This is a genomic window from Radiobacillus sp. PE A8.2, from assembly GCF_045635475.1.
GTDB lineage: Bacteria > Bacillota > Bacilli > Bacillales > Amphibacillaceae > JBJGXI01.
The window spans coordinates 1-115,343 of the sequence record NZ_JBJGXI010000005.1; the positions used below are offsets into that span (position 1 = coordinate 1).

The 115,343-nt window shown below is 37.8% G+C and carries 129 protein-coding genes, 1 other RNA gene and 1 riboswitch (1 of these 131 running past the window's edge); of the genes, 16 read left to right on the forward strand and 114 right to left on the reverse strand.

Going from position 1 to position 115,343, the window contains the following annotated elements:
- The first annotated feature begins 168 nt into the window (after positions 1 to 168).
- The 3 genes from ACI6MV_RS03950 to ACI6MV_RS03960 all read left to right on the forward strand — a co-directional run bounded on the left by ACI6MV_RS03950 (position 169) and on the right by ACI6MV_RS03960 (position 2,275).
- Positions 169 to 369, forward strand: coding sequence for a cold-shock protein (locus ACI6MV_RS03950; RefSeq protein ID WP_407268644.1), 201 nt, complete (start codon positions 169 to 171; stop codon positions 367 to 369).
- A gap of 232 nt (positions 370 to 601) precedes the next feature.
- Entirely contained in the window at positions 602 to 1,300 is a 699-nt protein-coding gene (locus tag ACI6MV_RS03955; protein ID WP_407268645.1) for a queuosine precursor transporter, read from the forward strand.
- A 585-nt stretch (positions 1,301 to 1,885) separates the two neighbouring features.
- Complete coding sequence (locus ACI6MV_RS03960) at positions 1,886 to 2,275, forward strand: ribonuclease HI family protein (RefSeq protein ID WP_407268646.1); 390 nt, start codon at positions 1,886 to 1,888, stop codon at positions 2,273 to 2,275.
- Here ACI6MV_RS03960 and ACI6MV_RS03965 read toward each other — a convergent pair whose 3' ends face one another.
- From ACI6MV_RS03965 to ACI6MV_RS03975, 3 genes are all read right to left on the reverse strand, one after another.
- Positions 2,276 to 2,548, reverse strand: a complete 273-nt coding sequence (locus ACI6MV_RS03965) for a DUF6123 family protein (protein WP_407268647.1) — start codon at positions 2,546 to 2,548, stop codon at positions 2,276 to 2,278.
- Positions 2,549 to 2,671: 123 nt separating this feature from the next.
- Positions 2,672 to 3,190, reverse strand: coding sequence for an isoprenylcysteine carboxyl methyltransferase family protein (locus ACI6MV_RS03970; RefSeq protein WP_407268648.1), 519 nt, complete (start codon positions 3,188 to 3,190; stop codon positions 2,672 to 2,674).
- Positions 3,191 to 4,276, reverse strand: coding sequence for a type III polyketide synthase (locus ACI6MV_RS03975; protein ID WP_407268649.1), 1,086 nt, complete (start codon positions 4,274 to 4,276; stop codon positions 3,191 to 3,193).
- Between the two features lie 158 nt (positions 4,277 to 4,434).
- On the opposite strand from ACI6MV_RS03975, the gene ACI6MV_RS03980 reads away from it, so the two are divergent.
- A complete protein-coding gene (locus ACI6MV_RS03980) occupies positions 4,435 to 4,578 on the forward strand; it encodes a hypothetical protein (RefSeq protein ID WP_407268650.1) in 144 nt (47 codons plus the stop codon).
- Positions 4,579 to 4,644: 66 nt separating this feature from the next.
- Here ACI6MV_RS03980 and ACI6MV_RS03985 read toward each other — a convergent pair whose 3' ends face one another.
- Both ACI6MV_RS03985 and ACI6MV_RS03990 read right to left on the reverse strand, forming a co-directional pair.
- Positions 4,645 to 5,502 (reverse strand): CvfB family protein, encoded by an 858-nt coding sequence (locus ACI6MV_RS03985; protein ID WP_407268651.1) that lies wholly within the window; start codon positions 5,500 to 5,502, stop codon positions 4,645 to 4,647.
- Positions 5,503 to 5,538: 36 nt separating this feature from the next.
- Positions 5,539 to 6,318, reverse strand: coding sequence for an SDR family NAD(P)-dependent oxidoreductase (locus tag ACI6MV_RS03990; RefSeq protein WP_407268854.1), 780 nt, complete (start codon positions 6,316 to 6,318; stop codon positions 5,539 to 5,541).
- Positions 6,319 to 6,461: 143 nt separating this feature from the next.
- Here ACI6MV_RS03990 and ACI6MV_RS03995 point away from each other — a divergent pair, with 143 nt between their 5' ends.
- Positions 6,462 to 7,046 (forward strand): hypothetical protein, encoded by a 585-nt coding sequence (locus tag ACI6MV_RS03995; RefSeq protein WP_407268652.1) that lies wholly within the window; start codon positions 6,462 to 6,464, stop codon positions 7,044 to 7,046.
- Positions 7,047 to 7,196: 150 nt separating this feature from the next.
- On the opposite strand, the gene ACI6MV_RS04000 is transcribed toward ACI6MV_RS03995, so the two are convergent.
- The 10 genes from ACI6MV_RS04000 to ACI6MV_RS04045 form a co-directional block, all read right to left on the reverse strand.
- On the reverse strand, positions 7,197 to 8,693 hold the full coding sequence (locus tag ACI6MV_RS04000; protein WP_407268653.1) for a carboxypeptidase M32: 1,497 nt from the start codon (positions 8,691 to 8,693) through the stop codon (positions 7,197 to 7,199).
- A 12-nt stretch (positions 8,694 to 8,705) separates the two neighbouring features.
- Positions 8,706 to 9,839 (reverse strand): THUMP domain-containing class I SAM-dependent RNA methyltransferase, encoded by a 1,134-nt coding sequence (locus ACI6MV_RS04005; RefSeq protein WP_407268654.1) that lies wholly within the window; start codon positions 9,837 to 9,839, stop codon positions 8,706 to 8,708.
- A 112-nt stretch (positions 9,840 to 9,951) separates the two neighbouring features.
- Positions 9,952 to 10,334, reverse strand: an RNA gene (gene rnpB, locus ACI6MV_RS04010) — RNase P RNA component class B.
- Between the two features lie 94 nt (positions 10,335 to 10,428).
- A complete protein-coding gene (gene gpsB / locus ACI6MV_RS04015; protein ID WP_407268655.1) occupies positions 10,429 to 10,728 on the reverse strand; it encodes a cell division regulator GpsB in 300 nt (99 codons plus the stop codon).
- A 61-nt stretch (positions 10,729 to 10,789) separates the two neighbouring features.
- Positions 10,790 to 11,356: an SLOG family protein gene (locus tag ACI6MV_RS04020; protein WP_407268656.1), complete on the reverse strand. Its 567-nt coding sequence runs from the start codon at positions 11,354 to 11,356 to the stop codon at positions 10,790 to 10,792.
- A gap of 167 nt (positions 11,357 to 11,523) precedes the next feature.
- Entirely contained in the window at positions 11,524 to 11,895 is a 372-nt protein-coding gene (locus tag ACI6MV_RS04025; RefSeq protein ID WP_407268657.1) for a CotD family spore coat protein, read from the reverse strand.
- 102 nt (positions 11,896 to 11,997) lie between these two features.
- Positions 11,998 to 12,396 (reverse strand): cytidine deaminase, encoded by a 399-nt coding sequence (locus ACI6MV_RS04030; RefSeq protein ID WP_407268658.1) that lies wholly within the window; start codon positions 12,394 to 12,396, stop codon positions 11,998 to 12,000.
- Between the two features lie 165 nt (positions 12,397 to 12,561).
- Positions 12,562 to 12,918: a DUF1798 family protein gene (locus ACI6MV_RS04035; RefSeq protein ID WP_407268659.1), complete on the reverse strand. Its 357-nt coding sequence runs from the start codon at positions 12,916 to 12,918 to the stop codon at positions 12,562 to 12,564.
- A 115-nt stretch (positions 12,919 to 13,033) separates the two neighbouring features.
- Positions 13,034 to 13,255, reverse strand: a complete 222-nt coding sequence (locus ACI6MV_RS04040) for a hypothetical protein (RefSeq protein WP_407268660.1) — start codon at positions 13,253 to 13,255, stop codon at positions 13,034 to 13,036.
- Positions 13,256 to 13,588: 333 nt separating this feature from the next.
- Complete coding sequence (locus ACI6MV_RS04045; RefSeq protein WP_407268661.1) at positions 13,589 to 14,551, reverse strand: DUF2515 family protein; 963 nt, start codon at positions 14,549 to 14,551, stop codon at positions 13,589 to 13,591.
- A gap of 267 nt (positions 14,552 to 14,818) precedes the next feature.
- Here ACI6MV_RS04045 and recU point away from each other — a divergent pair, with 267 nt between their 5' ends.
- From recU to ACI6MV_RS04065, 4 genes are all read left to right on the forward strand, one after another.
- Positions 14,819 to 15,412 carry a Holliday junction resolvase RecU gene (gene recU, locus ACI6MV_RS04050; RefSeq protein ID WP_407268662.1) on the forward strand — a complete coding sequence of 198 codons (594 nt, stop codon included), beginning with the start codon at positions 14,819 to 14,821 and terminating at the stop codon, positions 15,410 to 15,412.
- Between the two features lie 18 nt (positions 15,413 to 15,430).
- Positions 15,431 to 18,010 (forward strand): transglycosylase domain-containing protein, encoded by a 2,580-nt coding sequence (locus tag ACI6MV_RS04055; protein WP_407268663.1) that lies wholly within the window; start codon positions 15,431 to 15,433, stop codon positions 18,008 to 18,010.
- A gap of 510 nt (positions 18,011 to 18,520) precedes the next feature.
- Positions 18,521 to 18,703 (forward strand): hypothetical protein, encoded by a 183-nt coding sequence (locus ACI6MV_RS04060; protein WP_407268664.1) that lies wholly within the window; start codon positions 18,521 to 18,523, stop codon positions 18,701 to 18,703.
- Between the two features lie 69 nt (positions 18,704 to 18,772).
- Complete coding sequence (locus tag ACI6MV_RS04065; RefSeq protein WP_407268665.1) at positions 18,773 to 18,934, forward strand: hypothetical protein; 162 nt, start codon at positions 18,773 to 18,775, stop codon at positions 18,932 to 18,934.
- A 111-nt stretch (positions 18,935 to 19,045) separates the two neighbouring features.
- On the opposite strand, the gene ACI6MV_RS04070 is transcribed toward ACI6MV_RS04065, so the two are convergent.
- The 17 genes from ACI6MV_RS04070 to ACI6MV_RS04150 all read right to left on the reverse strand — a co-directional run bounded on the left by ACI6MV_RS04070 (position 19,046) and on the right by ACI6MV_RS04150 (position 34,313).
- Entirely contained in the window at positions 19,046 to 19,390 is a 345-nt protein-coding gene (locus ACI6MV_RS04070) for a YpoC family protein (protein WP_407268666.1), read from the reverse strand.
- Entirely contained in the window at positions 19,383 to 20,048 is a 666-nt protein-coding gene (nth, locus tag ACI6MV_RS04075) for an endonuclease III (RefSeq protein ID WP_407268667.1), read from the reverse strand. The genes ACI6MV_RS04070 and nth overlap by 8 nt, the downstream gene beginning before the upstream one ends.
- A 12-nt stretch (positions 20,049 to 20,060) precedes the next feature.
- Positions 20,061 to 20,756 carry a DnaD domain-containing protein gene (locus ACI6MV_RS04080; protein ID WP_407268668.1) on the reverse strand — a complete coding sequence of 232 codons (696 nt, stop codon included), beginning with the start codon at positions 20,754 to 20,756 and terminating at the stop codon, positions 20,061 to 20,063.
- 114 nt (positions 20,757 to 20,870) lie between these two features.
- Positions 20,871 to 22,163 carry an asparagine--tRNA ligase gene (gene asnS / locus ACI6MV_RS04085; protein ID WP_407268669.1) on the reverse strand — a complete coding sequence of 431 codons (1,293 nt, stop codon included), beginning with the start codon at positions 22,161 to 22,163 and terminating at the stop codon, positions 20,871 to 20,873.
- A gap of 51 nt (positions 22,164 to 22,214) precedes the next feature.
- Positions 22,215 to 22,742, reverse strand: a complete 528-nt coding sequence (locus ACI6MV_RS04090; RefSeq protein WP_407268670.1) for a cell wall elongation regulator TseB-like domain-containing protein — start codon at positions 22,740 to 22,742, stop codon at positions 22,215 to 22,217.
- Positions 22,708 to 22,878 (reverse strand): YpmA family protein, encoded by a 171-nt coding sequence (locus ACI6MV_RS04095; RefSeq protein ID WP_407268671.1) that lies wholly within the window; start codon positions 22,876 to 22,878, stop codon positions 22,708 to 22,710. The genes ACI6MV_RS04090 and ACI6MV_RS04095 overlap by 35 nt, the downstream gene beginning before the upstream one ends.
- A gap of 328 nt (positions 22,879 to 23,206) precedes the next feature.
- Positions 23,207 to 24,016 carry a ComEC/Rec2 family competence protein gene (locus tag ACI6MV_RS04100; protein WP_407268672.1) on the reverse strand — a complete coding sequence of 270 codons (810 nt, stop codon included), beginning with the start codon at positions 24,014 to 24,016 and terminating at the stop codon, positions 23,207 to 23,209.
- A gap of 52 nt (positions 24,017 to 24,068) precedes the next feature.
- Positions 24,069 to 26,867, reverse strand: a complete 2,799-nt coding sequence (dinG, locus tag ACI6MV_RS04105; protein WP_407268673.1) for an ATP-dependent DNA helicase DinG — start codon at positions 26,865 to 26,867, stop codon at positions 24,069 to 24,071.
- Between the two features lie 347 nt (positions 26,868 to 27,214).
- Complete coding sequence (gene panD / locus ACI6MV_RS04110) at positions 27,215 to 27,601, reverse strand: aspartate 1-decarboxylase (RefSeq protein WP_407268674.1); 387 nt, start codon at positions 27,599 to 27,601, stop codon at positions 27,215 to 27,217.
- Positions 27,602 to 27,619: 18 nt separating this feature from the next.
- A complete protein-coding gene (gene panC / locus ACI6MV_RS04115; RefSeq protein ID WP_407268675.1) occupies positions 27,620 to 28,489 on the reverse strand; it encodes a pantoate--beta-alanine ligase in 870 nt (289 codons plus the stop codon).
- A gap of 18 nt (positions 28,490 to 28,507) precedes the next feature.
- A complete protein-coding gene (gene panB, locus ACI6MV_RS04120) occupies positions 28,508 to 29,314 on the reverse strand; it encodes a 3-methyl-2-oxobutanoate hydroxymethyltransferase (protein ID WP_407268856.1) in 807 nt (268 codons plus the stop codon).
- 133 nt (positions 29,315 to 29,447) lie between these two features.
- Positions 29,448 to 30,416, reverse strand: coding sequence for a biotin--[acetyl-CoA-carboxylase] ligase (locus ACI6MV_RS04125; RefSeq protein WP_407268676.1), 969 nt, complete (start codon positions 30,414 to 30,416; stop codon positions 29,448 to 29,450).
- Complete coding sequence (locus ACI6MV_RS04130; protein ID WP_407268677.1) at positions 30,388 to 31,608, reverse strand: CCA tRNA nucleotidyltransferase; 1,221 nt, start codon at positions 31,606 to 31,608, stop codon at positions 30,388 to 30,390. Before ACI6MV_RS04130 ends, ACI6MV_RS04125 begins: the two co-directional genes overlap by 29 nt.
- Positions 31,598 to 32,725: an N-acetyl-alpha-D-glucosaminyl L-malate synthase BshA gene (bshA, locus tag ACI6MV_RS04135; protein ID WP_407268678.1), complete on the reverse strand. Its 1,128-nt coding sequence runs from the start codon at positions 32,723 to 32,725 to the stop codon at positions 31,598 to 31,600. The genes ACI6MV_RS04130 and bshA overlap by 11 nt, the downstream gene beginning before the upstream one ends.
- A gap of 5 nt (positions 32,726 to 32,730) precedes the next feature.
- Entirely contained in the window at positions 32,731 to 33,153 is a 423-nt protein-coding gene (gene mgsA, locus ACI6MV_RS04140) for a methylglyoxal synthase (RefSeq protein ID WP_407268679.1), read from the reverse strand.
- 10 nt (positions 33,154 to 33,163) lie between these two features.
- A complete protein-coding gene (dapB, locus tag ACI6MV_RS04145) occupies positions 33,164 to 33,964 on the reverse strand; it encodes a 4-hydroxy-tetrahydrodipicolinate reductase (protein ID WP_407268680.1) in 801 nt (266 codons plus the stop codon).
- Complete coding sequence (locus tag ACI6MV_RS04150) at positions 33,957 to 34,313, reverse strand: nucleotide pyrophosphohydrolase (protein WP_407268681.1); 357 nt, start codon at positions 34,311 to 34,313, stop codon at positions 33,957 to 33,959. Before ACI6MV_RS04150 ends, dapB begins: the two co-directional genes overlap by 8 nt.
- Positions 34,314 to 34,713: 400 nt before the next feature.
- On the opposite strand from ACI6MV_RS04150, the gene ACI6MV_RS04155 reads away from it, so the two are divergent.
- Positions 34,714 to 35,592, forward strand: coding sequence for a YitT family protein (locus ACI6MV_RS04155; protein WP_407268682.1), 879 nt, complete (start codon positions 34,714 to 34,716; stop codon positions 35,590 to 35,592).
- A 321-nt stretch (positions 35,593 to 35,913) separates the two neighbouring features.
- On the opposite strand, the gene ACI6MV_RS04160 is transcribed toward ACI6MV_RS04155, so the two are convergent.
- The 37 genes from ACI6MV_RS04160 to prsW form a co-directional block, all read right to left on the reverse strand.
- Entirely contained in the window at positions 35,914 to 36,603 is a 690-nt protein-coding gene (locus ACI6MV_RS04160; protein WP_407268683.1) for a zinc metallopeptidase, read from the reverse strand.
- Positions 36,604 to 36,677: 74 nt separating this feature from the next.
- Positions 36,678 to 37,448, reverse strand: coding sequence for a sporulation protein YpjB (locus ACI6MV_RS04165; protein ID WP_407268684.1), 771 nt, complete (start codon positions 37,446 to 37,448; stop codon positions 36,678 to 36,680).
- Positions 37,449 to 37,512: 64 nt separating this feature from the next.
- On the reverse strand, positions 37,513 to 38,106 hold the full coding sequence (gene lhaT / locus ACI6MV_RS04170) for a lipoprotein heptaprenylglyceryl N-acetyltransferase LhaT (protein WP_407268685.1): 594 nt from the start codon (positions 38,104 to 38,106) through the stop codon (positions 37,513 to 37,515).
- 74 nt (positions 38,107 to 38,180) lie between these two features.
- On the reverse strand, positions 38,181 to 38,966 hold the full coding sequence (locus ACI6MV_RS04175; protein WP_407268686.1) for a menaquinol-cytochrome c reductase cytochrome b/c subunit: 786 nt from the start codon (positions 38,964 to 38,966) through the stop codon (positions 38,181 to 38,183).
- 31 nt (positions 38,967 to 38,997) lie between these two features.
- Positions 38,998 to 39,672, reverse strand: a complete 675-nt coding sequence (gene qcrB, locus ACI6MV_RS04180; protein ID WP_407268687.1) for a menaquinol-cytochrome c reductase cytochrome b subunit — start codon at positions 39,670 to 39,672, stop codon at positions 38,998 to 39,000.
- A gap of 3 nt (positions 39,673 to 39,675) precedes the next feature.
- Positions 39,676 to 40,185, reverse strand: coding sequence for a QcrA and Rieske domain-containing protein (locus ACI6MV_RS04185; RefSeq protein ID WP_407268688.1), 510 nt, complete (start codon positions 40,183 to 40,185; stop codon positions 39,676 to 39,678).
- A 133-nt stretch (positions 40,186 to 40,318) separates the two neighbouring features.
- Complete coding sequence (locus ACI6MV_RS04190; RefSeq protein ID WP_407268689.1) at positions 40,319 to 40,771, reverse strand: DUF2487 family protein; 453 nt, start codon at positions 40,769 to 40,771, stop codon at positions 40,319 to 40,321.
- Between the two features lie 1,080 nt (positions 40,772 to 41,851).
- Positions 41,852 to 42,436, reverse strand: coding sequence for a ReoY family proteolytic degradation factor (locus tag ACI6MV_RS04195; RefSeq protein WP_407268690.1), 585 nt, complete (start codon positions 42,434 to 42,436; stop codon positions 41,852 to 41,854).
- Between the two features lie 34 nt (positions 42,437 to 42,470).
- On the reverse strand, positions 42,471 to 43,736 hold the full coding sequence (locus ACI6MV_RS04200) for a tetratricopeptide repeat protein (RefSeq protein WP_407268691.1): 1,266 nt from the start codon (positions 43,734 to 43,736) through the stop codon (positions 42,471 to 42,473).
- A 45-nt stretch (positions 43,737 to 43,781) separates the two neighbouring features.
- Positions 43,782 to 44,669 carry a hypothetical protein gene (locus tag ACI6MV_RS04205; RefSeq protein ID WP_407268692.1) on the reverse strand — a complete coding sequence of 296 codons (888 nt, stop codon included), beginning with the start codon at positions 44,667 to 44,669 and terminating at the stop codon, positions 43,782 to 43,784.
- A gap of 59 nt (positions 44,670 to 44,728) precedes the next feature.
- On the reverse strand, positions 44,729 to 46,018 hold the full coding sequence (gene aroA, locus ACI6MV_RS04210) for a 3-phosphoshikimate 1-carboxyvinyltransferase (protein WP_407268693.1): 1,290 nt from the start codon (positions 46,016 to 46,018) through the stop codon (positions 44,729 to 44,731).
- Positions 46,019 to 46,028: 10 nt separating this feature from the next.
- Positions 46,029 to 47,129 (reverse strand): prephenate dehydrogenase, encoded by a 1,101-nt coding sequence (locus tag ACI6MV_RS04215; RefSeq protein WP_407268694.1) that lies wholly within the window; start codon positions 47,127 to 47,129, stop codon positions 46,029 to 46,031.
- Positions 47,126 to 48,232: a histidinol-phosphate transaminase gene (gene hisC / locus ACI6MV_RS04220; protein WP_407268695.1), complete on the reverse strand. Its 1,107-nt coding sequence runs from the start codon at positions 48,230 to 48,232 to the stop codon at positions 47,126 to 47,128. The genes ACI6MV_RS04215 and hisC overlap by 4 nt, the downstream gene beginning before the upstream one ends.
- 16 nt (positions 48,233 to 48,248) lie before the next feature.
- Positions 48,249 to 48,611, reverse strand: a complete 363-nt coding sequence (gene aroH / locus ACI6MV_RS04225; RefSeq protein ID WP_407268696.1) for a chorismate mutase — start codon at positions 48,609 to 48,611, stop codon at positions 48,249 to 48,251.
- On the reverse strand, positions 48,611 to 49,687 hold the full coding sequence (aroB, locus tag ACI6MV_RS04230) for a 3-dehydroquinate synthase (protein WP_407268859.1): 1,077 nt from the start codon (positions 49,685 to 49,687) through the stop codon (positions 48,611 to 48,613). Before aroB ends, aroH begins: the two co-directional genes overlap by 1 nt.
- Entirely contained in the window at positions 49,687 to 50,853 is a 1,167-nt protein-coding gene (aroC, locus tag ACI6MV_RS04235) for a chorismate synthase (RefSeq protein ID WP_407268697.1), read from the reverse strand. The genes aroB and aroC overlap by 1 nt, the downstream gene beginning before the upstream one ends.
- A gap of 261 nt (positions 50,854 to 51,114) precedes the next feature.
- Positions 51,115 to 51,558, reverse strand: coding sequence for a nucleoside-diphosphate kinase (gene ndk / locus ACI6MV_RS04240; protein WP_407268698.1), 444 nt, complete (start codon positions 51,556 to 51,558; stop codon positions 51,115 to 51,117).
- Positions 51,559 to 51,646: 88 nt separating this feature from the next.
- Positions 51,647 to 52,618 (reverse strand): heptaprenyl diphosphate synthase component II, encoded by a 972-nt coding sequence (gene hepT, locus ACI6MV_RS04245; protein ID WP_407268699.1) that lies wholly within the window; start codon positions 52,616 to 52,618, stop codon positions 51,647 to 51,649.
- A 19-nt stretch (positions 52,619 to 52,637) separates the two neighbouring features.
- Positions 52,638 to 53,348: a demethylmenaquinone methyltransferase gene (menG, locus tag ACI6MV_RS04250; protein ID WP_407268700.1), complete on the reverse strand. Its 711-nt coding sequence runs from the start codon at positions 53,346 to 53,348 to the stop codon at positions 52,638 to 52,640.
- A gap of 4 nt (positions 53,349 to 53,352) precedes the next feature.
- Complete coding sequence (locus ACI6MV_RS04255; RefSeq protein ID WP_407268701.1) at positions 53,353 to 54,159, reverse strand: heptaprenyl diphosphate synthase component 1; 807 nt, start codon at positions 54,157 to 54,159, stop codon at positions 53,353 to 53,355.
- A gap of 232 nt (positions 54,160 to 54,391) precedes the next feature.
- The gene (locus tag ACI6MV_RS04260) at positions 54,392 to 54,664 is read right to left on the reverse strand and encodes an HU family DNA-binding protein (RefSeq protein ID WP_407268702.1); all 273 of its coding nucleotides are present in this window, start codon (positions 54,662 to 54,664) and stop codon (positions 54,392 to 54,394) included.
- Between the two features lie 946 nt (positions 54,665 to 55,610).
- Positions 55,611 to 57,089: a stage IV sporulation protein A gene (gene spoIVA, locus ACI6MV_RS04265; protein ID WP_407268703.1), complete on the reverse strand. Its 1,479-nt coding sequence runs from the start codon at positions 57,087 to 57,089 to the stop codon at positions 55,611 to 55,613.
- 266 nt (positions 57,090 to 57,355) lie between these two features.
- Positions 57,356 to 58,087 (reverse strand): hypothetical protein, encoded by a 732-nt coding sequence (locus ACI6MV_RS04270; RefSeq protein WP_407268704.1) that lies wholly within the window; start codon positions 58,085 to 58,087, stop codon positions 57,356 to 57,358.
- A gap of 9 nt (positions 58,088 to 58,096) precedes the next feature.
- Positions 58,097 to 58,291 carry a DUF2768 family protein gene (locus ACI6MV_RS04275; RefSeq protein ID WP_407268705.1) on the reverse strand — a complete coding sequence of 65 codons (195 nt, stop codon included), beginning with the start codon at positions 58,289 to 58,291 and terminating at the stop codon, positions 58,097 to 58,099.
- A 370-nt stretch (positions 58,292 to 58,661) separates the two neighbouring features.
- The gene (locus ACI6MV_RS04280) at positions 58,662 to 58,922 is read right to left on the reverse strand and encodes a stage VI sporulation protein F (RefSeq protein ID WP_407268706.1); all 261 of its coding nucleotides are present in this window, start codon (positions 58,920 to 58,922) and stop codon (positions 58,662 to 58,664) included.
- A gap of 58 nt (positions 58,923 to 58,980) precedes the next feature.
- Complete coding sequence (locus ACI6MV_RS04285) at positions 58,981 to 60,021, reverse strand: NAD(P)H-dependent glycerol-3-phosphate dehydrogenase (protein WP_407268707.1); 1,041 nt, start codon at positions 60,019 to 60,021, stop codon at positions 58,981 to 58,983.
- Between the two features lie 12 nt (positions 60,022 to 60,033).
- A complete protein-coding gene (der, locus tag ACI6MV_RS04290) occupies positions 60,034 to 61,344 on the reverse strand; it encodes a ribosome biogenesis GTPase Der (protein ID WP_407268708.1) in 1,311 nt (436 codons plus the stop codon).
- 119 nt (positions 61,345 to 61,463) lie between these two features.
- On the reverse strand, positions 61,464 to 61,649 hold the full coding sequence (locus ACI6MV_RS04295; protein ID WP_407268709.1) for a capping complex subunit for YIEGIA: 186 nt from the start codon (positions 61,647 to 61,649) through the stop codon (positions 61,464 to 61,466).
- Between the two features lie 2 nt (positions 61,650 to 61,651).
- Entirely contained in the window at positions 61,652 to 62,542 is an 891-nt protein-coding gene (locus ACI6MV_RS04300; RefSeq protein WP_407268710.1) for a YIEGIA family protein, read from the reverse strand.
- A complete protein-coding gene (locus ACI6MV_RS04305; RefSeq protein ID WP_407268711.1) occupies positions 62,539 to 63,141 on the reverse strand; it encodes a YphA family membrane protein in 603 nt (200 codons plus the stop codon). Before ACI6MV_RS04305 ends, ACI6MV_RS04300 begins: the two co-directional genes overlap by 4 nt.
- Before the next feature lie 576 nt (positions 63,142 to 63,717).
- Positions 63,718 to 64,857 carry a 30S ribosomal protein S1 gene (gene rpsA / locus ACI6MV_RS04310; protein ID WP_407268712.1) on the reverse strand — a complete coding sequence of 380 codons (1,140 nt, stop codon included), beginning with the start codon at positions 64,855 to 64,857 and terminating at the stop codon, positions 63,718 to 63,720.
- A gap of 92 nt (positions 64,858 to 64,949) precedes the next feature.
- A complete protein-coding gene (locus ACI6MV_RS04315) occupies positions 64,950 to 65,531 on the reverse strand; it encodes a lysophospholipid acyltransferase family protein (protein ID WP_407268713.1) in 582 nt (193 codons plus the stop codon).
- Complete coding sequence (gene cmk / locus ACI6MV_RS04320) at positions 65,528 to 66,217, reverse strand: (d)CMP kinase (RefSeq protein WP_407268714.1); 690 nt, start codon at positions 66,215 to 66,217, stop codon at positions 65,528 to 65,530. The genes ACI6MV_RS04315 and cmk overlap by 4 nt, the downstream gene beginning before the upstream one ends.
- A 75-nt stretch (positions 66,218 to 66,292) precedes the next feature.
- On the reverse strand, positions 66,293 to 66,493 hold the full coding sequence (locus ACI6MV_RS04325) for a DUF5359 family protein (protein ID WP_407268715.1): 201 nt from the start codon (positions 66,491 to 66,493) through the stop codon (positions 66,293 to 66,295).
- Positions 66,494 to 67,059: 566 nt separating this feature from the next.
- Positions 67,060 to 68,403: a germination protein YpeB gene (gene ypeB / locus ACI6MV_RS04330; RefSeq protein WP_407268716.1), complete on the reverse strand. Its 1,344-nt coding sequence runs from the start codon at positions 68,401 to 68,403 to the stop codon at positions 67,060 to 67,062.
- Positions 68,404 to 68,418: 15 nt separating this feature from the next.
- Positions 68,419 to 69,291, reverse strand: coding sequence for a spore cortex-lytic enzyme (gene sleB, locus ACI6MV_RS04335; protein WP_407268717.1), 873 nt, complete (start codon positions 69,289 to 69,291; stop codon positions 68,419 to 68,421).
- 225 nt (positions 69,292 to 69,516) lie between these two features.
- Positions 69,517 to 70,206: a glutamic-type intramembrane protease PrsW gene (gene prsW / locus ACI6MV_RS04340; protein ID WP_407268718.1), complete on the reverse strand. Its 690-nt coding sequence runs from the start codon at positions 70,204 to 70,206 to the stop codon at positions 69,517 to 69,519.
- An 88-nt stretch (positions 70,207 to 70,294) separates the two neighbouring features.
- Between prsW and ACI6MV_RS04345 the strand changes: the two genes are divergently transcribed.
- Complete coding sequence (locus tag ACI6MV_RS04345) at positions 70,295 to 71,266, forward strand: asparaginase (RefSeq protein WP_407268719.1); 972 nt, start codon at positions 70,295 to 70,297, stop codon at positions 71,264 to 71,266.
- Between the two features lie 611 nt (positions 71,267 to 71,877).
- Here ACI6MV_RS04345 and ACI6MV_RS04350 read toward each other — a convergent pair.
- The 5 genes from ACI6MV_RS04350 to ACI6MV_RS04370 all read right to left on the reverse strand — a co-directional run bounded on the left by ACI6MV_RS04350 (position 71,878) and on the right by ACI6MV_RS04370 (position 76,994).
- Positions 71,878 to 72,858: a YpdA family putative bacillithiol disulfide reductase gene (locus tag ACI6MV_RS04350; protein WP_407268720.1), complete on the reverse strand. Its 981-nt coding sequence runs from the start codon at positions 72,856 to 72,858 to the stop codon at positions 71,878 to 71,880.
- 120 nt (positions 72,859 to 72,978) lie between these two features.
- A complete protein-coding gene (locus ACI6MV_RS04355; RefSeq protein ID WP_407268721.1) occupies positions 72,979 to 74,250 on the reverse strand; it encodes a Glu/Leu/Phe/Val family dehydrogenase in 1,272 nt (423 codons plus the stop codon).
- A 358-nt stretch (positions 74,251 to 74,608) separates the two neighbouring features.
- Positions 74,609 to 75,196 carry a genetic competence negative regulator gene (locus ACI6MV_RS04360; protein WP_407268722.1) on the reverse strand — a complete coding sequence of 196 codons (588 nt, stop codon included), beginning with the start codon at positions 75,194 to 75,196 and terminating at the stop codon, positions 74,609 to 74,611.
- A gap of 83 nt (positions 75,197 to 75,279) precedes the next feature.
- Positions 75,280 to 76,017 (reverse strand): metallophosphoesterase, encoded by a 738-nt coding sequence (locus tag ACI6MV_RS04365; RefSeq protein ID WP_407268723.1) that lies wholly within the window; start codon positions 76,015 to 76,017, stop codon positions 75,280 to 75,282.
- A gap of 344 nt (positions 76,018 to 76,361) precedes the next feature.
- Positions 76,362 to 76,994, reverse strand: a complete 633-nt coding sequence (locus tag ACI6MV_RS04370; protein ID WP_407268724.1) for a CBS domain-containing protein — start codon at positions 76,992 to 76,994, stop codon at positions 76,362 to 76,364.
- A gap of 149 nt (positions 76,995 to 77,143) precedes the next feature.
- Between ACI6MV_RS04370 and ACI6MV_RS04375 the strand changes: the two genes are divergently transcribed.
- The 3 genes from ACI6MV_RS04375 to ACI6MV_RS04385 are packed head-to-tail and all read left to right on the forward strand — an operon-like array spanning position 77,144 to position 78,227.
- Positions 77,144 to 77,377, forward strand: a complete 234-nt coding sequence (locus ACI6MV_RS04375) for a spore coat associated protein CotJA (protein ID WP_407268725.1) — start codon at positions 77,144 to 77,146, stop codon at positions 77,375 to 77,377.
- 10 nt (positions 77,378 to 77,387) lie between these two features.
- Positions 77,388 to 77,639: a spore coat protein CotJB gene (locus tag ACI6MV_RS04380; RefSeq protein ID WP_407268861.1), complete on the forward strand. Its 252-nt coding sequence runs from the start codon at positions 77,388 to 77,390 to the stop codon at positions 77,637 to 77,639.
- A gap of 18 nt (positions 77,640 to 77,657) precedes the next feature.
- The gene (locus ACI6MV_RS04385) at positions 77,658 to 78,227 is read left to right on the forward strand and encodes a manganese catalase family protein (RefSeq protein WP_407268726.1); all 570 of its coding nucleotides are present in this window, start codon (positions 77,658 to 77,660) and stop codon (positions 78,225 to 78,227) included.
- A 101-nt stretch (positions 78,228 to 78,328) separates the two neighbouring features.
- Here the strand turns inward: ACI6MV_RS04385 and ACI6MV_RS04390 are convergent, their stop codons facing one another.
- From ACI6MV_RS04390 to ACI6MV_RS04405, 4 genes are read right to left on the reverse strand one after another with little or no spacing between them, the layout of a single operon-like run.
- A complete protein-coding gene (locus ACI6MV_RS04390; protein ID WP_407268727.1) occupies positions 78,329 to 79,129 on the reverse strand; it encodes a LysM peptidoglycan-binding domain-containing protein in 801 nt (266 codons plus the stop codon).
- A 16-nt stretch (positions 79,130 to 79,145) separates the two neighbouring features.
- On the reverse strand, positions 79,146 to 79,718 hold the full coding sequence (locus ACI6MV_RS04395; RefSeq protein ID WP_407268728.1) for a CPBP family intramembrane glutamic endopeptidase: 573 nt from the start codon (positions 79,716 to 79,718) through the stop codon (positions 79,146 to 79,148).
- Entirely contained in the window at positions 79,708 to 81,237 is a 1,530-nt protein-coding gene (locus ACI6MV_RS04400; protein WP_407268729.1) for a RecQ family ATP-dependent DNA helicase, read from the reverse strand. Before ACI6MV_RS04400 ends, ACI6MV_RS04395 begins: the two co-directional genes overlap by 11 nt.
- Positions 81,234 to 82,259, reverse strand: coding sequence for a YpbB family protein (locus ACI6MV_RS04405; protein ID WP_407268730.1), 1,026 nt, complete (start codon positions 82,257 to 82,259; stop codon positions 81,234 to 81,236). The genes ACI6MV_RS04400 and ACI6MV_RS04405 overlap by 4 nt, the downstream gene beginning before the upstream one ends.
- A gap of 137 nt (positions 82,260 to 82,396) precedes the next feature.
- Between ACI6MV_RS04405 and ACI6MV_RS04410 the strand changes: the two genes are divergently transcribed.
- Positions 82,397 to 82,642, forward strand: coding sequence for a ferredoxin (locus tag ACI6MV_RS04410; protein ID WP_407268731.1), 246 nt, complete (start codon positions 82,397 to 82,399; stop codon positions 82,640 to 82,642).
- A 13-nt stretch (positions 82,643 to 82,655) separates the two neighbouring features.
- Here ACI6MV_RS04410 and ACI6MV_RS04415 read toward each other — a convergent pair whose 3' ends face one another.
- From ACI6MV_RS04415 to ACI6MV_RS04495, 17 genes are all read right to left on the reverse strand, one after another.
- Positions 82,656 to 83,111, reverse strand: coding sequence for a helix-turn-helix transcriptional regulator (locus ACI6MV_RS04415; protein WP_407268863.1), 456 nt, complete (start codon positions 83,109 to 83,111; stop codon positions 82,656 to 82,658).
- Between the two features lie 241 nt (positions 83,112 to 83,352).
- Positions 83,353 to 84,546 carry a hypothetical protein gene (locus tag ACI6MV_RS04420; protein WP_407268732.1) on the reverse strand — a complete coding sequence of 398 codons (1,194 nt, stop codon included), beginning with the start codon at positions 84,544 to 84,546 and terminating at the stop codon, positions 83,353 to 83,355.
- Positions 84,539 to 85,078: an RNA polymerase sigma factor SigX gene (gene sigX / locus ACI6MV_RS04425; protein ID WP_407268733.1), complete on the reverse strand. Its 540-nt coding sequence runs from the start codon at positions 85,076 to 85,078 to the stop codon at positions 84,539 to 84,541. The genes ACI6MV_RS04420 and sigX overlap by 8 nt, the downstream gene beginning before the upstream one ends.
- A 189-nt stretch (positions 85,079 to 85,267) precedes the next feature.
- Positions 85,268 to 85,783, reverse strand: coding sequence for an ECF transporter S component (locus tag ACI6MV_RS04430; protein WP_407268734.1), 516 nt, complete (start codon positions 85,781 to 85,783; stop codon positions 85,268 to 85,270).
- Between the two features lie 9 nt (positions 85,784 to 85,792).
- Positions 85,793 to 86,233: a DUF4430 domain-containing protein gene (locus ACI6MV_RS04435; RefSeq protein WP_407268735.1), complete on the reverse strand. Its 441-nt coding sequence runs from the start codon at positions 86,231 to 86,233 to the stop codon at positions 85,793 to 85,795.
- Between the two features lie 293 nt (positions 86,234 to 86,526).
- Positions 86,527 to 86,712, reverse strand: a riboswitch (cobalamin riboswitch).
- A 138-nt stretch (positions 86,713 to 86,850) separates the two neighbouring features.
- A complete protein-coding gene (locus ACI6MV_RS04440; protein WP_407268736.1) occupies positions 86,851 to 88,590 on the reverse strand; it encodes an ATP-binding protein in 1,740 nt (579 codons plus the stop codon).
- Complete coding sequence (locus ACI6MV_RS04445; RefSeq protein WP_407268737.1) at positions 88,587 to 89,309, reverse strand: response regulator transcription factor; 723 nt, start codon at positions 89,307 to 89,309, stop codon at positions 88,587 to 88,589. Before ACI6MV_RS04445 ends, ACI6MV_RS04440 begins: the two co-directional genes overlap by 4 nt.
- A gap of 26 nt (positions 89,310 to 89,335) precedes the next feature.
- Positions 89,336 to 90,529, reverse strand: a complete 1,194-nt coding sequence (gene ccsB / locus ACI6MV_RS04450; protein ID WP_407268738.1) for a c-type cytochrome biogenesis protein CcsB — start codon at positions 90,527 to 90,529, stop codon at positions 89,336 to 89,338.
- A 43-nt stretch (positions 90,530 to 90,572) separates the two neighbouring features.
- Positions 90,573 to 92,201: a cytochrome c biogenesis ResB family protein gene (locus tag ACI6MV_RS04455; RefSeq protein WP_407268739.1), complete on the reverse strand. Its 1,629-nt coding sequence runs from the start codon at positions 92,199 to 92,201 to the stop codon at positions 90,573 to 90,575.
- Between the two features lie 27 nt (positions 92,202 to 92,228).
- Complete coding sequence (gene resA, locus ACI6MV_RS04460; RefSeq protein WP_407268865.1) at positions 92,229 to 92,795, reverse strand: thiol-disulfide oxidoreductase ResA; 567 nt, start codon at positions 92,793 to 92,795, stop codon at positions 92,229 to 92,231.
- 74 nt (positions 92,796 to 92,869) lie between these two features.
- Complete coding sequence (locus ACI6MV_RS04465) at positions 92,870 to 93,610, reverse strand: pseudouridine synthase (RefSeq protein ID WP_407268740.1); 741 nt, start codon at positions 93,608 to 93,610, stop codon at positions 92,870 to 92,872.
- 541 nt (positions 93,611 to 94,151) lie between these two features.
- Entirely contained in the window at positions 94,152 to 94,682 is a 531-nt protein-coding gene (locus ACI6MV_RS04470) for a spore maturation protein (protein ID WP_407268741.1), read from the reverse strand.
- A complete protein-coding gene (locus ACI6MV_RS04475) occupies positions 94,679 to 95,269 on the reverse strand; it encodes a nucleoside recognition domain-containing protein (protein ID WP_407268742.1) in 591 nt (196 codons plus the stop codon). The genes ACI6MV_RS04470 and ACI6MV_RS04475 overlap by 4 nt, the downstream gene beginning before the upstream one ends.
- Before the next feature lies 1 nt (position 95,270).
- On the reverse strand, positions 95,271 to 96,371 hold the full coding sequence (locus ACI6MV_RS04480; RefSeq protein ID WP_407268743.1) for a D-alanyl-D-alanine carboxypeptidase family protein: 1,101 nt from the start codon (positions 96,369 to 96,371) through the stop codon (positions 95,271 to 95,273).
- A 656-nt stretch (positions 96,372 to 97,027) separates the two neighbouring features.
- Positions 97,028 to 97,903, reverse strand: a complete 876-nt coding sequence (locus tag ACI6MV_RS04485) for a superoxide dismutase (protein WP_407268744.1) — start codon at positions 97,901 to 97,903, stop codon at positions 97,028 to 97,030.
- Positions 97,904 to 97,977: 74 nt separating this feature from the next.
- Positions 97,978 to 98,571, reverse strand: a complete 594-nt coding sequence (scpB, locus tag ACI6MV_RS04490; RefSeq protein ID WP_407268745.1) for an SMC-Scp complex subunit ScpB — start codon at positions 98,569 to 98,571, stop codon at positions 97,978 to 97,980.
- Complete coding sequence (locus tag ACI6MV_RS04495; protein WP_407268746.1) at positions 98,562 to 99,308, reverse strand: segregation/condensation protein A; 747 nt, start codon at positions 99,306 to 99,308, stop codon at positions 98,562 to 98,564. Before ACI6MV_RS04495 ends, scpB begins: the two co-directional genes overlap by 10 nt.
- A 128-nt stretch (positions 99,309 to 99,436) precedes the next feature.
- Here ACI6MV_RS04495 and ACI6MV_RS04500 point away from each other — a divergent pair, with 128 nt between their 5' ends.
- Positions 99,437 to 99,520: a YjcZ family sporulation protein gene (locus tag ACI6MV_RS04500; protein WP_077621677.1), complete on the forward strand. Its 84-nt coding sequence runs from the start codon at positions 99,437 to 99,439 to the stop codon at positions 99,518 to 99,520.
- Positions 99,521 to 99,764: 244 nt separating this feature from the next.
- On the opposite strand, the gene ACI6MV_RS04505 is transcribed toward ACI6MV_RS04500, so the two are convergent.
- The 19 genes from ACI6MV_RS04505 to spoIIM all read right to left on the reverse strand — a co-directional run.
- The gene (locus ACI6MV_RS04505; RefSeq protein ID WP_407268747.1) at positions 99,765 to 100,109 is read right to left on the reverse strand and encodes a GNAT family N-acetyltransferase; all 345 of its coding nucleotides are present in this window, start codon (positions 100,107 to 100,109) and stop codon (positions 99,765 to 99,767) included.
- 199 nt (positions 100,110 to 100,308) lie between these two features.
- Positions 100,309 to 100,731 carry a zinc metalloprotease gene (locus ACI6MV_RS04510; RefSeq protein ID WP_407268748.1) on the reverse strand — a complete coding sequence of 141 codons (423 nt, stop codon included), beginning with the start codon at positions 100,729 to 100,731 and terminating at the stop codon, positions 100,309 to 100,311.
- 105 nt (positions 100,732 to 100,836) lie between these two features.
- Complete coding sequence (locus ACI6MV_RS04515) at positions 100,837 to 101,271, reverse strand: peptidylprolyl isomerase (RefSeq protein WP_407268749.1); 435 nt, start codon at positions 101,269 to 101,271, stop codon at positions 100,837 to 100,839.
- Between the two features lie 17 nt (positions 101,272 to 101,288).
- The gene (gene lysA / locus ACI6MV_RS04520) at positions 101,289 to 102,587 is read right to left on the reverse strand and encodes a diaminopimelate decarboxylase (RefSeq protein ID WP_407268750.1); all 1,299 of its coding nucleotides are present in this window, start codon (positions 102,585 to 102,587) and stop codon (positions 101,289 to 101,291) included.
- A gap of 194 nt (positions 102,588 to 102,781) precedes the next feature.
- Complete coding sequence (locus tag ACI6MV_RS04525; RefSeq protein WP_407268751.1) at positions 102,782 to 104,245, reverse strand: spore germination protein; 1,464 nt, start codon at positions 104,243 to 104,245, stop codon at positions 102,782 to 102,784.
- Positions 104,214 to 104,804: a stage V sporulation protein SpoVABEA gene (gene spoVAEA / locus ACI6MV_RS04530; protein WP_407268752.1), complete on the reverse strand. Its 591-nt coding sequence runs from the start codon at positions 104,802 to 104,804 to the stop codon at positions 104,214 to 104,216. Before spoVAEA ends, ACI6MV_RS04525 begins: the two co-directional genes overlap by 32 nt.
- 29 nt (positions 104,805 to 104,833) lie before the next feature.
- Positions 104,834 to 105,250, reverse strand: a complete 417-nt coding sequence (locus ACI6MV_RS04535; RefSeq protein WP_407268755.1) for a stage V sporulation protein AB — start codon at positions 105,248 to 105,250, stop codon at positions 104,834 to 104,836.
- Complete coding sequence (locus tag ACI6MV_RS04540) at positions 105,231 to 105,857, reverse strand: stage V sporulation protein AA (RefSeq protein ID WP_407268757.1); 627 nt, start codon at positions 105,855 to 105,857, stop codon at positions 105,231 to 105,233. Before ACI6MV_RS04540 ends, ACI6MV_RS04535 begins: the two co-directional genes overlap by 20 nt.
- A 388-nt stretch (positions 105,858 to 106,245) precedes the next feature.
- Positions 106,246 to 107,001, reverse strand: coding sequence for an RNA polymerase sporulation sigma factor SigF (sigF, locus tag ACI6MV_RS04545; RefSeq protein ID WP_407268759.1), 756 nt, complete (start codon positions 106,999 to 107,001; stop codon positions 106,246 to 106,248).
- Between the two features lie 10 nt (positions 107,002 to 107,011).
- A complete protein-coding gene (spoIIAB, locus tag ACI6MV_RS04550) occupies positions 107,012 to 107,452 on the reverse strand; it encodes an anti-sigma F factor (RefSeq protein WP_407268761.1) in 441 nt (146 codons plus the stop codon).
- On the reverse strand, positions 107,449 to 107,802 hold the full coding sequence (spoIIAA, locus tag ACI6MV_RS04555) for an anti-sigma F factor antagonist (protein ID WP_407268763.1): 354 nt from the start codon (positions 107,800 to 107,802) through the stop codon (positions 107,449 to 107,451). Before spoIIAA ends, spoIIAB begins: the two co-directional genes overlap by 4 nt.
- 106 nt (positions 107,803 to 107,908) lie before the next feature.
- Positions 107,909 to 109,108, reverse strand: coding sequence for a D-alanyl-D-alanine carboxypeptidase family protein (locus ACI6MV_RS04560; RefSeq protein ID WP_407268765.1), 1,200 nt, complete (start codon positions 109,106 to 109,108; stop codon positions 107,909 to 107,911).
- Between the two features lie 291 nt (positions 109,109 to 109,399).
- The gene (locus ACI6MV_RS04565; RefSeq protein WP_407268768.1) at positions 109,400 to 110,704 is read right to left on the reverse strand and encodes a pyrimidine-nucleoside phosphorylase; all 1,305 of its coding nucleotides are present in this window, start codon (positions 110,702 to 110,704) and stop codon (positions 109,400 to 109,402) included.
- 9 nt (positions 110,705 to 110,713) lie between these two features.
- Positions 110,714 to 111,547: a purine-nucleoside phosphorylase gene (locus ACI6MV_RS04570; protein WP_407268770.1), complete on the reverse strand. Its 834-nt coding sequence runs from the start codon at positions 111,545 to 111,547 to the stop codon at positions 110,714 to 110,716.
- A gap of 366 nt (positions 111,548 to 111,913) precedes the next feature.
- Complete coding sequence (deoB, locus tag ACI6MV_RS04575; protein WP_407268772.1) at positions 111,914 to 113,089, reverse strand: phosphopentomutase; 1,176 nt, start codon at positions 113,087 to 113,089, stop codon at positions 111,914 to 111,916.
- A gap of 326 nt (positions 113,090 to 113,415) precedes the next feature.
- Positions 113,416 to 114,303, reverse strand: coding sequence for a site-specific tyrosine recombinase XerD (xerD, locus tag ACI6MV_RS04580; protein WP_407268774.1), 888 nt, complete (start codon positions 114,301 to 114,303; stop codon positions 113,416 to 113,418).
- A 7-nt stretch (positions 114,304 to 114,310) separates the two neighbouring features.
- Complete coding sequence (locus ACI6MV_RS04585) at positions 114,311 to 114,532, reverse strand: YqzK family protein (RefSeq protein WP_407268776.1); 222 nt, start codon at positions 114,530 to 114,532, stop codon at positions 114,311 to 114,313.
- Positions 114,533 to 114,779: 247 nt separating this feature from the next.
- Positions 114,780 to 115,238 (reverse strand): ferric iron uptake transcriptional regulator, encoded by a 459-nt coding sequence (gene fur / locus ACI6MV_RS04590; RefSeq protein ID WP_407268778.1) that lies wholly within the window; start codon positions 115,236 to 115,238, stop codon positions 114,780 to 114,782.
- An 89-nt stretch (positions 115,239 to 115,327) separates the two neighbouring features.
- Positions 115,328 to 115,343, reverse strand: partial view of a stage II sporulation protein M gene (gene spoIIM / locus ACI6MV_RS04595; RefSeq protein ID WP_407268780.1) — the 3' end only. Its footprint extends 647 nt past the window's final position; 16 of the gene's 663 nt are visible here — the last part of the coding sequence; its start codon lies beyond the right edge, outside the window; the stop codon is at positions 115,328 to 115,330.

Sequence of the window (115,343 nt, forward strand, 5' to 3'; positions counted from 1 at the left end):
ATATAATATTTTATATTTAATTCTAGCAAAAAGATGTGTGGAATCATCAGAGACAGGTAGCTTCTACAGTGGTGGATTATCATTATGATCCCATACTTCTAGAGGATATCTGTCTCTTTGTTGTCATCATCTTAATTGTATTACTACGTTTTAGGAGGCTCATGTCATATGCAAAACGGTGTAGTAAAATGGTTTAACGCAGAAAAAGGGTATGGATTCATCCAAATGGAAGACGGTAAAGACGTATTTGTCCATTACTCTGCTATTAATGAAGAAGGCTTCAAAAATTTAGAAGAAGGTCAACAAGTGTCTTTTGAAGTCATTGACGGCGATCGTGGTCCCCAAGCAGCTAATGTTACAAAACTATAAACAACACGTATAATGTTGCGGTGGTCAAATTAGATCACCGCTTTTTTTGTTTCATGAAAAATCTTACTTTTACGTAACGGTTGAACACGCTATCTCAGGAGTCTTGCTTTTATTTATAAGTTATTTTCAGGATATACTATCATAAATCGACGAGATTATGTATAATATCGAATGTTATGTTTTATTCGCGGTTCGCAAACTCCCGCGTCACCAAAACTAAGGAGGAAGTAAAATGGTAAATGAAGTTTTATGGTTTGGTTTTGCAATTGTTAATTTTGTTCTCATGTTAATCGTCTATCGTATCTTCGGTAAGTCTGGTTTGTTTGTATGGATTGGTATGTCGACCGTTGTAGCGAATATTCAAGTAGTTAAAACAGTTGAACTATTCGGGTTAACAGCTACATTGGGAAATATTATTTACGGGACAGCTTTCCTGGCAACAGATATTTTAAACGAAAAATACGGTAAAAAGGATGCCAAAAGAGCCGTATGGATGGGATTTGCTTCCCTTATTGTGATGACAATTGTCATGCAAATGGCGCTGCAATTCCAACCAGGTGAAGACGACATCGCTCAAGGAGCATTGGCAACATTATTTGGACTTGTCCCACGGATTGCGCTAGGTAGTTTAATTGCATATATTATTAGTCAATACTTTGATGTGTGGATATATGCAAAGATCAAGAAATTATTTCCAAAACAGCTTTGGTTAAGAAATAATGTTAGTACAATGATCAGTCAGCTCTTAGACACTGCAATCTTTTGTTCTATTGCTTTTTTGGGAGAATATCCAATGGATGTTTGGTTGGAAATTTTCATAACGACTTATGTAATTAAGTTTGTTGTTGCAGCAATTGACACACCATTTTTATATATTGCTAAAAGATTCCCTACGAATGACAACATATCACAACATGAAGTTGCAAAATAATATTAAAATGGAGAGACAGAAGGTTCTACACTTTCGTCTCTTCTTTTTAAACTTCAAAGTTGAAGTAAAATCCGTCGTAAACTGTTGGATGGTGCCTTCACCCGCTTCAGAAATACACTTTGCTTTCCGCGGGGGGCTAGTGAGCCTCCTCGCGCATTCGCGCTGCGGGGTCTCACTTACGCCACTAGTCCCGCAGGACAAGGAAAGCTACGACAGCGATACATCGCACGAAGAAAATTGGGTTTTATTTTCGAGGAGTCAAAGTGTATTTCTTTCGCTAATATAGGTTTTAAACAACTGACAAGCAATTTCATGTTGGGTGATTGGAGCTCCAGGCAGTCGACTCCAGCGGGAAAAGCGCGAGCAGAAGATCCACTAAAGAAGCGCTCTTTGCTTCTGAGTTAGCTGAAGCCGTGCCTGTTTAAAGAAAAACGCTTTAAACTAGCGGAAAGCGATTGCCTGGAGCGGAAATCACGAGCACTACGTTACGCCGGATATTAGTTATTTTACGCAATGACAACAATCTTTTAGAAAACAGTCTTAAAAAAATACATGTGGAATATCTTTATCAAAAGGAGGATTAACATGTTAGAGATTTATACAGATGGTGCAGCAAGCGGAGATCCAGGTCCAAGCGGAGCCGGTATATATATCAAAAAAGGAAACCAACAATATGAGTACATGTTTCCCCTTGGCAACCTCTCTAATCATGAGGCGGAGTTTTGGGCAGTTATAAAAGCTTTAGAAATATGTAAAAGTGAATTTCCTGGTGAAATACTGTCTTTACGCTCGGATTCAAAACTTGTCGTTGACACGATTGAAAAAGCACATACAAAAAACAACAAATTTGCTCCTTTACTAGAGCAAATAAAAACGCTCAGTGAGCAATTCCCCTATTTTTTTGTGAAATGGATCCCTGAGAAACAAAATAAACAGGCGGACAAATTATCGCGAAGCGCAATACAAAAAACGTAATTACGCAAACCCTTTTCGTTTAAGGACAGAATCAGCTTGTCTTCTGTTTTTAACGAAATCTTTTTCCAATAATTCAAGTACACTTAAAAAGAAGCTGCCATCAAACGCACGCTGATACCGAAGTGTCACTTGTAAGGAAAGGATAATTTTCCATTCAGGCGCTCGAGTTGAATTTTTACCAAAGTAAATAAAATGGACATCTTCATCCGATAATTTAAAACCCCTTGACCACAAATCTTCAATATAATAAGCTAATTGATTCGAATTATCCATAGTTGGCCACCTCTATACATTGGCTTCATAAACTAGAAATTTCAAACGGAATGTCTGATTTAGCACACATATAAATTAGTATAATAATCAGCACAGCTATTGTCTATACATATACAGGAAAAGTTACTTTTCCGTTAATAGAGTAACCAGTCCATTCTCTTCCGCTGGGATCCTTATTTTTAGCAACACAATGTGAATCAAGGGAAAGATTATGGCAGTTACATAGGAATGGAATAGTAACGGAATAAAAAATAGTTCTAGTCCGACAATAACATAATTGGGGTGCTTTATCCATCGGTATGGCCCTCTATTCCTTAACGTTGCACCAGGTAAGATTAGTATTTTGGTGTTCCAAAACCTTCCTAATGAACCTATACACCATACTCTCATCACTTGTAGAAAAACGAAAACTAAAAACAATATTGGCTGAAACACAAGCGCTGCTTCGTGCTTGAATATAATTTCTAACCACAATGAAACAAAAAACAAGCTATGCGCTAAAATAAACCATTTATAATGATCTTTTCCTAGCTCTACAGCTCCTCTATCTCTCATCCATTGCTCGTTTTTTCTTGCAATTACTAATTCAATAATCCGCTGAAAAATTAAGAAACTGAAGAGTATTTGTATCCAAATGGGCATTTATATCCACTCCAAGCTAACTAATTCTGAACTAAACCCTGGACCAAGGGAAGCAAGCATACTCTTATCTCCCTGTTTTCTTTGTTCTGACATCCACGCTTTTAATACGTAAAGTACTGTAGGGGAAGACATATTGCCATGATTTTTTAATGTTTCATATGAATGGTAAAATACATTGCTAGTCACATTAAGTACGCGTTCAAATGCTTCAAGTACCTTTTTTCCTCCCGGATGTGCCACAATAAAAGGCAAATCATCTACAGTAAGCTGTTGCTCTTTCAGGAAATCAAATACATGTTGCTTCCAAAATGTTTCGACTAGATGAGGAATGCTCTTCGCAAATACAACTTCAAAACCATCATTCGTAATGTCCCATCCCATTACATCTAAGGTTTGTTTTTTAATACGTGAGCTCGTTCGCTGGACCATAGGTGACATATGATTACAAAGTTTCAAAAGACTCGACTCATTTCCAACCATTAAAGCTGCTGCAATACCGTCTCCAAACAAAGCTGTACCAATAAAATTACTTTTTTTATGATCATCCTTTTGAAACGTTAAACTACACAATTCAACACAGACAACTAACGCAGTTTTATCTGGGTTACTCGTTAACCAGTCATGTGCTCTAGCTATGCCACTAGCACCACCCGCGCATCCAAGTCCCCATAAAGGAATACGAACAACGTCCTCACGAAAATTAAGCATATTAATGATATGTGCATCGATTGAAGGTGTTGAGATCCCTGTACTTGAAACGAAAATAATGCAATCAATCTTATTATAATCGATTGGTTCAGATAAAAACGATTTATCTGTTAAACAAGCATCGATCGCTTGGATACTATGTTCGATTGCTTCTTGTTGATAAAATGCATTTCGCTTTTGAAAGCTATGATTTACTGTGAACCAATCCTTAGGAACAACAAACTGCCGATTTTCTATTGCAGCATTTTCAAATACTGGTAACAGGCGTGATATCTCTCGTTCAGACCGTGGAAAGATATTTCTAACAAACTCTTTTATTTCAGACTGAGCTAACTCAAATTGTGGGATACTAGTCGCCACCGAACAAATATAGGACATATGCAATACACCTTTTTTAAGCTAGTATGTGCCAAACACTCATATTTATTACGTTCTTCGGTAACTTACGGGATATGAATCATCCAAAACTGGATTATTTTTTATAGAAATATATCGCTATTTTAGTGAATAATACAGTGTACGAGGAGGGGTTTCCAATGAATACCCAGTGCTTTTATTGTGACGACGCAATTACCGGCAAAGCTATTCGCCACATTAGTTTTTTTCATAACGAAAATGATCGCGAAGAAACCTTATGCCCTGACTGTTATAAGGAATGGCTAGAAGGAAATAAAGACTGATTGAAAAGAACAAAAAAGATACCACAATGAACTATTACGTGTATTGTGGTATCGCTTATAAAAGTGTTAATGTTTCAAATATGTCTTCCCATCTTTTTGTTCAATCTTGCCTTCTTTCATTAATTTTCCTAGCGCCCGTTTAAATGCCGCTTTGCTAATCTTAAACGTAGCATCAATATCTGCTGGAGAGCTTTTATCGGTAAATGGAATAACACCATCATGATCTTCTAAGTACGTAAGGATTTCATCTGCATCCTCCACCATACCAACTTGCTTCAATGGTCTTAATGATACATTAATCGTACCATCTTCTTTGATATCAATTACTCTACCTTTGACCCATTCACCAAGTCTAGGTTCCTCTTTGCGTTCTGAGTTGTGAATAAAACCACGATACCCCTCTTCTGTTAATATAACAGAGCCTTCTCTGTCTGTTCGATAAATACGTCCGCTAATTGGCTTATGATTAATATCCTGTGGAGCCGTTTCCCACTCTCCTTCAAAAACACCTTCCGTAATCGGTTTTGCAATCATTTTATCTTGCTTGTCTTTGTCCAACGTAACGTATAGCATGTCTCCTACTTGGGGCCAAACACGTTCAATTTTGGGTAAATCGTCAATTGAAACAAGAAAATCTCTGGCCAAACCAATTTTTACAAATACACCTAAATCTTTAACAACCTCAACGACCTCTGCCCAATCATACGTGTCAGCACGCACAGTTGGAATCGTCATTGATGCAACAACCTGCCCCTTTTTGTCTTGATAAAGAAACACTTTAACTTGTTGTCCCTCTTCTAGGTCAGCAGTTATTTCATTTTTATGAAGCAATACATCACTCGCTTCTTTTTGTAATACATACCCTGTATCTATTTTTCTTAATACTGTTAACGTATGTACAAAACCTACATCTAATTTTTCCATTAATATCCTTCTTTCTAGTTCAAAACTCTAGTTTGATTAGAACCCATAAATTGTCATGCCACCATCTACAAACAATGTTTGTCCAGTTATGTAGTTACTAGCATCTGACGCTAAGAAAACAGCCGTACCTGCCAATTCTTCTAATTTTCCAATCCGCTTTAAAGATGTGCGGTACAAAATTTCTTGAACATATTGGTCGTCTTTTAGCAATTCTTCTGTAAGCGCAGTTGGAAAATACCAAGGGCCAATCGCATTTACATTTATACCATACTTTCCCCACTCAAGCGCTAAATTTTTCGTCATTTGAATGATCGCACTCTTAGTCATAGCATAAACAACACCCGTTCTTAATGCAACATGACCACCTACAGATGATACATTTATTATTTTTCCAGTTCCACTTTCTTTCATTCGTTTTGCGGCGGCTTGTGCTAAGAAAAAGGAGCATTTCATGTTAACATCGATAATTTCACTCCATTCCGCTTCTGTAACATTCAGTGCTTCACTTCTAATATTAATTCCCGCATTGTTCACCCATATATGAATTGGACGAGCACCTATTAACCGATCCAATTCATTAATTATATAAGCATAATCTTTTATATCACTGCAAATTGTATAAGCTTTGCTGCCAAATGATTCCACTTCTGATTTCACTTTTGATAAGTCAGATTCGGTCCTTGAAATAAGCACAACATCAGCACCGGCTACTGCAAATGCTAGTGCAATTGCTCGTCCAATTGCTCGTCCAATCCCTTTTGTTGCCCCTGTAATAACCGCTAATTTTTCGTCTAGTGTAAAGCTTGGTAGATACAATCTTAAACTTCCCTTCTTCATATAAAATTTTCGCAATTATTTCACTATTATAACATTTTTAAAACCTATTTACTTTTTTCTCAAACAGGAATAGAATTCATGGGTGAAACTATTATACAAAAGTACAAGGGGGAAACAAACCAATGAAACAATTTCTATTAGCATTTGGGTTAATTTTCGTTCTAGTCGTAGCAGGTTGCTCCCAAGAGGATGAAACACCTGATACAAACACAAACGACAACCAAGAAACAGAAGGTCAAGAAAATGCAGGACAAGAAGAAAATGCAGAAGAAAATGCAGAAGATCAAGAAGCAAGTGAGCAAGAAGTAAAAACTGCTTTACTTGACACGCAGCTTGAACTTGCTGAATTAGTTTCACCTTACCAACAAGCAGTAAATACATACCAAGGTCTACTTGGTGATGAAGAAGCTGCAGCTGAAGACGTTGAAGCAGCTAAAGAAGCAGCTCTAACTGCTGCGACTGATGCACAAACTGCACTTGAAGGCTTTGAAGTTAATGCTGATCTTCCAACCGAAAAAAGTGAACAACTTAATGGAGCGCTAGATTCTCTAGTAGCATACTACGGTGAAGTTCAAACTACGATCGAAGCAGGAGAAACTGATTTTGCAACTGCACAAACAAAGTGGGATGAATTCCAAGCTTCAATTGCAACTATTTATGAAGAAGTTGGTCTAATCGTACCAGATATGGCAGCTGTATTAGGTTAATATTTGAAAGAAGGCTCTAGGAATCCCCTAGAGCCTTCTTTTTAATATCTGAGTTACTTTGATCATACCTGGCACATCAGTTACCAACTGCTTACTTTGGAAAGATTCATCCAACTATATGCGGACAGTAATGATCAAATTGGCTACTGCTTACAAATCATAGATTTTTGCATATTTCTCCGTTAAATAATCAACGATGTATTTTGGGTTTAAGGACTCACCTGTAATATCGTTCAACAACTGAAGCGGCTTTTTCATTTTACCGTGTTGATGAATATTTTTGCTAAGCCATTCTTTAATTTCTACAAAGTTACCTTCTCTTATTATAGTGTCAACATCAAGTTCCTGCTTCATCACATGATAAAACTGTGCAGCATACATATAGCCGAGTGCATAAGAAGGAAAATATCCAAAATCGCCTGCTGACCAGTGGATGTCTTGTAATACACCTTCAGAATCTGATTGTGGTGTGATACCTAAGTACTCTTGCATCTTATCATTCCACAGTGATGGTAAGTCCTTCACTTCAATCTCTCCATTAATCAATGCTTTTTCTAATTCATAACGAATCATAATGTGTAAGGAATACGTTAATTCATCCGCTTCTACACGAATAAACGATGGCTTTACTTCATTGATGGTACGATAAAAGTCTTCCAACAAAATCGTCTTAAATCCACTAGGGGCATAAGACTGAAACAACTCATAGTGATTTTCCCAAAATGGCTGACTTCTCGAAACAAAGTTTTCCCAAAATAAAGACTGTGATTCATGAATACCCATTGATGTTCCGCCAGCAAGCGGTGTTTGGCTCAATGTTGGATCAATATTTTGTTCATAAAGTGCATGGCCACCTTCGTGAATTGTACCGAAGATTGCCATCCGGAAGTCACGCTCATCATATCTAGTCGTTACACGTACATCACGCGAATTAATCGCAATCGCAAAAGGATGTACTGTTTCATCCAAACGACCAGCATCAAAATCATAACCCATACGCTGCAATATTTCTAAGCTAAATTGTTCCTGTTCTTGCTTCGGGAAAAAGTGCTGCAAAATAGATGCATCTGGTTTGTTCGGAGATTGATTAATTTTTAATACCAATCCTGTTAGTGATGCTCGCAGTTCAGCAAACACTTTATCCAGTACATCTGTTGTCATGCCAGGCTCATATGTATGTAATAGTGCATCATAGATGTTTTTTTCGTAGCCCCAATAATTAGCAAACTGCTTATTAAACTCGACCAGTTTTTCTAGATAAGGCTGAAGTAATGAAAAATCATTCTTTTCCCTTGCTTCTGTCCATACAGACTCTGATTGTGATCGTACCATAATAAATTCACGATACACATCGGTAGGAATTTTTCGGTTTCTATCGTATTCTTCTTCACATTCCTCAACAGAACGCTGAATGATCGGATCGGATGATTTTCCTTTTAATTGATCAATGTATGCTTTCATCGTATCAGATGTTGTTAACTCATGTACCTTCTGGGACATATACCCAATCACTTCAGACCGCTGTTCTATACCCTGTTTTGGTGATTTAGTACGTAAATCCCATTGCATAAGCGCGAGTGCTTCTTCGTAATATTTAATTTCTTTAATGTAATTAAGAAATGCTTGTTCTGTTTCTGCAATTGCCATTTGGCTTCCCCCTTATATGTGCCTACCAAAGTATTGATAATAATCTGTTTTAATAAATCCATTAAATAGCTTACGCTTCTTCGTTGCTTTTCTGCCATAAAGCACTTCAAAATCCTCATTTGAAGTTAAAATGTAAACACTCCAAGATGGATAGTCGTTCATAATATTTCCTAAATCTTTATACATTTGCTCGACCTCAGGTTTATCGCCGATCCGTTCACCATAAGGTGGATTTGCGATAACATAGCCATTTTGAATTCTTGGATACAAATCACTTACTTGCATCTGTTTCCAATTTATCAAATCTCCAAGACCAGCTTCTATTGCATTTGCTTTCGCGACCTCAATCATGCGGTGGTCAATATCTGATCCGGTAATGTTTAAAACTTGATCATAATTTGCCAGGTCCTCCGCTTCATTAAATGCATTTTCCCATAAATTTGAATCGATCCAGTGCCATTTTTCACTTACAAAATTACGATTAAAGCCTGGAGCAATATTTTGACCAATTAAAGCCGCTTCAATCGCAATCGTACCAGATCCGCAAAATGGATCTACGAATGGAAAATCTGCTTTCCAATTTGTCAGTTGAACGAGCGCTGCTGCCAGTGTTTCTTTAATTGGCGCATCACCTTGGCCAACCCGGTAACCTCTTTTATGTAATCCGCTTCCTGATGTATCCAGAGTTAATGTTACGACATCTTTAAGAATAGCTACTTCTATCCGGTGAAATGCGCCTGACTCCTGTAACCAAGATGCGACACCATATTTGAGCTTTAAACGTTCTGCAACTGATTTTTTTACAATCGCTTGGCAATCCGGGACACTATATAACTTTGATTTAACAGATTTGCCGATGACCGGAAATTCACCGTCCTCTGCAATATATTGTTCCCATGGTAATGCTTTTGTTTGTTCAAATAAATCATCAAAGGTTGTCGCCGTAAATTCACCGACTAATAACTTTACACGGTCAGCCGTGCGTAGCCAAAGATTACATCTCGGAATTGCAGATACGTCTGCTTTAAATACAACACGTCCGTTGGCAACCTCGACATCGGTATATCCTAAGTTCTTTACTTCTTGTGCAACGACCGACTCTAATCCCATTGCAGCCGTGGCAATCAGTGTGACATTCGTGTTCATTACTTCGTTCCTTTCTATGTATGCAAGAATATTATGTAGTAAAAAACCCTCTCTAAAGCATCGTTGCACTTAGAGAGGGTAGGTTTAATAAACTAAAATGACCGAATGAATGTTTTGTAAGCCATGTTCTGTACTGTTGTACTGCAGACGGTGGTCAGCCTCGTACTCGAGCAGTAATCATCTATCTACAAGCAAAAGCTTGTCCCTTGTTCGGTTTTGTTCCCTACTAAAGGATGCCCCTACCATAATTTGGGTTGCTCACTCGTGGGGTTTACCTCGTTCCATTCAAGCAGTTTCCTACTTGACTCCGTCACTGTGGCACTTTCAAGGTCGTAATACCATATCTAAGAAAGACTTAGGTATTTTCCCTGCCGTTAACCAATTAAGGTTACCTTGACTTATGAATTCGTCAAGCACGAACACTACAAGCATCACAGCCTGTGCGAGCATGGACTTTCCTCTACACGTATAGACGTGCAGCGATTACTCAAACATTCATTCATATGTTCACTTATTTAAAAATAGCGTCAACGAGTAGTATAACAGATAACTGTCTCCTATGCACTGGTAAATAATTGAAATCAACTATTTATGAATCTGCATATTTCTTACCGAAAACGGCTTTTTCTAAATTCGATACCCGCTTTAAAATATCATAATTCACTTGATGATTTGATGCTGTCGGACGAGTTCTAGACTGATCAGTCTGTTTTTTCAATCGCTCGTTCTCTTGCTTCAACCGCTCTATCTCTTGTTGGAATACTTCATAATCCTGGATGACAACATCCAAGAATTCATCTACTTCTTCTTGATTATATCCTCGCATACCTGTTTTGAAATTCTTCTCTAGTATATCCTTACCAGACAATTTAAGTCGATCTACATACATATATTTTCACCTCATCATTTCAAACAGCTTTTCTTTATTTTTTCATTATATAGAAAAATTGTCAATCCTGATTCCAATCCGAAATTTCATCTTGCATTTGCATAACGACTTCTTCCAAGTCAAACGGTGTAATTGTATAAATCGGATAAGCGTTGTTATTATACGCTTTTTGCGCTTCATCTAAAAAAAATCGTGTACTACTTGGATGTTCCTCATCTAGTAAAATTAAACATGCATCACTTTTCTCGATTAACCACTTATCTCTAGCTTTAAACTGATACGGCCCTTTATACGTGTCGTCATAGATGGTCTGATGGAAATCAGCCAGCATAACGATTTCTTGGTAGTCATTTTGGTATTGCTCAGGCCAACGTCCCTCCTGTTCTTGAAATGGAGGGATAACTCCGAGATTGATCTCGTACGATTCTTTTAGATCGAGGACAACTTGGCTTGTCCATAATTCAACCCCCATTTGACCTGATAAGATAACCCACTCTAACCCCTCCTCTTCAATATAACTGATCAGCCTTTTTTTTATTGCTTCCTTTATAAATACTATTCTATGATCATTAGGTTTGAAAATATTCAATTCAATTGGTTTATATCCTGTTACAGTTAAAACTTTCATCTAAAAATCTCCTATTAAGAAAAGCTCAGGGCGCACGTTTAGCAACGTACGAAGGTGAAGGAAGTCTCGTTTGTGCTGGCGCTAAAGCTAGACACTTGTGCAAATTTATATGCTCTTATTCATTAAATAAGGGCTGGTAGTCAGCCAGCCCGATTATTCGATCGAAATTATCTTCTACCACGCATTTGTCCAGGAAGCATATAACCAGGTCCTGGTGGTGTTTGTGGTGCTGTTGGACCACCTGCCATTGGTCCCATTTGTCCCATAGGTGGAACGTTCGGTGTTGGTGGTGTAGGAACGTTAAAAGAACCTCCATATACGTTTACGCTATCCCACGTATTATTAACAGAAGTTGAGTGTGGAAAAACATGCGTATTTTTCACCAAATGATGATTTACTACGTTTGTGTGAGAAGGATGAACGTGTTCTACATCATACTCAAAACATTTGTCAACTTGATTAAATTTGGTTGGATAAACCACTTTCTCTACAGGTTTTGGACAACCACAATTCATTCCAAAGGGTTTATGATGTCTCATAATAATCTCCTTTCTTAATTTAGGTTCACTTCTAACCTATGTAAGAATAAGGAGACCTGTCTAAGACAGAAACCTATTTTTGTTATAATTGTATGATAAAAATTACAAAAGTAGATCACTTTGCGAAAATGAAAATGGAAGTAATTCTTCCATCGTGATCGTCTTCTGATCATTGCTAAGATTACTTGTATGTATTTTGGTGTCTTTTTCGAAAAATTCACTCATCACTTGTCTACAAGAACCACATGGTGGAACCGGTCGTTTTGTATCGGCTACAACTGCAATTTCTTGAAAATCTGTTTCTCCGTCTGAGATTGCCTTAAAAATAGCAACTCTCTCCGCGCAACAACTAACAGGATAGGCTGCATTTTCAATATTACACCCTAGATATAACTTTCCAGATTTCGTCAATAACGCCGCACCGACCTGGAATTTGGAGTAAGGAACGTATGCTTTTGACCTTATTTCTTTCGCTTTTTCAATTAATTGTTTTGTATCCAATTGTATGCAACCCTTTCCGTTTATGTGGGAATATTATAATTCAAATATAGTGTAAAGTAAAGCTAATCCCAGGCGGGTCATGTGTTGGCGTTACTTATTTAGTTCATTTCATAATTCTAATTTTAAGCAATTCACACATCTAAGCTATTTAGGAAATTGCTCTCTTTAATTATCATTTATATCATTAATTAGCATGTCCAAAACATAATGAACCGATTGATGTAATTCCATATAACGATGATATCTCGTATCTATATAATAACTATGCATTAACAATAACTTTAAGTTATCTGTCGTTGATTGGACTTGTTGTGGGTGAACACGAACCTTGCGTTGTTTAACAAATTCAGTCGCTTGTTGTTCCCACAATTCAATTTGTTCATAAATTGGCGTTGTTTCGCGTTTCACATATGCAAAAAAATCTTTATCACGTTTATCTTCAGGTTGTTCACTTGTATCATACTTATGTTTTAGTTCATTTAATTTCTCTTGTAATTGTGTTGTTAACTCTAATAAATTCATTCACACCATCCTCCCTCTCTTCCTACTCACTTTACCACGAATAAAGTAAGAATTGAATTTATTAGAGTGATTAGTTTGGCTAGTGATTGCTTTTTACTCTTCGCACAGTGAGTACTCACTGTGCGCGTTGTATTTTTAATTGGTCAAAACTAAGCTGTAACGCTTGAAGGCGTTTCTGTTGCTTTGATGCGAGTGCTCCTGCTGCTTCATCCGCCTTACGAGACACTTTTTGATCAATGATTCTTGTACATTCCATTAGTTTTAAAAATGCTTCCTCGAATTCTTGTCTAGAAACTGACTTATTATCTACCTGTATAGTTTTTGCCGCAACACCCATCATATTCCTCCTTTTAAAGCTGTTTGTTTACCAATTCGATGCTAGTTTTGTATTCCCTTTACGAATGACAAAACTAGAAGAAAACATACAAAATTAGTGAAAATCTGTCGTATTTTTTGATTCAAATGCGCCAAACTACAAGTAAAGGAGGGATTTTTCATGGCTAAAAAAGAAAAAGGTTATAAAAAGCAGAACAAAGTCAATGCCACGAAAGAAGAAAAGCGTGCTGGCTATGGTGATAAAAAATTAGAAGGACCAGATCGTCCATCTACTTAATAAGTATTACGATTTGTAGAAGCTCGTATAACTAGACCATTCACAAGGGTGGATGGTCTAGTTTTTTTTACTGCTTTTAATTTGTTTCCAGTTAACAACTTTACGAATTATCTTTTGTTTACGACTGTACTTATCCCACTGATTTTCATCTAAAGAAACGTGCTCTTCTTCCCACCAACCTTCTTTCACTTCCCGCTGCTGATGCCAGTCCTTTCTTATTTTGTCTTGGTGATCAATCACCGGATATACGTCGCGAAGCTTTGGTGATTCAGATTTTTGATTACTGGACATATACTGTTGATAATCATATCTTGATCCAGTGTGGTCCGTTGAAATAGTAAAATTATAAAACTGATTGTACAATGAAGGATGGAACAATATGCTTGCTAATCTTTTTCCTAAAGTAATTCGTTTGGTTATGTTCGTAAAATCATGAACGGGTGTAGCGAAAGCCTCGTCTGTACAGGTTGGAAACACAACTGCATTTAGTAGGAAGAAGTCTTGCACCAGATATGGCCAAGCTAAAAATACATTTTTTTTATAAAAAGGGTGTTTTGTTACTGGATTGTTAATCACGTTTTGTTCATTAATAATCAATGACGTAACTAACCTATTCTCATCTTTAAATTTCCAAAATAAAAACCACTCTTTTTGCATGAATGGCGATACAGCAAATTTTGATAATAAATGAAATAATGGCTCGTTTCTTTCCTTAGAAAACTGATACAACAATAATTGCGGATAAGCATCAGAGAAAATTAACCAGTTTGCTCGTTCATATGTGGAAAATAATTGTTTGCGAATTCTTGCTGTTAATAAATGTTTGAATGTTGATGTTTCAAGGTCTGTCATATTCCAACCAGCATTACGGGACACCATACTAGCTAAGTACGCCCACTTAATATTTTGATGTTCAAGGTAAAATTGTTGATAAGCAAGGGTCCTGGAAATGTTATCTATATTGTTATTTCTAGTCTGCTCGTCGATATATTCACAAAGCTTTTTCTCAGTATTGTTCATTCGATCACTCTCCTTAGCTTTATCATATACATTCAAGGGAAAACTATGAATATGTGAGTTGGGTATGGTTTATGTATAAAAGTGATAGAATGATAATATGTAGAATAATCTCTTTCCTATGCGAGTCCATGCATCAACCGAATATAGGTGTATGTGAAAGGCTAAAATAAGAATTTTGTGTACAAGTATCCGTGAATTTTTATCTTTTTTGTTCTCACGTGCTAATAATTTTGATATGATACTGTCATGCATAGGGAGGGATGCTAGATGAACTATCCAAATGGTCAAAGGAAATTTGTTCCTAGCAATCAACAGACAAATACAATTAACCAAAAAAACTTCAGTAATCGCGGCATGACACTTGAAGAAGACATTAATGAAACGAATGCTTTTTACCTTGATACTAACAAAGCAGTAATACACAAAAAGCCTACTCCGGTTCAGATTGTAAAGGTAGATTATCCAAAGCGGAGTGCAGCAGTCATCAAAGAAGGCTATTTTAAACAAGCTTCTACGACTGATTACAACGGCATTTACAGAGGGAAATATATAGATTTTGAAGCAAAGGAGACGAGAAATAAGACAAGTTTTCCACTTGCAAATTTTCATGATCACCAAATCGAGCATATGAAGTCGGTATGTCAGCATGGTGGGATTTGTTTTATCATTCTCCGATTTACGAGCATGCAGGAAACTTTTTTTTACCCTGCTGTGAAACTTTTTCCCTTCTGGGATAGTCAATTTAATGGAGGAAGAAAGTCAATTCCTTATCAAGAGGTGAAAGCGGCCAGTTGGGAAGTCCCTCTTCAGTACCAAGCAAGAGTAGATTATTTACAAGTAATTGATCAGCTCTATTTTTAGAACGGAGGAAGATGAGTTATGGCTAATGAACGCCAATCTCGGATAGCACGAAGAAACCAACAAAAAACAGAAAAGAAAATGAAAAAACCGATATGGAAAAAGATTTTACTTATTACCGGAATTGTATGTTTAGCAATTGCAGTAGGTGTCGGTGGATTGTTCACGTACTATATTGCTACTGCACCTGATATTCAAACGGAGTTATTATCAGATCCAAGCTCTACAAAAATTCGTGACATGAATGGTGAGGTATTTGCTGACTTAGGAGGTGCTGAAAAACGCACCAAAATAAGCTATAACGAGATACCACAACTATTAGAAGATGCTGTATTAGCTACAGAGGATGTACGTTTTAGAGAGCACATCGGCATCGATTTCCGAAGAATCGGCGGTGCTGTGATAGCCAACTTCCGCGACGGATATGGTGCACAAGGGGCAAGTACAATTACTCAGCAGGTTGTCAAGCTCTCATTTTTAACTAAAGATAAAAAATTAAAACGTAAGGTACAAGAACAATGGATGGCAATCAGATTAGATAGTCAATATTCTAAAGATGAAATCCTTGAAATGTACTTAAACAAAATATTTTATGGGAGCAACGCATATGGTGTGGCAAAGGCAGCCGAAGTTTATTTCGGTAAAACCAATTTAGATGAATTAACATTACCTGAAGCGGCATTGTTAGCAGGCTTGCCACAATTACCTAGTGCCTATAATCCATTTATTAACCCAGAACGTGCCCAAGAAAGAATGAATACTGTTCTTAATTTAATGGTTTTACACGAAAAAATTAGTGAAGAAGAAGCTGCTGCTGCTAGAGAAGTTTCAGTCGAATCAATGCTTGTAGCAAAAAGACCTGATTCCGATCCATACGAAGCGTTTATTCAACAAGTCGCTGCGGAAGTGGAAGAAAAAACAGGTATGGATATTTATAAAGATGGTTTAGACATTTATACGACACTAGATACAAGTGCACAAGAGCATGTCGAGTTTTTATTAAGTAATAGTGAAGATAATCCGATTCAATACCCCGATGAAGAATTTCAAGCGGGATTAACGGTACTAGATACGAATACAGGTGCCATTCGCGCAATTGGTGGTGGTCGAAATCGAGAAAATGGTGGATGGAACTACGCGATTCAAGGTGATGGTAGACAACCTGGCTCCACCTTTAAACCGATTGTTGACTATGGGCCTGCGATTGAATATTTAAATTGGTCGACGTATCAGCAATTAAATGACGATGGCCCTTATCCTATTGGTGGAACAAATAGCGTGATTGAAAACTATAATGATCGTTTCCAAGGATGGATGACGATGCGATATGCTTTAAAGGAATCAATAAACGTACCTGCAGTAAAAACATTTGAAGAAGTTGGTCGTCAAAATGCGCAAGAATTTGCAGAGAATCTTGGAATAGATTTTTATGAAGATTCAATTGCTTTAACAGATGCAATCGGTGGCTCATCTACTGGTGTCACACCTTTAGAGATGGCTGGTGCATATCGAGCATTTGGAAATGAAGGTATTTACAACGAGCCTTATGCAGTTACGAAGATCGTATTTAATGATAATCGTTCTGAAGAATTTCAAAATAATCCGAAAGCTGTCATGTCTGATTTTACCGCTTATATGGTAACTGATATGCTTAAATCGGTTGTTACTAATGGATCTGGTACAGTTGCTAATGTGTCTGGACTTCCAATCGCGGGTAAAACCGGTACAACCGATGATCGTAAAGACATTTGGTTCAGTGGCTACACGACGAACTATACGATTGCGATATGGACAGGATATGGTGAACCGGCTCCAATCTCTAATGAAGGTACAAATATTGCAAGAACGCTCTTTAAAGAAACGATATCCCAACTGTCAGAAGAAATAGACACACCTGATTTCGAGCGGCCAAATTCGGTTGTTGAAGTAACGGTTGAAAAAGGGTCAGATCCAGCAAAATTACCGAGCGAGTATACACCAGATTCAGAGAAAATTACTGAACTATTTGTCCGTGGAACAGAACCCACAGGGACATCAGAAAAATATGATCAACTAGATCCTGTTCAGCAATTGGCTGCAGCTTATGATTTAGAAACAAATACAATCACAGTCGATTGGCAATATGAGGACACAGACAAACCAATATCATTTGACATTAGTGCAGGAACAGATCCTAATGCACTAACAAAATTACAAACAATTAAAGAAAAAACGATAGAAATTAGTAATGTCGATATGGGTACAACATATACGATTGAGGTTGTTGTCATTAGTGATGAAAACCCAGCAACTGTTAGTGAGCCTGTAAGAGTACAAATTCAAATCCCAGAAGAACAACCTGAGGAAGAAGAAGAACCGGTAGAAGATCCAAATGATGGTGAAGGTGACGACGATAATGGGAATGATGATGGTAACCCTGGGCAGGGTGATGGTGGTAATAATCCTGGTCAAAACCCTGGTAATGATAACGGTGGTAATAACGACGAACCTGAGAATCCAGATGACGAAGAAGGAAGTGGAGATGACTCTGGTGAATCGGGAACAGTACCGCCACCTACAGGCGAAGGACCATCTGAAAATGCCGAGCCTCCAGCTGCTTGATCAATTTAACCTAAATAGTTACGCCTTGAGATTTTACAGTTGAAAACGATCTGTTTTCGTAAAATTACTAATAAAAAATAATAACAAACCATAAGCAGTCCAATTAACACTTTAATTGGACTGCTTATTTTAGTTTATTTAACAAAGTTGCATCTTAGAGAAAAAACATCCAAGGTGAAGCATTTAATTTAGCAGGAACGGACATACTCTTTTCACTCGAATAATTTAGATGGTAACTGAGTCAATTTCAAAATTATCTTATACAGATGGCCAAAGTATTATGAAATTGACTAAACCATCATTTTAATTACTATTTAGCTTAATTATTATAATAAAACATAACCTTATTGGATATATATGTTAAAATAGAAGAAAGAATTAAATATGCCTGTAACAAATGCTTCTAGTACTTTTTAATATTAATGCCCACCTCCATCTGAGATTCACTATCCAATTTTCATTACCTAAATTTATTTTTACCGAAAAATGTTTTTGAAGGGAGGAACAGAAATGAACAAGTCCATACTATTATTAAAATTAACTATTACTGCTTTCGGGTTGATACTTATTTTTGGTATTGTAGACTACAACAGTGTTTGGCATTACACATTTACTGCTCTAGTTATTTTTTACATTATGTCCGATCTTATTATCAGTTTTCTGAAAAGGGATAAAAATCAACAAACAAGATGACCATCAAAAAATGTCTTCTAAAATAATCGTACCCAGGCAGCATTGCTTTAACAAAAAAGGAGAGATTTAATGGAGAAAATTATACAGCAGAACAAAGACGAAATTACAATGAAATATATGGTCGTGACTATCTTCTCCTCTATGACTTTAAGAAAATTAGAGAAAGTAGAGAAACTTAGAAAAGAATTAAAAACACGACACCAACAAGAAAAAGATTTTAACAAACTTTAATAAGTACTTGATGTTTGCTAACAAGAAATTTATAAGACAAAAAAACGCTCTTTATGAGCGTTTTATGTGATATAAATTTAATTAAAATCCGTTCCTTTACAAGACGCTGTGTTACAATCTCTCCAATACTTCTGCCTTTGCACACAATTTCTCTAGTTCACGAAACAGTTCATTTAACTGTATATAGCTGTGATAGTGATGTGGTTGGCCCTCAATAAAAGTAATTCTCTCTACTACGTTTAGTGGCTTATATTTGAAATTACCGATTTCGTGTTCCAACCACTCACCATCTTGATTTGGAAATTGATTTAAAGCATAAAGTGCTATTATAAAATTATGAATGCCGTTTTGGATCGGTTGTATTGCTTGTTGATTCTTCCTTTGTTGAAACAAGTGCGCAATCGTACTTTCTTGATGCTTCCAGTTTGCTATAAGTAAATTTACCTGATCAAACACGTACATCCTTCTCTCGTGCCTTCATGCGCTTTTGTCCTTCTCTACAAATATCCAACAGCCTGCATGCATCACAATTTGGGTTTTTAGCTTTACAATGATAACGACCAAAAAATATCATCCGGTGGTGCGTGTCACTCCACTCATCCTTCGGCACTTTGCGCATTAGTGTATTCTCCACTTCAAGTACAGAATCTTTCCACCTACATATGCCCAGTCGTTTAGAGACACGCTCTACATGGGTATCTACTGCGATCGCTGGTTCACCAAAGGCCACAGATGCAACAACATTAGCTGTCTTTCTTCCCACTCCAGCAAGCTTTACTAGTTCTTCTTTACTGCTAGGTACTTGTCCATTATAATCTTCAAGTAGCATCTCACATAGGTTGCGAATATGCTTTGCTTTGTTACGGTATAAACCAATCGATCGAATATCATGCTGCAACTCTTCCAATGAAACCGCTAAGTAATCTTCGGGCGTATGATATTTTTCGAACAAGCCTTTCGTCACTTTATTAACTAAGGCATCCGTGCACTGTGCAGACAATAATACAGCAATCACTAACTCGAAGGGGTTTTTATGGACTAGTTCACATTCTGCTTCTGGGAACATATCTGTCATCACATCAAGACAATATTGTATTTGTGTTTTATTTAACATGTACAACTTCCCCTATTCATCTTCAAGCCAATTATAATATAGTGAAACATCTCGCTTTGATTCTGTTCCAGTCTCAGATGCTTGTTTATTAGTTTGATTTGCATGAAAAGATTTACTTTGATTTCTAGCTTGCTCTACTGTCCGTATTCCTTTTCTTCTCCACTCGCGGAGAATTCTGTCGATATACCTAAAATTTAATTTCCCCATTAAAACAGCTTCACGTAAAGCTGCTTTAATAAGTGATGGTGACTGGTCCTCTTCATCAATCCATATATTAATTGTTTCAATTTCAAATGGAGATAAAGGTCTTCCAAACTCTTGTTCAAACAAAATAAAAATGTTATGCTGCTCTTCGGATTTTTCAGGCGGAGCAGGCTTAGCTGGTTCATACAGCCGTTTCCAAAGCGGTTCTAACGAATAAAATTCGTCTAATATATTGCTTTCATTATTGATTTGTTCAATGGAAAGCATGTTTTTTTGGATGAGTTTTCTGAGGATGGCAGAACATTCTTGCCCCGACAACGTTAATTGATTAGCAATTTCCTCTGGTGTCGGAAAAGTATTCCCTTCTTGATAAAAGCAATGAAGTTGTAAAATCACCATCACTTCCGACTCATTTAACTGCAGTTTGACATAATTTTTCAAAAGTAAAGAAGGAACAACAATTTGATCCCTCATCATAAATTGCAAAGAATATTGATTCGACATTTTACTTATACACCTCGAATCCATTATAGCATGAATATTTTTGTAACGTATTGTCGAAACAACAAATCCCTTGCCAGATTATGCATAGCAAGGGATTTATTATCCAGTTTTGTCTTAAGGATATAAACGGTTTAATAAGCGTGGAAATGGAATTGTTTCACGAACATGTTCCACACCACTAATCCATGCAACTGTTCGCTCTAGACCAAGTCCAAAACCGGCATGTGGCACACTTCCGTATTTTCTTAATTCTAGATACCACCGGTAAGCATCACCTGTTAAGTTGTGCGCTTCGTAACGCTCTTCCATTAATGCCAAATCATCAATACGCTGAGAACCACCGATAATTTCTCCGTAGCCTTCTGGTGCAATTAAATCGGCACATAATACAACTTCTGGACGATTTGGATCAGGCTTCATATAAAATGCTTTAATATCTGTCGGATAGTGCGTAATAAATACTGGCATATCAAAGCTTTCCGCTATCGCTGTTTCGTGTGGAGCACCAAAATCTTCTCCCCATTCAATATCGGTAAAGCCTTTTTCTTTTAACAACTCAATTGCTTTGTCATACGTAATACGAGGGAATGGCGCTTGAATTTTTTCAAGCTTCGTTGTATCTCGCTCCAAAGTATTAAGCTCTAACTTGCAATTTTTAAGCACAGATTGTATTACATATGTAACAAATTGTTCTTGTACAACAAGGCTTTCCTCATGGTCCATAAAGGCCATTTCCGGTTCTATCATCCAAAATTCGATTAAATGTCTTCTTGTTTTAGATTTTTCTGCTCGGAACGTCGGACCGAAAGAAAATACTTTACCAAAGGCCATCGCTGCTGCCTCCATGTAAAGTTGACCACTTTGTGATAAGTATGCCTCTTCATCAAAATACTGTGTATGGAATAGCTCGGTTGTACCTTCAGCAGCAGATCCTGTTAAAATAGGAGGATCGATTTTCACAAATCCATTGTTATTATAAAATTCATACGTGGAACGAATAATCTCATTTCTTATCTTCATTACCGCATGTTGTTTTTTAGAACGAAGCCATAAGTGGCGGTGATCCATTAGAAACTCTGTTCCATGCTCTTTCGGTGTGATTGGATAGTCGACCGATTCATGTAAAATTTCAATTTCTTTTACTTGAAGCTCATATCCAAATGGTGAACGACTGTCCTCCACCACAATACCTGTAACATACATAGAAGTTTCTTGTGTTATATTTTTTGCAGTTTGGAAAGTTTCTTCAGCAACCTCTGCTTTAACGACAACTCCTTGCATAAATCCCGTGCCATCCCTTAACTGTAAAAAAGCAATTTTTCCGCTGGAACGCTTATTGGCAAGCCATACACCTATCGTTACCTCTTGTCCTACATGATTTGAAACTTGATCTATTGTTGTTTTCAAGAAAAAAACCTCCGCTAGCAATTATTATTACCAATATATTTTACTATACATTTAGTACTTTGATTGTCTTAATCGAACTGATTCATATATCGAACCGTCCTCCATGGATCGATATTCAAATACATAACGATCCTGGTTGTCGATATATTTAATTTCCCATAATGGATGATCGTTTTCTAAAGCTGGATTAGTCGAAATTAAACTGCATTCCGTGCAACTATCTCTCCATTGATCAATAATTGAGGACTCTTCATTAAGTTCTTCCATTAAAAAGTAAGTAATTTCAGCTTCTTCATTAACAGGTACAAAAGCAATTCCAGTTTCTCCATTAATTGTTTCGCCTGTTACAGCATGATAATAGCTCGTACCATGATATCGAGTTACCTCATCTACCTGCTCGATTTCAGTTTCCGAGAGCACCCGTTGAATCGAACTAGAAAAATCTGCTTGTTTACTTTCCTCAATTTCTTGATATAAATAAATGCTGTACCCAGCAACCGACAAGCAAACAATGATCACGATGACGATGATCATTGTCATCCATTTAGGTGCGATAAATAGTGAAAATCGCTTTTTCATTATCTTCCTCATCCAATGCTAATCCAAACATAAGATCATCTTCCTTTAATGTTCGATTTAAGCTATCTACAATTTTGTACAAATCATTCGTATGCTTGATTCGTACAGTTGATAATGTTTCAATTTTTTTATCCATAACACTGCCTCCAAATTTGAGAAGATCTTTGTCATTTTTCACAAATTTTGTTACACATAGCAATCCAGTTTAGAACCAAACTATAAGTACAGTTGAAAACAAATACCTTTCTTATTATAACAGTTTACCCTTGATCAGTTGATGATCAATTCGTATTTTTTTCAACAAAATATCCTAACCCATATCTTACCTGTGCGCAAATTAAGCGCACAGGACTTTTTCATCCGTATTAGTCTATTACTAGACTAATACGGATGAAATAGCTTATTTAATTTACCCATGTGGAAGGAAGCGACAAAGAGACGCTCCATTTGCCACTTCCTCCTTATTATGACAGGATTTCATAATCATGTAAATTCATTCGGATAATGGTTGTGCCGACTTCCTCAAGTTGATAAACATCAATCCACGATTCATTCAACCGCTCAATAAGCCCTTCATTTGGCCTGCCGCTTTTACTATGAAATACAATACCAAGATGCGGATCTATCTGTGTGAGGAGTTCTTCACTTGGTGACTCTCCTCTTGCATAATCACCGATCTTAAGAATTTCCGGTTTGTAGTTGTGCGTTAGTAATTCGTCCTCATCTTCTAAATCACTGTTACTTAAGTACATAACAGAAGTGTCTCCATACGATATCCCTAATGACATTTCACCACTTGCTTCTGCATTCAATACTTTAAAAAACAAATCGTCACTTAGTTGATTCACGTCATTTGAACCCCATGTTACTTCTTTTAAATCATCCGTAACTTGGTTTTTACATGTCTCATTTAAATTTCCTGTGTGGACGACTCGTGAAATCTGATATCGTTCGGCTAACCTGTTTGCATTTGCACAATAATCCTCTGACTGCTTCGTAAGCACTAAATAATCAATGGTAGTTATATTTAGTTCTTCCATCTGGAAAAGTAAGTTATCCTCACTTGCTCGTGATCCCGTATTAATTAAGATGTTTTTTCCTTGACCTGTTTGAATTAAGGACGCTTCGCCATCAGGCAGTTGGAAAAAGGTGAAAAAAATCTCATCATTTCGTATATGCGGAACTTTCTCGCTTGCTAAAATCGGTCCCCACGTACTAATCACAATATAAATAAACATCAACGAAGATACAGACAGTTTTTTAAAACCAGCCATGTTTTCACCTACCCCTTCACTATATATAGGGTATGTAAAAAAGCTAATTGTATCATAACCAATCCTCAGCTGTTTCAAGTAATTTTGTGGTACTTTTATAAGTAACAGGCACAGTTGGAATCGAGTCAAGAAAGTATTTTCCATATCTTGCTTTCATAATGCGGTCATCACATACTAATACAATGCCACGATCACTACTTGAACGAATCAATCGGCCAAATCCTTGTTTAAATCGGATAACTGCATGAGGTAAGGCTAGTTCCATGAACGGATTTTTCCCTTGCTGTTTTAGTAAAGCCGACTTTGACTCGAAAATCGGGTGATCCGGTGGTTGGAATGGCAGCCTGACAATAACTAAACAAGATAAATCATTACCAGGAATATCTACACCTTCCCAAAACGAACTCGTACCTAAAAGAATTGCTTGATCAAAAGCTTGGAAATTTTTCTTCAATCGCTCTCTGCTACCACTGGAAATTCCTTGAGCAATTAGCATAAATTGGTCTGTATCCATAATTTCCTTTAAAATGGCATATGATTTTTTTAGCATATCGTATGAAGTAAACAAAACGAGCATCCGACCATCTGTTATGGTCGCCATCGAATAAATCGCTTCACAAGTAGCATAGATAAAGTCTTCACTTTTGTCCTTAAGATTTGGAAAATCATTAGGAATTAATAGCTGTACCTGATTTTCGTAATGAAATGGTGAAGCGATTTGCTTTTCTAATGCATAGTCACCTAATCCTAACCGTTCCTTAATAAAAGTAAATGATTTTTTCATCGTTAACGTTGCACTTGTTAAAATAACACTTTCTTTTTTTTCAAAAAAGTGCTCGGTAAGAATGGCAGAAACGTTTACCGGCTCACTATATAAATAAACGGCATTTTTAGCTCCATAAGCTTCAACCTCAACCCACTTTACTTGTGCTTGATCATCAACCAAAAAGATTAGTTCTAGATCATCAATAATTTGTTGTAAGCGATCAATCCAATTTTGCACTTGTTCAACAATATCCGCATCTAGATCTGTAGTATTGTTTCGTAAACCCTCATTCATTAGAGAAAGAATATGAATTAAATCACGTAAGCGAAAAGAAAGCCGTGTCGTCATTTCCTTCATCGTCTGCCACTTTTGTGTATTTTCCCTTTCTTGATCAAAGCGATATTGATATCTGCCAATATCATTCACAGCGATTCCCTTGTTATTAAGTTCTACGACATAATGAAAAATATATCGAAACAGCTCATCCGTTTCCTCTTTGGTTTCTTGCCATAAGCGGTCCCATTCAGATTCATTAGCATATTCCTTTACTATAGAATACTGCTTTGCTACATTTCTAAGCCAATCGCCCTCGTTGATTGTACCAATATTATTTAAAAGAAATTGAACCTGAACATAATCTAATTTTAAACCAAAGTGCTTAGCAGCTGTCGATTCTAAATGATGTGCTTCATCAATCACAGCTCTTTGATAGCTCGGAAGTAACGCATGTTCACTCGTCAAATCCGTGCATAATAACGCATGATTTGTAATTACAAGGTTAGCTTTCTGTGCTCTTTGCCTTGCTTTTTGGTAAAATGAGCGAGAAAACCAAGGAGATAGCACATCTATGTGTCCTTCAGCATCACTTGAAATGCGGTAAAAAAAGTTTTTCCCACTTGATGGTAGTTGAATTTCATCAATATCACCAGTAAAAGTCTCGGTGAGCCAAACAAGGATAATCGATTTTGTTAAGATAATGTCATAATTGTCTTGATGGATACTGCCAAGCTCAATCTCAAATTTTTTCAAGCTTAAATAGTGCTGCTTCCCTTTAAGTAAGGCAGCTTCAAATTTAAATGGTAGTACACGCTGCAAGAGCGGAATTTCCTTCTCTAATAGCTGCGATTGAAGCTGTGTTAGATGCGTGCTAATGACTACACGATTTTGTGAAAACACTGACTCATAAATGGCAGGGATTAAATAAGCAAGCGATTTTCCTGTGCCAGTTTCTGCTTCAATAAGCGCATGTTGCTTTGATTGAAATGCATCGTAAATCGTTTCTGACATCTCTCGTTGACTCGGGCGATATTCATAATTATGTATTTGTGATGAAAAATGACCACCCTGATCGTAGCAGTCATCTAATAAATCACCGAATGAAATTTTTTCTAAACGATCCTCTGCTGAGTCATGCTTTTTCGTTGCTTTTAATGCAATGCCATGAAAGATATCTAAATCAGGTCTACCTTCATTAACAAAGGCTTGTTCATCAATAAATGCTTGCAAAATGACATACATATTACTTTTCCATCTAGACTCAAGCTGCTGTAATGTTGTCAACGTCTCGAACGGTAGTGTCGCTAATTTTTGCAATAAAAATGATAATAACTCGGCAGTTACATAGGCATCAGATAAAGCGCGATGCGGATCATCATGTTGAAAAGATAAATACTCAGACAATCGACCTAGTTTATAGCTAGGAGCCTGTGGCAATAAGATTCGAGCCAACTCAACCGTATCTATAACCGGTTGCTTGATCGGCTGATAACCTACTTGCTGAATTTCATAGTTCAGAAATCCAAGATCAAAAGCAACATTATGTGCAACAACGTAAGCATCTTGAAAAAATTCGCTTACATCATCGACAACATCATCAAACGTTGGTGCTCCTGCAACATGAGCATCACTAATTCCTGTCAAATTTGTTATAAAGCCGGGAATTGGTATCAACGGATCAATAAATGTGGAGTATTGTGTGGTAATTTGATAATTCTCTAAAACCACAATTCCAATCTCAATAATCCGGTCTCCCTTCGAAGGTGTCTGACCAGTGGTTTCTAAGTCAACGACAACAAATTTATTCACTTCATCACCTCCACTATTCCATTTTAGAAAAGTGCAGAGCGCCGCTCAGAAACGTAACGACTGGAGCGAATCGACTAAAGATAAAGGAATCATGCCCCCGCATAGGGGATATGTCGACGTTGGACGACAAGTCCGCTTTTAGTCGACCTTCCATAAAAACTTGAATCGATGATGACTTATCGCAAGCCGATTCGTGAAGTCGCGTAGTTTCTGGCGCTCGGAGCTAGACACATGCACAAATTTTATATTTCTTATCTAATAAAAGAAAACTCTTATCCATACCGCTTTGATAAGAGTTTCCGCGTTTTGAGGGATTTCGCCTCGGTTACACTATCCATATGCGTAGATTACTTTAATTCGGATAAAGGCGGCTCTTTATCAATAAGTTCAACAATATCATTCTGATCATTCATAATCGCAACCTTTGGCTTAAAAGTTGTCAATTCTTCTTCAGAAAGTAAACCGTAGGAAACAATGATAATAATATCGTCTTTCTGAACGAGTCTAGCTGCAGCACCATTTAGACACATATCTTTTTTTCCTCGTTCGCCTGGAATAACATATGTCTCAAAGCGCTCTCCATTATTGTTATTCACAATTTGTACTTTTTCATGTGGTAAAATACCAACTTGTTCGATAATGTCCTCATCAATTGTAATACTACCAACATAATTCAAATTTGCTTCGGTTACACGAGCACGATGAATTTTTGCTTTCATCATGGTACGCAACATAGTAATTTCCCCCTACTACTATCTATCTAAAGTTAGCTTGCCATTTTGATCAAAAATAAGGTTATCAATTAATCGCGCGTGTTCATAAAACACGGCAACAGCTAGAATAACTTGCTCGTTAACCTCATCTACTGGTGTTAAATCTGGATAGCTCAGCAACTCAACATAATCTATTTTACCACGGGTTTGTGAATTAATAAATCGCTCGACTTCATTTACAATATAATCTGGATCTCTAGTTCCCGTTTCAACTAATTGACGACCGAATTGTAAGCCTTGATATAGCGCGGTCGCTTCCTGTCTTTCTGGCTCTGACAAATATACATTTCTACTGCTTTTTGCTAATCCATCCTGTTCGCGCACAGTAGTGACAGGAACTAGTTCAATCGGAAAATTTAAGTCATTTACTAACGCATCAACAACAGCAAACTGTTGCGCATCCTTTAAGCCAAAGTAGGCTTGACTCGGTAATGTAAGATGAAACAGTTTTGTTAAGACAGTAATCACGCCTGCAAAATGTCCAACACGTGACCGACCACAAAGAACATCCGTACGTTTGGTAATATCCATCGTGATCGAACGATCATTTGGATACATCTCTTCTACTTGAGGTATAAATAAAATGTCGATATTGTTTTTTTGGGCAACTAGGATATCATGTTCCTCATCCCTAGGATATCTGTCAAAATCTTCATTTGGTCCAAATTGCAATGGATTAACAAAAATACTGACAATGACAATATCGTTATTCGTTTTGGCCCTTTTCATTAAACTCTCGTGTCCTTCATGTAAAAAGCCCATAGTCGGAACGAAACCAATACTTTTGCCGCTCATTTTTAATTCATTTGCGTACTGCTGCATTTCTCGTATAGAACGTATGATCTTCATAAAAACTAAACCTCTCTGTTATCGATTAATCAAGAAAGAATGTTCCTCTCCAGGAAAATCACGATGCTGTACTTCACTGATATATGCTTGAATCGCCTCAAGGAATCGCTCATTCGCATTCTCAAATGCTTTAACAAATTTCGGTAAGCGCTCCACCCCATATTGCAAAACATCATGATAAACGAGTACTTGTCCATCACAATCAATACCTGCTCCAATCCCTATCGTAGGTATATCTAAAGACTCTGTAACTGTTTTTGCTAGCGACGCAGGTACGCATTCTAGTACAAGCGCAATTGCACCATGGCCTTGCAACATTTTGGCATCGTTAATAATTTTGTCAGCACCATTTTTATCTTTTCCTTGAACACGATACCCACCTAGCACATTCACCGATTGTGGAGTAAGTCCTAGATGTGCAACAACTGGTATACCTGCCGACGTCAATTTAGAAGTGAGCATTGCAATTTCTTCACTCGCACCTTCAACCTTTAATGCTTGAGCCCCTGTTTCTTGGAATAGCCGCTTGGCATTTGCAAGTGAATCTTCCAAAGAAATATGATACGACATAAATGGCATATCGACAACCTTAAATGTATTTTTTGCACCTCTTGCTACCGCTTTTCCATGGTGGATCATATCTTCTAACGTCACATTCACCGTGGAATCATATCCTAACACAACCATGCCTAACGAATCCCCGACTAAAATCATATCAATACCTGCTTGTTCAGATAGCTTTGCAGACGGGTAATCATAGGCAGTTATCATTGAAATTCTTTGGTTTTCTTGTTTCATTTGTTGAAATTTATGATGATTTAACATATCTTCTTCTCCTTTAGTCAATTTCATAATACTGATTTTCAGCTATCTACATCCATATATAGTCGGATTAAACCATCTCCAAACTATATATGGATGCAGATAGCTGTGTAAGATAATTATGAAATTGACTCACTTACCAACCAATTTCTGCTGAATATAAGGTTTGGATACTATTATCCTTATTAATAATTCGAAGTGCACCATCTTCAGCTATACCTAATATCATCGCTTGCCATTGCCGGTCGTGTACTTTCACCGTTACTGTTTCACCAATCTTATAAGCATAGCCTTCCCACTTTGTTTTGATCGCATCAAAACCGTTTGCGAGAAATTCTGCATAGCTTTCTTCAAACGTCACCAGTAGCTGTTGAATGATGCTAGCAATATCCCAATCTTTGTCAGTCACAAGCTTTAAAGATGTTGCTATGGAAGCAATAGCTTCTGGAAACTTTGATTGGTTAACATTCATGCCAATTCCTAAAATAACATAATTTACTTTATCCTGCTCTCCTTGCATTTCTGTTAAGATCCCTGCAAGCTTTTTACCCTTAACAAATAGGTCATTTGGCCATTTTATAGATGGTTCTATACCAGTAACCTTGGCGATTACATCTGCCAGTACCGTCGCTGCCATTAACGTGATTTGTGGTGCTTGATTTGGCTGCAATTCCGGTCTCAGTATAATACTCATCCAAATGCCATCGTTTGCTGCAGAATGCCAGATGCGCTCAAGCCTACCTTTGCCTTTGGTTTGCTCATCGGCTATCACTACGGTACCATGACTAGCACCATTCATCGCTAATTGATGGGCAATCGGTTGTGTGGAGGAGACGCTTTCTTTATGGATTATCTCTTTACCAAGCCAATCTGTATGCAATCCCCATTGTATAGTGTTGGCACTTATTTTTTGTGGTGATTTTGAGATTTGGTATCCTTTTTTCGGGACAGCATGAATGATGTAACCATCCTTCTCTAATTCCTTCATATGTTTCCAAACGGCCGTACGAGATATTTGCAATTGTCTAGACAATTCTTGACCTGAAATATATTCTTCCGTGTTTTCTTCTAATAGCTCAATCAAGTGTAGTCGGGTAGATTTCATTTGTTACCCACGCTTTCAATTGTTGTTTTTCATTTGCAACTTTGCCCAAAACTACGTGCTCCTCAAGTAACTGCAAGACTGTATTAAGCCATGGTCCCCTAGAGCGTTGTGGAAATAATGAAATAAGATCATTACCGTCCATTACGATCTCTTGTCTTGATTGGACTGGTAAACACTCCCGAATCTCACACAACTGAGCTGATAACGGCTGTAGCTCTGGACAAAATATCCCTAGCAACCGCAGAAATCCTGACTCTAAATGCTCAGGCAACCGGTACACAAGCCAAGCATCTAATTGTTCTTTATTAAAATAATCGATTGCCTCTAATAAGTAGCTTGCATCTTGTTTTGTTTTATTAGACAGTTTCCATTCTTTTGTCCAGGTGTGCAAGGATACACTTGGATCGTATTGACAAAAACAAGCCAACATTTCGCTCCATGATTGCAATGGTACCTGATGGTTATTTAGCGCACCAACAAGTGTATTTTGATTTCGAATAACAGGCAAATATCGTTCTAATTCAACCTCTAACAATAATTTGATTGCTTGCTCCACATGATCACCTGAGAACAATTTTTGCATTTCCACTGCAATTCGCTCGATTGCTATTTTTTCCAGCCAATTGATATGGCTAGTTAATGCTGCAAATGTAGCCGCTTCTAACGAAAAGCCAAGCTGACTTGCAAATCGTAATGCCCGCATCATCCGTAATGGGTCTTCTTTAAATCTTTCTGTTGCAGTCCCAACCGTTTGAATAAGCTGATTTTCAATTGCTTGTTTGCCACCAAAAGGATCTAGAATCTTCCCATGCTTATCCATAGCTATTCCGTTAATCGTAAAGTCACGTCTCGCTAGATCTTCTTCAATGCGATCTACGTATTGGACGTGATCAGGATGGCGATAATCCGAATAGTTCCCTTCAACCCGAAAAGTAGTTACCTCATAAGATTGTCCAGCCATTCGAACGATTACCGTCCCGTGTTCAATTCCCACCGGGATTACTTTAGGAAAGATCGCTTGTACTTGTTCCGGTAGGGCCGAGGTCGTAATATCGATATCGCCAATCGAGCGCTGTAATAATAAATCACGAACAGAACCGCCGACAAAATATGCTTGATGTCCGCGTTCTTCCAATAGATCTATTATTTTTTTTGCTCGTAGAAACGGACCATCTAACATATTAATCACCATCGACAATTAAATTTTTATATAACTGCTCATATTGCGAAACAATTTTAGTTGCATGAAAACGTTGTTCCACACGTTCGATTCCATTTATTGAAAATCGATTCCAGAGCTTATCATCTGTTAAAATTTTTAACGCTTTATTCGTTGTACCTTCAATATCTCCGACTTCTGTAGTGAAACCTGATTCGTTATCGATAATTACTTCGGGAATACCTCCAATGTTTGTACCGATACATGGGACACCACATGCCATCGCTTCTAGTAAAACTAATCCAAAGCTCTCTTTTTCAGATAACAGTAACATTAAGTCTGCCATCGATAATAGTTCTGCAATGATCTTTTGCTTACCTAGAAATAGAACCCGATCTTGTAGCCCTAACTGATTGACGAGTTGGCGAATTTCTGAGATTTCGGGACCATCACCGATCAATAATAATTTGGCTTCGATTTTAGCTGCAATATTGGCAAAAGTATAAATAACGTCCTGCACTCTTTTTACTTTACGAAAATTAGAAATATGTACAACAACTTTTTCTTCCTCTTTGATTCGATATTGCTGTCTTAAACGATTATCTTTACGCAAATAATATTCCTTGTCATCGACAAAGTTATAAACAACCTCTATATTCTTATCTACTTTTAGCATTTCCTTCGTTTGTGCAACTAAACTATGGGAAACTGCTGTTACTACGTCAGATTTTTCAATACCGTGCTTGATCATCTTCTTTAAACTATGATCAATACCAAGGACCGTTATATCTGTTCCGTGTAAGGTAGTTACAATTTTAACGTCATGCTCGGCAATCTGCTTCGCAAGCATTGCGCAAATCGCATGTGGCATCGCATAGTGAACATGTAAAATATCCAATTTTTCAGTATCAATAACTTCGGCCATTTTATTCGCTAATGCTAAATCATACGGTGGATATTGAAATACAGGATAATGATTTAATTCTACTTCATGAAAAAAAATATTAGAATGAATGCTTTCTAAGCGAAACGGCATGCTTGACGTAATAAAATGGACTTCATGACCACGTCTCGCTAATAATTTACCTAACTCTGTTGCAATGACACCTGATCCTCCTACAGAAGGATAACAAGTAACTCCTATTTTCATATAGATTAGCTTCCCTTGCTGTTTTTATCTTGTTCATGAATAATTTCGCGCCACTCAAACAAACCTTCATCTAACGCTCGAATAACGATCTCTGCTGCCCCTAAATTCGTTGCTAGCGGAATCTGGTACACGTCACATAGTCTTAACAGTGCACTAATATCTGGTTCATGTGGCTGTGCAGTTAATGGATCACGAAAGAAAATAACCAGATCCATCTTGTTGTTTGCAATCATCGCCCCGATTTGCTGGTCGCCACCTAACGGACCTGATTGAAATCGGTGTACTTCCATTTTCGTCGCCTCTGAAATTCTAAGGCCAGTCGTTCCGGTAGCAAATAAATCATGTTGTTTGAGGATATGGGTGTAAGCAACCGTGAAATCGACCATATCTTTTTTCTTTTTATCGTGAGCAATTAAGGCAATATTCATTGACAATCCCTCATTCCATTATATTTTCAAGACCATATACGAGTATATCTAGCTTGACTACTTCTTCAACAGCTAACTTCACACCCGACATAAATGATTCACGATGAAAGGAATCATGTTTAATCGTCAAGTTTTGACCTGGTAATCCAAATACTACTTCCTGATGTGCGACAAGTCCTGGTAATCGAACGCTATGGATGCGCATTCCATCAAAATCAGCACCGCGCGCGCCGGGTAATGTTTCCTTTTCGTCTGGATGACCTTGTGTTTTCTGTTCTCTTACTTCTTGAATCAGTTGTGCTGTTTTGACGGCGGTACCAGAAGGAGCATCTAATTTTTGATCATGATGTCGTTCGATAATTTCAACGTCTGGGAAGTATTTAGCCGCCCATTTCGAGAACTGCATCATTAACACAGCACCAATCGCAAAGTTAGGGGCAATAATCGTGCCAATCCCTTTTTCCTCAGCAAGGTTTGTTAACTCTTGTAATTGTTCATTTGAAAAGCCTGTTGTGCCAACGACAGGTCTTATGCCATGTTCAATCGCTAGCTTTGTATGTAAATAACCTACCTCAGGAGTCGTTAAATCAATTAAAACATCTGCCTCTACAGTTTGAAAACATGTTTCAACATCGCTATATATAAGCGCATCGAATGCTGGTAATCCATCAATATCAGCAACCTTAACTCCATCATGTTTACGATCAAGACATGCTACTAACTCTAGATTGTCTTCCTTTTCAATCATTCGTAATGCTTCACTACCCATTTTCCCTCTAGGACCTGCTACGATAACTTTAATTTTACTCATTATGTTCCACCTCATCCGTCTTTTTCGTCCAACGATTTTTATCTCTTGTTTCAATTTTTGTCATTGCTTTATCAAATGCTTCTGCTACATCAATATCTAAAGAATTTGCAAAAGACAGTGTAACAAACAACAAATCACCTAGTTCATCTTCAATCGTATTTTCTTTCTCCGTCGACTTTTTTGGTTTTTCTCCATAATAATGATTCACTTCTCTAGCTAGCTCTCCAACCTCTTCTGTGAACCGGGCTAACATACTTAATGGAGAAAAATAACCTTCTTCAAACTGAGAAATAAAATTATCTACTCGGTTTTGCATCTCTTTTGTATTATACTTTTGATTGGAAACCATATCGTCATTCTCCTCATCTTACGAGTAAACGTTTTACTTATTTTTATAAAGGTATCATTTACATGTTAGCTAAAAGGTTAGGCTTTGACAAATAATTTATTCGAAAAGATGGGCATTGTTCTGGCTTAATTGGTTGACTATAATATAATAGGTGTTCAAAAAGGCACCAAATGATCAGCGGTAAACGTGGGAGTTAGTTCTCGTCTTTTCCGGTTATGTAAAGATAATCACTTTTTAGCTCACGAGCGAAACAAGCCTATCCTTATAAAGAAAGACTTTGTGTGCGAGACTTCATCCGTTTTGATTGCGGTTCTGCTTCACCACACATGCTTTTTTGCTGCTGATTCGTCACCTTATTGAACTAACATTATACATAGTATTTTTCTTCGGAGGTGGATAGATGAGTTTTTTTGGATTGAAGTTAAAAAATACAATATTCATTTTAGCTGGATCGGCAATTTTCTCATTTGGAATCGTTAATTTTAATATGGCAAACAATCTTGGAGAAGGCGGATTTACCGGTATCACATTGCTTTTTTATTTTTTATTTGGATGGGACCCGGCTATCTCTAATATTGTTTTAAACCTACCTGCTTTCTTTGCTGGATGGAAATTACTTGGCAGAAATACTTTTTACTATACAATTATTGGGACTATTGCTGTTTCGATATTTTTGTATGTGTTTCAGATTTATAATTATTCGCTGGACCTCGAATCTGATTTAGTACTTGTTGCACTCTTAGCAGGACTTTGCATCGGAGTCGGATTAGGAATTATCTTCAGATATGGTGGAACGACTGGCGGCGTAGATATTATCGCTAGGATTGTACACAAATATGTTGGCTGGAGTATGGGTAAGACGATGTTTATGTTTGATGCCGTCGTGATTACCACCTCTTTCATCTTGTATTTAGAGCTTGTAGAGGGCATTTATACGCTCTTGGCTGTTTATATCGGGGCACGTGTGATCGATTTCATACAAGAGGGCGCATACGCCGCCAGAGGCGCTACCATCATTTCCAATCATAGTGATGCTATTTCCGAAAAAATATTAAAGGAAATGGACCGAGGCGTAACCGTCTTACAAGGTAAAGGTAGGTTTACAGGGGAGCATCGAGATGTGTTATATTGTGTGGTTGCTCGAAACGAAATTGTTAGGCTGAAAGGCATCATTAACAGCATTGATCCGCATGCGTTCGTTGCCATGACAACCGTCCACGACGTGTTAGGAGAAGGATTTACACTTGATGAAAATAAAAAACCACTAGTGGAAGACTGAAGAACTTCGGGAAAAGAGATTGTGAAGAGAGAACTGATCGTTCTCGGATGGAGCGGACACATATGCACTTATTTTTCTTAAACACCCTGTTTGGACTTGGTTGCCGGGCACCATTACCCTTATTTTCTATAAACTGCTGACAAAAAGCAACAATTTCAGAAAATAAGGGCACTGGTGTCCACACAATTCTAAATGCGGCGATTTTGTCACAGATAAGCGCAATGATGTCCTCCAACACCTCACCACTGTCGCTTCCTACCGATCATCATTTATATACGCACTAAAAAAGGCTAACCCTAGGGCTAGCCTTTTTATCTATTATCAATCATCGTTGCCTCCAACGAACATGAGAACAAAACGAAGTAATTCAGCAACAGCAACTAGTGCTGCAGCAACGTATGTTAAGGCAGCTGCATTTAGCACCTTTTTCGTTTGGCGTTCTTCATTATTACGAATAATCCCACTTGAAACCAATTGACCCATGGCACGATTTGATGCATCAAATTCAACTGGTAATGTTACCAACTGGAAGATAACAGCAAATGACATAAACACAATACCAGCAAGAGTTAATCCGGGAAGAGACATAATAAAACCAGCAATAATTAAAATATAGGAAAAATTAGATCCTAAATTAGCTACTGGTACTAACGCGTGCCTGAAACGAAGAAATGCGTACTCCTCTGCATCCTGGATAGCATGTCCGACCTCATGTGCAGCAATCGCAGCAGCGGCCATCGAATGTCCATGATAGTTATCAGATGAAAGCCGAACAACTTTCTTTCTTGGGTCATAATGATCAGATAACGTACCTTTTGTTTCTTCAATACTTACCTGATACAGACCATTTTCATCTAAGATTTTGCGCGCCACTTGGGCACCGGTCATATAGGATGATGTTGCAATTTTTGAATATTTTTTATAGGTACTCTTTACTTTTGATTGTGCCCACATAGGAATAATCAAAAGCAACGCAATATAGATGAGATAGCCACCTATTGACGAGAACATGTTCATTCCTCCAGTTTTTCATAACCTGTGTAACTAAGGTCAATTTTAGTCAAAAATTACCCTTTAGTCAACTATTATATACTTTGCTTTTGGTTCTCGTTTTTATGCTTCTCTGCTTTATATTTTTTTGTAGCTACATACGCTAATGTCAAAAAGATAAAGCCACCTACAATTGTAATCATCCAAATAAATGTTAAATCTTTTTTCTCTTCTTTACCATCGTGTGCATTAGAAGGCTGTATTTGCCCCATCTGACGATATACTTCTGTAATAGGATTTACTTGTTGACCATTTACGGCATACGCTTCTAAGTTTTGGTAAGATTCTTGGAGCTGATAAAATTGATCTGTTTCTAAGTATATTTGCATTGCCGGTTTGACAATACTCCAAGCTGTAAGTAGCTCCTCTAATTCTGAATCCGAGTAAACATGTTGTTCCTCTACAACAGACTTTAATGATGATTCCATATCAGAAGCCCACGTTGCTAATATTGGACTTTCTGGATTTGTTAATGCATCCACAGCAAGTACCAATCGTAATGCTTCCACTTTCTTTGTTTGATGATCAACTTCATTATCATTTACGATCGTTAGATTTGACTCTAATAGGTATCCTAATCCGCTCGCAATTTGTGTTGCCGTATGATTCGTAAAAAGCTTTGTTAAATCATCCTTATGACTTAATAACAGCGTTTCAGCCTGCTCGTATCTTTCTTCCTTTATTAACCGTTCATATTGATACAGGGTAGCATCTAAATCCGTATGGTGGGCAAATACTGAGCGAGTAATAGGACTACTAACACTGTATATAAGAACCATAATAATTGCGACTTTTAATAGTTTCACCTGAGAAACCCCTCTCTCTAATCATTCTGTTTAAAAATGTATGAGAGAGAGGACAAGTTTAGACCTATGAATTAAAATCATACCTGACTTTTATATCTTTTTTAATCGTTAACAAATAAGCTATTGCTAGAGAAGCAATACTTAACCAAAAAGTAAAATAGCCTATTCCATCCATATAATTCATTAAAGAACCATACCTTGGCATCATTTCATATACATAATCAATCACATCGTTATGTAACGTCCACATACCTGCAAAAACCAAATGGCGAAGCTTTAGCCTATATTGCGGGGCATACAGCAATCCTTGAATCGCCATTGCACCGTGTGATGCAATTAGCATATATCCTGTAGGATCTAGGCCGCCATCAACAATCAGTGTTAATATGTTCATCACAACTGCCCAAATACCATACTTAAACAGCGTAACAATGGCGAGTGCCTCAATATAAGGAATGTTCCTACCAAACAAGAAAAACAATAAAAAAATACTAAAAAACAAACTTGCGGTGGGACTATCAGGAACAAAGATTAAAAATTTTGCTGGTGTAACATCAAGCTGTACATCATACCAGATATACCCATAAACGGTACCAGCAACATTAATAATGAGTAACAATACTAAAAATGATTTATCTAATAGTATTTGCCTAATCATCAACATACGTGTAATCCTTTCCTATCAAAGTAAAACCCTCGCCAAATTGGTAAGCGAGGGTTTACATGAAATGTTTATTCTGCTGCTTGCTCATTAACAGAAACTATAAAGTCTACCAACTGCTGTAATTCTTCATCAGAACCTTCAAATTGCCCTGCAGGCATATCACCAATACCTTTTACAGCGATATCTTTTATCTCATCAACTGAATATTTATCCGTAACCCCGATCAACGTCGGCCCTACGGCACCTTCTAGTGATTCACCATGGCACTGCAGACAGCCATTTTGATCATAAAGCGCATAGCCAGCAGATTCTGTATCAATTTCTACTTCAGATGGCCATACAGGCTTATTAGCTTCAACTCTTGATTCCCATTCCACGTGCTCTGCCGCTTCATACGTCAACCAGAACACTGAAACAATACCCATAATCATTAACAATGATGTAATCGGTCGTTTATATGGTCTGCGCTCTTTGCCAGTATCAAGAAATGGTGCTAGCAATAGGCCACCGAAAGCTAAACCAGGGATAACCATGGCACCGAGTACAAAATAAGCACCACTTGCGAACTTATATTTTAGTAATTGATATAAGAATAAGAAATACCAATCTGGTAGCGGAACATACGCCGCATCGGTTGGATCAGCCATTTTCTCCAGTGGTGCTGGATGGGCGACAGTTAAACATAAAAATCCAACTAAAAACACCGCACCTACTAACCATTCTTTTAATAAAAAGTTTGGCCAGAATGCTTCTGTTTTACCAGGGTATTCGGAATAGTCTTTTGGAATAAATCTTGTTTTGTCAGCAGTTATACGTGAGTCGCCAACAAACTGCATACCCTTCCCCTTTTTCACTGCTTTCCCTCCTTATCACTTGGATGTCATCTTACAACGGACCAGAAATACCTTGTTTACGAATCATAATAAAGTGTGCTGCTAGTAAACCAAATAGCGCAGCTGGCAAGAAAAATACATGTATTGCAAAGAATCTGGTCAGTGTTTGTGCTCCAACTATTTCCGGGTCACCAGAAAGTAATGTTTTGATTTCTGGTCCAAGGAAAGGAACACCTTCAGCGATTTCCAATGTAACCTGTGTAGCAAAATATGCTTTATTATCCCATGGTAATAAATAACCAGTTAGACCAAGCGCTAACATGATAAAAAAGATTAATACCCCTACGATCCAGTTTAATTCACGAGGCTTTTTGTATGCCCCTTGAAAGAATACTCGCAATGTATGTAAGAACAACATGACGATTACAACACTAGCTCCCCAGTGGTGCATGCCACGAACAATTTGTCCATGAGCGACTTCGGTTTGCAAGTAATATACAGACCTCCAAGCATTCTCTATATCATGTACATAATACATCGTTAAGAACATGCCGGATAGCACCTGTATAACCGTTACGAAAAAGGTCAGTCCACCAAAGCAATATACAAATGCTGAAAAGTGATGCGCTGGGTTTACGTGCTCAGGCACCTCGTGATCAGCTATGTCTCGCCACAATGGCGTAATATCTACTCGTTCATCTATCCAATCGTAAATTTTATTCAGCATACACTAGACCTCCTCTCTCGGTTTCGCTTTTCCTAGATACAATGTCCCATTTTTAATTTTTTGCTCGTACTCATCTAGAGGAGCATCTGGTGGCGTGCCTTTTACATTTTGACCATCTTTATAGTAGCGTCCCCCGTGACAAGGGCAATAAAATTGATCCGAATATTCTTCACTTCCTTGCCAGGAAACAAAACAACCAAGATGCTTACACACTGGCGAAAAAGCCTTTATTGTATCATCCTCCGTTTTATATACCCAAGCAGATTTGGTAACATCTGATGTATACCAAGCATCAACTTGCTCAACTGTCCAGTCTACACGCTGTGGCTCTGTCGTTAAGTCCGCAACATCCGTAACGGGATGAAACTCACCCTGACTAGCTGGTTGCAAAACTGGATCGATAGCAAAACGTACCATCGGTGCAAGCATACCGGCAGCCATAAATCCCCCTACACCTGTTAAAGTGTAATTTAAAAATTGGCGACGGGATACTTGTTGCTTCTTCTCACTCATTTCTTTACCCCCCTCTGTCTAAAATCCTTCCATCTGCAAATCATACAATTATTCCGAGATTACTAGGACAATACCATGATAGCGTAAACTGTTTGTCCGGTCAATAAAATATCATTGATATCAAGGTCTACTTTTACCAAAAAGATTTTATTAAACCGATTATTTCTTTTAGTTGATCATTCATCATTACTTTCGTATTTGAATCATCTAGATTACCGGTTTGCATAGCTGGAACCCACAATAATGTACCATCTAACTTTCTTTCATGTTTTTTCCAAAAGGAATCGAAACTAAATAAAAAAACATGCTCAAAAGGTTTTTGCTTCATCTCGGCTATCCAAGTATTTAATCGGTTAATTTCTTGTTCATCATTTTCCGGATGAAAATACGCGTATGTTGGCATTAGAAAAAGCCGGCCTTTATAATGTTGTTCTAGACCATTAACATATAACTTTAATAGTTCACCTTGGAAACCTAACTTGTCCATTTGCTGATTAACAGCCATCGGCATTAGCGGAATAACTAACGTGTCTACATATTGTTCTGCTTCATTGTATTGCTGAATATCTTTCTGGCACCACTGCATAGCATTAATCCAACCTTTCTGTATTATTAGCTATTTTACTAAATTTATAAGGAGAACTAAAGAACAATTATTTTTTTCTAAGGAATTAACAAAAGCGCAGAGCGCCGGTTAGCGACGTATGGACTGGGACTCGAAACAATAAAATCACTTGTTTCTGCGGTGTATATTCATTGTAGGTTTCCTTAGTGCGATTACTCGCCCCACTGAAAACATTTGGACTGAACCGTAGGACCAGAGTAAGCTTCGAAGCTTCACCACGCACGAAGAAAATTGTTCTTTATTTTCGATGGAGTAAGGAAACATACCCCTGCATAAGGGGTATGTCGACGTTGGACGACAAGTCCGCTTTTAGTCGACCTTCCATAAAACCAGAACCGATGTTGACTTATCGTGTCATGAGGTGAGGGAAGTCTCGCTATTCGCTGGCGCTCGGAGCTGGCCGTGGCTAATGCTTAATGTTATCCATATTTAGTATATTTAATGTTTTCAGATGCAATTAAAAAACCCTTATCGCACAAATTCCATGCGACAAGGGTTTTATTCATTTGGCTCTTTCTTAGAGTTTGTTTTTTAAACATGATAATTAAAGTGATATCCGTCGTAACGTAGTGCACGTGATTTCCGCTCCAGGCAGTCGCTTTTCGCTAGTTTAAAGCGTTTTTCTTTAAACAGGCTCGGCTTCAGCTAACTCAGAAGCAAATGTTTTCGGTGGGACGAGTAATCGCAGTCCCATGGTGCGCTTCTCTAGTGGATCTTCAGCTCGCGCTTTTCCCGCTGGAGTCGGCTGCCTTTAGCTCCAATCACCCCACATGAAGAGCAATCCCGTTAGCAGCGTAGGAAATCCACTTCGACTCCTGAGGCCCGGCAAGGGTCATGCAGGCGTTGTCCGACAAGGACGGTTTTAGCCTGAAGTCCTTAAGAAGTGGCGTAAGTGAGACCCCGCAGAACGCAGTTTGAGGAGGCTCACTAGCCCCCCCGCGGAAAGCGAAGTGGATTTCCGAAGCGGTGCAAGCACTCTCCAAGTTACGACGGAGTTTAGCTATTTTACGTAATAACAACAATTTCCTAGAAAACAGTCTTTCAGGTATTAATTTTAGAAGCGTTATGTGTACTGTTAAACTGCTGTTCTAGGTAATAGTATTGTTCCGACAATTCTTTAAATGCCTGTTCGTTGCGGTTATCCAACACCTCATCAATTTTGTGTTGTAGACGCTGCTTTTGATATTCGTATAACGATACATCAAGCACATCTTTGGCAAGCTGTTGATCCTTTTTTGTTATAAAATAGTCTTCTGGCAAAAAAGGATTGTCTTCCAATACTGCAACATATGAGGCACATTGGTTTGCGTTTTTAAAGCTTAACTGAATATAGACCGGTTCATCTCTATTTAAGCGAATATCATGAAAAGACTTCTCAGCATCTGTTGTAACAATATGATTTTTATAAAATCGAAACGGTGCATCTTTTGAACAATGGGTAGAAATGACAATTCCTCTTGGGCAGTATCTGGCTTCACGGATAAAGTGAACATTCTTTAGAAGTGTATCGTGATTTATTAAGTAATTAAGTATCCAGACACTTTCTCGCCTTTTTAATTGATAATTGCTAAGAAACCATCGTATAAATTCTTTCTTATCCTTAATCGACACAGGCGTGTTATTCAAGTTTCCGTCCCCTCCTAGTGAAAAAGAGACTAATCTACATAGTTTCTTCCTTTTGCTTTAAGCGGAATAAGAATTCTTCCATCTCGAAGTCAGCTGGCTCAATCGATAGATAATGGGTAAATACTTCTATCGCTTCCTTATTCCTCCCTTCTTCTATAAGGAAATATCCATATTCTTTTAGAAAATCTGTATCGTCTTTAAGATTATTATATGCATCCATGTATAGGTTTAATGCATTATCAAATGATTCTATTTCAACATATGCTTGTGCTAATTCCCATTTATAAGCAGGATCCTCTTCCCCAGACTGCAGAACTTCTGATAATAAATCAATGATTGCCTCAGGATCTTCTTGCTGTTTATAAATATTCACCAAAAATAATACCGCTTCTTGATAACCGGGATCAATTGCAACTGCTTCTTTAATATGCTGAACACTAGCTGTTAAATCACCTAGTTTGTGTGCTAATTGTCCTGCTAAATAAAATAGTTCTTTATTAAACTCATCCTGTTGCAAGCCTTTATTTGCCATATCATAGGCTTCTTGCATCAAACCCTCTGTCTCGTATGCTTGCGCTAAATAATAATATACCGATAAATAATTAGGGTCAAATTCTACTAATTTCTCCCAAGCTTTAATGGCAATATCTAACCGGTCTGCTCGGTAAGCAACAAAACCATAGCGAAACAAGCTTTCTGGATCATCAGTTTCGATCGTTTGATAATATTCAAGGGATTGTTCAAATTCACCTGTAGCTGCAAATGCTTCTGCTAATCTCAAATTAACATCAACCTCAGCTACAACTTGGTTTATTTCAACGATTTTTTCGAAATAAGGAATGGCCTTCACATATTCACCAAGTGAAAATGCAAGCTCCCCTAACGCAAAATCAAGTAGTGGCTCACCCGGGTCAATATTTTTTGCCTCGAGTAGCTTTTGTTCTGCTACTTCAAATAATCCTTGAGCCTGATAAAGGTCCGCGAGCTGAATCAGTGCTTGCAGATAGTCTTCATCTTCACGATTAACTTGATTTAATATATCAATGGCTTCCTCATCTTCTTCTAGATCAATGTGAATATCAACGAGCATCATTTTTAATTCAGATTCATTCGGATAGTGTTGAATTAAATTGGCAATTATTTTTTTTGCTTCTTCTAACATTCCCCATTGCATATACAATTCAGCAATTGTAAATTTCTCTTCTTCATCCGCTTGCGGTAAAAATTGCTCGAGTGCATCTATTGCTGCTTCCGTTTGATTGTTTTCCATCAATTTTATTGCTTCATGTATTTCTTGCATGTTTCTCCGTCCTTTCTAAACAAACCCTAGGTTAACATTAGTATCTTACGAAGGGAGGAAGTGACGAGGTATCGATATTTTCCGATAACTCCCTTGTACCTCTTCTTCTAACTCGATTAAATTACTTGATTTTATTACTTGTCCTTTCGAAACAGTAACAATAGGAATAGCTTTATGATATCTAAATTTAGAGTGTTCATCAATAATTGGGGATTTTTCAAACTGAAAAAGATTATAATCTGCATATCCTTGATGAAAGTATTCACCCTTGAATGGTGAAATTCCTGCCAAACGCAAGGATTCATTTGAGAGAGGAAATTCAGTGATCGGTTCGTTCAATGTATGGATCTTATAATAGTCACAAATATTTTCCCAAACTTCTATTACTTCTTTTTGTGGTTTACGAGAGGGAGCATGAGTACAAACAATCGGTATTCCTGAGAAGCTTTGAGCTGCCTCCATCCATTCCCATTTAATTTGCAGCATTTCGTCTATACTACGTGCCTCAACGATAATAAATGGGACTTTTACTCGACCGAAGTAACGGATATGCTCAGTTCTCAAGACACTAAGAGGAATTCTTGGAACTACCATGTAGTCTATAGATAGTGAAGACAATTTCTTCTTGAAGTTAATGAACGGTTGCTTGTAGTGTAAGCTATGTTTAATTGGAAATTGACTAATAAGAAGTGTGCAGCCACGATACATGTACTTTTTTCCTGTATGCTCAATATCGACTAGATCATATAATGGTTCTTCAACATCGACATAAACCTTTCCTGGTCCAATCCAAAAAGAACTCACATCCATTTCCCATGCAGATTTTTTTCTGTTGATGTTGCGAACAAACTTCTCACCTTCTACACTAACATAAGACGATCGCCACGTACCTTCGTTGTATATATAATCACTATAAAAATAATAAACCCCCATACCTATCCTCTCCTTTTGGATTTGTACAAGGTATGAAGGTTTAGCTTATTCTATTCTAATTATCTAGATATTTTTTCGAGATCTTCAAAAAACTTCGGATAAGAAACTGCGATACATGCTGGATTATTTAAGTAGATCGTATCCTTTGCTACTAAGGAAGCAATCGCAATCATCATACCAATTCGGTGATCTCCATAAGAATCAACATCTCCACCTTTAAGCTCCGTGTTTCCGGTAATAATCATGCCATCATCTGTCGCTTCAATGGTAGCACCTAAAGCTTGTAACGTATTAACTACAGTAGCAATACGGTCCGTTTCTTTAAAGCGCAATTCCTCTGCATCCCGAATTATCGTTCGACCTTTTGCTTGTGTCGCTAACAGCGCAATTAATGGAATCTCGTCAATCACTCTTGGAATAATATCGCCTTCAATTACTTGTCCTTGAAGTGCGCTTGAAGAAATAGTAATTCTACCAATTGCCTCTCCTCCAATAGACCGTTCCTCGACAACTTCCATATTCGCCCCCATTTGTTTTAGTACATCAACAATTCCAGTACGTGTAAGGTTTAATCCGACATCCTTTATTGTTAACTGACTACCTTCTGTTATAGCTGCAGCTGCTAGGAAGAACGCTGCGGATGATATATCACCAGGAACCTCAATATCAATGCCAGCAAGTTGTTGCTTTCCTTCGATACTAATATGGTTGTTTTGCTTTTCAATTTTCACACCGAATGCCTGTAGCATGTTTTCTGTATGATCTCTTGTTGTTGTTTTTTCCGCAACAGAAGTAACACCTTCAGCTAATAAGCCTGCTAGTAAAACTCCAGATTTTACTTGTGCACTTTTCACAGGCGTTTCAAAGGAAATACTAGAAAGGTGACCGCCACGTACCGATAAGGGTAAATACTTCCCGTTTTCCCTGCCGTCAATAATCGCGCCCATTTCGCGCAATGGAACAGCAACCCGGTCCATCGGTCGTTTTGTTAATGATTCATCACCAAATAATGTGAAATGGAACGGCAAGCCAGCTAGCACACCTAGAAGCAATCGCGCAGTTGTTCCGGAATTACCAAGGTTAATAGGCTCTATCGGTTCTTGTAAATTAGCTATACCTTTACTATCGATGGTAATAGTTTGGTCATTTATTTCGATAGATACACCCATTTGCTGAAATGCATGGATCGTACGCATGCAATCTTCCCCGTCTAGGAAGTTAGTAATTGTCGTTCTACCATTCGCTAACGAACCAAAAATAACAGAACGATGTGAAATCGACTTGTCACCTGGAACTTTAAGCTCACCACGCAAGCTTGCATGTGATGGATGCAACTTTTTTATTGTCATCGATATCCTCCTAGTCTGCGATCATCGTCTCGTAACCATGATCCGTTAAGATTGTTTTACTTTCTGACTGAACCTTCTTATCAGAAAAGCTTAATCGTAACACACCTGTAATACCTTCACGTATTTCGAGAATTTCAATATTGTTTATACTAATATCCTTATTTGCAAGCACTTCAATCACACGTAGAAGCGCACCGGGCTGATCGGCAATATCTACATAAAGATCATAAAAAGCAGGTATTGCACCTTTCTTCTGACTATCTAACCCATCACGGTATTCCCTTGCTTGTTCTAAGTACTGATACATAGAAAATTTATCACCTGTATCAAGCAGATTTTTTAAATTCGACATTTCTTCAACCCAGTCAGACAATAAATTGCTCATCACCTGTCTATTTTGAAAAAATATATCCTGCCACATCGATGGATTACTTGAAGCGATTCTTGTAATATCCCTGAACCCCCCTGCTGCAAGCTTAGGAATATAAGCATGTGTGGGCTGCCAGTTTTTTGCTTGGTGAACAAGTGCAGACGCAATTAAATGCGGGAAATGGGAAATAACACTAGTCATCTCGTCATGTTCCTTTGGCTCAAGTATTAGAAATTTACTTTTCGTAGTTAATAACACTTGTTTTAAAGCATCCAAATCTGTCGTAGTACACCCATGTATAGGAGTTAAAATATAAATAGCATTTTCAAATAGATGTCCTTTTGCAGCTTGAATACCTTTTTTATGAGAGCCAGCCATTGGATGGCCACCAATGAATGTTACTTGTTCTGAAGTAATTCTACTAGCAGCTTCCATAATTGATCCTTTTACAGACGACACATCAGACACAATTACGGGCTTTTTAAATTTAATTTCATTTATCTGTGCAATTAACTCTACTGTTTTTGAAACAGGAGCGGCTAGCAGGATAAAATCCGCCTGCACAGCCGCCTCTGTAAATTCATGATACGCTTCATCAATAATTCCATTCATCATACAATAATCTAGTGTTTGATCACTCACATCATAGCCGATTAAATGAAAATTACCCGACTGTTTAATATTTATCGCTAAAGAACCGCCGATTAGTCCTAAACCGGCGATCAGTACCTTTTTTGTCACCGTAGACTCTCCTCTTTAGAAGATGCTAAATAAGCTTTAATCAAAGCTTGCATTTCTTCCATATCCTGTTTATCCCCAATTGTTATTCGAACCCCGTTTGGATGCCCTAACGCTTCTCCTGACCGAACGATGAACCCTTTACTCATTAAGTATTGGAATAGCTCATCACCACTAATTGGTAATTTCACAAAAACAAAGTTTGCTTGTGAATCGTAATACGATAGTCCGATTTCATCACAAAACTGCAGAAAAGCTTGTTTGTTTTCTATATTCTTCGCTGTAATTTCTTTTAAAAATGTTTCATCCTGAATGGAAACTAATGCCGCCTTTTGTGCAAGACTTGTCGTATTAAACGGACCTCTCGTGATATTAAGTAGCTTTGTAATTGCTTTACTCGCTACACCATAACCAATCCGTAAACCTGCTAATCCGTAAGCCTTTGAGAATGTACGTAAGGTAATTAAGTTCGGGTATTTGTTCAGTGCTTGAATCGTATCAGGATAATCATCCGTTTCAATGTATTCGACGTAAGCTTCATCCATCACGACAAGTACATGTGCAGGGCACTTCTCCATAAAGCTGTTGAACTGTGCTTGATTAATTAAACAACCAGTTGGATTATTCGGAGAACAAAGCCAGATTACTTGTGTATCTTCATCAACCGCTTCTAACATACCGTCTAAATCATGGTAGCCATCTATCAGTGGGACCTCTCTAATCTCCGCACCTTCCACTAACGCATTGTGGCGATACTGCGGGAAGGTAGGCGTAGCCATAATCGTATTCGTGCCAGATTCTAAATAAGTTTGGCAAATAATTGTAACAACTTCATCAGACCCACAACCAAACACGAGTTGCTCACCGTCTACTTGTAAACGTTCTGCTAATGCACTTCTTAGCTCTGTGGCATAGCCATCCGGATAAATTTCCAGGCTAGACACTTCATCGGAAATAGTTTGTCTAACTTTTTCAGAAAAACCAAACGGATTTTCATTTGAAGCTAGTTTTACGATTCGATCTAAACCGAATTCCTTTTTTACTTCCTCGATCTGTTTACCAGGCGTATATGCCCGCATTTGATCAAAAACACGCTTCTCTTTCATTGATGTGAATCCTCCTCTAACTTAGCAGATCAGGTCTTAGTTTAATCGCTTCATTGTGATAGACATGCTGAATCGCATGCTGTGTCAACGTTGTATTTACTGTCATCATAATTCGTATACAGCGTTCTAGACTATTATTCACATCTAATTCGCGCATACACATAACAGGTACGTATTTCCAGCCTTCAATCATACGAAGAGATTTGGCTGGAAAATCTGCATCTATATCTGCAGTTGCAGAGATCATGACAGAAGCAATATCCTCCGGATGAACACTATTAAGTTCAGCCATTTCTTCTATTAACTTTTTCGTATTTTCAATAATTAATTCTGACGTATTTTCTGAAACTGTTGTTGCCCCTCTTATTCCTCGAATCATCATATCACCAGCTCACTAAAAAAGTTGTCTAACTGTTGCACCAGGAAACCATCCTCAACAAATTCCACAGTCGGTTCACCAATTTTCCGAAGTAAAACCATTTGCACCTTTTGTTGTGTTGATTTCTTATCTTTTTTCATCCTTTGTAATAAAGACTGTTGATCTAGTTGTTCAATCTGCAGCGGGTAATCATTGGTCTGCAGCCATTCGTTCAGTTGATCATACGGCAACGATATTTTGTAAAAAGACTCACTCACTCGAAGCGCGAATAACATACCAATTGCCACTGCCTCTCCATGCGTTATCTTACCATAGCCAAGCTCAGCTTCAATCGCATGTCCTAATGTATGACCAAGGTTTAAATATTTGCGGACATTGCTTTCTTTCTCGTCTTGTTCAACAATCGTAGCTTTTACGTTGATACCTTTTACAAGATGTTCTGTTAATAATTGATCAGTTAAGTTCGACATAATATTTGTATCTATCACGCTAGTAAAAAATGCTTGGTCACTAATTAAACCATGTTTAACGATTTCTGCGTAGCCAGATCTTTTCTCTTGTTCCGGAAGTGTTGTCAGCATCTCTACATCATAAATGACTGCTTGAGGTGGATAAAAACTACCTATTAAATTTTTCCCCTCAGGATGATTGATGCCCACCTTCCCTCCAACACTACTATCGTGTGCAAGTATGGAAGTAGGAACTTGGATAAAATCAATTCCTCTCATGTATGTTGACGCCACAAAACCAGCTAAATCACCAATCATGCCTCCACCAAGAGCAATAATTAAAGACTGTCGATCTAAGCCAAATTCGATTGCTTTAGTAATCAAATCAAAATAGACTGTTTGACTTTTAGATGCTTCACCAGCAGGAACAATTGTCTCAAATACCTTGTCGGGATTTTCAAAACCATTCTTTACATCAAGTAGATATAATGGAGCAACTGTACTGTCTGTAACGATTAATATGCTGCTATACTGCTTTGTCAAAAATGTACCTATATTAAGACGTAACCCAGTACCAACAGATACCTCGTATTTGTTACTACTAGTCGTAATCGAGATCGCTTGCATTAGAAGCACCTAGTTTCTTCTCGATATTGTTTTATCGCTTCCTGAAGTTTAGGAAATTGATCATGCGGAAACTGTTCCAAAATAGCTTTTGCTAATTCAAAAGCAACTACATGTTCCATTACAACTGCCGCTGCAGGTACCGCACACGAGTCCGAACGTTCAATGCTCGCATTAAAAGCTTCTTTTGAGTCGATATCGACACTTTGTAGTGGCTTATACAAGGTTGGAATTGGCTTCATTACCCCTTTTACGATAATTGGCATTCCAGTTGTCATACCGCCTTCAAAACCGCCGAGACGATTCGTCTTACGGTAGTAGCCCGTTTCTTTCTCCCAGGCAATCTCGTCATGGACCTGGCTTCCATTTTTACGAGCAGCTTCAAAGCCAATACCAAATTCGACACCTTTATATGCATTGATGCTACACACTGCTCCAGCAACTCGTCCGTCTAACTTGCGATCGTAATGAACATAAGAGCCAATACCAGCCGGCATTCCTTCCACATACACTTCTGTTACCCCGCCGATCGAATCGCCGTCTTTTTTTGCTTTATCAATCGCATCCATCATTTCTTGACCTGCGACAGGATCCAAACAACGAACAGGAGAATCCTCTGAAATCTCTTTTTTATCTGCTATGCTTAAATCTGGGCGTTCCGTTGCTTCAATACCTGCAATTTCTCTTACGTATCCAACGATGTTAATTCCTAACTGTGCCAACAATGTTTTCGCAACAGCTCCTGCAGCTACTCGTGCTGCTGTCTCTCTTGCAGAAGAACGTTCTAATACATTACGAATGTCACGATGACCATATTTCATAGCACCGTTCAAATCCGCATGACCTGGACGCGGTCTTGTTACCGTTCTTCTAATTTTTTGGTCTACAGGTACGGGATCTTCTCCCATAACATCAATCCAATGTTTGAAATCATCATTATGTATTACCATTGCAATAGGTGAACCAAGCGTATAACCATGCCTTACGCCTCCGACAATATCGACTAAATCCTTCTCTATTTGCATTCGCTTGCCACGACCGTGACCTTTTTGTCTTCTTAATAAAGAATCATTTATATTATCTTGCGTTAACGGCATTAAAGCGGGAAGTCCTTCTATAATAGTAGTTAATTGTTTCCCATGAGATTCTCCTGCAGTTAAATAGCGCATGTAATTTCCCCCCGTAAAGTTGTGATTTTGGTGTAATTTTGTATAACTATACCATACCTTATAGTTCCTGTGTGCAACAATGCTTTAAAAAAAGCGATAAATTCACACTTTTCTAAAAACATAAGAGCTAGGTAGTTTCTTTCAGTAATAATTCATGGTTTTAAAAAGCGGCCAAATATGTCTGTTAATCTCTTTTGGTTGAAAAAAGCTGCCCCAGTCGAATGAATACTCTGATGGGGCAGCTTTACTATGCATGTTTTTTTAGATCCAAGCGCTATTATCTTTTGTATACTCGACTAACTCTTCTTCCTTAAAGAATAACTTAATCTCACGTTCAGCACTTTCCAATGAATCGGAACCATGGATAATGTTTTTTGTTACCGATACACCGTAATCACCGCGGATTGTACCTGGCAAAGCTTCTTGCGGGTTTGTTTTCCCCATAAGTACACGAGCAGCAGCAATGACATTCTCACCTTCCCAAACCATAGCAAATACAGGTCCAGCAGTTATAAAATCTAACAACGTTGGAAAGAAAGGCTTTTCAACATGCTCTGCATAGTGCGTTTTTGCTAAATCTTCTGTAATCATCATTAGTTTAGCACCCGCAAGCTTGTATCCTTTATTTTCTAATCTTGAAACGATATCACCTATGTAATTTCTCTGCACACCATCTGGCTTAACCATTAAAAATGTTTTTTCCATCATCGACACCTCTTCTATTATCAGTTATGTAAGCGTTATTCATGAAGTCGATTAAATTTTAGCAAAGATTAGTAAAAATGACAATCGTTTATGTTTTTCGTTTCCCTATGTATAGCGCTATATCACGCAACGTTTTTTTTGCCTTACCAGCAGGCAATACTTGCAATGATTCATAAGCTTTCGTTAAATAACGTTCACTCACCTTATAAGAACGCTCAATAGCACCAGAGCTCTTTATATAATCAATAAAAGGACGAATTGACTCAGGTGTTAATTGATCTGGTTGATGTAACGCTTCTTTTAATTTGGCTGAAAATTGTTTATCTTCCATCGCGAATAAAACCGGTAATGTAATGTTACCTTGAAGCAAGTCACTTCCAGCTGGCTTACCGAGGGCTGCTTCTGTAGAAGTGAAATCTAATATATCATCGATGATTTGATAAGACATGCCCACATAATAACCATATCGATAAAGTGCTCTTTCATGCGCGAGTGATACACCTGAAGCAATTGCACCTAATCTACAGCTTGAAGAAATTAGCAAAGCAGTTTTTCGTTTAATTCTTCGCAAGTAATCTCGCAAATTTTGATCCATTTGATATTTGTCCTGAATTTGTTCTACTTCACCAACACACAATTGCACAATTGTTTCCGCTAAGATTCGGTGAGCTTTGGGATCATCTAAAGTTGATAAATATTCCAACGAACGGGCAAATATATAATCGCCAGTATACATCGCTATTCGATTGTCCCACTTCGCCTTAACTGTTGGCTCACCTCTGCGCAATTCCGCCTCATCAATAACATCATCATGAACTAATGAAGCCATATGAATTAACTCTAAGCTAACCGCAACAGTTTTCATTCTGTCGAAATCATAGTTGCCAAACATGCCAGAAACTAGAACAAACACTGGCCTAAGCCTTTTGCCTCCAGCTTGTAACAATTGGATGGAAGCATCACGTAATACAGGATGCTTTGCATGAATCGTTTGATTCAGTACGCGTTCAATTTCATCTAAATCTTGTTTTAAATAAGAATAGGTCATCGCCAGTTTCATGTAAGTCACCTTTACAAAATTATCGTGGCTTTTCTCCCAAATGCATCGCTGCTACACCACCTGTATAGCTTTTAACGGTTACATTGGTTAGCCCAACAGATTCAAACATCTGCTTTAGCTCTTGCTTTCCTGGAAAATCTTTTGCTGATTCATATAGCCATGCATACTCTTTATAGCTTTTAGCAAACATTTTGCCAAAAAACGGCATAATGTATCTGAAATATAAATAATACAGCTGACGAAATCCAAATAAAGTCGGCTGTGAGGTTTCTAAACAAACAACCTTTCCACCTGGCTTCACGACACGTTTCATTTCCTGAAGCACTTGCATGTAATCAGGAACATTTCTTAATCCAAAACCAATTGTTACATAATCAAACATATTGTCCTCAAAAGGAAGCTCCATCGCATTTCCATGCACAAATTCTAACTGGTCAATTTTCAATTCTTGCTTTTTTTGTTCACCAATAGAAAGCATGTTTTTGCTGAAATCTAATCCGATTACCTTACCAGTTTCACCGACAGCTTCTGAAAGAGCAAGGGACCAATCACCAGTTCCACAACAAACATCAAGAGTAGAATCTCCCTCGATTACTTTCATATACTTCATAACACTCTTACGCCATGCCTTATGTCTTTGGAAGGAAATTACGGAGTTCATAAAATCATATCTGTTATATATTTTTTCAAATACATGATGTACGCGTTGTTCTTTTGATCCTTGCTCCATGTTGTTAACCTTCTTCCGTTACCATCTTCCGTTTATTAAAATAAACAGGCAGTCTATTAATAATATAAGTTCTGAGCATGTTAAATGATTCTGGTAGTTGCGACACAGATTCATTTACTTTCGCAGCATACCGTTGGATACATTGGTCAATTGTTTGTATAAACTGTTTGTCGCTCAATTGAAGTGCCGGTCCTTGTGTCAAAAGTTCAACAAAAGGTGACGTATGTGTTTCATTAAAACTATTCTTTTCCCGAATTAGTCTCGTTAAAAGCAACCAGTTCTTAGCAAATTCGATTATAACTGGTTTGTTTATATGTTCTGAAATGCGTTGAATCAGTAGTGAGTCCACCTGATTCCAGGCATCAAAAAATGCTTCGGGACTTTCAAATTCTTTATAGTAAATATGCATTTTATATTCATTGATTTCTTTAATTGCTGAAGCCAGTGTTCGAATCATCGAGATATCTTCAAGCTTTGAAAGCAAATGGTAATATAGTCCACTGTAATAATCACCAGCAAGAACAGTAAGCTGACGTGTCTTTCTTTTATCATCACTTTCCTCTGCGGCATCGCTCATCGTTACTAAATCGTGTGTGTCTAATGCGATCTGCACTAGCATTGTTGTAATAATATAATTTTTTTGTTTATGTATCGATACGTTTGTATGTTGAATGATAGCAGATAATAGAAATAACTTATCTTCGTCGATGACGGGCTTTTTGATAAATTTTTCGATATAAGAATGCTTCATATGGTTTTCAATGGATTGTTTTAGGTTTTCTATCGTTAAATCAGTTGTTGTCACATTCATCACCCAAGCCCTTCTCGCATCTCACCCGAATATAATTAAACAATATTATAGCATACTTTTATTCACGTCGTCCTATCATACGTTTATAAGTTATTCTCCACAGCTTAATCAGAGACATATAACACAATACTACAACGAAAACAGAAGTTTTGAAAGTAAAGCGGTAATATTTTTATCCATAAAAAAAGGATGCGTTTAGAACGCATCCTTTTTTACAAGCCCGTATGTAAAATTATTTTACAGTATCTTTAAGGGCCTTACCTGGTTTAAATGCCGGTACTTTGCTTGCAGGGATTTCAATTTCATCACCTGTTTGTGGATTACGTCCTTTACGAGCAGCACGTTCACGTACTTCAAAGTTACCGAAACCAATTAACTGTACTTTATCACCATTTTTAAGTGAATCCATGATAGATTCAAAAACTGCATCTACAGCTTTTGTCGCATCTTTTTTAGATAGTTCGCTTTTTTCAGCTACTGAATTAATTAGGTCAGTTTTATTCATGATATTCACCTCCTCCCGAATCTTCACCTGTATTCGAACAATATGGATATATTTCCATTTGTTCACCATTTTTCTAGATTTTATACATCCTGCCATCAAATTTTAAGATGACAAGGCTTATAATATACGAGTTCTTTCGGGAATTCAACAAAAAACAACAAGATTATTAAATTTTTGTTGAAATTACCGATTGAGATCGCCGCTCAATTTAACTGCATGTTATCATAATTGGAAATCTTATGCAAGAGGTTACAACTATTGATATTACAGGGTTTGCTGTGGATTTACATGATTTTTTGTATTTTCCCAAAAGGCTTGTTTTCGTAAATAATGCTGTAATTGCGTAAAAATGCTAAACTCCGTCGTAACGTAGTGCCCGTGATTTCCGCTCCAGGCAGTCGCCTTTCGCTAGTTTAAAGCGTTTTTCTTTAAACAGGCACGGCTTCAGCTAACTCAGAAGCAAATGTTTTCGGTGGGCCGAGTATTCGCAGGCCCAAAGTGCGCTTCTCTAGTGGATCTTCAGCTAGTGCTGTCCCGCAGGACTTTGAATTAACTTCCCCGAGTTACACCGCACGAAGAAAATGCGGTTTTCATTTTCGAGGATCGACTGCCTTGAACTCCAATCACCCAACGTAAGGAGAAATCCCGTTAGCAGCGGAGGAAATCCACTTATACTCCTGAGGCCCGGCAAGGGTCATGCAGGCGTTGTCCGACAAGGACGATTTTAACCTGTAGTCTATAAAGAACTGCGTAAGTGATAACCCGCGCAACGCGAACGCGCGAGGAGGCTCACTAGCCCCCCTATGGTGCGCGAAGTGGATTTCCGGAGCGGCGCAAGCACTCTCCAAACTACGACGGATATTAGTTCAATTATGAATCAAAAATATTACAAACATTACGAAAAACATTTTTATTAAAAAGAAAAATAGCGGCCGATAATCAGCCGCTAAAGAATAATTGCTATTAAGCCCCCAGAGCCCTCGTTAATAATTCGCTCTAAGGTTTCTTTTAATTTATATCTTGCATTTTCTGGCATTAAAGACAATTTAGCTTGAATGCCTTCTCGTACAATGGAACTTAACGACCTACCAAAGATGTCCGATTCCCAAATTGACAATGGATCTTCTTCAAAATCCTGCATTAAATATCGAACTAATTCTTCACTTTGTTTCTCTGTGCCAATTATCGGTGCAAATTCTGATTCGACCTCTACCTTTACCATATGAATCGAAGGCGCAACAGCTTTCAACCTAACCCCAAAGCGAGAGCCTTGACGAATGATTTCAGGTTCATCTAGTTTCATATCCTCTAGTGTAGGCGCAGCGATTCCATATCCCGTTTGCTTTACCATCTGGAGTGCATCTGCAACTTGATCGTATTCGCGTTTGGCATTAGCAAAATCTTGCATCAGCTGTAAAAGGTGATCTTTTCCTCTTATTTCTTCACCAACAATTTCTTTTAACACTTGGTCGTATAAATAATCAGGGGCTTGAAGGTCAATCTCAGCTACACCTTCACCCATTTCCATGCCTGATAATTTAGCTTCTTCGATATAATCATAGGCACTAAAATTACCTACTACTCGATCCACATCACGAAGTCGTTTAATATCCTTCACTGTTTCTTGAATCGATAATTGATAATTTTCTTTTAACCAATGCTGATCATTTAAAACCATTACCCAGCTTGGCAAATTCACGTTCACTTCTAGTACCGGGAACTCATATAATGCCTCTCGTAGCACGTTATACACATCGTGCTCTGTCATGTTTTCTACACTCATTGCGATAACCGGAATGTCATGTTCTTCGGCTAACTCTTGGCGCAATAGTTCCGTATCCTGATGGTATGGTTTTACGGAGTTAACGACCATCACAAATGGTTTGCCAACTTCTTTAAGCTCTTCGATAACACGAGCCTCAGCATCTAGATAATCTGCTCGCGGAATATCACCAAATGATCCATCTGTCGTTACGACAACGCCTAATGTTGAATGTTCTTGAATTACTTTTCTCGTACCAATTTCAGCTGCATCATGGAATGGAATTGGCTCCTCATACCACGGTGTGTTAATCATCCTTGGGCCATTTTCATCCTCGAAACCTTGTGCACCCTTGACTGTATATCCAACACAGTCAACCAAACGAACATTAACATCCAATCCATCGTCCACTTTTAGAGAAACTGCTTTGTTTGGGATAAACTTGGGTTCAGTTGTCATAATCGTTCTTCCAGCTGCACTTTGTGGTAATTCATCCTGTGCTCTTGCTCTTTCTGCCTCATCTTCAATGTTAGGCAACACCACTAAATCCATAAATTTTTTAATGAAAGTTGATTTACCCGTGCGTACAGCCCCAACTACACCAAGATAAATATCCCCATTGGTCCGTTTCGAGATATCCTTAAAAATATCAACTCTTTCCAAATGATCCCCTCCCGATCTACTTCGCCATAAACTTACGAATCCTTAACAATAAGAGTCTATGACGTTGTCCTACTAGATTATGACTTGTTTATTTGAAAACATAAAAAAAACTGTGATTTCCGATTACTTTGCCACCTTATGCTTTCGAATATTTCTCACGTTCGTACTAGTGTTGCTAATGCATAAATATTCAAGATGCATTGTGTGCATTAAAAAAACCCTTGCCACATTATATGCGGCAAGGGTACTATTATTCCTTTGATTATTTATCTTACTGCAGTGTCATCAATTAGGAAATGCGGTTCACCATCAATAACTGTATACGGCAGAGAATATGCAGGCGCAAATGGATAATGATCCGTTAATAAGTAACGTATATCATCGCCTTTTTCATAATTATGCTCATAAGTTTGTAATGCGTCATAGAGATCTGATCGATAATCAATCTGAACTTGTCCATTTGTATCCATTACAATCGGTAAATTTATACCTGAATATGGGCTTACGACATATGGATCATGGTCTAGTCCAATTTTTTCATAATTAATCTTATACATACCGTCCTCTACTTCCTCACCGAAAGGTGGGTAAGAATGTTCTGAGCGATATAGATTGATACTTGTTTGCAGACTTCTAATCTGCTCCGCTAGTCGTAAATCAATTACTTTTACAGTTGGATTATCTTCAGGTGTAATTATTACATATTGATATACACCACCGTTTTCAAAAGCCGTTCCTGGTGTGCTGTCTAGCAATCCTTGCTCTTTCAATTTTGTGAATTCAATCAGGTATTTTTGGAATATTGGTGTATCCATATCTTTCGTTCTTATCGGCAATAAACCGTTGTTGTTTTCTGCATACTGACTAATTGCACGTTGAACCATTTCCAACTGAATTTCATTTGGTACTTGATTTTTAGATAATTGTCCACTAGGATACATACAACCACTTAACAGAAGTGCGATTATGACTAATGGAAACAAGATAACACGCTTCATAAGTTCCTCCTATGCTGCCGGATTGAACACGATGTAAAAAATAATCAGTCCACCAACAATTAAAAATATATAAGCTAGCATTGCTGTAATCATAGAGAAAAAACCTTTTAATTTATTTCTACTAAGTAAGATTAAGCCGATGGCAAGTATTAAAAAAATTATTCCAGCAAATGATATGTACATATTCAACATTGCCTCTGACATAGGATCACTCCTTCTATTTTTCTTATTTTGCTTCAAATATTATAACATAAATAAATAGACATGCAGGAAGAATAGCCTCATAAGCATTGTGACGCATGATTAATTAATATAGACTAAGTTTATACTAGCGTCCTTTATTCACCGTAAATAAGGGTATGTAGTACGGTTTCAGCATGCATCGCTGACAGAGTCACGGATTAACATACCTTTTAACACACCATATATCGCGCGAAAAAAAATAACCGAGATAGAAGGGGCACTCTATCCCGGCGTGACTAAATAATACCCAAAGCAACCCTAAAATGAATGCTTGTGCGATTTATATTATGCGAGCAAATTCTAGTTTGCATCCTCATATGCCCAGTTCTGGTTATTTTTTAAATAATTGACTCAATGTATTCATATCTTTAGGCATTTTACTGTTAGTAATGGATTTCACAAGTTTGTCTTCTTTTTCCTTTGACATTGGCTTATTTGCCATTTTGGATAATTGCTTTACTAATCTTCGCACTGTTTTCTCGTCAGAAAAATCAGCGTTTTGAACGGAATTAGCTACTTTTAAAATTTCATCTGGTTTAATTCCTGAATTTTTATTAATATGATCAAACATGTTCTTTTGAAAGTCGCTCACGTACACTCCTCCTTGCATTAATCATTCAGAATAGCATATGCAAAGAGTGCGTGACGTGTTAATTAGAATAACGATTTGTTAGAATGTTCGATAAATCTTCCATCTCATGGCGGCGATGACGAGTCATTAACTGGTCAACAACGTCCTTTGGTTTTGCTTGTTTAAATAATATTTGATAAATTCCATAAGTGATTGGCATCTCAATCCCTTGTTTTTCAGCGAATTCATAAGCCGCTTTTGTCGTACGCACTCCTTCAACGACCATGCCCATTTGCTTTAAGACCTCGTCTAGCTGCTTCCCCTTACCTAATAAATTGCCGGCTCGCCAGTTTCTACTATGCACGCTCGTACACGTAACAATTAAGTCACCTACACCTGACAATCCGATAAATGTTAACGGATTTGCACCCATAGAGGTGCCTAGACGAGCAATTTCTGCTAGTCCGCGTGTCATTAATGCTGCTTTTGCATTATCTCCATAGCCAAGACCATCAGAAATGCCTGCACCTAATGCAATTATATTTTTCAGCGCACCACCGAGTTCCACACCGACCATATCTAGGCTTGTGTATACTCGGAAATTCTCATTAATAAATAAATCCTGAACATATTCCGCTTCTTTCATGTCATTTGAAGAAGCGGTAACGGTTGTCGGTTGCCTGTCACTAACTTCTTCCGCATGACTCGGCCCCGACAGAATGACAACTTCTTTATACAAGTGACGCGGCATTTCTTCTTCTATCATTTCTGAAACCCGCTTTAATGTACCTGGTTCGATCCCCTTTGTTCCATGTGCTAATGTTACAGGATCATCGAGCACCGTACTTAATTGACGGCATACATCTCGTATTGCTTTTGTTGGAACTACAAGGAGGACGCTCGTAACGTCTTGTACTGCCTTATCTAGCTCGTAATAAGCAGTAATAGTTGTAGGAATCGTGATGCCCGCGAGATACTTACTGTTTTGACGTGTTTCATTTATTTCATCTGCCTGATTTTTTTTATGTGTCCATAAGCGAACATCATGGCCATTTTCCGCCAATACTAACGCTAAAGCCGTTCCCCAGCTTCCCGCTCCTAATACAGCTATCTTTTCCAAGCTACTTCCCCCCTATTGCCTTCTCCTAGCAAAGATTTTAATTGGCGTTCCTTCAAAACCAAATGCTTCTCTGATTTTATTTTCTAAGAAACGCTCATACGAAAAGTGCATTAGCTCTGGATCGTTTACAAATACAACAAAGCCGGGCGGTTTTACAGAGACTTGTGTCGTATAAAGAATTTTAAGTCTTTGCCCTTTGACAGTCGGTGTCGGATTCACCGCTAATGCATCCATGATCACATCATTTAATACATTCGTTTCGACTCGCTTCGAGTGATTTTCACTAGCCAAGATAATTTTAGGTACCAACGTATGTATACGCTTTTTCGTTTTTGCAGATAAAAACACAATTGGTGCATAATCCAAAAATTGAAAATGTGCTCGTACTTTATCTTCAAAAGCTTTCATCGCTTTTTCATCCGATTCAACCGTATCCCATTTGTTTACGACAATTACAACAGCCTTACCTGCTTGGTGCGCATAGCCCGCTATCTTTTTATCTTGTTCGATAATACCTTCTTCCGCATCAATTAACGTAAGTACAACATCGGACCGCTCAATCGCTTTTAAGGCACGTAAAATACTATACTTTTCTGTCGATTCGTAAATTTTTCCTCGCTTACGCATCCCAGCTGTGTCAATAATAACGAAATCACGATCTTCTTTCATAAATGGTGTATCCACAGCATCTCTCGTTGTACCTGCAATATCAGAAACAATAACTCGATCCTGGTTAAGCAAGGCATTAACTAATGAAGACTTACCAACATTCGGTCGACCAATTAAACTAAAGTAAATCGTATCTTCATCCGGTTCTTGTTGTTCCATCTCCGGGAAATGCTTAATAACGGCATCTAATAAATCGCCCAAACCTAAACCATGGGTTCCAGAAATAGGGTACGGTTCCCCGAATCCTAATGAATAAAATTCATAAATCTGATCCCGCATTTCTGGGTTGTCCACTTTATTTACACCAAGCACAATCGGTTTATTAGAGCGGAATAACAATTTAGCAACTTCTTCATCTGCTGCCGTTATGCCTTCTCTTCCATTCACCATAAAAATGATTACATCAGCTTCATTTATGGCAACTTCTGCTTGTTCGCGCATTTGCACGAGTAACGGCTCATCACCAAGTTCAATTCCACCTGTATCAATCAAGTTGAAATCAGTTGTCAGCCATTCTGCGCTTGAATAAATTCGATCACGTGTAACTCCAGGAATATCTTCAACTATTGATATTCGCTCTCCAACAATTCTATTAAAAATAGTTGATTTTCCAACATTTGGTCTACCTACAATTGCAACTACAGATTTACGCATGAAAGGTACATCCTTTCTTATATTTCACAAAGATATTTAACTTTACTATTTTAGCAAAATAGGAAATGATAAACAAATCATTTTTTGGAAGTACAGGGATTTATTTCAGTTCATGTCTGTTAATGCTTAACAATAATGTACATATCGTCGCTTAGCGCATGACTTATGCCATCTAAAATTGCTTCTAAATTTGCCGCTACATTATTCATTTCTTCTTTCGTGTCACAAAGGAATATAGGAGCTCCACCTGCTATTTTCTTTTCGTTTGTCGTAATCACAGACAGTACCGCTTTTTCAATATTCATTATTATTTGCCCTCCTTCTTGGATGCTTTTGATTCAGAAGGAATTCGTATTGCATTTTCTAATACTGGCACTGCACCAATAACTTTTACTGCCTTTTCAATATCTTTATCTTGGGGAAGAATGAACACACCAATTCTGCCATCGTCTAAATCGCGTTTGATCAACGGTACTAGTGCTGGTGTACCAGAATCACGGAATACCCCCATCGTTACCGATACATCATGCAGAATCGCCTGTCTCTGCCCTAGATTTGCGATCGTAGAACGAACATCAAAATTTTTAGGAGTAAGAATAAATCCCATCCCATATCTCAAAATCTCTGCTTGACGATCCGGAAGACCAATGTTCATAATGTATATATTGTCGACATATAAGCCAGCCCCATCAAAATGTAACTCATTATATTGAATATCGACAATATCTTTTAACGTTGAGCCACTCATCAATTTTTTAATAAGAAAAAAACAACCAATGGCGGCAACAATCGCAAGTCCAGCGTTCCAAACCAAATAACTAAGTGTAACAATAAAAGAAGTGAATATGACTAAATAATTGCGCCCTTCAAAGGCAACAGCAATCCCTTCTATATAGGTTTTGCCTCTAGGCACTAGTTCATAATCATCAAGCTCTGACAATGTATTTCGTTCCATATTTCTAACTTCCCTAAATTGAGAAGCGGCAATCGTTAAAAAAGTTACAGCCGTAAATTCTTTTTCCATTATAGCCGGGACCGCCACTGCTCCCAAACCTGCTGCGATAAACCCTAGGGACATATGTATAATCTTACCATGCAAATAGGTTGGATATTGCCTATAATCCGTCCGCAGCATAACCATACGTCCAATTGTTCCTAAGACCACACCAAATAGTATAGGGAATGTATATTCATTCATGGATTCACTCCTTTTTTCTGTTTTTCTACGATTTGAATTAATAGATCCATCCTTAACTTTATTTCTTTGAGGATAAAAGTGATGCTAAGAAAGCCTAATCCTACAAATAGCGTATCAAAAAAGGCCATATCACCAATCACTTCTTGAAACCCATAGCTCTGCAGAATGAAACTGTGCAACACTTCACCAGTTGTCGTTCCCATACACCAAATAACAACTCTCTCATGATTAGAACTCGACAATACCCATAGTGCCACCAATCCAACAAGAGGCAAAATCAATTCTCTCGATGCAATCATCCATACAGGTGTAATTTGTTCCCAAAACAGAATTCCTATGTATCCAAAAACAATACACAAGCATCGAAATATTGATAGAAACCAATCCGATTGTTTTGCTAGTGCAATAATTGTCCAAATAAAAATAATGGCGATTGATACATTCACTTTAACCCCATTAAAATCTAAAACAAGTTGTGAACTTAGTATCGTTATTAATATTCCTGCAGCTAAAAATGTTCTTTTAAAACTTTTTCTCATTAAAAATGTAGTAATTACCCACAGCATCCATGCAATCCAATAGAATAATATACCTGTCATAACACCACCTACCCTTAGCATTATGTCTTTTCACGTAACGCTCTAAACATTAGAAACTGCTTGATATGAAAATTGTATGGCTGTAATGCGACGGTGGTAATTCCAGGATGGTGGTATAAGGTTGATGAGTAGTTTGTGGAAACGAGTGCCCAGGGAGAAATAGGCTTTGCGGTCAAAAGTGTGACATAAGAGGCACAATTAGAATTGTGCGACCTCCAGCGCACTTATTTGACTGACATTGTTGTTTCTGTGGGCTGATATTGATAAATAAGGGTGTGGTATTATTAAAACTTGAATTTCATGCGAAATAAGAGGATATGAGACCGCTAGACGAAAACTATATAATCTGAGGATAAATACGCCACTTCGTCGTGAAAGGAACATCCTTGAGACCTCGCAGAAAGCGTTCTTTGTGGTAAGGAGAGGCTGATGCTTGCCATCAAAAGGGCTAGTTTTCATTAGTAGCGGTTAGGACACTATTAAGCATAACTTTGAATTCCTAAACAAAATTTACAAAAAAACCAAAAAACTGGTAGATAAATTTGGTATCCACCAGTTTTCTATGATTAATTTATTTTATTTATACTTGTCTAGTTTGTTACCAATCATATCACCTAATTGGAACCCTGAATGATCATCTTCTTTTTCATATTGCTTTAAGTCTGCTTTATGCTGTTCAAGCTCAAGCTCTTTAATACTTAATGAAATACGTTTCTCAGAATTGTCCACATCAAGTACCTTGACTTGAACAGTTTGACCTTCTTTTAGTACTTCTTGTGGTGTGCCGATATGCTCATTCGAAATTTGAGAAATATGAACTAATCCTTCAACACCAGGTAATACTTCTACAAACGCTCCAAAATTAACTAGACGTTTAACAGTACCATCTAACACGTTACCAACTTGGACACGCTCTTCGATATTATCCCAAGGTCCAGGCTGTGTTTCTTTTAATGATAGGGAGATACGCTCATTGTCACGATCGACAGATAATACCTTCACCTTAATTACTTGACCTTCTTCCACTACATCAGAAGCTTTTTCTACGTGGTCATGTGATAGTTGTGAAATGTGGACCAAACCATCAATCCCACCAATATCGACAAACACACCAAAGTTAGTTATACGTTGCACAGTACCGTCAAGTACGCTACCAGCTTCAATATTACCTAATACTTCCTGCTTTTTAGAAGCTTCTTCCGCTTCTGCTACTGCACGGTGTGAAAGGATTACTCGGTTTTGTGTGCGGTCTAGCTCAACAACTTTTAATGAAAGGTTTTTACCTTTATAGTCGTCAAAACTTTCAACATAATAGCTTTCCACTAAAGAAGCTGGAATGAAGCCACGAAGACCAACATCAACAACCAGTCCGCCTTTAACAACATCCTTCACTTCTGCTTCAAAGATAACCTCGTTATTGAATTTTTCTTCCAGATCATCCCATGCTTTGTCCGCATCAACGGCACGTTTAGACAAAATAACCTCGTCATCCTCTGCCTTTTTAACTTTTAACGTAAGCTCATCACCTTCACTTACAGCGTCAGAACATGTATCTATATGGAGACTAGATAATTCACTAATAGGAATGATGCCCTCTACTTTGTACCCGATATCAACAAGCACTTGCTTGTCTTCTACTTTCACTACTTTACCTGATACAGTGTCCCCAACCTCATACGCTTTAACTTCTGGAATTTCGTTATTCAATTCATCCATGAAAAAATCCTCCTTCGATTTCCAACAACTAACTTATTATCCTTTTTTCTAACTTCTAACATTTCAGTCTTTTTGTCAAGTAATAGGTAGTACTATTGTTGTTTTTCTATAAGAATTTTTATTTCATTCATGATTGCATCTGTTACTTCTTTAGCAGAAGCTTTATTCTCTCGATAAGCCTGCATATCCATTGGCTTTCCATAAACAATTTTTAATGGTTGAAATAATTTATACGGCCCAATGATAGCACAAGGTACAATGTATGCCTCTGAACGTACTGCAAAAAAACCAGCACCAGCTAACCCTTCACCTAATTGACCTGATTTACTACGTGTGCCTTCAGGAAATAAACCTAAAGTATTACCTTCTTTTAATATTCCTAACGCCTGCCTGAGCGCATTACGATCCTTCATTCCACGTTTGATTGGAAATGCATGAAGTTTAATCAGCAAAGCCCTTAACCATTTCTTACTAAATAATTCTTCCTTGGCCATAAAAAATATATCACGCGAGGCTGTAACGCCAACGAGCGGTGGATCAAAATTTGAAATGTGATTAGAACAAATAATAACAGGACCTTGCTTCGGAATATTTTCTATGCCAACAACTTTAACTCGATATAATACCCTTAAAAGTATACCAACGACAAATTTAGCAAACTTATATAAACTCATTCACTTCGCTCTCCCATTCGTTGATCAGCGATTTTGAGAATTTGTTCGACGACTTCATTAATTGAAAGAGATGTTGTATCTACTTCAACAGCATCCTCCGCTTTTACTAAAGGAGATGCCTCTCTTTCAGAATCAATTTGATCACGTGTCGCAATTTCTTTCTCTAATCCCTTAAGGTCTGATGGAAAACCATTTTCTAAGTTTTCTTTGTGTCTTCGAAGGGCTCGTTCCCCAACAGATGCAATTAAAAATATTTTCACTTCCGCATCGGGAATGACATGTGTCCCTATGTCCCTTCCATCCATTACTACTCCTCGCTTCGCAGCAAGTTGGTGCTGCCTTTTTACCATTTCTTCTCGTACAAGCGGATGCTTCGCAACGTGGGAAACATAATTATTAACCTGTTGGTTACGAATATCTCTTGTGACATCTTCGTTATCCAGCAGGACGTTTTGTCCATCCTCCGCTTGTTCTAGTTCAATAGTGGTGTCTAATAGCAACTGTTGGAGACCATGTTCATCTTCAAAATCGATTTCGTTGTTGATTGCTTTATACGTTATTGCGCGATACATCGCCCCTGTATCTATATATATGTATGACAGTCGACTAGCCACTTTTTTCGCAACCGTGCTTTTCCCCGCAGCGGCCGGGCCATCGATTGCAATAGCTATTTTTTTTGCTTCCAAAACCTTCATTCCTCTCCATAATCACCTTAAGCCTAACCTAAATAATAACCCCTTATTACATTATCATAGGTATCATTAAAATGATAACACATTATCCAAAACATGGTCTAACGTTTTTAAAATATTATCATCGCCTTCCTCAAAAACTCCTAAATATTCATATATTGGATTTAGATAAACATGAACATCGGTTTGTTGAATGAGTAATTGCGTCAAAATTAATAACACACCATGGATGAACAGTAGCGATAACAGCCATCTTTCAATTCGTTTCATTTCATCCCTCTTTTTTTGGTAAATATTGTGTGCTGTTTCATTGAAATTATACAAAACTATTTTGTTTTTAAAGATTTGCTGGATAGTGTCTGGAATTTAATATTCAGTAATTTGAGAGTTGTGGGTAAATCAGAAGAATGGATGAAGACAGGTGCTCTAGAAAATTCTGCTAGGAGGGCCGGTTAATCGGCATTAGTGTGAGTAGTGACAGATACAATTTGGCTTCTTCTTAGTAATTGTCGCTTGTGATTATTGTATCTGCAATCCTGATATTATATTGTAGAGTCGCTGCATATCGATTCCTTACTCACAGAATTTTTGCAGACATACAAGCCCTTATTGCACAAAAAATTCCGGTTATAATGAAAAAATGCCACCGTCGCCCTTATTTGCGTAAATAAGCACACAGCACAATGATTTTAATTAAATAGGCTTACTGGTATCCGCACAATTTAAATGACACTCCATTTGTCACAGATAAGATTTCTCGCGACCGTGTTACACCACCACATCCCCTCCTTTACCAACTAAAAAAGGAAGGGAATCCTAGTCCCTTCCTTCTCAAATTAAGCGTCGTTTTTAAATCTTTGTTCGGCGACTTTCAACTTTTCAACTTGCACTTCTATACCTGTAGCTGCATCAATAAAGATTCGGTACGTGTCATCACCTAATGTTCCTAGGAAGGTGTACGTTAGCACTTCATCCCCTAAATCATTCTCGATGACCGCTAGATACTGATCCTGAATTTCAACATTCGGATTAACCTTATCCTTCGCTTCCTCTAAGCTAAGTTCTGGATCAGGTAATTTACGTTCCTCGTGATTTCGGTAGTAATCTTTAGCTGAAAAACCGAGCACCGATCCATCATCGAGTGCAACCTTCATTTGAATTGCATCCGGATAGATCATCACATCATCTTGATTATATATAAAGTTAAACACACCAACATTGTCGTATTGATTGCTTTGGAACAGCTCCATATTGTCAAAATCATGGTCAGTTAAGTATTTTTTGGCTGCTTCTACCGCTTCATTTAAACTAAGCTTTTGCTCTCCCACTTCTCGATTAACGATCTGTGACAACAAATGACCACCCTTTACCGACATATCCAAATAGCCATGCTTATCATCGTTGTTGAAGGATGCACTATATACAGCAACTTCGGCACCCTCGCCAGATTTTGCAATCGTGATATCGATGTTTTCTTCTAGATCAAACATCTCTTTTGCCAACTTTGTAGCTTCTTCTTCACTTACTTCTTCTCCATTAATAAACTGATACGGATGGTTTTCTCTTGATGTACCAGTTAGACTCGGACCAAAATTAGCCTCCGAAAAGCCTGCTACCGTTTCTTCAACCGTCTGAAAACCATCTATAATCGTGTTATCTGCTTGTGTATCATTATTAACTAACGCAAGTTGTACATCCATCCAGCGCAAGTTATTCTCGAGTACTAAATGCTGTACTTTTCGAAGCTCTTGTTCAATACTAGCCGATTGTTTGTACAGTTCTTTTAAAGTGGTAAGCTCTTCCTCTGATAGAGGCTCACTACCCAAATCACGAACAGCTGTCCGGTAGCTAAATTCTCCAATATTTGATAAAAATTCCTCCGTTTTATTAAACGGAAGTAAAGCAAGTGGCAACTGGCCAACATCGGTATGTGCCTCAGATGTTAGGCGCCAAATCTCCGCTAATTGTGGAGATAGCCGCTCTCTCGTATTCATTGCGAGTGTTGTCCCAATCTTATCGTGCAACAGGTCCATATGGTATGCTAAATCATGAAAAGAACTTTGATAATTATTTTCCGCTTGAATCAAAATTGCATTCTTCTCTTGATGCTCCTGGTACCCCCATATCCCTGTCGCGATTACCCCAATAGCTAACACAACGATCGTGATCCACCTTATCATGTTTTTCCACCTTTCTTACATACAGAATATATGTTCACCAATCCGCTTTATTTGTGGTCGAGACCATATCCAGCTCGATGTTGCTGTGTTTGGATTAAAATAATAAATCGCATCTCCTGTAGGATCCCAGCCATTAATTGCATCTAATACGGCTTGTTTAGCTTCTTCGTTAGGCGTTAGCCAAATTTGTCCATCCGCAACTGCTGTGAATGCTCTTGGTTCAAATATCACACCTGATATTGTATTAGGGAATGACGGACTTTCTACACGGTTTAAAATCACGGCTGCTACAGCAACCATCCCTTCGTATGGTTCACCACGTGATTCCCCATAAACGGCATTTGCCATCAACTGAATATCATTTTGAGAATAACCACTCGGTACATTGACTGCAGTTGGTTTTGTTTCGGTTTGATTTTGATCATTACCAGCGTTTTGATTTCCTGTATTTCCGGAATCGTTGTTGCTAGCACTTTTTTTGTTTCCGTCTTGTTTCACTTGTTGTTCCTTTGGGACACCACCATAATAGGTGAAATCCTTGCCTTGATTCACTTGCTGTTGTACATACTCTCGATCATACTCGCTCGCATCTGCAAGTTTTTGCTTTGTAGTTGGGCCTGCAAGTCCGTCAATATCTAATCCAAATTCATATTGAAAATTACGGAGCGCCCAGTACGTTCCCCAACCAAAGACCCCATCTATTTTTCCATTGTAAAATCCTAAGTATTGTAGTCTTGCTTGTAATTCAATAACATCTGATCCAACAGCACCATGTTGGATTGTCTGATTACTAAATGCTTCCGCTGATTGATCAGAATTTGATATAGCGAATCCTCCTACAATGCAGAGAGCAAGAATAAAAAGAATGATAATTTTTCTGATGTGCATTTGTTTTCCTCCTATGGAGCAATTTAAGATAACTATTTTCTAAGCCTATTTTTTGAATGATTATCCTTTTTATACATGATCAGTGATTTATATCACGATAAAAAACAAAAGTACCGGTCGCCAGAGATATTAACTAACCTACTTATGAAAGTCATCTGAGCAATCTTTTGATACACAAAGAAAAACCACTATCTAATTAATAGACAGTGGTCGTAAATTTTTATTTTATTGTGCTTGTGATTTGTTGTTAGTCATTAGTATCACATTTTCCGGTGAATGCTGAGAAGCAATTTTCACTTTTCGTAAACCCAAGACCCATAAAAAAATCATAAATGGGACAAGTACATATATCCAATGGGTAGGAATGATCTCTAGTATATAGTCATATGTGCCATGTAGGCCAATAGGGATGAATAGCGCCATCGCGATATACAGTGTTCGGTATTTTTTTTGAACCTTAGCCTTTCCTAGGTAATATCCCATAATTACACCAAAAAGTGCATGAGAGGATACAGGAAAAATCGCTCTACCAAATGCATATTCTATTCCGTTTGAAAGCAAGTATAATAGGTTTTCAATTGTCGCAAAGCCAAGACTAATTGACACACCATACAAGATCCCATCATACAAAGATTTAAAGGTCGTATATTTATAAATTGTGTATACTAAAATAAACCATTTAAAGAATTCCTCTAACAAGCCTATAATCAAAAACGAGTTTATAAAAGGAGATTGACCAATCCCCTCTTCTGCAAATGCATATTGAATAAACATGATTGGAAAAACAAGAAGGGCACCATAACAAAATGTCCGAAGCACCGTGGAGATTGGCTCGGAATCAAAACGTTCCTTCAAATAAAAAAATGTCATCAGGGCGAGTGTCGGTGCAATCCCTGCTGAGAGGACAGCAAACATAACGACACCTACTTTCCACATAATTACTTTTATCGTATCATGAAGTAATAAGAAAGAAAATAGATAATAAAAAGTAGGTGTAACTTTTTTGAAAAAAATATTATTACTACATACAGGCGGAACAATTTCGATGGTCGAGGACAAACAAACTGGCTTAGTATCAACAACAGATGCACATCCACTCGTTGATATTACAGCAATGGTTACAGACGCTGCAGAAATTGAAGAAGTGCAATTATTCAATATTCCATCTCCACATATGACTCCGACGCATATGTTAGCTCTGGGACAGAAAGTACACGAAAAACTAGCAACCAACACTTACCATGGTGTCGTTATTACACACGGAACCGATACATTAGAAGAAACTGCTTATTTTCTTGATTTGTATTTACAAACAAGCCTTCCTGTTGTGATAACTGGGGCAATGCGTTCAAGTAATGAACTTGGTTCGGATGGATTGTACAATTTAATTAGTTCGATCCGTGTGGCAAGTTCTGACGAGGCAAAGGGGAAAGGTGTACTTGTCGTCATGAATGATGAAATTCATACGGCCAGATATGTAACAAAAACCTCGACAAGTAATGTAGCAACCTTTCAGAGTCCGCAATTAGGACCAATTGGAATCATCACAAAGCAAGCAGTTTATTTTCATCAATTAACGGTTAGTGACGAATCGTTTCCAATCCAGCAAGTAAGTAAAAAAGTTGCCTTATTAAAGGCTTACGCAGGTATGGATGCTTCGTTTATTCAAGCACTATACAATTCTGGGATAGACGGATTAGTACTAGAAGGGCTGGGACAAGGAAACATTCCGCAAGACGCAGTTAGTGCCATCGAAGAAATGATTCAACAAGGCATTCCAATCGTCATGGTATCAAGGTGCTATCAAGGAGTTGTGCAGCCGACTTATTCATATGAAGGAGGCGGCGGGCAGTTAAAGAAGTTAGGAGTAATCTTTGCCAAAGGCTTGTCTGGACCAAAAGCAAGAATTAAACTTCTAATTGCCTTAGAAATCACTAATACGCCATGTGAGCTCGCACCGATGTTCGACCGTTAAGTAAATTTAGGTCGATTTCTAAAAAGATGTTGTTACTGAAAACAGCTAAACTCCCTAGTAACTTAGTGCACGTGATTTCCGCTCCAGGCAGTCGCTTTCCACTAGTTTAAAGCGTTTTTCTTTAAACAGGCACGGGTTCAGCTAACTCAGAAGCAAATGTTTTCGATGGGCCGAGTAATTTCTGTCCCAAAGTGCGCTTCTGAGTGGCTTTAGCTAGTGCTGTCCCGCAGGACTTTGAATTATCTTCCCCGAATTACACCGCACGAAGAAAATGCGATTTTCATTTTCGAGGATCGACTGCCTGGAGCTCCAATCACCCAACGTAAAGAGCAATCTCGTTAGCAGCGGAGGAAATCCATTTCGACTCCTGTGGCCCGACAAGGACGGTTTTAGCCTGTAATCCTTAAGAAACGGCGTAAGTGAGACCCCGCAGGCGCGATAGCGTGAGGAGGCTTACTAGCCCCCCGCGGAAAGCGAAGTGGATTTCCGGAGCGGGTATAAGCACACTCTCAAGTTACGACGCATATTTTTTCAATCATGAAGTTTATAAAGCAACAAACTTTACGAGATGAGCCAAAAAAATCCTTTGCTTCCCAGCAAAGGATTTTTAATTAGTTATTTTTTGATGCTATACAATCAGCAATCAGTCCTCCATGAAAGCGGCCATTTTCTATAAAGATCCCATTGTTATCATACCCTGCCGCAATCACACCAGCTACATAAATATTTTCAATATTCGTTTCCATCGTTTGCTCATTATAAGAAGGTCGACCTGTTATGTTATCAAAAGTCACACCCATACCAGTTAAAAAGTTATGATCTGGATGATAGCCGATCATCGCAAACACAAAGTCATTTTTAACTTGCTTTTTCTCACCATTGACTTGATAGACTACAGCATCCTCCGTTATTTCTAATAAGTTTGCATTAAACTCCATGTTGATTAGCTCTTTTCTAGCTAACGCTTCAAATTCTGGTAAGATCCACGGTTTTACACTTTTTGAATAATCCCCACCACGGTAAAGAACCGTAATTCTTGCTCCTGCTTTATGTAATTCAAGTGTCGCATCAACAGCAGAGTTTTTGCCGCCAATCACAACAACATCTTTGTCAAAATAGGGATGTGCTTCTTTAAAATAGTGATGCACTTTGCTCAGTTGCTCCCCTTTTATACCTAGTCGATTCGGATGGTCATAATAACCAGTCGCGACAATAACATTATTTGCTTCATACTGTTTATTTTCATTGAAATGATTCTTTGTTGTGATAACAAAGTGATTGTTTTGTTTATTTACCGATTCGACCCGTTCAAAGCTGTTGATCCTTAATTGCTTACGAGCGGCGACAGTACGATAATAAGCTAATGCTTGGTTTCTTACCGGTTTCTTCTTTTCTGTAATAAATGCAACATCTCCGATTTCTAGCTTTTCACTTGAACTAAAAAACGTTTGATGTGTTGGATAATGATAAATGGAATTTACGACATTCCCTTTTTCTATCAGCAAAGGTTGAATACCCATTTTTTGTAATTCAATGGCAGCTGACATACCACATGGCCCCGCCCCTACAATAATCGTATGCTCTTTCTGCATGCTAAAAACATTCCTTTCCACAAACGATAAGCCTTTCCATCTCATTATTATAGTATAAAAGTAGCTATATAAAAACATAAAGCACTTATCTACGGATAAGCGCTTGTAACCATGTTTATATTAGATCCAGCCTCTGAAACGAGCTGCCTCTGCCATTTTTCTTACTCCTACCATGTATGCAGCCAGTCGCATATCTACACGGCGAGTTTGTGCAGTATTGTATACGGTATTGAAAGCCTTTGTCATTACTTTATAAAGCTTTTCTTCTATCTCTTCCTCTGACCAATAATAACCTTGATTATTTTGTACCCACTCAAAATAAGACACCGTTACACCGCCCGCTGATGCTAATACATCGGGAACGAGTAACGTACCTTTATCATTTAGAATTTTAGTCGCAGCTAACGTTGTTGGTCCATTTGCCGCTTCCACTACGATAGATGCACGAACTTTATCCGCATTATCCTCTGTGATTTGGTTCTCAACGGCTGCCGGAACAAGAATATCACAATCTAACTCTAATAGCTCTTCGTTTGTAATCGTATCGTTAAACAACTTAGTGACTGTTCCAAAGCTATCACGTCGATCTAACAAGTAATCGATATCTAAGCCATCAGGATCATGTAAACCACCATAGGCATCAGAAATCCCGATAACTTTAGCACCAGCATCATGCATGAATTTTGCTAAAAAGCTACCTGCATTACCGAATCCTTGAATGACCACTCTTGCTCCTTTAAGCTCCATGCCTTGTTTCTTGATCGCTTCATCAATACAGATGGTAACACCTTTAGCAGTTGCAGATTCTCTCCCATGAGAACCTCCAAGCACAAGCGGTTTACCGGTGATAAATCCTGGATTATTAAATTCGTCAATACGACTATATTCATCCATCATCCATGCCATAATTTGTGGATTAGTAAAAACATCAGGTGCTGGAATATCCTTCGTCGGACCAACAATTTGACTGATCGCTCGAACATATCCACGACTTAGACCTTCCAGTTCACGAAATGACATTTCACGCGGATCACAAACAATGCCACCTTTACCACCACCATAAGGTAGATCAACAATTCCTGCTTTTAAACTCATCCAAATAGACAGTGCTTTTACCTCGTTCTCGGATACGTTTGGATGGAAGCGAACGCCACCCTTTGTTGGACCTACTGCATCATTATGTTGGGCACGATATCCAGTAAAAATTTTTACAGCATCATTATCCATACGGACAGGAATTCGAACTGTCATCATCCGTATCGGTTCTTTTAACAATTCAAATACTTCATCTGGATAACCAAGTTTTTCTAACGCTATTTGTACGACTGTTTGCGTTGATTTTAATACGTTCAATTTATCATTTTGCGCATCCGATGCTTTATCGGTTACCATGAATTTACCTCCCAGAAAAATGAGTTACTTCTTTTAACGGTTACCAAATTCTTTCAAAACATTATATACACGTTAAACCAGATTATGCAATCAAAACTCTATGTTTTTTGTTAATTTGTTATCATGAAACAACACCGCAGGAAACGGTGCCCTACAGTGGCTAACTTTCATATAAAAGTTAACCACTAGAAAGGAAATTTTCAGTTTCCTATGCAATAAAAAACAGTCAGTATGTAAAAAGGTAAACCCTCTTTATGTTGACTGTATTTTTATACTATGTTTCCTTAGGTACACAATCTTATCCATATAGAAGTAGCTAATCACAGTGAATTCAGCCCTTCCTAATGATGTATCTCATTCACTTGTTTACAAAGTATTCTACGACTTGTGTCACTGCATCACTATGAATGATTACTTTACCGTATTCACTAAGTCGATAAGAAGTAATGATACTCGGCGACGAAAATTCGGACATGATTGCAATGATATGCTCTCGATTTTGGCCATCTACCTCGTTATCATCAAATAACATATAATAGCGATCATCCATATGATAAATCGTACCGCCATCCATTCCTAGATTGTGAAGATGTGTACATACGTCAATAATGTTTTCGAAATCAAAAAAAGAAAAAATTAGCTCTCTACTCTCGTCAAGTGTTACTTTCATTTCTACATAATCCTCATCAATGTCTTCCAATTGTTGATCATTTTGTGTAACAATTACTAACATACCCTGAGCTTGGAGTAGGTAAACTTGAACGAGAAGCATTCCTTCGAGCTCGAATCCTAACTCATCACTAGCTTCATACATCATGTCATGAAACAACTGATGAACTCTTGGTAAATCATGCCAAAGATCTTCTTTCGTTAAACCACGTTCAATCAAATCATCAAAAGTTAAAAAGATCTTAAATTGATTAGTAGAAAGCCTCTCCAATCGCATGAACATTACCTCCTCGCAGGTTTCCCCACTTGTTAATATTAATCTATGTAGCAAATCGTAGGAATGGCACATGATTTTAAAGATTATTCAAAAGTTATTACATGGCACTCCGCATTTGTCCCTAAGCGTAACGGTAATTTTGTATATCCATACCCTTCGCTTATGAGCATTGTTTTTTCGAAATGCTTTTTATACCCACCTCTTGAATAAGGTCCAATTCCAAAAAACCTTATTTGACCTCCATGTGTGTGTCCACTTAGAGCAAAGTCAATATCCTCAATTTCACTAGCTGACAACTCGAAAAAAGCTTTTGGATGATGAGTGATTAGTATCTTTATGTGACCATTTGCATGCTCTATACCTTCAATAAATTTAGCTTCTCTCATTTTACAACAATCTAAACCAATAAAACTAATTACCTGCTTATTGTGCACAAAGTTATCAGCGCTGTTTTTTAATATATGGACACCTTGGCTTTCCAACTGTTTTGTTAATTCTAGTACATCTAGTTCATAGTCGTTGTTCCCCCACACAAAATAGATAGGAGCACCAAAAGATTTAAGAATGTTTATATTCTTTTGTACTTGTTTAAGCGATACGCCTTTTTCTACTAGATCTCCACCGATAACAACGACATCTACCTTCTCCTTAATGCATTCTAATGTCGATGTTTTTATTAATCTTGTATGAACATCAGAAATAAAAAAGAGTGTCCATGGTTCGCTTGATTCCTCGTGCTTTTCTAAAGAAATGCTTTTGTAATCAATCGTATCATGATTTGCTTTATAGTACATGTAAATTAGGACTGTTATACATAACAAAACAAAGATTATAAAATAAGCAATCAAACTATTTTCTTCCCTTCACAACGAGTTTCACTTTGATGCTACAATAATGTGATCATACCATATCTATATTGATTAGAAAAAACTGTAACTATTACTCCTTGTTAAGAAAGTATAACGCTTTTTATTATATCTATATGAAAGTAAGCAGATAAAAAACACCCCCAAAATCACAAGTATGTTTATAAGGTCTTAATCCACTTCTAATAAATCAATTAATTGCCATTCAAAAACGACATAAGTTTGAGTCAACCGCCCCCAAACTATATGTCGTTGCAAACGGCTTATAAAGTATAAAATTGACTCCGTGTTAAATCGTACTACATTTCCGTTATATCTAACACTCTAAATCCTGATTTTTCCAATTTGTTTGCAAGTTTCTCTTTATTATCAACATGATCAATTTTTAATACAATTCGCCGAGTCAGATTATCTGTCTCATCAAATGTTGTGATTGAAATTATATTACCTTGAATCTGTTTAATAATATCAGCAAGACGAGCAAAGCGTCCTGTTGATTCTATAGAAGTAAATGCAATACGTACCCCTTTCTTTCTTGTACCAAATGCACTTTCAAATTGTTCCAACACATCATATCTTGTAACAATCCCTATAAATTTACGGTTTTCACCAACAACTGCTACAATCGGAAAATCTTTAAACGATGTAAATGTTTTTTCGAACACATCATCCTGTCCAATATATAATTCATCATTGGTCATTACATCACTAACAGTATTACTAGATAGAAATTCATCTTTATTCATGTTGCTGTAATAAAATGAACGATAAATAATTTGCTTAGAGATCATTCCTCTAAATAATTCACCTTCAACGACTGGCATTGCTTGAAAATCGTGCTCCTCTAATTTAGCCAGTGCTATTTCTAAAGATTCATTCGGTGCTGCGGTCTTACATTGATAGTGTGGCATCATTGTACTTTTCACAAACATATCTGTTCACCTCTCCTATGTCTTCATAAATAATTATTCTACATTTACAAATAAATTCCTGCTTACTGGAAACAAAAAGTGCATGAGACAAGTTGTCGTTTCATAGATTCAAGGGAAGACATTTTGTCGATTAGAAAGGAGGACGTTAAGTGGGTTCCCACACATATACAAAATATTATTATCCATATGTCAGTCCCTTCGACCCATGTAAGCCAATTGTGCCTAAAAGCTATGTGACACCACCAAACCTTTATTTAGGATTCCAACCACCTAATTTACCACAATTTGAAACTGCAAAAGAAGCGTTATTCCATGGCACCTTATGGCCGGCCTTGTACAGTAGATACGACAAGAAAGAACCAAGAGGTGATGAACTTGAGTAAACCAGCCCCTATGCCGCCGGAGTATTATCAATTGTTGGAACAAATTCAAGCGGTCGATTTTGTTTTGGTAGAGTTAAATTTGTATTTAGATACACACCCAGAGGATTACGAAGCAATACAGCAATTCAACACGTTTACACATGAAAGTAAACAGTTAAAGAAACAGTTCGAAAAAAAGTTCGGTCCATTAATGCACTTTGGCAGAAGCTATTCCAACTACCCTTGGAATTGGGATGACCAGCCCTGGCCTTGGCAAGTGTAAAAAGGAGGTTCTTAGGTTATGTGGTATTACGAGAAAAAACTACAATACCCTGTAAAGGTGCGTGAGTGTAACCCAAGATTAGCTAAATATCTAATTGAACAATACGGCGGAGCTGATGGTGAGCTATCGGCAGCTTTGCGGTACTTGAATCAAAGGTACACAATCCCTGGAAAAGTAATTGGCCTTTTAAATGATATTGGAACGGAAGAATTCGCCCATCTGGAAATGATCGCCACAATGATCTATAAGCTAACAAAAGATGCGACGCCAGAGCAATTAAAGGAAGCTGGCATTGCACCTCATTACGTCAACCATGACAAAGCACTGTTTTATCATAATGCTGCTGGTGCACCATGGACAGCTGCTTATATTCAAGCAAAAGGGGACCCGATTGCTGATATTTATGAGGATATTGCTGCTGAAGAAAAAGCAAGAGCTACCTATCAATGGATTATTAACGTGTCAGATGACCCTGACCTGAATGATTCTTTACGTTTTTTAAGAGAAAGAGAAATCGTGCACTCCCAGCGGTTTAGAGAAGCTGCAGAAATTCTAAAGGAGGAAAGAGACAAAAAAATATTTTATTAATAAAGACCCGTTCAAGAACTAAGTTTGGAGGTGGTTTAACCAACTGTTTATTAAATGGCTTTGTTTCAGTTACTTAAGGGTGGGGCTTTTTCGCCCCACATTCACTTTTTTTGCTCCTGCTTAGGAATTAGCAACACTTCACCAATATTAACTTGATCACTTGTTAGTTCATTTGCTTCTTTCAAAATTTCCATTCCTTGTTTACTTCCGTAAAATTTAATCGCAATAGAAAATAGTGTATCTTCTTCCATTACTTGATAATATTGTGGCTGATTAGATTCCTCTCCGCTAACTACTGGCTCTTCCTGTGCTTCAGGAGGTTGGATTTGCTCCGGTTCTTCATTTTCGTTCTCATCTTCATCCACCGATGTCTCAGGCTCTATAGCTACATTAGGTTTCGCTTCTAGACCAATCGTATGGCTACCGCTATTATTTGGCAGCACTTTCACTTGCTCACCAGCAAGATTATCAGTTGTAGTCGTTGGTTTACTAGAAAACGGTAAGTTAACGTGCGCTTCCCATTTTTGATGTGTAATTAACAAAATAACAATAAGTATAAATAAAGTTAATAATAACCGAATAATTGCGTAATTAAGCTTTCTTTTACTTTCCTTTTTACTATTCTGTGTTTCTTGTTCGTCTTCTTCATGCTGTTGCTTACCACGTCTTGTATATATGCTTTGATTTTCATCCTGTTCTACTTTAGACCGCTTTTCACGTTTTGTATTATCCTGTTTCACTTTTGAACGTTTGACGTGCTTTTTATTTTTTTTCTGTTCTGCTTCAAACCACTTCTCGTGTTTTTTATTATCTTCCTTTTTTGCTTTTGATCGCTTGCCGTGTTTTTTTGTCCTCGGAGGGAGATTAAGCACGTCAACTTCTTGATTATTATCTATAGTCATAGCATCCAAATCTCCTTCACTTATTATATCGAATATATAAGGCTAAGAAGAAATCTATAAAAAAATGGGCCATCATAGGAACCACTAAGTTATCTGTTAGTTCATAAATATAACCTAAGTAAAAACTTAAAATTAGAATGGACACAAATAATACAGGTTTCATCAAATATCTAAAATGAATAAGAGCGAATATAATACTAGCAGCAATATAGCCTAGATGAGTTTGTAAGACCCCGCGAAATAGAAGCTCTTCAGAAAAAGCTACGAGTACACAAATCGTTATAATTTGCAGGAAACTACGATTTTTAAATATGCGCTCATTAATCCCGCCGTCATCCATCATGCGTTTCGGCAACATTCGCATCATCATTATATCCGTTAAGACAATAAGCACTGCAGGAATAAATGCTAACATCACAACATCAACTATGCTCCACGAAAATAATTGAAACCACTCGCCCAAAGAACTAAAAAGAAGCAGGCCAGCAACAAAGCCGATTATTAATAGTGCGAGTTGCGATAGCATAATTGACTTTATTAGTTCTAAGTCTGTCATCCGTTTTACTAATTGGGCTTGTCTAGAATTCATGTTTACCACCTTGTAACAATAATAATTTTAACGTTTCCTGCCAACTATGTGACCGTTCCTTTCGTGATAAAGATTCTGGATTCCATTTCGTAAAAGAAAAGTCACAACGATCACAGCATAGGTATTTCGGTTCCTTAATCGTGTCTTGAAAGGCAGAAAACAAACGACTCCGTCGACAGACATCATTACTTGTTGCCCAAGCGAAAAGTTCGGCCAACTTCTTGTATTTATATTGATTCCGGTAATCAATACGCTCTGAAATTGTCTCAATGAGAGATTCCCACTGATCAAAGTTTGGAACTATATTCAGCTCATTTAACATACCATATTTCTCAAATTGATAGTGTAGAAAACGCCATTGTATTTCATTTAATTCAAAATGTGCTTGTAATTGTAACGGATCGATAGAATTATTACCTTGATTGGCCTTTAAAGAATATACAATCGTTTCGATCAATTGTCTGCTTGGTAATTCCATAGAAATTAATTTCTTAGGAATAAATTCATCTGATGGCGACAACAACACGAGACTAACACTCGATTTTCCATCCCTGCCTGCTCTTCCGATTTCTTGAATAAACGACTCAATCTGTGTAGGAAGATGGAAATGTATAACTAGCCGAATGTTCATTTTATTGATTCCCATCCCAAATGCACTAGTACAGCACACAACATCTAGTTGATTGTTCATATATTGCTGCTGAATCAGTATTCGATCTGCTTGCTCCATCCCACCATGATAAAAAGCAATTCGTAAATGGCTAAGTTCTTTCTCTAATATAGCTGCCGCTTTTTCCGTCCAATTTCTACTAGAAAAATAAATCATTGTTGAGACCGAATAGCTTGAAAGGACATCTACTATATAGTCCAATTTTTCGTTATCATGTGACATATGCTGAACAGATAAAGCAATATTATCGCGATCCATCGGATAGATATGCTTGTTAAATGGATATCCTAGTTGCCGAATAATATCTTCCTGGACCTCCGGAGTAGCGGTGGCACTAAGCGCCAAGATCGTTGGTTGAGCTAATTTTTGTATAATTTCTCCTAGTTTTAAATAATCGGGACGAAATTCATGCCCCCACTGCGAAATACAATGTGCCTCATCAACGACAAATAGGGAAATATTTATTCCCATTAGTTTTTTAATAAAATGTTTATTTTGCAACATCTCCGGAGAAACGTAAATTAATTTATAATCATGTATTTGATTAATGACTTGTTGCTTTTGTGAAGCATTTAAAAAACTATTTATCGCAACCACTTCTTTAAATCCTGTCGCTTTCAATTGTTTTACTTGATCAATCATTAGTGAAATAAGTGGCGAGACTACTAGAACAGTACCACCTGTGATTCGAGCAGGTAATTGATAACACAACGATTTACCTGAACCAGTAGGCAATATGCCGAGCACATTGTTTCCCTCTACCAAGTCTTCAATAATCTCTTTTTGACCGGTACGAAAGGAGGCGAAGTGATAATGTTTTTTTAATGCCTCGTCCAATTGATCAATCACCTTATGTACTCCCTTTCTTTACTGCTATGATAACAAGCTAAAACTAGCCGGATATCAAAATAACTATATTGATCGTTTAGTATTGTTTTAATATCCTTTAATTTAGATGTTTGGACCTTTGCTATCGCCTCGTTAATTTCCTCAATACTCGCTTTAGATAAAAATTGGTAGATATTAAACGGCGCATCTACATAAGCTATTTCAACAATATGATCAAAAATAGTTGATTCCTTTAAGCCTCTTGTAATCGCGATTTCATCAACCGTCAGTCCTTTGTCTAGCAATTGATTTGTCTTATTTGTTGACTCTGAAAGATAGAAATTATCATTTGTCTCATCTAGAAAAGTGGCTAATCGTGGTGTCTTGTTCTCAGCATGTATTATAAAATCTATCAGTTGGTGAACGATGGAGGTTTCTAGTAATACAACTTCATCCTTTGCGATGTGAAGCTTATTAGCTATTTGTTCTTTACTTAGCCCAATTCGATGAAATCCGCTTAATCGATCAACGAACATAGTTGCTTCGCGGTCAGTAAGTAACAGGAGAAATGACTGTATTTCGAGATACAACTCATATAACCATTGCTTAACCTTATGTTTTTCTTTTATGTAGAGTCGCTTTACCCAATTGAGAATTTTCGGATCATCATAAACTGGTATAAAAGTATGATTTCCTGCTTCTATATTGGTTATCGTTTGAATGAACAAGATTAACCGCTGACTAAAACTACTCGAAATGCGATCGTATTTTATACCTTGAAACCTATTTAGTCGCTGTATATTGTCACTTCTATTGAGAATCAAATTTGCTTTTTCATGCAAGTAAACACGTTCCCCTTCTAATACGAGATATCCCTCATTCACAAGCCTGTTCAAATACGAATCAAATGCTTCTCTTGAGATGTGCTTGGCGATACCGAAAAATTGCCCAAGGTTAAATAGGTGTGCATCTTGAATGGTTTGTGCTGAACGTTTCCCAGAAAGAATATGATAGATTCCCGACAAGCTCCGTTCGTTATTCATTCGCCGGATACTCTCTAGTAGCAATAATGAAAGCATATCAAACACCTTTCCGCTAAAAATAGGAAACTCTTAGCCATTGAATTACGAAGGAAATAATTTTACAATAGAATTAGAATGTTTTTAAAAGGAGTTAGTATATGGGTAAATATACCATTGTTGATAAAGAAACGTGTATCGCATGTGGTACGTGTGGCGCATTTGCTCCAGAAATTTATGATTACGACGATGAAGGTGTTGCCTTCGCTTTGCTAGATAACAATGCCGGAACGCTTGAAATACCTTCTGTTCTTGAAGAAGACATGATTGATGCTTATGAAGGTTGTCCTACTAAATCAATTAAAATTGCAAATCAGGCGTTTCATGGCAATCCTTATCCCCTCTGATCAGCAATCCCAATTAAAACGTATGGGATAATTTAAGCATTTTCGCTTCAGCTTCATCTTTGTTTAAACAGCTATATAATCGGTTATTCTCTCGGTCAATTATACGGTAATGTTCGCTTACAACGTTTTGTTGCAATAGATAATCCTTTTGTTCAAGTATGGTAGTCCACCATACTTGAGGGTTATGTGATTGATCATTTTGTTGATCAACATGATGATGCGCAACAGTCTCTATAACCTCTAGCACATCCCCACCTAATAAACTCTTAACAAGGTCACTACTACGAAACAATGCACAGACAGCTACTACAGTCGTCCAATTTGCTTCCGTTCGACCCTTTTCAATCTGTACGAGCGTTTTTTTAGAGATTCCAAGAACAGCGGCCATCCGATCTTGTGTATACCCGCGCTCGACACGAATTAACTTAATTTTAGAAGAGATTTGTTCTATTAATGTTTGTTGATCCATCATCCGATCATTCCTAATTATTGTTACGTAAACGGTAACAAAGAGTTATTTTATATACTTTAAGAATAATGACTTTAATCGACAGTTTCTTCTATTTTAACACGTAAGGACCTCTTATTCCTATATAAATTTTTTTAGATTTGATAGTCTATATGTGAAATTTGTAGTGTGGACTGCAAAACTATTAACATGCAACGAATTTAAAAAACCTCTGAGCAATTCGACTCAAGAGGTTTTTAATTCATCGTATATGAACAGGGTTAACTGCATCAGGAACAAAAATCGATTGATTCATTGGATAAATGCCAACTTGTGCTACATCCGCCTCGATGTTCACTGATGAAAATCCAAAGCTCTTGGCAGTTAATAATATAGCCTCAATCATATCTTGTGTTTGCTGGTCATTTTGAGGCCGACTCGGATCATCGAATTGGATAAGCAACTCATCTCCATTTGATTGAATACTAGAAAACGAATAATCAGCAGGAATCGAAGCTTGAGTGTTTGTTTCCTCCTGAGGATTCCTCATCTCTTCCAAAGCACGTACGATATCTCCTGTGAAATTAAACGGCACGAAAAGTGAAGCTCCATTTTCTGATGATTGATACATTTTATAAATCTGTTGTTCACCGCGCTCTAACGGAAAGCTTTCAATATTGCCGAGCATGCCAAGCTCTTGATTCGTACTGCTAGCATAATCAATTACTGCTGTATCCAATTGATATGGTAAGAACATCGTTGAAATTACAGTTTCAAATAATCCTTGCACCGTTCCTCCACCATTACCAAATTGATAATTTTCTGGAACATTTATCATCACTTCATTATTATCGTTGTTAATATCAAAGGTCATATTTTCAAATGGATAAGCGAAGACACCCCATTCTTCTTCTCGGATGTAATCATTTAAATGGCTATAGTAACTTTCTACATCTGCATTCAGCTTATCAACTACAAATGTCAACGGGATAACAGCATTTGCATTATTATCTAATACGGCTCCATAAATTAGTGTCGTATTTTCTTGTGCATTGACGACACGACTAGTAAAGATTTCTTCTTCGGCTCTTTCCATAATAGCCATATCATTATTTCCTTCTTCAGCTTCGTTTGTTGTTATCTGATTTTCATTATTCTCGGTAGGAAGTTGTGCCATTTCCATATTTTCTGAAACTTCATCCATTTGACTCCTGCCATTATCCAACGCCCCGAAATTAGACGGTTGCATGCTTTGTGCAATAATTACTACCAAGCAAATAACTGCTACAGTTGCAAAAGAAGGGATCAACCAGGTGCGTTTACGTTTTCTTGCTCTTTTAGGAGTTATATTGGAAGCAACTTTGCGATAAAGCTCATCTTTATCCAACGTATCATTTACTTGAGGCATATCTTTTAATAAGCTTTTAATTTTATCTTCATTAAACTTATCACTCACTTAAAAGACCCTCCTCTCTGTCTGCTTCTTCTAACAGCTTCTGCAATGTTTTCATTGCCCGATGTTGCGTTGTCTTCACCTTACTTGTCGTCCAGCCTAGTGAATCCGCGGTTTCTCGAATCGAAAAAGATTGAATATAACGTAAGATAATCACGCTTTTTTGGTCAATGCTGCACTTATCTAAGCAACGATAAATCAGCTTCATTTGATCATTTAAAACAGCTACCTCTTCTGGCAATGCCTGGTCATCTGTAATAAGATGCCCCTTTTCTCCCCAATCAAAATACTCTTGAATTTTGTTTCTTTTACTCTTCTGCTTGCGGAAGAAATCAATAGCAACATGCCTGGCAATTGAGAATAGCCACGTTTTTTCGCTACTTTCTCCTTTAAAAGAGTCGTATGATTGAAGCACTTTAATGTATACCTCTTGAATTAAATCTTCGGCTTGTTGTTTGTCTTTCACCATATATACAAGAAACTGAAATAAGTCTTTATGATAGTTATCGTAGATATTTTGAAAAGTGGTCCTCATTACAGACCCCCCATTCATATTATATTGTCGTTTGAACTAGTATAAAAGTTACAAAACTTAAGAAGTTATTTAAAAAGACACCAAATGATCACTGGGGAACTCCCACCTGACCTTCTTGCTACTAATTGGCCACCTTTTTAAACACACACTTTAACTATATTAAAAATAATGAAAAAATACCAACCTTTTTCAGTTGGTATTTCGAGGTTTTTTCCAATTCTTTTGATATTTTATTAGGATTCTTGAAAGAACCGGAAACAGTACTACCATAAATATACCATTTCCGATTGCGTGATTCGTATCATGAGGTATTCCAACTAGATAATAAGGGAAAAATTTTCCTGCAATTAAATAGTTCGGAATAGACATAAATAAACCAAATACGTATCCAGACAGCACTGCAAAAATTGTCAGGACGATGAGTGGTTTTTTCCAATGAACTTTTCCAATTAAACCACTCGTAACACCAATACATGCCCAAGCTACAATTTGAGCAAGCGTCCATATTCCCAAGCCTAAAGTCATATTCGATAAAAATGTTGTAAGTACAGCCAGAATTGCAGCTGCAATCGGACCTAAGAAATAGCCGCAAATAATGATCAGCGAGGTTACAGGCTGGAAGCCCGGCAAGTCTTTAAAAGCTATCCTGCCAACAACTGCTACAGCAGATAGAAGCGCAATTACAGTTAATTTGTATACATTCATATTGATACTTTACATACCTCGTAAATCAAAGACAACTTCATCTCCTGGTTGAAGCTCATATTCACCTGCACCGACTAAAGCCGCCTCGCCGTTCACATCATACATCCAATATACTCCAGCTTCCTCGTCTTGCTCACTACCATTAATAGCGGTAATAAATCCTTGCTCTGTTAGTTCGACTTCAAAGTTCTCTTGAAGTACATCTAACAAAATTGCACCTTCTTCGACAGCAATTTCTTCCTCAGCAATAATTTCTTCACCATTGTCTTTGGAAATAGTGAAAGCTACTTCTTCCGTAATTTCTTCATTCACTTCTTCATTTACTTCTTGATTGGCATTTTCTCCAGCATGATTAGCGTGATTATCATCGTTTGATTCTGCTTTTCCACAACCAACCATTAAACTAAAAATTATAAATACTGAAAACAAACTTATAAGAACCTTCTTCATTTTCCAATAACCTCCATAATATTGTATATTTCGAGCACTGGTTGTACGCGAGGTTATTTAATCATTTTGAGTCAATTTTATAATTACCTTACACAGCTATTCATATCCGTTATAGTTGGACTAATCCAACTACATGTTGATAGAACGGCTAATTTCAGTATTTTCAAATTGCCTATTTTTGACTAAATAAAAAACTTATCCAAACGAACAAAGGATAAGTTAAAGAATAACCAGATAAAAGATGAATCCACATCTACTTTACCGATCAACTCAAACGCTCAACCCTCGAAGCCTTGACATACGTAAAATTGGCAGGTCTACTGACTTGTGTATCGTCCTAATCTGAGGCCTTCCCATACGTATTTGTACAGTGGCATTTGCTCATTTCGTACACACTTACAGTTGCGAGGACAGCTCTGGAATTTCACCAGATTCCCTTTTAAGCTAGTAAAACTAGCTCCAAAATTAAGTTATTTAGTTGTGTCAACTTCATCATACTTTGTTGATAATACTGGTGAAATTGACTCCATTTCCAAAATAAATTTTATCACATGGCTTGCAAATAAGAAAGCTTTGTTTCATAAGTAACAAGATAATTCAAGGTAATTCAACATTATTTAAGCTATTTCGATATTTTTTGGAATTGTAAACGTGAAAGTCGTACCCTCATCTTGCTTACTTTGCACACTAATCAATCCATGATGTGCATCAATAATATTTTTTGCAATAGCCAGTCCTAGCCCCGTTCCGGATTTTCCATTTTTACGTTTTCGTGATTTATCAGCTTTATAAAAGCGCTCAAATACAAATGGTATATCTACTTGTGGTATACCAGTACCTGTATCTTTAACAGAAAACTGCACATGGTTATCAAAAGATTGAATAGAAACTAACACTTGTCCATTTTCATTCGTATGGTTTATTGCATTATCAATTAGATTGGTTAGTACTTGTTCAATCCGGTCTGGATCTATAACTAGATGTAGATCTTCTTCGAACGCTAACTGTAACTCGATATTTTTATCCTGGGCTAAACCTCGAAACTTCTTCATTATCCGATTCGTAAACGGCTGAATGTCCACAGGTTGTAATTGTAATTGAATGTGTCCAGCTTTCATACGAGCCAAATCTAATAATTCATTTACTAATCTCCCAATTCTTAACGACTCATCATGGATAATTTGTGCTAATTCATTTTTATCTTCCTTCGTTTCTGCAATATCATCCATGATTGCTTCACTATAACCTTGCAGCATCGATATCGGTGTGCGTAACTCATGAGAAACATTCGCGATAAAATCATCACGCATTTGATCCATTTGGCGCTCTTCGGTCATATCTCTGATCACTGCAACCGCACCACGCACACGTTTTTGATCATATAATGGCGTCATAATGACTACCCAGTTTCTACCTTGTATCGACACCTCTCTAGCCGTTTCCTGTTCGGTTAAAATTACTTCGTTAAACATTTCCTTCAATTCGTTCGGCAATACTTTCTCTTCAGAAGGTAATTGGTCATGTTCAAAGTAACAATCAGACAAAAACTTCTCTGCAGGTGGGTTAGTAACTAAGATATTAGCCTTTCTATTTAAGGTAATAACGCCGTCTGCCATTGAACTCAATATACTATACAACTGCTCTTTTTCTTGACTGAGCGCATTAATGTTAAATTTTAATTGACGCCCCATTCGATTAAATGCCATCGCTAACTCGCCAATCTCATCATGCGTCAAAATGGGAACCTTCGTATTAAATTCCCCTCTAGCAAGTTCCATGGCGCCTTCTCTCATTTTTATAAGTGGCGAGGTAATTCTTGTCGATAAAAAGAAAGCGAAAACAGTAGTTAATACAATCGCGATCCCAGCACCAAGTAATATAATTTTCGTTGTCTGTTTCGTTGTTTCTTTCACTTCACTTAGCGATTGATAAACAAAAACAGCACCACTAGTGTTACCTAACGGTGCCTTTACTACCATTACTTCTTGGTTACTATTAGGCAATTGTTGCTCTAGTGGTGTTTCTAAATTTAATTTCATTAACCACTCTAATGAAATGTTTGGCAATTGATTATTGGTTTTTTTGGAAACCCAATAGTCATTTTCGGAAAACGAGATTATGACACGACTAGACGGATCTTTAATTCTCTCTGTTACATCAAGCACTAATGCACGATCATCATATTGCTCGATAATTTCTGTTACTTTCGCAGCTGTTTGCTGAAGCTCATTTTCCGCTTCATTTACATGAAAATTATCAAAGAACTCTAATAATAATACCGTTAAAATTGATAATACGAATGATACTAAAACTAAAAATGTTATCCATAGTTTTCCAACTACACTACGTAAAATCATGACTCATCGGCTACTTCAAATTTGTAGCCTACACCCCAAACGGTAACAATCATTTTAGCAGCATCTGGAGAAATTTTATTTAGTTTTTCACGTAATCTTTTCACATGCGTATCTACTGTGCGCAAGTCACCGAAAAATTCATACTTCCAAACTTCTTTTAAAAGCTGCTCCCTGGCATATACTTTGTCTGGAGCTTTCGCTAAAAAGTATAACAACTCATATTCTTTCGGTGTAAGACTAACTTCTTTTCCATCCGCTAAGACGCGATGGGCATCTTGATCGATAGATAGGTGTGGAAACTCAATAATTTCCTTCGCAGAATTAGCACCTGGCGCAAAGCTTCCAGCCGTTGTTGACCGTCTTAATAGTGCTTTCACACGTAAAACAACTTCTCTCGGACTAAAAGGCTTTACGATATAATCATCTGTACCTACTTCAAAGCCTTGTACGCGGTGCGCTTCTTCGCCTTTTGCTGTAAGCATGATTACAGGTGTGTCCTGTTTATCTCTAATTTCTTTACACACCTCAATACCATCTTTTCCAGGCATCATAATATCCAATAAAATTAGCGCATAATCATTTGTAAAAGCTAATTCAAGTGCTTCATCGCCATTTTCCGCTTCATCAACTTGATAATCTTCACGCTCTAAGTACATCCGAATTAATCTTCTTATTCTATCCTCATCATCGACAACTAATATTCGTGTTTTAGCTTCCATTACGCCTGCCCCCTTAGCAATAACTGTTATGCATATGAGTGTAAACCTGCAAGGATTAGGTTTACGGCAACTAAATTAAACATAATTATAGCAAATCCACCTACAGCTAACCATGCGGATTTTTCTCCATGCCAACCTCTAGAAAGTCTTAAATGTAAGAATGCAGCATAGAAAAAGAACGTAATAAGTGCCCAAACTTCTTTTGGATCCCAACCCCAGAAACGATCCCACGCCTGTTGTGCCCAAATCATCGCAAATATTAGTCCACCTAATGTAAAGATTGGAAACCCGATTGCAACGGCTCTATAAGAGATTTCATCCAGTAAATCTGGATTTGCTTTTTTCAGTAATGGTTGAATTGCAGCTGCAATTCGTTTTCTAAGAATTAAGCGTGCAAGAAGATAAATTGCTACTCCAGTTAATAACGCCCAAATTAATGTATTAAATTTCACTCCTGCATTTGCACCTTTAAACCAGCTCGGTGTTTCAAAAAGCGGCTGCATCGTGTCAGATACTAATGTACCAGACGATGGACCGGAAATCGGAGGAACTCTATACTCGACTGTGTCTACTTCTCCCTGTGTTTCACTTGGTATTTCAAATGATGCTTGATAATTCATTGCAGTAAATGTCGATGTAATCACGATATACCCTAGCACGGAAAATAAAGAATAAATAATTACTTCGAGCCATGCGGTTTGTTTTGATTTTCTCGTTTGATCAATTTGTCTAATTAAATAAATTAACCCTGAAGCAAAGCTGACCGCAAGAATCGCTTCCCCAAGTGCCACAGTAGTTACATGGATATGTAACCAATTACTCTTAAGCGAAGGTACCAAGGGTGATATTTCTTTTGGAAACATACTTGCATAAGCTATAACCAACAATGCAATTGGCATCGTAAACAAACCAAGTATATTTAGTCGGTAAATTAAATAAAGGATAATAAAAGCAAAGACTAGCATCATCCCAAAAAAAGTTACAAATTCAAACATATTACTTACAGGTGCATGATGACTAGCAATCCAACGTGTTATAAAATATCCTAGCTGTGAAAGAAAGCCTAAGATCGATAGTGAAATTGCAATTCTACTTGAAAAAGTACGTGTAGTTTGCGCATCCTTATCACGTATTGTAGCGGCAAAAAATAATGTGGCTGTTAAATATAATACAAACGCTATAAACAGCAGGTTACTACTTAGTGAATATAAATCTCCCATGTTTATCCTCCTTGTTCCTTATGCTTCGTATAAGCTAAGGAAACTACCCCTCTTGTTCTTGATCATTAATGTTATTAATTGATGTATCTTTGATGATTTTTTCTACTTCAGTTTTCATTCCATACCAGTTTTTATTCGTATGAGCAGCAATCCATAACCCGTTATCTTTCGGATGCAGCCAAATGCGGCGATGATACCAATACAGCCCTTGTACAACACCAATCATAAATATAATACCACCTAACGCTATAATTGGAAGTGTATAGTCTTTCTTCAGTGTTAGACCAGTAACATCACGCACCTCAAAATTAGTAAGTCCTAATTTGTATTCGTTGTCGTCAGAGGCTGGAATGTTCTTCCCAATTCCTGCAAAGCTTATCTCTGGTTCAGTTTCATCTGGCGGATAAACAAAAAATACGAATGCTGGGTTTCTCGGGAAGTTTGATTGAGATCTAGGCTGCCCTTCATCTAGATAATAGTCAGGATAAAATTCTTCAAGCGTAACTCGAAAACCATTATCGAGTTGGTATTCTTGTTCAGGATTTACTAGATTGATGGTAAAATCCCCTAAAGACTCTTCTTCACTATCTTCTGTACGATGAATTTTAAAGCTCATTGAGCTGAATTCATTTAGTTGATAGCTTGATTGGTATAACCTTAAACCTTCGAATTTCAACGGATGATTCACTCGTATACTAGCTTCTTTTACTTCCTCTAGCTCTGGTTCCTGACCAACAATTCCCTGTTGTGTATTTTTGTACAGAATCACATCGGTTTGGAAATTACTTGGCACCTGTCCTTGAAGTTCTAATGCTTCTTTGTATCTCTCATCATTCTGATCATATACTTCTAACTTAAAATCTATATTTTCCACGTAATATTCTCGATCCGTTGCTGGGACTTCGACTGTTTCACCTTCTCGTACCCAAATCGATTGATCTATGTACATGAATGGTAAGAATCTCAAAGAAGCACCAATTAAGAAAATAATAAGTCCAATATGGTTAACATACGGTCCCCAGCGGGAAAAACGGTTTTTTTCTGCTAAAACATGTCCATTTTCTTCGGTGATTTTGTAACGATGCTTTTTTAATCTTTCCATAACTTTTTGTTTGTCTTGTTCCGAAACTTCAGCAGTCTCACTAAACAATCGCTGACGTTTCAAAAAAGATTCGTGTCTTTTTGGCTTTTGCATCTTTAGTGCTTTGTATAAAGGCACAAACCGGTCAATACTTGCAACTACGAGCGAGATACCAAGTAATGCTAGTAATAGTATATACCACCATGATTGGTATAAATCATGAAAGCCTAATTGGTAGTAGATTTGTCCAAATATCCCGTACTGGTCTCGATAATGTTCAGCCGGAATTACGTTCGTCGGAATATAAATTACTTGTGGAAAGATGGTCCCTAATGATGAAGCGACTAATACAATCACAATTAACCAAATGCCCACTTTTACAGATGAGAAAAAATTCCATACTTTATCAATAATCGATTTATTGTATGTTTGTGATCTTCTTGCGGATCCATCATACCGCATATTTAATAGTTTTGTTTTGCCTTCGACCTCTTTTTCATCATTGCTGTTTAACGGTTTTCCACACGAACCACAAAGAATTGTACCCTCTGGGTTAACGTGACCGCAAGCTTCACACACAATTTTCTTCATATTTACCCCTCATTATTGCCCTTGACATTATCCTTGTGGCACGATTTGATCTAAGTTTTCTTGTAAATGATCGAGTGTTAATCCTCCTGTAATCATCTCGACTACTTCCCCATGTTCATCAATGAATAACGTGGCAGGTAATCGATTAACATTATATCGGCGCATTACTTCTCCGGTTTTGTCATGAAAAACAGGGAATGTTAGTTCATATCTATCTACAAAGCGGTCAATTACTAATTCCGTAGCATCTACACTAACTGCAAGAATTTCGATCCCTTTTTCTTTATATTCTGGATAAAGATTTTCCATGAAAGGCATTTCTTGCTCACATGGCTTGCAATAAGTAGCCCAGAAATTGAGCATAACACCTTGACCTTCTAGTTCTGATAAACGAATCGTTTCCTCATCGTCTCCATTCGTAGTCATAAGCTGAAAATTCGGCGCTTGGTCGCCAACTTCTATAACTGTTTTATCCTTCATCCAATTAGATATAAGCGCAAACGCTAATGCACCAACAAGTACAAGCAAAATCACAGTTCGAAAAAACAACCGTTTTCTTCTTTTCTTAACTTTGCTCGTTTGCGCCTCTGTCATTCTATCCAACTTGAACACCCCTTATCCGATTGTACCATTAAAAGCAAGCTTGATATTCGAACAATATTTGAACTTTATTTGACAATTTTATTAGTAAGAGCTCGTAACTGGTTCACTTCTTTAGGAGTCAACTCACGTGAGTCACCTGCATTTAGTCCTTCAAGTGAAATCGGACCGTACTGTTCGCGCTTCAGCTTATCAACTGGAAAACCAATCGCCTCCATCATTCGTCTTATTTGACGATTTTTCCCTTCATGCAAAGTAAGTTCAACAATCGCCGTACGCTTTTTGCTGTCTGCAGACATAAGTTTTGCAGAAGCGGCCTTTAATTGTTCACCTTCAGCCTTTACACCTTTAACCAATTGAAACAAATCTTGCTTTGTAGGTATACCTTTTACTTTTGCAACATACAATTTATCTATTTCATACTTCGGATGCATTAGCAGGTTAGCAAATTCACCATCGTTCGTCAGTAAGATGATACCTGACGTATCATAATCCAATCTGCCAATCGGAAAAATTCGCTCTTTAACAAATGGCAACAGATCGGTAACAACTTTTCTTCCTTTGTCATCCTTCACACTAGAAATAACCCCTCTAGGCTTGTACAGCAAGTAGTAAACCGGCTGCTCTTTTTCTAAAGGCACACCATTAACTTCTATTTTATCGGTTTGTATTACCTTCGTTCCTAATGTGGTTATAACTTGTCCATTAACTTTTACTTTACCAGCTTCGATTAATTGCTCCGCTTTTCTTCTTGATGTTACACCACTTTGTGCAATTACTTTTTGTAATCTTTCTTGTGTGTTTTTCATTTTTATCACCATAACTTATATTTTTATTTTTTGGTTCTTTACTTAAAGGTTGTTGCTTTTTAGTTCATAGTTGAAGTAAACTCCGTCGTAACGTAGTGCTCGTGATTTCCGCTCCGGGCAGTCGCTTTCCGCGGGCACGGCTTCAGCTAACTCAGAAGCAAATGTTTTCGGTGGGACGAGTAATCGCAGTCCCATAGTGCGCTTCTGAGTGGATCTTCAGCTCGCGCTATTCCCGCTGGAGTCGACTGCCCGGAGCTCCAATCACCCGACGCAAATGAGAAATCCCGTTAGCAGCGGAGGAAATCCACTTCGACTCCTGCGGGACTAGCGGCGTAAGTGAGACCCCACAGAACGCAGTTCGATGAGGCTCACTAGCCCCCCTAAGGTGCGCGAAGTGGATTTCCGGAGCGGGTTAACCACTCTCCAAGTTACGACGCATTCTAGTTATTTCCCGCCAGAATCACAACAGTCTTATTTTTATTCTACACGTATTTATTTGTAAACATAACAAGAGCGTTAACAGTCAATGTTAACGCCTAGTTTATAGAAACACAATCGATACAACGACGATTGATGCTATTATACCAATAAAATCAGCTACCAGTCCAACTTTTAAAGCATCCCCCATTCTTCTAATACCGACAGCACCAAAATAAACAGTAATAATATATAAGGTTGTGTCCGTACTCCCTTGCATTGTAGAAGCCAATCGACCGATAAAACTATCTGGTCCGTACGTGCTAATTAACTCTGTCATCATACTCAGCGCGGCTGTTCCTGAGATTGGCCGCACAATCGCCAATGGGACAATTTCTGACGGAATGCCGACAGCGGAAAGTGCTGGGGAGATAAAATCTATTGCTGCATCTAGCGCACCTGATCCTCTTAGAATAGCAATCGACACCATCATACCTAACAAAAAAGGAAGAAGAGAAACTGCCATTTTCACTCCTTCTTTTCCTCCTTCTACGAAAATCTCATACGTTGCAAGCCGCTTCCAAGTTGCTGTAACAAGTACTAATAAAATAATACACGGGATTAGCCATGTACTAATTGTCGTAATTAGACTCATTGTTTATTTTTCCGCACCCTTCTATAATAGAATAGCCGATCGACTATAATCGCAGAAATTGAAGTGATGATTGTTGCGATCAGGGTTGTACCAACAATCTCAGTAGGGGCCGCAGAGTCATATTGCATACGAATCGCAATCACTGTCGATGGTACGATCGTTAAACTAGAGGTATTAATGACTAAAAAGGTAATCATTGACCTTGACGCATGATCGGACCCACTCAACCGCTTCATTTCCTCCATGGCCTTAATTCCCATTGGTGTTGCGGCATTTCCTAATCCGAATAAGTTTGCTGTAAAGTTAGAAAGTATATAGCCCATTGCCGGATCGTCTTTTGGTATTTCAGGGAATAACCTCGTCACAACTGGACGAAAAAGCCTGGCTAGCATGCGTAATAACCCAGCATGCTCAGCCACACGCATCAAACCTAACCAAAATACAAGAACACTAATTAAGCCTATGGATAAGGTAACCGCATCATCAGCACTTTCAAATAAAGCTCTATTTACCTCATCCATTGTTCCATTAAACATCGCATAGACGATGCCAATGATAGCCATCGAAGCCCAAATGATGTTTACCATATTACAAAACCCCTGTTAAGCGGTGGAACATTGTTAATACAGATTGTAGGAAATGCGGTTCTTCTCTCTCATCTGAATAAATCGCTGTTTCAGCTACTATATTCCCGTCTAACTTGTACAATTTTTTCCCAATTACATCTCCATCTTTTTCTTCAAGTGCTTCTGGACTAATGTACGTTGAGACTTCCATTTTATATAGTTCATCTTCTGCAAGCGGTATGGATAGATTTTCTCGTACAAAGCCATTAATGAATACTTCCGAATTGTTTATGTTATACGTTTCTTTACCTTTTTCCTCTATTTTTTCCATGTCAAATTGTTCAAATCCCCAATCAAACAACCGCATATGGTCGTTCCAATCATCTGGTCCATCAATCGTGACGACAATTAACTGCATGCCATCTTTTTCTGCAGTTGTAACGAGTGATCGTCCAGCCGCTTTGGTATAGCCTGTTTTACCACCTGTACAATACTCATAATACTGTGTTAATAATCTGTTTTTATTTCCCCAAGCATATTCTCGTGTTTCCGCTTTATGAGATTTAGCTCCAGTCACTTCTTTAAAAACGTCATTCTCCATTGCATAGCGCATTAATAACGCCATGTCGTAAGCGGTTGAGTAATGCGTGTCGGAATCCAATCCATGCGGATTATCAAAGTGACTACTTGTCATACCGAGCCACGCTGCTTTTTCATTCATCAAATGCACAAAGCCTTCCACGCTACCACCAACATGTTCTGCTATAGCTACTGCAGCATCATTGCCGGACCGAAGCATAAGACCATATACGAGATCTTCCAGTTTCATTTTCTCTCCCTCTTCTAAATAAACCGAAGAGCCCTCCGTGTAGACAGAGCGATGGCTAATTGTAGCATCGGTGTCCAGCTTACCTGATTCTATAGCTATAATTGCTGTCATTATTTTTGTTATACTCGCAATTAAATTTGGGTCATTGGCTGCTTTTTCAAATAACACTCGACCAGTAGATTGTTCCATTAGTATCGCATTTCTAGCTGATACGTTCGGTTTCGCATCTACTTTTATTGGAAGTGCAAACAATAGCAAATTTATACTGCATACTATTAATATTACGTGCTTCAACCCTTCTACCTCCCTGCCTTCGGTATATCTATACAAGTTTATGCGAAAAGGACAGGCGTATGAGTGAAATTTAATTAAGTTCTATTTAAAATGAAGTTAGTTAACACTAGTAGGTACACTCGGCGAGAGTGGTTCGCTTATTTGGAGGTGTAGCGACAGATGCAAGTGAAAATCTTACTGAGAACTGTCACTTGTGGGGGTGATTCGACAGTTGTGGGTTGACATCTACTTGGGAACTGCCGCTAGTTGGGTTGATTCAACAGATGTGCGTTGGCTTCCGATTGGGAAATGTCGCTAGTTGGCTTGATGTGAATGGATAGGTTAGAATGAAAAATCACCAAATTTTCACTGACAAACAACTCTTGTTTGTTATAAGCCAGCTTACAGCAAGCATTTCATTAAATAGGTGCACATTCGGCAACATAAAAGATCACCGACTCACACTCTCGAAACAGAAATCACAACCACCTAAATCACGTCACATAAGTGAAGCAGAATAGAAAACTAAACTATGCTGTGGAATCCGTACTTTTCCAAGGCTGTCGTTTAGGCACACCATTAATCACTAAATCGGATTTAAGCTATTAACCCTCACAATGTCTTCTCACAAATTAAAAGAATAGCAAGCCTCCTACCTATCGGTAAGAGGCTTGCTATTAAAATAATGGCCACTCTAGTGTTTTTGCTTTTGCAAATCGACCTTGCACATCTTCCCAATTAACAACATTCCACCAATTATTCACATAATCTCCTCGTTTGGTTTGATATTGCAAGTAGTATGCATGCTCCCAAACGTCTAGTACGAGTAAAGGAATGACATCCCATAAACTAAACATTTGATGTTTTTCTACGGTTTGTACACCAAGCCTAGCTGCCCTTGGTTGCCAGACAAGAATTGCCCACCCTACACCTTCGACAGATTTAGCTGCTTCTGAGAACAATTGTTTAAATTGCTGAAACGAACCAAAATCCTTGTTAATCTGTGCCAGTAAGGAACCAGATGGTTTGCCACCACCACGCGGTGACATATTAAACCAAAAGATGGTGTGCAAGTAATGTCCTGACCCATTAAATGCTTGCTCCCGCATCCAATGTTTTATTAAATCCTTATCTAGATTTTTCTTATATAATTCTTTTTCTGCCTTATTAAGACCATCGACATATGATTGGTGGTGCTTATCGTGGTGTAGTCTCATAATTTCTTCGGCAATATATGGCTCTAGCGCATTATATTTATACGGAAGTGGTGGCAAGCGATGATTGCCTATTGCTACATAATCTTGTTGACGGGGTTGTTCTTTTAACGCTGCTAATAGATAAATTAGCTTCTGACTTTTTTGTTGTAAATCGATAATCTCATTGTCGGTTATGTCGTCTTTATCAATTTTCTTTTGAACGAGCGCTTTCCATTCTGAAAACTGTGTTTTCCATTCTGTTAACTCTTGCTTTTCATGTCCTAGTTTACTAACTTGGGATTCTACCTTTTCTGCCCATTCTAATAATGCAGATAAGTACTCCTGTTTACTATTCATCGAATCACCTCAGCTATAGCTTATGCTGTTTTTCTTCCTAGGTGATTGTCCTAGCTAAACCGCTCGAATATTGTTTATTCTTTGTCCGCACTCCATGATTCCTTGAAACGCTCAAAAAATAAATCTGCTTCCTGTTCTACATCTTCCTGCTCTACATCTTCAGGTAAAGGCGGCAGTTCCTCAATAGATTTTAAACCAAAATAAGTTAAGAAGTCCTTTGACGTTCCAAAAAGAATAGGACGACCAACACCTTCTTTTCTACCTACCTCTTCAACGAGAGATCTAGTAACTAATGTTTGTACCGGACGATCACTATTTACTCCCCGGATTTCTTCAATCTCTGTGCGCGTAATCGGCTGTTTATAAGCAATGATCGCTAATGTTTCTAATGCTGCTTGTGATAATCTTGATGATTGCGGTGTTTCCATCAATTTTTGGTAATAGAACGTATGCTCTGGTTTCGTTGTTAAATGGTAGATATCCTTCGATTGCATAATGGTAATACCACGTTCTAAATGCTCATACTCATACACCAATTCATTAATGATATGATCAATTTCCGCTCGATTTAATTCTAATATTTTTTGCAATTGCTTCTTACTTAACCCTTCATCACCGGAAGCAAATAATAACCCCTCTGTTATAGCTTTGAATTCTTTTATGTCCACGTCTCATCCTCCATGTGATAAAGCATTAATTCTCCAAAAGGTTTGTTCTGCATACAATAGACATGCTTTGCTTTTATTAATTCCAAAATCGCAATAAATGTTGCGACAATGTGCGAGCGGACGGGTACTTCAAATAGTTGATGAAATGCCAATCCTTCTTTACTTTGACGCAACTGATGAAGCACTTCTTCCATGCGTACTTTTATCGGTATTTCTGCTCGTTGAATTCTCGTTTCTAACGGTTGATTCCATTTTTTTCGTTCAAATACTTTACTCATCGCATGAAGCATATCATAAATGGAAACATCGCCTTGTACGACAGGTTGCTTCTCTTCAAAATAATCAAAGATTTGCGGTGGTCGTGTATAGATTTGATTTGCTTCTAATTCTTTTTCTTTCAATGTATGTGCAGCATCTTTATATTTACGATATTCAATTAGTCTCCGCATTAGTTCTTCGCGTGGGTCTTCTTCATATGTATCGTCCTCTGAATCCAATTCTTGATTAGGAAGCAGCATCTGGCTTTTCATTGCAAGTAAGCTGGCTGCCATAACTAAGTATTCACTAGCTACATTTAATTCCAACTGCTGCATGGTATGAATATAGTGCATATACTGCTCTGTAATCTCAGCAACAGGTATATCATAAATATCGATTTCATACTGGTTTATTAGATGCAACAGTAAGTCTAGAGGACCTTCAAAGGCATCGATCCTTACCTGGTAAGCGTTATTCACAACCATCTTCCTTCCAAACTTCCTGTAGAAATTTTAATTTTTGTCACATTCGCCTATACACATCTCTCCAATTTTCATAGGATATTAATGTAATACAATGATAATCCGAAAAAAGGAGGAATTCAATAATGGGTGCAAATTATGGCGGCGGTTTTGCCTTAATTGTTGTGTTGTTCATTCTTCTAATTATCGTCGGTGCTGCATGGTTGTAATACACCATTAGATAGCCGGGGCCTTTTTGAGCCCTGGCTAGCACCACTTTTTACAATGCCTTTTCTGTCTGCAAAGATTTACTTATCTACTTAGCCACAAAAACTATTATACTATAAGTGTCCAAAATTGGACAAAGCACGACTGATTTAGTTGTGGCTAACACTGAATTTAAAGTTAATAACAAACAGAATTAAAGCAAGAAAGCCAGCTCTGATCCAAAGAGCTGGCTTTAATATCGTTTATTTACAAATCACAACGTTTTAAAAATGCTTCTGTCTGATTAGTTGAACAAACCGTATATTTATTGTTAAAAACGTCCTTCACACCTTGAACCATCTTTTGCCCCAAACCTAAGTTACGATGAGAAGGATTAACAGTAATATGCTGAATAATTGCCCGATCTTCTTCTGTAATCACTCCTACCGCACCTAATATATCCTCTTCTTTCCATAAAAAGAGGTGCCAGTCTGGATTGTTTTCGTATTCTTTTATCGTCTGCTGCAGTCTTTTCACTTCTTTTTCGTCAGGCATAAAAGACAGCAAACCCATCGCAATTTTTTCGAAATTCTTTTTGTACCGAATTAGCATATGAGACCCCTCATTAAAAATTAGCATCTGTAAAATAGTGAACGACCAATCATTCCGTTTCAATTCTTGTAAATAACTAAGATTACGTGAATTATATCGTATTAACAACGGATAGTCTATGGTAAATAAGCACATTTAACAAAAGCGTAAATTATATCCATCTAATAGTATTCTTATGAGATGCGTTTATTATGTAATTTTACTTTGATCTCAAAATATGAATTATTTGGTAGCCGTCTGACATTTGTCCATTGCGTTTAAATGGAACAAGGTTGAACAGTGCCATCCAGCCATTAAACAACAGCAATAACTCGATGAAAAAACTTGTAAAATCTTGTTTAAACACATAAAGTACAACAACTACAAAAATATTTAAGATTGGTCCCGCTAGCGTAATAACAATCCGTTCAAGCTTTGTAAACTCGACGGTCCGCGTACTTAAGGCCCTTCCTCCAAATAAAATATACTTGTGAAATACGACATTTATCTTAAGGAGCTTGATAGACTTAAACGCGTTGCCACTACCAATATGCAGTGTAACCTCGTCTGCATTTACGAATACTGCTCCAAGGGCATGTCCAAATTCATGAACAATTATCCCAATTGGTGCTATAACAAGCATGTAACAGACTAACAGAATAAATTCAATCGCGGACCATCCCCTTCCCGGTTCTCATAAAACAGCACCATAAGGACAAGAAAAAAGCGAGTCCGAAGACTCCCTTTTTTATACTTCTTCTACATGTACTTTTTTCATTACGTCACCTTGTTTAATTCTGAGTACAGTATCCATGCCTTCGGTAACTTGTCCAAAAACAGTGTGAACACCGTTTAAATGTGGTTGTGCTTCATGCACAAGAAAGAATTGACTGCCGCCTGTATCTTTTCCTGCATGTGCCATTGAAAGAGAACCAGCAACGTGTTTATGTGGATTTCCTTCTGTTTCACATTTGATCGTATAGCCTGGTCCACCAGCACCAGTTCCAGATGGGTCGCCACCTTGAGCTACGAAACCTGGAATAACACGGTGGAAAATCACGCCATCATAAAAGCCACTGTTCGCTAGTTTTTCAAAGTTTGCTACCGTGTTAGGAGCTGCTTCATCATACATTTCAATTTTAATTACTTCACCATTTTCAAATTCAATTGTTGCTTGTTTCATGTTAAATTTCCTCCTTTTTATTCATACGATAAATCGTTTCTTACAACATCTTTAAATGTTTCACGCTGAATGACTAAACGATCTTCTCCATCTTCAATAAACACGACTGCCGCTTTCGGGAAACGATTATAATGATTGGACATGGAATAACCATATGCACCTGTACTGAATACAGCGAGTAAATCTCCATGCTCTACAATGGGAACATCTAAATCCCATATTAACATATCTCCAGATTCGCAACACTTTCCAGCAATCGATACTTTTTCTACTAGCGGCTGATTTACTTTATTGGCAACAACTGCATCATACTTCGCTTGGTATAAGGCTGGTCGGATATTATCTGTCATACCGCCATCAACGGACACGTATTTACGAACGTTTGGAATATCTTTGATTGATCCTAACGTATAAATAGTCGTACCCGCATTACCAACAATCGCTCTACCTGGCTCTATCCAAATTTCTGGTAACGACATATCATTCCGCTCTACCTGCTTTGTCACTTCTTTGACAAGCGCTTCCACATACCCGTTTAGCGGTAATGGATCATCATCTTTTGTATAACGGATTCCAAAACCACCACCCAAATTTAATACTTGTGGTTCGTAATTATAGTCATTCTTCCACGCTTTAAACGTATCGAACAGCCTTCTCACTGCCATTACAAAACCATCAGTCTCAAAAATTTGTGAACCGATATGACAATGTAATCCTTTTACGGAAATATTAGGTTCTTTTTGTACTAATTTAAAAGCTTGTTCTGCTTGACCATTGGATAAATCGAAGCCGAATTTTGAGTCTTCATTCCCTGTTAATATATAATCATGGGTGTGTGCCTCAATCCCAGGTGTAACCCGTAATAACACGTTTACAGTGTGGTCATAGTTTTTTAGTACATCTTTTAATAACTCTATTTCATAAAAGTTATCGATCACAATACAACCAATTTTATGTTCGACTGCCATTTCTAGTTCTTGAAAGCTTTTATTGTTTCCATGCATATGAATTCTTTCTACAGGAAAATCCGCCTGTAATGCTGTATACAATTCTCCTTGAGATACCACATCTAAGCTCAGCTTTTCTTGTTTAGCTATTTGAAGCATCGCAACAGATGAAAATGCTTTGCTTGCATAAGCAACTTGTGCCCGGATACCTAAGTGATCAAAAGTATCTACAAAAGCTCTTGCATTATCACGAATCATATTAACATCATATACAAACAATGGCGTACCATATTTGTTTGCCAAATAGGCTGCATCAACTCCACCTATAGTTAAATTCCCTTCCGTATTTGCTACAAGAGATCGGCTCATTTATTCACACCTCCATACATGTCTAGACTGCAAGCGAAAATCCCTTATCACCATTATCCATTATTCTACAACGAATAACATAATGATTAGGACAAGGGATTCTATAATGGTTAAGACTCATCTATAGAGGATATACATCTTAAGCCAATAATAAAATTAATTTACCATAACTTGCAATACAGTTCAACTTTTAGTTACGGTTGCTTGTTGTCATTTCGCGGATGAACAATGCCTGGTCTTTGTTTTGTCAATGGTACAGAAACACGGAAAATAATTTGCGTTAGCGCTTTGCCATCAAACGGGAGAAATGGCCATAAATATGGTGTATTCAATGATTTCGTGCACGCTAACAACAGGACATACAGTGTAAAACCAATGACTAGTCCTTTGGCACCGAAAAAAGCGGTTATGATCGCAAGGATGACCCGACTAATTTTGTTAGCCATGCTTAATTCATAACTTGGGGTCGCAAAAGAACCAATCGCACTAAGTGCAACATATAAAATAACCTCTGCACTAAATAACCCTACATCGATCGCGATTTGTCCGATTAGTACTGCTGCAATTAACCCCATTGCTGTTGATAAAGGGGTAGGGGTATGGATCGCAGCCATGCGTAAAAACTCGATACCAATGTCGGCCATAATTAACTGCAAAATAATCGGGATATTCCCCTGTTCATTTGGGCCTATGAATTGCAATTCCGCTGGTACCATCGTTGGATCTTTTACCATCAATAACCAAAGAGGTAATAAAAAAATCGACATACATATACCGAAAATCCTGATCCAGCGGATAAATGTACCAACGACAGGAGCTTGTCGATATTCTTCCGCATGCTGTACATGATGAAAGTATGTTGTAGGTGTAATGATCATACTTGGAGATGTATCAACCATAATTAACACATGTCCTTCGAATAAATGGCTTGAGGCAACATCCGGCCTTTCTGTATAGCGAACCATTGGAAAAGGATTAAATCCTTGTTTTACAAGATACTCCTCAACCGTTTTGTCCGCCATCGATAAGCCATCTATTTCAATGTGTTTCATTTCATCTTTAATTAATTTTACTAAGCCAGGATCAGCTACATCCTGTATGTAGGAGATACATATATCCGTTTTTGAACGTTCTCCGACTTTTACAATTTCATTTCTTAGTCTTTCATCTCTTACTCTTCTTCTCGTCAGCGCAGTATTTTCTATAATGTTTTCTGTGTATCCATCTCTTGATCCACGAACAACTTTTTCCGTATCAGGTTCTTTTGGTGAACGCCCTGGGTAGCTTCTCACATCCACGACTAAAGTATCACTCGCTCCGTCAATAAATACGACGATTAAGCCAGATAACAGCTGATCCACTGCCTCATCCATCGATGAGACACGTGTAACCTGTTGATGGACTAATCTGTTTTCAATAATATCTGGTACTTTTAGTGTGCTTTTCTCGTTGTCATTTATTTCTACTAACTTTTTTAGTAGTTCTACAATAATAGCGGTATCGCAAAGCCCTGTTAAATAATACAAATCAACTTGCTTTTTTAAGACTGTAATTTTCCGGTATCCAATATCAAAAGAAGTTCCTACGCCAATATGTTCTTTCAAATAAGCTTGGTTTTCTTTAATCTTAGCGGAGATTGGATGTTTCGTTTTTGGCATGATTTCCACCTCTCTCTAAAATAATTTCAATCGCTTTTCTTGTGATAGGAGAACCTTTTTTTATATCATCACTTCCCCGCATTTTCCCTATATCACCAATTGCGATTACTACGGGAATGTCCAATTGGTCTAAAGAATAAATTGTGTCGCCATTGATTCGGCCATGTTCTGGGATAGGTACTCCTTCTTTATCAACGCCATTTGGGATCAACTTCCCATCTTTGTCAATCGAAAAATTAACTCTCGTCCATTCCATATTCCTTGTATTGGCTGCAACAGCAATCGCGCCAATGATCTCAATTGTGTGATCATTGGCTATATCGATGAGAATACGTTCCCCCGCACCAACTCCAGGTATACCCGCATCATCAATAAGCACATACACCGGGTCATGCTTTGCGCTATGAATCGCTTTTATAACCTCTTCAGAAGAGACATGAGAAGGGTTATCGGACAAATAAGCTAAACATGTACCGCCTAACTTGCCCGCCAAATAATCCAGTGTTTTTCTGGCATATTCATCCCCATCAGTAATGATAATCACTTTTCTTTTGTCCATGGTGTTACCCCCTTCCAACAACAGAAAGTTTACTTAACAAAAATCAGCCATTGAAATAATGATCCACATATTTTACCTAAAACAATTGCCATCATAAACCAAATAAGGTGACTTTGAAGCCCTACACGTTTGGCTAATATCGGAAATACATTCAGGACTTCGGTTAGAGCTGCTGCGAGCATTCCAACAAATACACCGTGAAACGCTCCCCAAATGACAACGACAAGTAAAGATACGTGCAAAACGGCATTTGTAAACGACAAATAAGTACCAAATAGTGCCCCAAGAATAACAGCTGCTTCATATACGCGAATAAACCGATTTGTTTTTGTTAATTGAGTTAGTCTTGGTATAATGCCCAAAACCGTTAAAAAAGCTACAAGTCCACCACCAACAATTAGACCTGATGCAAGCCCAATAAAAAGTTCACTTAGACGAATGATCATGTCTATTGTGATCTACATCATTTTCATAGTACGTAATATAGCGATCTAAATCTTGTTGGTAGTTAAACATTTCTACTTCTAATGGACTCGGCTCTTCATTTAGACGTTTTTTCAACAAATGATTAAAAAACAATGTCATCCCAATACCGAGACCAAGTGAGTACGGCACTTGTATCCACAATGGATAAGCCTCTTCTTCACCAGTCAGCAAATAGTGTAATTTCTGTTGAACCTCTTGCATACTCACATCATAGTGAAAATTCATAATCGCCATTGCCGTTCCAATAAACATTAACAGCCAGATTATGGATACAAAAAAAATCGAAGAAACTTTTTTAGGCTTTTCGATTTTTAAAATCGTTTGTTCCGGGCCAAGCGGTTGGAACTCCACCTCAGGGAATTGTTCAATTAATTGAGAAATAACCTGAAACACATCAATAACCAGCATCGATCGGTCTTGCTCACTTACTTTATATATTTTTGTTTGCTTCATTTTTTTTAACAAACTACTATCACCAGTCAAAAATGCAATATCTTCTAAGTACACCACTTCATTTTTGGTAACCTTCGTGTACTTTCTTAAGCGAATATAAATAATTCCCCCCATGATAAATTTCCTCCTTTTCGGAAATTCTTACTGTTAGTATGAGTGTTATAGCCTGAATCATACACAAATAAGAAAAGTGCAGAGCGCCGCTTAGAAACGTAGCGACTGGAGCGAATCGATTGAGATAAAGGAATCATGCCCCTGCAAAAGGGGTATGTCGACGTTGGACGGCAAGTCCGCCTTTAGTCGATCTTCCATAAAACTTGAATCGATGATGACTTATCGGAAGGTGATTCGTGAAGTCGACTAGTACATGTTTATGTCCTTTCTTTTCTAATAAAAAAATCAACGTGCATACTTTCGCATGTGCGCTGATTCTTATTTTCATAATAAATATAATACTTTTTTATGCGGCGAGCCAGCTTTGGACTCCTCGCTCGTGATTTTTCTAAACACCTATTTGGTCTTTTATAAAATCCAATATCTTCTTCTCTAAGCGGGACACCTGTACTTGTGATATCCCTAACCTTTCTGCAACTTCTGATTGTGTCTTATCTTTATAATATCGCAAGTAGACAATCAGTCGTTCTCTTTCTTCAAGACTGGAAATGACTTCTTGTAGCGCGAGTTTGTCAAACCATTTTGTGTCTTGGTCGGCGATTTGATCGAGTAACGTAATTGGGTCACCATCATTTTCATAGACAGTTTCATGAATCGAATGCGGAAGTTTCGCAGCCTCTTGAGCATGTACAATATCTTCTGGCGGCAAATCTAGTTCAATCGCCAGCTCGTTTATTGTTGGCGTCCGCCCCATTTCTTTTGTTAGCTCGTCCCTTTTCTTACGTATCTTGTTCCCTAATTCTTTTAAAGAACGACTTACCTTAACACTGCCATCATCCCGAATAAACCGCTGTATTTCCCCAATAATCATTGGGACAGCATAAGTAGAAAAGCGAACATCATAGGATAAATCGAATTTATCAATTGATTTCAACAATCCGATACATCCAATTTGGAACAAATCATCCGGATCGTACCCGCGGTTTATAAAACGCTGCACAACAGACCAAACGAGTCGCACATTTCTTTCTACCAATATATCTCGTGCATCCTGATCTCCATGTTGACTTTGGTATATATATGCCTTTACCTCTTTATCGGTCAGTTGCTCATCCTTTTCCGACTTTTTTATTTTCATTTGCATAGGCATCCCCTTAATTGCATAAGGTTTTACTCTTTGAGAAATTTTTGATCAATTTGATCGTTGTACCTTCATTTGGACCTGAAGTAATTTCCACTTTATCCATAAAGTTCTCCATAATAGTAAAACCCATTCCTGACCTTTCTAATTCAGGCTTAGAGGTGTATAAAGGCTGAATTGCTTCATCGACATTTTCAATGCCAACACCCTCATCCCTTATCGTTAGCTCGACTTGCTCTTCATCAATACTACAAGCAATGTAAATTTTCTGATCTGTTTGATTGTCATAGCCATGAATGATGCTATTGGTAACTGCTTCAGAAACAACTGTCTTTATTTCCGTTAGCTCATCCATTGTTGGATCAATCTGCGCTACGAATGCTGCTACTGTCACGCGGGCAAACGATTCATTTGCACTAATACTTGAAAACTCTAACTGCATGGAATTTTTCATGACGCCACCCCCAAGCTTAATAGGGCAAATTCTTCACTATCTTCTAAGCGAATAATTTTGAACATCCCTGACAATTCAAACAAACGTTTAACTGCCGGGGAAATAGAACAGACAACCATTTCTCCACCTAACTGCATGACCTCTTTATACCTTCCTAAAATAACGCCTAGGCCTGAGCTATCCATAAAAGCCAATTGCTCTAAGTTTAAAATGACGTGTTTCACATTCTTTTCCCACAAAGCATTCTGCCATTGTTTCTTTAAGTCTTCCGCTGCATGGTGATCTAGCTCACCTGTTAGACGGACTAATAACACATTTTCTTTCGTTGATAATTCAATAGAAAGACTCACTACTTTATTCCTCCTTTTACTTTCTGTAGTGAATCTTTTCTTGATGTGTAAGCGAAAATCCTTCTAGTCGACAAAAGAAGTGCTAATTCGTAAAAAGAAGTGTTTATTATCGGTTTTTCAACAATTCTTCAAAGGACCGCTTGAATAACGTGAAAATATTAGCATTTTTAACATCTTTGCTAACGACTATTTCTGTCTCTGACAACAATTCATTGTTGTTTGTTACTTGTAAGACACCAACTTTATCTCCTTTTTTGAGAGGTAGTTGTAAGTCATTATCTAATTTAACGATTGTACTAACATCCTCTAATTTCTTGCCCTTTTCATGTAGGATAGAAACAGAATCTTCTGTAATGATATCAACATTATCTTGATCTGCTTTAATAAGATTTAATTTAGTGACAGGTTGATTTTGCTTAAATAATTGTGTCGTTTCATATCTTGCAAAACCATAATCAAGCATTTGAGAAACATCACTATTTCGCTTTTTCGGTGTCTCTGCTCCCATAACTACTGCCACTAGCCGCATGTTATTCTTCTCTGCAGTTGCCGTTAAGCAATACTTCGCTAATGTTGTAAAACCTGTTTTTAATCCATCTACGCCAGGGTAAAACTTGACGAGTTTATTTGTATTAACGAGCCAAAACTCATCTTCGGTACCTTTGCGCAAATAATCTTCATATATACTTGTGTATTCTGTAATTTCCTTATGCTTTAACAATTCCTTCGCCATAACACCCATGTCATATGCGGTACTATAGTGGTCATCTACTGGTAGACCAGTTGTATTCTGAAAACGCGTATTTTCTAAACCAAGTTCAGCGACTTTATTGTTCATCATTTGTACAAATGCATCTTCACTACCGGCAATTCTTTCTGCTAAAGCGACACTAGCATCATTTCCTGATGCAACAGCAACGCCTTTTAACAGGTCTTTTACGGTCATTTCTTCTCCAGCTTCAAGAAAAATTTGTGACCCACCCATTGAGGCTGCATTTTCACTGACGCGGACCTTTTCATCTAGTTTAATCGTCTCCTCATCTAGTGCTTGCATAATCAAAATTAATGTCATTATTTTTGTCATACTTGCTGGCGGCAGTTGATCGTGTGCATTTTTTTCGTAAATAATCTTCCCTGTGTCTCGTTCAAGTAAGATTGCCGATTGAGCACTTTCTGCTAAATTCAACTGATTTTCTGTATTTTCTTTTTTGTCCTCGTCACCACTTTCTTCTGCAAGGATTGGAGCCGTTCCTAAACTAGCAAAGATCATGGTGCTAATTAGTGTCAGTAATATGTACTTTTTCATGGACTAACCTCCAAATAATCATAGTATCTAGTATTTTTTCCATGAAGTCTCATTTTTATAACAAAAAAAATAACTTAGGAGCAAATACTCCTAAGTTATTTTTATTTTAGCTGTTTTCTACAAGATTGTTGTTAATGCGCAAAATGCTAAACTTCAGCGTAACGTGTTAAGCAACTCTGCCTGTCTATTCCGCACCACGCTGTTTCCCGCGAAATTGGAGCATTTCTTTACATTACGACGGATTTCGTTTCAAACATGACATAAAGTGCAACAACTTCTACGAAAAGAGCCTTATTTTATTACTTTGTAAATGAGATGCTTCGTGTCAACAGGCGTTGTTGAAATGTTAAAAGCACCTTTAACTTTATTGTGTGAATCATCGAGACTATTCTTTTGATCATAATGTAAGGTAGCTAATGCTTCACCAGCTTTAACGTTGTCACCAATTTTTTTGTGAAGTGTAATTCCTACACCATAATTGATTTGATCATCCTTTGCTGCTCTACCGGCACCTAAGAACATGGCAGCTATTCCAATCGCTTCTGCATCTATTTCTGATATATATCCTTCTGTTTCAGCGGTAACCTCAAGGTGATGCTTCGCTGAAGGTAGCTTTGTTACGTCTTCGATCATGGCAACATCGCCACCCTGAGCAGCAACAAACGCTTTAAAAGCTTCAAATGCTTTACCATTATCCAAATTTTTCTCTAAGGCATGATAAGCCAGCTCATAGGAGTCAAATACACCAGCGAGCACGGTCATGTGTGAAGCTAGTTCAAGCGCTAGGCGTCGTAAATCAGCAACAGGTTTTCCTTGCAATACTTCAATCGCTTCTTTCACTTCATTGGCATTACCAACTTCAAACCCTAGCGGTTGGTTCATATCACTAATTACTGCCACTGTATTTCGTTCTAAATTGTTACCGATCTTAACCATAGCGTTCGCTAAAGACGTCGCATCTTCTACCGTCTTCATGAAGGCACCTGAGCCAGTTTTTACATCTAAAACGATACTTTCAGCACCAGATGCTAGCTTTTTGCTCATGATCGAGCTTGCTATTAAAGGAATCGACTCGACAGTTGCTGTTACATCACGTAGGGCATACAGCTTCTTGTCGGCAGGTGCTAGATTTCCTGTTTGACCAGCTACTGCGAGCTTGTGAGTGTTAACATTCTCGACAAACATTTCCTTTGTCAGTTCTACCGTCAAGCCTGCGATTGATTCGAGTTTATCTAACGTTCCACCGGTATGACCTAACCCACGTCCAGACATTTTCGCGACTGGAACACCTACAGAAGCTACTAATGGTCCTGTAATTAGTGTCGTTTTATCACCAACACCACCGGTAGAGTGCTTATCGACTTTTGGGCCATCGATGGCTGATAAATCGATTGTTTCCCCTGAATCTACCATTGCTTGCGTTAACGTGGCTGTTTCATTTTCAGTCATCCCTTTAAAATAGATCGCCATTAAAAGAGCTGATGCTTGGTAGTCTGGTATCGTCTCCGTTGTATAACCTTGGATAAAGAACTGAATTTCTTCTGTATTCAGCTCTTCTCCTAGTCTTTTTTTATGAATTATATCTACCATCCGCATGTGATCACCTTAACCTTTTGTTGTTTCTGGAAGTGTCTCCACGATTTGTTTTACAAATCTAAGGAAATCTTCTCGTACCTTTTCCGTCGTATCCATTACTTCTTGGTGTGATAATGGTTGGTCCAAAATCCCAGCAGCCATGTTAGAAATACAAGAAATACCTAATACACGCATGTTCGACTGATTGGCGACAATTACTTCTGGGACGGTAGACATACCTACTGCATCGCCCCCGAAAGTCCGTAACATCCGTATTTCCGCAGCAGTTTCATACGAAGGTCCCGTATTAGCCACATACACACCTGCTTGTACCTTTAATCCTAGCGAATCAGCAGAAGCTTTCGCATGGTTGACTAATTTTCGATCATAGGCTTCCGACATATCTGGAAATCTTGCACCTAATGATTCTTCGTTCGGTCCGATCAATGGATTAGTACCCATATTATTTATATGATCCGTAATTAACATTAAATCACCAGGTTCAAAACTTTCATTAATCCCACCAGCTGCATTTGTTACGATTACTGTTTCGATACCTAATTGTTTCATCACGCGAACTGGAAATGTTACTTGTTCCATCGTATAGCCTTCGTAAAAATGGAACCTTCCTTGCATTGCAATCACTTGTTTACCTTGCAGCTGACCAATCACTAATTGTCCTTTATGGCCTTGTACTGTTGATTCTGGAAAATGCGGAATATCTTTATAAGCAACCGTAATCTTGTCCTCAATTTCTTCCGCTAATACGCCTAAACCAGAACCTAGTATTAAACCAATCGTTGGTTGTTTCTTTACTTGTTTATTAATATAAGTTGTTGCTTCCTTTAATGGTCGAAGTGACATTATTGTTTCCCCCTTTTATTTTGCTTTAGGTTGTTTTCTAATAGATTGTTGTTGCGTATACGAAATAAAATGCGTCGTAGTACTTAGGTGCTCACGATCTTTGGTGTGCACCGCTCCGTCCCTACACTTCATAAAAGGTGTAACAGTACCCTAAGCTGTGGAAAAATACGCCACTCCAGCGGGAAAGGAACAGTCTGAAGACCCCGCAGTGAGCGCTCTTTGCGAGGGAGGAGGAGTAGAGCGTTCCCCGCGGAAAGGGCGTATTTTTCCACAGCGACGTTGTAGCACATCACTAAGCACTACGTCGGAGATTAGCTAAACTATGAATGCATAAAACCCATAAATCTTACGAAAAGTGACCTTTATTTAAATATCTCCTAAAAAGCTTTTTCCGTATTCCGGTAATTTAACGGAGAAGTTGTCCGCTACAGTTGCACCAACATCAGCAAACGTTTTTCTAATCGGCAGTTCTTTTGCTTGCTGTAGACCTTTATAGTAAACGAGCAACGGTACATATTCTCTTGTGTGATCGGTACCGTGATGCGTCGGATCGTTACCATGATCAGCTGTAAGTATAAGTAAATCGTCTTCTTTTAATTTATCCAATACTTCTGGAAGTCTACGGTCGAAAGTTTCTAGTGCTTCTGCATAACCTTGTGGGTCGCGGCGATGTCCATATTTGGCATCGAAATCAACCAGGTTTAAGAAGCTTAGGCCATTAAAGTTCTGATCCATAGAAGCAACTAGCTTTGTCATGCCATCTTCATTATCACTCGTACGAACTGCTTCAGTTACACCTTCATTATCATAAATATCAGATATTTTCCCTAAGGCTATTACGTCAAAGTTTTCATCTTTAAGCTCATTCATGACGGTGCGACCAAATGGTTTAAGCGCATAATCATGACGGTTTGACGTGCGTTCAAACGCGCCAGGTTCACCGATAAATGGCCGAGCAATCACGCGTCCAATCATATATTCTTCCCTCAATGTTAGCTCACGAGCAATTTCACAGATTTTATACTGTTCCTCAATCGGAACAATGCCTTCGTGCGCCGCTATTTGAAGCACAGAATCGGCAGAGGTATAGACGATAAGTGCACCTGATTTCATATGTTCTTCACCAAGCTCGTCCAAGATTTCTGTTCCAGAAGCTGGCTTATTTCCGATAATTTTTCTACCGGTACGCTGCTCTAGTTCCTGCACTAAATCATCAGGAAATCCATCCGGAAAGGTGCGGAAAGGTTGTTCAATATGTAAGCCCATCAATTCCCAGTGCCCTGTCATCGTATCTTTTCCGTTCGAAGCTTCTTCCATCTTCGTAAAGTGTGCCTGTGGATGATCTGCTTTTTCAATTCCTTTGATTTCTTTGATATTACTTAATCCTAACTTTGCCGTATTTGGCATATGTAACCCATTTGTACGCTCCGCTATGTGCCCTAGCGTATCTGCACCCACATCATTAAACGCTGCTGCATCTGGAGCTTCGCCAATCCCGACGGAGTCTAATACAATTAAAAATATTCGTTGAAACTTAGGCATGATTATTCCTCCATTACGTTCTTCTAGTAGTTCTATTTCCACGAAATAGTGTTCATTAATCTGATAAACATGCTTACTTTCCCATGATTTTGCAGAATTATGCTAAAAACAAAAGTGCAGAGTGCTGGTTTATGACTTACGGAACAAGACCGGAATCAAGAAAGACCCTTGTTTCTGCTGTGCAAATTCAATAAAGCTTTCCTTCGATTAGTTAATTGTCCCACCGAAACCTTTTGCACGCTCTCCCCTCACCCTCGTATGAAGATAATGGAAGTCACGCTAGTCACTTACACTAAACTTTGTTCAGGTATTTAATATAGAATTTATTAAGCACGAGGATGATATGATTTATAAATATCTTTTAATCTAGCTTTCGAGACATGCGTATAAATTTGCGTTGTCGAAATATCAGCATGTCCTAGCATCTCCTGAACGGAACGAAGATCTGCCCCATTTTCTAATAAATGCGTGGCAAAGGAATGTCGTAACGTGTGCGGTGTGATCTCTTTATTAATCCCCAACTGTTTGGATATCCCTTTAAGAATCTTCCAAAACCCTTGCCTTGATAACGGTCTTCCGTGATGATTCACAAACAAGGCATCGGTGCTTTTTTTTCGCACTAATGTGTCTCTACTTTGAGCTAAATACGCTTCTACAGCTTCTTTCGCTAAATCACCTAGTGGGATAATTCTTTCTTTCGAGCCTTTACCAAAGCAACGAACAAAGCCCATCGTTAAGTGTAGATCCGTTACTTTTAAGGATGTTAGTTCTGAAACTCGTAATCCCGTAGCGTATAGTACCTCTAGCATCGCTCGATTGCGGATCGATAGTGGGTCCGATCCATTAATCGATAGCAGTGTATCTACCTCTTGAGATGATAAAACCTTCGGGAGCTTCCTCTCTTTCTTTGGTGTTTCAATGTGCAAGCTGGCATCCTTTTTCACACCGTATTCCCGAACAATAAATTGATGAAAGGCGCGAATTGAAGACAAGCTTCTTGCTATTGTAGCGGCTGATTTTTTTTGGTCATTTAAATGATACAAGTATTGTAAGACATGTGTTCTTTCCACATTTGCCCACTGATTCACTTGTAATTGGCTTGAAAGATATGTACTGTAGCCTTTCAGATCTCTACGGTACGATTGTAACGTGTTATCTGAAAGGCCTCTTTCAACAAGTAAATAATGATAATAATCATTGAGTTCATCTTGCATGGCATCCTTACTCCCCTAAACGAAAAAAGATAGACATCCGGTCGATTATATCCTGTCCTTCATTGTTGTTAAAAACTTTTATCGCTCTTCCTTCTGGTGGATCATAGCGATGGTAGTTTTCATACTCTGCATGCATCGCACGAAGACCGAAATAAAAAAGTAATGTACATGCGACAAAAATAACAAAAATCTTTAAGGTTTCTCTTATTAATGTAATTATCGACTTCATGATCATATCTCCTTATACATAGACAAGTTTTCTATTACAAAGATATGCCAAAAAGCCCTTCAAATATACGTATAATATGAGAAATGCAAAGGCGTATTCCAAAAAACACCCTTATATTTGTGATTACTAAACCTTATTACAAATTTGCTTTTTAAATTTAATTACTTTAATCATACCACAATTGCAGACCAGAAAATCGTAACAACGACAAAAAGCCTTTTAACGAAAAAGGCTTTATTAGACAAGATTATAAGTTAGATTGGTTTGTGTCACCTTGACACTTTCTACAAATCCCATGAAATGTTAGACGGTGATCTTTCACTTTGAAGCCCCAATCCTTCTCTACTATTTTCTCAACATCTTCTAGTAAGTCATCAACAATTTCTTCAACAGATCCACATTCCATACAAACTAAGTGATGGTGAAAATGTGTGGCACCTTCTTTTCTTAAGTCATAACGAGAAACGCCGTCACCAAAATTAATTTTATCTACTATTTTAAGTTCGGTTAATAATTCTAGTGTTCGATAAACTGTTGCTAGCCCTATTTCAGGTGCTTTATCTTTTACAAGGAGGTAAACATCCTCTGCACTCAAATGATCTTCTTCGCGTTCTAACAACACCCGTACCGTCGCTTCACGTTGCGGTGTTAATTTATAGCTTTGTGCATGCAGTAGTTTCTTTATCCGTTCAATTCGATGCTCCATGTATGAAACCCCCCCTTACAAGTCCATTTTCATTATAAGCAGAGGGGAAATGTGTGTCAATTAAAATAATTATCATTTATAAATAATAATTATTTCTTACTTAAT

Coding starts and splice junctions, on each gene's coding strand:
- ACI6MV_RS03950 (WP_407268644.1), top strand. CDS start 169: ATGCAAAACGGTGTAGTAAAATGGTTTAACGCAGAAAAAGGGTATGGA.
- ACI6MV_RS03955 (WP_407268645.1), top strand. CDS start 602: ATGGTAAATGAAGTTTTATGGTTTGGTTTTGCAATTGTTAATTTTGTT.
- ACI6MV_RS03960 (WP_407268646.1), top strand. CDS start 1,886: ATGTTAGAGATTTATACAGATGGTGCAGCAAGCGGAGATCCAGGTCCA.
- ACI6MV_RS03965 (WP_407268647.1), bottom strand. CDS start 2,548: ATGGATAATTCGAATCAATTAGCTTATTATATTGAAGATTTGTGGTCA.
- ACI6MV_RS03970 (WP_407268648.1), bottom strand. CDS start 3,190: ATGCCCATTTGGATACAAATACTCTTCAGTTTCTTAATTTTTCAGCGG.
- ACI6MV_RS03975 (WP_407268649.1), bottom strand. CDS start 4,276: ATGTCCTATATTTGTTCGGTGGCGACTAGTATCCCACAATTTGAGTTA.
- ACI6MV_RS03980 (WP_407268650.1), top strand. CDS start 4,435: ATGAATACCCAGTGCTTTTATTGTGACGACGCAATTACCGGCAAAGCT.
- ACI6MV_RS03985 (WP_407268651.1), bottom strand. CDS start 5,502: ATGGAAAAATTAGATGTAGGTTTTGTACATACGTTAACAGTATTAAGA.
- ACI6MV_RS03995 (WP_407268652.1), top strand. CDS start 6,462: ATGAAACAATTTCTATTAGCATTTGGGTTAATTTTCGTTCTAGTCGTA.
- ACI6MV_RS04000 (WP_407268653.1), bottom strand. CDS start 8,693: ATGGCAATTGCAGAAACAGAACAAGCATTTCTTAATTACATTAAAGAA.
- ACI6MV_RS04005 (WP_407268654.1), bottom strand. CDS start 9,839: ATGAACACGAATGTCACACTGATTGCCACGGCTGCAATGGGATTAGAG.
- gpsB (WP_407268655.1), bottom strand. CDS start 10,728: ATGTATGTAGATCGACTTAAATTGTCTGGTAAGGATATACTAGAGAAG.
- ACI6MV_RS04020 (WP_407268656.1), bottom strand. CDS start 11,356: ATGAAAGTTTTAACTGTAACAGGATATAAACCAATTGAATTGAATATT.
- ACI6MV_RS04025 (WP_407268657.1), bottom strand. CDS start 11,895: ATGAGACATCATAAACCCTTTGGAATGAATTGTGGTTGTCCAAAACCT.
- ACI6MV_RS04035 (WP_407268659.1), bottom strand. CDS start 12,918: ATGAATTTATTAGAGTTAACAACACAATTACAAGAGAAATTAAATGAA.
- ACI6MV_RS04040 (WP_407268660.1), bottom strand. CDS start 13,255: ATGGGTGTTGCGGCAAAAACTATACAGGTAGATAATAAGTCAGTTTCT.
- ACI6MV_RS04045 (WP_407268661.1), bottom strand. CDS start 14,551: ATGAACAATACTGAGAAAAAGCTTTGTGAATATATCGACGAGCAGACT.
- recU (WP_407268662.1), top strand. CDS start 14,819: ATGAACTATCCAAATGGTCAAAGGAAATTTGTTCCTAGCAATCAACAG.
- ACI6MV_RS04055 (WP_407268663.1), top strand. CDS start 15,431: ATGGCTAATGAACGCCAATCTCGGATAGCACGAAGAAACCAACAAAAA.
- ACI6MV_RS04060 (WP_407268664.1), top strand. CDS start 18,521: ATGAACAAGTCCATACTATTATTAAAATTAACTATTACTGCTTTCGGG.
- ACI6MV_RS04065 (WP_407268665.1), top strand. CDS start 18,773: ATGGAGAAAATTATACAGCAGAACAAAGACGAAATTACAATGAAATAT.
- nth (WP_407268667.1), bottom strand. CDS start 20,048: ATGTTAAATAAAACACAAATACAATATTGTCTTGATGTGATGACAGAT.
- ACI6MV_RS04080 (WP_407268668.1), bottom strand. CDS start 20,756: ATGTCGAATCAATATTCTTTGCAATTTATGATGAGGGATCAAATTGTT.
- ACI6MV_RS04090 (WP_407268670.1), bottom strand. CDS start 22,742: ATGAAAAAGCGATTTTCACTATTTATCGCACCTAAATGGATGACAATG.
- ACI6MV_RS04095 (WP_407268671.1), bottom strand. CDS start 22,878: ATGGATAAAAAAATTGAAACATTATCAACTGTACGAATCAAGCATACG.
- ACI6MV_RS04100 (WP_407268672.1), bottom strand. CDS start 24,016: ATGGCTGGTTTTAAAAAACTGTCTGTATCTTCGTTGATGTTTATTTAT.
- panD (WP_407268674.1), bottom strand. CDS start 27,601: ATGTTGCGTACCATGATGAAAGCAAAAATTCATCGTGCTCGTGTAACC.
- panC (WP_407268675.1), bottom strand. CDS start 28,489: ATGAAGATCATACGTTCTATACGAGAAATGCAGCAGTACGCAAATGAA.
- panB (WP_407268856.1), bottom strand. CDS start 29,314: ATGTTAAATCATCATAAATTTCAACAAATGAAACAAGAAAACCAAAGA.
- ACI6MV_RS04125 (WP_407268676.1), bottom strand. CDS start 30,416: ATGAAATCTACCCGACTACACTTGATTGAGCTATTAGAAGAAAACACG.
- ACI6MV_RS04130 (WP_407268677.1), bottom strand. CDS start 31,608: ATGGTGATTAATATGTTAGATGGTCCGTTTCTACGAGCAAAAAAAATA.
- bshA (WP_407268678.1), bottom strand. CDS start 32,725: ATGAAAATAGGAGTTACTTGTTATCCTTCTGTAGGAGGATCAGGTGTC.
- mgsA (WP_407268679.1), bottom strand. CDS start 33,153: ATGAATATTGCCTTAATTGCTCACGATAAAAAGAAAAAAGATATGGTC.
- dapB (WP_407268680.1), bottom strand. CDS start 33,964: ATGAGTAAAATTAAAGTTATCGTAGCAGGTCCTAGAGGGAAAATGGGT.
- ACI6MV_RS04150 (WP_407268681.1), bottom strand. CDS start 34,313: ATGGTTTCCAATCAAAAGTATAATACAAAAGAGATGCAAAACCGAGTA.
- ACI6MV_RS04155 (WP_407268682.1), top strand. CDS start 34,714: ATGAGTTTTTTTGGATTGAAGTTAAAAAATACAATATTCATTTTAGCT.
- ACI6MV_RS04160 (WP_407268683.1), bottom strand. CDS start 36,603: ATGTTCTCGTCAATAGGTGGCTATCTCATCTATATTGCGTTGCTTTTG.
- lhaT (WP_407268685.1), bottom strand. CDS start 38,106: ATGATTAGGCAAATACTATTAGATAAATCATTTTTAGTATTGTTACTC.
- qcrB (WP_407268687.1), bottom strand. CDS start 39,672: ATGCTGAATAAAATTTACGATTGGATAGATGAACGAGTAGATATTACG.
- ACI6MV_RS04185 (WP_407268688.1), bottom strand. CDS start 40,185: ATGAGTGAGAAGAAGCAACAAGTATCCCGTCGCCAATTTTTAAATTAC.
- ACI6MV_RS04190 (WP_407268689.1), bottom strand. CDS start 40,771: ATGCAGTGGTGCCAGAAAGATATTCAGCAATACAATGAAGCAGAACAA.
- ACI6MV_RS04200 (WP_407268691.1), bottom strand. CDS start 43,736: ATGCAAGAAATACATGAAGCAATAAAATTGATGGAAAACAATCAAACG.
- ACI6MV_RS04205 (WP_407268692.1), bottom strand. CDS start 44,669: ATGGGGGTTTATTATTTTTATAGTGATTATATATACAACGAAGGTACG.
- aroA (WP_407268693.1), bottom strand. CDS start 46,018: ATGACAATAAAAAAGTTGCATCCATCACATGCAAGCTTGCGTGGTGAG.
- hisC (WP_407268695.1), bottom strand. CDS start 48,232: ATGAAAGAGAAGCGTGTTTTTGATCAAATGCGGGCATATACGCCTGGT.
- aroH (WP_407268696.1), bottom strand. CDS start 48,611: ATGATTCGAGGAATAAGAGGGGCAACAACAGTTTCAGAAAATACGTCA.
- aroB (WP_407268859.1), bottom strand. CDS start 49,687: ATGCAAGCGATCTCGATTACGACTAGTAGTAACAAATACGAGGTATCT.
- aroC (WP_407268697.1), bottom strand. CDS start 50,853: ATGCGCTATTTAACTGCAGGAGAATCTCATGGGAAACAATTAACTACT.
- ndk (WP_407268698.1), bottom strand. CDS start 51,558: ATGGAAAAAACATTTTTAATGGTTAAGCCAGATGGTGTGCAGAGAAAT.
- hepT (WP_407268699.1), bottom strand. CDS start 52,618: ATGAAACTGGCGATGACCTATTCTTATTTAAAACAAGATTTAGATGAA.
- menG (WP_407268700.1), bottom strand. CDS start 53,348: ATGGAGCAAGGATCAAAAGAACAACGCGTACATCATGTATTTGAAAAA.
- ACI6MV_RS04255 (WP_407268701.1), bottom strand. CDS start 54,159: ATGAATGTGACAACAACTGATTTAACGATAGAAAACCTAAAACAATCC.
- ACI6MV_RS04260 (WP_407268702.1), bottom strand. CDS start 54,664: ATGAATAAAACTGACCTAATTAATTCAGTAGCTGAAAAAAGCGAACTA.
- ACI6MV_RS04270 (WP_407268704.1), bottom strand. CDS start 58,087: ATGAAGCGTGTTATCTTGTTTCCATTAGTCATAATCGCACTTCTGTTA.
- ACI6MV_RS04275 (WP_407268705.1), bottom strand. CDS start 58,291: ATGTCAGAGGCAATGTTGAATATGTACATATCATTTGCTGGAATAATT.
- der (WP_407268708.1), bottom strand. CDS start 61,344: ATGCGTAAATCTGTAGTTGCAATTGTAGGTAGACCAAATGTTGGAAAA.
- ACI6MV_RS04295 (WP_407268709.1), bottom strand. CDS start 61,649: ATGAATATTGAAAAAGCGGTACTGTCTGTGATTACGACAAACGAAAAG.
- ACI6MV_RS04300 (WP_407268710.1), bottom strand. CDS start 62,542: ATGAATGAATATACATTCCCTATACTATTTGGTGTGGTCTTAGGAACA.
- ACI6MV_RS04305 (WP_407268711.1), bottom strand. CDS start 63,141: ATGACAGGTATATTATTCTATTGGATTGCATGGATGCTGTGGGTAATT.
- rpsA (WP_407268712.1), bottom strand. CDS start 64,857: ATGGATGAATTGAATAACGAAATTCCAGAAGTTAAAGCGTATGAGGTT.
- ACI6MV_RS04315 (WP_407268713.1), bottom strand. CDS start 65,531: ATGAGTTTATATAAGTTTGCTAAATTTGTCGTTGGTATACTTTTAAGG.
- ACI6MV_RS04325 (WP_407268715.1), bottom strand. CDS start 66,493: ATGAAACGAATTGAAAGATGGCTGTTATCGCTACTGTTCATCCATGGT.
- ypeB (WP_407268716.1), bottom strand. CDS start 68,403: ATGATAAGGTGGATCACGATCGTTGTGTTAGCTATTGGGGTAATCGCG.
- sleB (WP_407268717.1), bottom strand. CDS start 69,291: ATGCACATCAGAAAAATTATCATTCTTTTTATTCTTGCTCTCTGCATT.
- prsW (WP_407268718.1), bottom strand. CDS start 70,206: ATGTTTGCTGTCCTCTCAGCAGGGATTGCACCGACACTCGCCCTGATG.
- ACI6MV_RS04350 (WP_407268720.1), bottom strand. CDS start 72,858: ATGCAGAAAGAGCATACGATTATTGTAGGGGCGGGGCCATGTGGTATG.
- ACI6MV_RS04355 (WP_407268721.1), bottom strand. CDS start 74,250: ATGGTAACCGATAAAGCATCGGATGCGCAAAATGATAAATTGAACGTA.
- ACI6MV_RS04360 (WP_407268722.1), bottom strand. CDS start 75,196: ATGCGATTGGAGAGGCTTTCTACTAATCAATTTAAGATCTTTTTAACT.
- ACI6MV_RS04370 (WP_407268724.1), bottom strand. CDS start 76,994: ATGTTTGTGAAAAGTACAATGATGCCACACTATCAATGTAAGACCGCA.
- ACI6MV_RS04380 (WP_407268861.1), top strand. CDS start 77,388: ATGCCGCCGGAGTATTATCAATTGTTGGAACAAATTCAAGCGGTCGAT.
- ACI6MV_RS04385 (WP_407268726.1), top strand. CDS start 77,658: ATGTGGTATTACGAGAAAAAACTACAATACCCTGTAAAGGTGCGTGAG.
- ACI6MV_RS04390 (WP_407268727.1), bottom strand. CDS start 79,129: ATGACTATAGATAATAATCAAGAAGTTGACGTGCTTAATCTCCCTCCG.
- ACI6MV_RS04395 (WP_407268728.1), bottom strand. CDS start 79,718: ATGAATTCTAGACAAGCCCAATTAGTAAAACGGATGACAGACTTAGAA.
- ACI6MV_RS04405 (WP_407268730.1), bottom strand. CDS start 82,259: ATGAATAACGAACGGAGCTTGTCGGGAATCTATCATATTCTTTCTGGG.
- ACI6MV_RS04410 (WP_407268731.1), top strand. CDS start 82,397: ATGGGTAAATATACCATTGTTGATAAAGAAACGTGTATCGCATGTGGT.
- ACI6MV_RS04415 (WP_407268863.1), bottom strand. CDS start 83,111: ATGGATCAACAAACATTAATAGAACAAATCTCTTCTAAAATTAAGTTA.
- sigX (WP_407268733.1), bottom strand. CDS start 85,078: ATGAGGACCACTTTTCAAAATATCTACGATAACTATCATAAAGACTTA.
- ACI6MV_RS04430 (WP_407268734.1), bottom strand. CDS start 85,783: ATGAATGTATACAAATTAACTGTAATTGCGCTTCTATCTGCTGTAGCA.
- ACI6MV_RS04435 (WP_407268735.1), bottom strand. CDS start 86,233: ATGAAGAAGGTTCTTATAAGTTTGTTTTCAGTATTTATAATTTTTAGT.
- ACI6MV_RS04440 (WP_407268736.1), bottom strand. CDS start 88,590: ATGATTTTACGTAGTGTAGTTGGAAAACTATGGATAACATTTTTAGTT.
- ACI6MV_RS04445 (WP_407268737.1), bottom strand. CDS start 89,309: ATGGAAGCTAAAACACGAATATTAGTTGTCGATGATGAGGATAGAATA.
- ccsB (WP_407268738.1), bottom strand. CDS start 90,529: ATGGGAGATTTATATTCACTAAGTAGTAACCTGCTGTTTATAGCGTTT.
- ACI6MV_RS04455 (WP_407268739.1), bottom strand. CDS start 92,201: ATGAAGAAAATTGTGTGTGAAGCTTGCGGTCACGTTAACCCAGAGGGT.
- resA (WP_407268865.1), bottom strand. CDS start 92,795: ATGACAGAGGCGCAAACGAGCAAAGTTAAGAAAAGAAGAAAACGGTTG.
- ACI6MV_RS04465 (WP_407268740.1), bottom strand. CDS start 93,610: ATGAAAAACACACAAGAAAGATTACAAAAAGTAATTGCACAAAGTGGT.
- ACI6MV_RS04470 (WP_407268741.1), bottom strand. CDS start 94,682: ATGAGTCTAATTACGACAATTAGTACATGGCTAATCCCGTGTATTATT.
- ACI6MV_RS04475 (WP_407268742.1), bottom strand. CDS start 95,269: ATGGTAAACATCATTTGGGCTTCGATGGCTATCATTGGCATCGTCTAT.
- ACI6MV_RS04485 (WP_407268744.1), bottom strand. CDS start 97,903: ATGAATAGTAAACAGGAGTACTTATCTGCATTATTAGAATGGGCAGAA.
- ACI6MV_RS04500 (WP_077621677.1), top strand. CDS start 99,437: ATGGGTGCAAATTATGGCGGCGGTTTTGCCTTAATTGTTGTGTTGTTC.
- ACI6MV_RS04505 (WP_407268747.1), bottom strand. CDS start 100,109: ATGCTAATTCGGTACAAAAAGAATTTCGAAAAAATTGCGATGGGTTTG.
- ACI6MV_RS04510 (WP_407268748.1), bottom strand. CDS start 100,731: ATGCTTGTTATAGCACCAATTGGGATAATTGTTCATGAATTTGGACAT.
- ACI6MV_RS04515 (WP_407268749.1), bottom strand. CDS start 101,271: ATGAAACAAGCAACAATTGAATTTGAAAATGGTGAAGTAATTAAAATT.
- lysA (WP_407268750.1), bottom strand. CDS start 102,587: ATGAGCCGATCTCTTGTAGCAAATACGGAAGGGAATTTAACTATAGGT.
- ACI6MV_RS04525 (WP_407268751.1), bottom strand. CDS start 104,245: ATGCCAAAAACGAAACATCCAATCTCCGCTAAGATTAAAGAAAACCAA.
- spoVAEA (WP_407268752.1), bottom strand. CDS start 104,804: ATGGACAAAAGAAAAGTGATTATCATTACTGATGGGGATGAATATGCC.
- ACI6MV_RS04535 (WP_407268755.1), bottom strand. CDS start 105,250: ATGATCATTCGTCTAAGTGAACTTTTTATTGGGCTTGCATCAGGTCTA.
- ACI6MV_RS04540 (WP_407268757.1), bottom strand. CDS start 105,857: ATGGGGGGAATTATTTATATTCGCTTAAGAAAGTACACGAAGGTTACC.
- sigF (WP_407268759.1), bottom strand. CDS start 107,001: ATGCAAATGAAAATAAAAAAGTCGGAAAAGGATGAGCAACTGACCGAT.
- spoIIAB (WP_407268761.1), bottom strand. CDS start 107,452: ATGAAAAATTCCATGCAGTTAGAGTTTTCAAGTATTAGTGCAAATGAA.
- ACI6MV_RS04560 (WP_407268765.1), bottom strand. CDS start 109,108: ATGAAAAAGTACATATTACTGACACTAATTAGCACCATGATCTTTGCT.
- ACI6MV_RS04565 (WP_407268768.1), bottom strand. CDS start 110,704: ATGCGGATGGTAGATATAATTCATAAAAAAAGACTAGGAGAAGAGCTG.
- ACI6MV_RS04570 (WP_407268770.1), bottom strand. CDS start 111,547: ATGTCACTTCGACCATTAAAGGAAGCAACAACTTATATTAATAAACAA.
- deoB (WP_407268772.1), bottom strand. CDS start 113,089: ATGCCTAAGTTTCAACGAATATTTTTAATTGTATTAGACTCCGTCGGG.
- xerD (WP_407268774.1), bottom strand. CDS start 114,303: ATGCAAGATGAACTCAATGATTATTATCATTATTTACTTGTTGAAAGA.
- ACI6MV_RS04585 (WP_407268776.1), bottom strand. CDS start 114,532: ATGAAGTCGATAATTACATTAATAAGAGAAACCTTAAAGATTTTTGTT.
- fur (WP_407268778.1), bottom strand. CDS start 115,238: ATGGAGCATCGAATTGAACGGATAAAGAAACTACTGCATGCACAAAGC.